This is a genomic window from Streptomyces sp. NPDC048291 (genome assembly GCF_043201715.1).
GTDB lineage: Bacteria > Actinomycetota > Actinomycetes > Streptomycetales > Streptomycetaceae > Streptomyces.
Window position 1 is genome coordinate 518,354 of sequence record NZ_JBICZC010000005.1, and the last position, 113,648, is coordinate 632,001.

The 113,648-nt window shown below is 72.6% G+C and carries 97 protein-coding genes and 1 pseudogene (1 of these 98 cut by a window edge); 51 read left to right on the forward strand and 47 right to left on the reverse strand.

Going from position 1 to position 113,648, the window contains the following annotated elements; genetic code table 11:
* Positions 1-112 precede the first annotated feature (112 nt).
* Together ACGF5O_RS16205 and ACGF5O_RS16210 are read left to right on the forward strand one after the other, a co-directional pair.
* The gene (locus tag ACGF5O_RS16205; protein ID WP_393810516.1) at positions 113-979 is read left to right on the forward strand and encodes an oxaloacetate decarboxylase; all 867 of its coding nucleotides are present in this window, start codon (positions 113-115) and stop codon (positions 977-979) included.
* Entirely contained in the window at positions 976-1,233 is a 258-nt protein-coding gene (locus tag ACGF5O_RS16210) for a hypothetical protein (RefSeq protein WP_393810517.1), read from the forward strand. Before ACGF5O_RS16205 ends, ACGF5O_RS16210 begins: the two co-directional genes overlap by 4 nt.
* 101 nt (positions 1,234-1,334) lie before the next feature.
* Here ACGF5O_RS16210 and ACGF5O_RS16215 read toward each other — a convergent pair whose 3' ends face one another.
* From ACGF5O_RS16215 to ACGF5O_RS16240, 6 genes are all read right to left on the reverse strand, one after another.
* Positions 1,335-1,541 (reverse strand): hypothetical protein, encoded by a 207-nt coding sequence (locus tag ACGF5O_RS16215; RefSeq protein WP_393810518.1) that lies wholly within the window; start codon positions 1,539-1,541, stop codon positions 1,335-1,337.
* Between the two features lie 30 nt (positions 1,542-1,571).
* Positions 1,572-2,636 carry a LacI family DNA-binding transcriptional regulator gene (locus ACGF5O_RS16220; RefSeq protein WP_393810519.1) on the reverse strand — a complete coding sequence of 355 codons (1,065 nt, stop codon included), beginning with the start codon at positions 2,634-2,636 and terminating at the stop codon, positions 1,572-1,574.
* A 210-nt stretch (positions 2,637-2,846) separates the two neighbouring features.
* Positions 2,847-4,463, reverse strand: coding sequence for a family 43 glycosylhydrolase (locus ACGF5O_RS16225; protein WP_393810520.1), 1,617 nt, complete (start codon positions 4,461-4,463; stop codon positions 2,847-2,849).
* The gene (locus tag ACGF5O_RS16230; protein ID WP_393810521.1) at positions 4,460-5,365 is read right to left on the reverse strand and encodes a carbohydrate ABC transporter permease; all 906 of its coding nucleotides are present in this window, start codon (positions 5,363-5,365) and stop codon (positions 4,460-4,462) included. The genes ACGF5O_RS16225 and ACGF5O_RS16230 overlap by 4 nt, the downstream gene beginning before the upstream one ends.
* On the reverse strand, positions 5,365-6,249 hold the full coding sequence (locus tag ACGF5O_RS16235; RefSeq protein ID WP_393810522.1) for a carbohydrate ABC transporter permease: 885 nt from the start codon (positions 6,247-6,249) through the stop codon (positions 5,365-5,367). Before ACGF5O_RS16235 ends, ACGF5O_RS16230 begins: the two co-directional genes overlap by 1 nt.
* 12 nt (positions 6,250-6,261) lie before the next feature.
* Complete coding sequence (locus ACGF5O_RS16240) at positions 6,262-7,590, reverse strand: ABC transporter substrate-binding protein (RefSeq protein WP_393810523.1); 1,329 nt, start codon at positions 7,588-7,590, stop codon at positions 6,262-6,264.
* A gap of 331 nt (positions 7,591-7,921) precedes the next feature.
* Between ACGF5O_RS16240 and ACGF5O_RS16245 the strand changes: the two genes are divergently transcribed.
* From ACGF5O_RS16245 to ACGF5O_RS16270, 6 genes are all read left to right on the forward strand, one after another.
* Positions 7,922-9,265, forward strand: coding sequence for an extracellular solute-binding protein (locus tag ACGF5O_RS16245; protein WP_393810524.1), 1,344 nt, complete (start codon positions 7,922-7,924; stop codon positions 9,263-9,265).
* Positions 9,262-9,993: a carbohydrate ABC transporter permease gene (locus ACGF5O_RS16250; protein WP_393810525.1), complete on the forward strand. Its 732-nt coding sequence runs from the start codon at positions 9,262-9,264 to the stop codon at positions 9,991-9,993. Before ACGF5O_RS16245 ends, ACGF5O_RS16250 begins: the two co-directional genes overlap by 4 nt.
* Positions 9,994-10,030: 37 nt before the next feature.
* Complete coding sequence (locus ACGF5O_RS16255) at positions 10,031-11,560, forward strand: glycosyl hydrolase family 28 protein (protein WP_393810526.1); 1,530 nt, start codon at positions 10,031-10,033, stop codon at positions 11,558-11,560.
* Complete coding sequence (locus tag ACGF5O_RS16260) at positions 11,557-14,889, forward strand: alginate lyase family protein (protein WP_393810527.1); 3,333 nt, start codon at positions 11,557-11,559, stop codon at positions 14,887-14,889. The genes ACGF5O_RS16255 and ACGF5O_RS16260 overlap by 4 nt, the downstream gene beginning before the upstream one ends.
* A 29-nt stretch (positions 14,890-14,918) precedes the next feature.
* Positions 14,919-16,157, forward strand: a complete 1,239-nt coding sequence (locus ACGF5O_RS16265) for an alginate lyase family protein (RefSeq protein WP_393810528.1) — start codon at positions 14,919-14,921, stop codon at positions 16,155-16,157.
* Between the two features lie 110 nt (positions 16,158-16,267).
* Positions 16,268-17,827, forward strand: coding sequence for a carboxylesterase/lipase family protein (locus ACGF5O_RS16270; RefSeq protein ID WP_393810529.1), 1,560 nt, complete (start codon positions 16,268-16,270; stop codon positions 17,825-17,827).
* On the opposite strand, the gene ACGF5O_RS16275 is transcribed toward ACGF5O_RS16270, so the two are convergent.
* From ACGF5O_RS16275 to ACGF5O_RS16285, 3 genes are all read right to left on the reverse strand, one after another.
* Positions 17,801-18,859: a LacI family DNA-binding transcriptional regulator gene (locus ACGF5O_RS16275; RefSeq protein ID WP_393810530.1), complete on the reverse strand. Its 1,059-nt coding sequence runs from the start codon at positions 18,857-18,859 to the stop codon at positions 17,801-17,803. The genes ACGF5O_RS16270 and ACGF5O_RS16275 overlap by 27 nt on opposite strands.
* A gap of 187 nt (positions 18,860-19,046) precedes the next feature.
* Complete coding sequence (mmuM, locus tag ACGF5O_RS16280; protein ID WP_393810531.1) at positions 19,047-19,964, reverse strand: homocysteine S-methyltransferase; 918 nt, start codon at positions 19,962-19,964, stop codon at positions 19,047-19,049.
* Positions 19,965-20,029: 65 nt separating this feature from the next.
* Complete coding sequence (locus tag ACGF5O_RS16285; RefSeq protein WP_393810532.1) at positions 20,030-22,528, reverse strand: SpoIIE family protein phosphatase; 2,499 nt, start codon at positions 22,526-22,528, stop codon at positions 20,030-20,032.
* 281 nt (positions 22,529-22,809) lie between these two features.
* Between ACGF5O_RS16285 and ACGF5O_RS16290 the strand changes: the two genes are divergently transcribed.
* Both ACGF5O_RS16290 and ACGF5O_RS16295 read left to right on the forward strand, forming a co-directional pair.
* Positions 22,810-23,706, forward strand: a complete 897-nt coding sequence (locus tag ACGF5O_RS16290) for an RNA polymerase sigma-70 factor (RefSeq protein WP_393810533.1) — start codon at positions 22,810-22,812, stop codon at positions 23,704-23,706.
* A 263-nt stretch (positions 23,707-23,969) separates the two neighbouring features.
* Positions 23,970-25,088 carry a YbhN family protein gene (locus ACGF5O_RS16295; protein WP_393810534.1) on the forward strand — a complete coding sequence of 373 codons (1,119 nt, stop codon included), beginning with the start codon at positions 23,970-23,972 and terminating at the stop codon, positions 25,086-25,088.
* On the opposite strand, the gene ACGF5O_RS16300 is transcribed toward ACGF5O_RS16295, so the two are convergent.
* Both ACGF5O_RS16300 and ACGF5O_RS16305 read right to left on the reverse strand, forming a co-directional pair.
* Positions 24,987-25,589, reverse strand: a complete 603-nt coding sequence (locus ACGF5O_RS16300; protein WP_393810535.1) for a TetR/AcrR family transcriptional regulator — start codon at positions 25,587-25,589, stop codon at positions 24,987-24,989. The genes ACGF5O_RS16295 and ACGF5O_RS16300 overlap by 102 nt on opposite strands.
* Before the next feature lie 176 nt (positions 25,590-25,765).
* Positions 25,766-27,862 carry an autotransporter gene (locus ACGF5O_RS16305; protein WP_393810536.1) on the reverse strand — a complete coding sequence of 699 codons (2,097 nt, stop codon included), beginning with the start codon at positions 27,860-27,862 and terminating at the stop codon, positions 25,766-25,768.
* A gap of 186 nt (positions 27,863-28,048) precedes the next feature.
* On the opposite strand from ACGF5O_RS16305, the gene ACGF5O_RS16310 reads away from it, so the two are divergent.
* Entirely contained in the window at positions 28,049-29,458 is a 1,410-nt protein-coding gene (locus tag ACGF5O_RS16310) for an RICIN domain-containing protein (protein WP_393810537.1), read from the forward strand.
* A gap of 7 nt (positions 29,459-29,465) precedes the next feature.
* On the opposite strand, the gene ACGF5O_RS16315 is transcribed toward ACGF5O_RS16310, so the two are convergent.
* A complete protein-coding gene (locus ACGF5O_RS16315; RefSeq protein ID WP_393810538.1) occupies positions 29,466-30,542 on the reverse strand; it encodes a pectinesterase family protein in 1,077 nt (358 codons plus the stop codon).
* A gap of 40 nt (positions 30,543-30,582) precedes the next feature.
* Complete coding sequence (locus tag ACGF5O_RS16320; RefSeq protein ID WP_393810539.1) at positions 30,583-32,262, reverse strand: rhamnogalacturonan lyase B N-terminal domain-containing protein; 1,680 nt, start codon at positions 32,260-32,262, stop codon at positions 30,583-30,585.
* Between the two features lie 189 nt (positions 32,263-32,451).
* Here ACGF5O_RS16320 and ACGF5O_RS16325 point away from each other — a divergent pair, with 189 nt between their 5' ends.
* The 3 genes from ACGF5O_RS16325 to ACGF5O_RS16335 all read left to right on the forward strand — a co-directional run bounded on the left by ACGF5O_RS16325 (position 32,452) and on the right by ACGF5O_RS16335 (position 35,901).
* Positions 32,452-33,513, forward strand: coding sequence for a rhamnogalacturonan acetylesterase (locus tag ACGF5O_RS16325; protein WP_393810540.1), 1,062 nt, complete (start codon positions 32,452-32,454; stop codon positions 33,511-33,513).
* A gap of 129 nt (positions 33,514-33,642) precedes the next feature.
* Positions 33,643-35,340 carry a DUF2264 domain-containing protein gene (locus tag ACGF5O_RS16330; RefSeq protein ID WP_393810541.1) on the forward strand — a complete coding sequence of 566 codons (1,698 nt, stop codon included), beginning with the start codon at positions 33,643-33,645 and terminating at the stop codon, positions 35,338-35,340.
* A 15-nt stretch (positions 35,341-35,355) separates the two neighbouring features.
* Entirely contained in the window at positions 35,356-35,901 is a 546-nt protein-coding gene (locus ACGF5O_RS16335; protein WP_393810542.1) for a hypothetical protein, read from the forward strand.
* On the opposite strand, the gene ACGF5O_RS16340 is transcribed toward ACGF5O_RS16335, so the two are convergent.
* The gene (locus ACGF5O_RS16340) at positions 35,832-37,214 is read right to left on the reverse strand and encodes a hypothetical protein (protein WP_393810543.1); all 1,383 of its coding nucleotides are present in this window, start codon (positions 37,212-37,214) and stop codon (positions 35,832-35,834) included. The genes ACGF5O_RS16335 and ACGF5O_RS16340 overlap by 70 nt on opposite strands.
* Positions 37,215-37,268: 54 nt before the next feature.
* The gene (locus ACGF5O_RS16345) at positions 37,269-38,237 is read right to left on the reverse strand and encodes an alpha/beta hydrolase (RefSeq protein WP_393810544.1); all 969 of its coding nucleotides are present in this window, start codon (positions 38,235-38,237) and stop codon (positions 37,269-37,271) included.
* Positions 38,238-38,637: 400 nt separating this feature from the next.
* On the opposite strand from ACGF5O_RS16345, the gene ACGF5O_RS16350 reads away from it, so the two are divergent.
* Positions 38,638-39,897, forward strand: coding sequence for an MFS transporter (locus ACGF5O_RS16350; protein ID WP_393810545.1), 1,260 nt, complete (start codon positions 38,638-38,640; stop codon positions 39,895-39,897).
* A 15-nt stretch (positions 39,898-39,912) separates the two neighbouring features.
* On the opposite strand, the gene ACGF5O_RS16355 is transcribed toward ACGF5O_RS16350, so the two are convergent.
* From ACGF5O_RS16355 to ACGF5O_RS16375, 5 genes are all read right to left on the reverse strand, one after another.
* Complete coding sequence (locus tag ACGF5O_RS16355) at positions 39,913-40,713, reverse strand: ABC transporter permease (RefSeq protein WP_393810546.1); 801 nt, start codon at positions 40,711-40,713, stop codon at positions 39,913-39,915.
* 5 nt (positions 40,714-40,718) lie between these two features.
* Positions 40,719-41,522, reverse strand: a complete 804-nt coding sequence (locus ACGF5O_RS16360) for an ABC transporter permease (RefSeq protein ID WP_393810547.1) — start codon at positions 41,520-41,522, stop codon at positions 40,719-40,721.
* Between the two features lies 1 nt (position 41,523).
* Positions 41,524-42,525, reverse strand: a complete 1,002-nt coding sequence (locus tag ACGF5O_RS16365) for an ATP-binding cassette domain-containing protein (protein WP_393810548.1) — start codon at positions 42,523-42,525, stop codon at positions 41,524-41,526.
* Positions 42,526-42,685: 160 nt separating this feature from the next.
* A complete protein-coding gene (locus tag ACGF5O_RS16370; RefSeq protein WP_393810549.1) occupies positions 42,686-43,921 on the reverse strand; it encodes an ROK family transcriptional regulator in 1,236 nt (411 codons plus the stop codon).
* Positions 43,922-43,999: 78 nt separating this feature from the next.
* Positions 44,000-45,253 (reverse strand): FAD-binding protein, encoded by a 1,254-nt coding sequence (locus ACGF5O_RS16375; RefSeq protein WP_393810550.1) that lies wholly within the window; start codon positions 45,251-45,253, stop codon positions 44,000-44,002.
* A gap of 141 nt (positions 45,254-45,394) precedes the next feature.
* On the opposite strand from ACGF5O_RS16375, the gene ACGF5O_RS16380 reads away from it, so the two are divergent.
* The 5 genes from ACGF5O_RS16380 (at position 45,395) to ACGF5O_RS16400 (ending at position 51,516) form a co-directional block, all read left to right on the forward strand.
* Positions 45,395-46,402 carry a hydroxyacid dehydrogenase gene (locus tag ACGF5O_RS16380; protein ID WP_393810551.1) on the forward strand — a complete coding sequence of 336 codons (1,008 nt, stop codon included), beginning with the start codon at positions 45,395-45,397 and terminating at the stop codon, positions 46,400-46,402.
* Positions 46,403-46,451: 49 nt separating this feature from the next.
* Positions 46,452-47,519, forward strand: coding sequence for a LacI family DNA-binding transcriptional regulator (locus tag ACGF5O_RS16385; RefSeq protein WP_393810552.1), 1,068 nt, complete (start codon positions 46,452-46,454; stop codon positions 47,517-47,519).
* A gap of 103 nt (positions 47,520-47,622) precedes the next feature.
* Entirely contained in the window at positions 47,623-48,297 is a 675-nt protein-coding gene (locus tag ACGF5O_RS16390; protein ID WP_393810553.1) for a pyridoxamine 5'-phosphate oxidase family protein, read from the forward strand.
* A gap of 58 nt (positions 48,298-48,355) precedes the next feature.
* Entirely contained in the window at positions 48,356-49,675 is a 1,320-nt protein-coding gene (locus tag ACGF5O_RS16395) for a radical SAM protein (protein ID WP_393810554.1), read from the forward strand.
* 332 nt (positions 49,676-50,007) lie between these two features.
* Positions 50,008-51,516, forward strand: coding sequence for a cellulose-binding domain-containing protein (locus tag ACGF5O_RS16400; RefSeq protein ID WP_393810555.1), 1,509 nt, complete (start codon positions 50,008-50,010; stop codon positions 51,514-51,516).
* Positions 51,517-51,614: 98 nt separating this feature from the next.
* Here ACGF5O_RS16400 and ACGF5O_RS16405 read toward each other — a convergent pair whose 3' ends face one another.
* From ACGF5O_RS16405 to ACGF5O_RS16415, 3 genes are read right to left on the reverse strand one after another with little or no spacing between them, the layout of a single operon-like run.
* Positions 51,615-52,619 carry an ABC transporter substrate-binding protein gene (locus ACGF5O_RS16405; RefSeq protein ID WP_393810556.1) on the reverse strand — a complete coding sequence of 335 codons (1,005 nt, stop codon included), beginning with the start codon at positions 52,617-52,619 and terminating at the stop codon, positions 51,615-51,617.
* A 17-nt stretch (positions 52,620-52,636) separates the two neighbouring features.
* Positions 52,637-53,671: an ABC transporter permease gene (locus ACGF5O_RS16410; protein ID WP_393810557.1), complete on the reverse strand. Its 1,035-nt coding sequence runs from the start codon at positions 53,669-53,671 to the stop codon at positions 52,637-52,639.
* The gene (locus tag ACGF5O_RS16415; RefSeq protein WP_393810558.1) at positions 53,668-54,462 is read right to left on the reverse strand and encodes an ATP-binding cassette domain-containing protein; all 795 of its coding nucleotides are present in this window, start codon (positions 54,460-54,462) and stop codon (positions 53,668-53,670) included. Before ACGF5O_RS16415 ends, ACGF5O_RS16410 begins: the two co-directional genes overlap by 4 nt.
* A gap of 200 nt (positions 54,463-54,662) precedes the next feature.
* Here ACGF5O_RS16415 and ACGF5O_RS16420 point away from each other — a divergent pair, with 200 nt between their 5' ends.
* Positions 54,663-55,673 carry a LacI family DNA-binding transcriptional regulator gene (locus tag ACGF5O_RS16420; protein WP_393810559.1) on the forward strand — a complete coding sequence of 337 codons (1,011 nt, stop codon included), beginning with the start codon at positions 54,663-54,665 and terminating at the stop codon, positions 55,671-55,673.
* A gap of 287 nt (positions 55,674-55,960) precedes the next feature.
* Here ACGF5O_RS16420 and ACGF5O_RS16425 read toward each other — a convergent pair whose 3' ends face one another.
* Positions 55,961-57,580, reverse strand: a complete 1,620-nt coding sequence (locus ACGF5O_RS16425) for a DEAD/DEAH box helicase (protein WP_393810560.1) — start codon at positions 57,578-57,580, stop codon at positions 55,961-55,963.
* On the opposite strand from ACGF5O_RS16425, the gene ACGF5O_RS16430 reads away from it, so the two are divergent.
* Positions 57,579-57,782, forward strand: a complete 204-nt coding sequence (locus tag ACGF5O_RS16430; RefSeq protein WP_362649688.1) for a hypothetical protein — start codon at positions 57,579-57,581, stop codon at positions 57,780-57,782. The two genes, ACGF5O_RS16425 and ACGF5O_RS16430, sit on opposite strands and share 2 nt — an antisense overlap.
* Before the next feature lie 37 nt (positions 57,783-57,819).
* Here the strand turns inward: ACGF5O_RS16430 and ACGF5O_RS16435 are convergent, their stop codons facing one another.
* Positions 57,820-58,023, reverse strand: coding sequence for a cold-shock protein (locus tag ACGF5O_RS16435; protein WP_016578941.1), 204 nt, complete (start codon positions 58,021-58,023; stop codon positions 57,820-57,822).
* Positions 58,024-58,163: 140 nt separating this feature from the next.
* On the reverse strand, positions 58,164-59,501 hold the full coding sequence (locus ACGF5O_RS16440) for an acyltransferase (protein ID WP_393810561.1): 1,338 nt from the start codon (positions 59,499-59,501) through the stop codon (positions 58,164-58,166).
* A 349-nt stretch (positions 59,502-59,850) separates the two neighbouring features.
* Here ACGF5O_RS16440 and rsgA point away from each other — a divergent pair, with 349 nt between their 5' ends.
* The 4 genes from rsgA (at position 59,851) to ACGF5O_RS16460 (ending at position 64,622) form a co-directional block, all read left to right on the forward strand.
* Positions 59,851-60,945, forward strand: coding sequence for a ribosome small subunit-dependent GTPase A (rsgA, locus tag ACGF5O_RS16445; RefSeq protein WP_393810562.1), 1,095 nt, complete (start codon positions 59,851-59,853; stop codon positions 60,943-60,945).
* A 163-nt stretch (positions 60,946-61,108) separates the two neighbouring features.
* Positions 61,109-62,539, forward strand: a complete 1,431-nt coding sequence (locus ACGF5O_RS16450; RefSeq protein ID WP_393810630.1) for an AlkA N-terminal domain-containing protein — start codon at positions 61,109-61,111, stop codon at positions 62,537-62,539.
* Complete coding sequence (locus tag ACGF5O_RS16455; protein ID WP_393810563.1) at positions 62,539-63,027, forward strand: methylated-DNA--[protein]-cysteine S-methyltransferase; 489 nt, start codon at positions 62,539-62,541, stop codon at positions 63,025-63,027. The genes ACGF5O_RS16450 and ACGF5O_RS16455 overlap by 1 nt, the downstream gene beginning before the upstream one ends.
* A 413-nt stretch (positions 63,028-63,440) precedes the next feature.
* A complete protein-coding gene (locus ACGF5O_RS16460) occupies positions 63,441-64,622 on the forward strand; it encodes an SGNH/GDSL hydrolase family protein (RefSeq protein ID WP_393810564.1) in 1,182 nt (393 codons plus the stop codon).
* Between the two features lie 20 nt (positions 64,623-64,642).
* Here the strand turns inward: ACGF5O_RS16460 and ACGF5O_RS16465 are convergent, their stop codons facing one another.
* On the reverse strand, positions 64,643-65,128 hold the full coding sequence (locus tag ACGF5O_RS16465) for a DUF456 domain-containing protein (RefSeq protein ID WP_393810565.1): 486 nt from the start codon (positions 65,126-65,128) through the stop codon (positions 64,643-64,645).
* A 36-nt stretch (positions 65,129-65,164) separates the two neighbouring features.
* Positions 65,165-65,677 (reverse strand): annotated as a pseudogene (locus tag ACGF5O_RS16470) (hypothetical protein); the annotation flags it as partial.
* A 370-nt stretch (positions 65,678-66,047) separates the two neighbouring features.
* On the opposite strand from ACGF5O_RS16470, the gene ACGF5O_RS16475 reads away from it, so the two are divergent.
* Positions 66,048-67,451: a protein phosphatase 2C domain-containing protein gene (locus ACGF5O_RS16475; RefSeq protein WP_393810566.1), complete on the forward strand. Its 1,404-nt coding sequence runs from the start codon at positions 66,048-66,050 to the stop codon at positions 67,449-67,451.
* Positions 67,452-67,529: 78 nt separating this feature from the next.
* Positions 67,530-69,272 (forward strand): pyruvate dehydrogenase, encoded by a 1,743-nt coding sequence (locus ACGF5O_RS16480; protein WP_393810567.1) that lies wholly within the window; start codon positions 67,530-67,532, stop codon positions 69,270-69,272.
* A gap of 13 nt (positions 69,273-69,285) precedes the next feature.
* Here ACGF5O_RS16480 and ACGF5O_RS16485 read toward each other — a convergent pair whose 3' ends face one another.
* On the reverse strand, positions 69,286-70,653 hold the full coding sequence (locus tag ACGF5O_RS16485; protein ID WP_393810568.1) for a helix-turn-helix domain-containing protein: 1,368 nt from the start codon (positions 70,651-70,653) through the stop codon (positions 69,286-69,288).
* Positions 70,654-70,830: 177 nt separating this feature from the next.
* On the opposite strand from ACGF5O_RS16485, the gene ACGF5O_RS16490 reads away from it, so the two are divergent.
* From ACGF5O_RS16490 to ACGF5O_RS16500, 3 genes are all read left to right on the forward strand, one after another.
* A complete protein-coding gene (locus ACGF5O_RS16490) occupies positions 70,831-71,451 on the forward strand; it encodes a hypothetical protein (RefSeq protein ID WP_393810569.1) in 621 nt (206 codons plus the stop codon).
* Positions 71,452-71,595: 144 nt separating this feature from the next.
* The gene (locus tag ACGF5O_RS16495) at positions 71,596-72,057 is read left to right on the forward strand and encodes a hypothetical protein (protein ID WP_393810570.1); all 462 of its coding nucleotides are present in this window, start codon (positions 71,596-71,598) and stop codon (positions 72,055-72,057) included.
* A 308-nt stretch (positions 72,058-72,365) separates the two neighbouring features.
* Positions 72,366-72,821: an ATP-binding protein gene (locus tag ACGF5O_RS16500; protein WP_393810571.1), complete on the forward strand. Its 456-nt coding sequence runs from the start codon at positions 72,366-72,368 to the stop codon at positions 72,819-72,821.
* Positions 72,822-72,903: 82 nt separating this feature from the next.
* Here the strand turns inward: ACGF5O_RS16500 and ACGF5O_RS16505 are convergent, their stop codons facing one another.
* Complete coding sequence (locus tag ACGF5O_RS16505) at positions 72,904-73,938, reverse strand: DUF2637 domain-containing protein (protein WP_089104555.1); 1,035 nt, start codon at positions 73,936-73,938, stop codon at positions 72,904-72,906.
* A 329-nt stretch (positions 73,939-74,267) separates the two neighbouring features.
* The gene (locus tag ACGF5O_RS16510; RefSeq protein WP_393810572.1) at positions 74,268-75,137 is read right to left on the reverse strand and encodes a (2Fe-2S)-binding protein; all 870 of its coding nucleotides are present in this window, start codon (positions 75,135-75,137) and stop codon (positions 74,268-74,270) included.
* Positions 75,138-75,300: 163 nt separating this feature from the next.
* On the opposite strand from ACGF5O_RS16510, the gene ACGF5O_RS16515 reads away from it, so the two are divergent.
* Positions 75,301-76,068, forward strand: a complete 768-nt coding sequence (locus ACGF5O_RS16515; protein ID WP_393810573.1) for a GntR family transcriptional regulator — start codon at positions 75,301-75,303, stop codon at positions 76,066-76,068.
* 206 nt (positions 76,069-76,274) lie between these two features.
* Here the strand turns inward: ACGF5O_RS16515 and ACGF5O_RS16520 are convergent, their stop codons facing one another.
* The 3 genes from ACGF5O_RS16520 to ACGF5O_RS16530 form a co-directional block, all read right to left on the reverse strand.
* Entirely contained in the window at positions 76,275-76,778 is a 504-nt protein-coding gene (locus ACGF5O_RS16520; protein WP_393810574.1) for a DUF2231 domain-containing protein, read from the reverse strand.
* A 74-nt stretch (positions 76,779-76,852) separates the two neighbouring features.
* Positions 76,853-77,620, reverse strand: a complete 768-nt coding sequence (locus ACGF5O_RS16525; RefSeq protein ID WP_393810575.1) for a hypothetical protein — start codon at positions 77,618-77,620, stop codon at positions 76,853-76,855.
* Between the two features lie 168 nt (positions 77,621-77,788).
* Positions 77,789-79,462 (reverse strand): PucR family transcriptional regulator, encoded by a 1,674-nt coding sequence (locus ACGF5O_RS16530; RefSeq protein ID WP_393810576.1) that lies wholly within the window; start codon positions 79,460-79,462, stop codon positions 77,789-77,791.
* Positions 79,463-79,835: 373 nt separating this feature from the next.
* Between ACGF5O_RS16530 and ACGF5O_RS16535 the strand changes: the two genes are divergently transcribed.
* The 5 genes from ACGF5O_RS16535 to ACGF5O_RS16555 all read left to right on the forward strand — a co-directional run bounded on the left by ACGF5O_RS16535 (position 79,836) and on the right by ACGF5O_RS16555 (position 86,670).
* Entirely contained in the window at positions 79,836-80,726 is an 891-nt protein-coding gene (locus tag ACGF5O_RS16535; protein WP_393810577.1) for an FAD binding domain-containing protein, read from the forward strand.
* Entirely contained in the window at positions 80,726-81,322 is a 597-nt protein-coding gene (locus ACGF5O_RS16540) for a (2Fe-2S)-binding protein (protein WP_393810578.1), read from the forward strand. The genes ACGF5O_RS16535 and ACGF5O_RS16540 overlap by 1 nt, the downstream gene beginning before the upstream one ends.
* 5 nt (positions 81,323-81,327) lie before the next feature.
* Entirely contained in the window at positions 81,328-83,724 is a 2,397-nt protein-coding gene (locus ACGF5O_RS16545) for a xanthine dehydrogenase family protein molybdopterin-binding subunit (RefSeq protein WP_393810579.1), read from the forward strand.
* Between the two features lie 195 nt (positions 83,725-83,919).
* On the forward strand, positions 83,920-85,380 hold the full coding sequence (locus ACGF5O_RS16550) for an NCS2 family permease (protein ID WP_393810580.1): 1,461 nt from the start codon (positions 83,920-83,922) through the stop codon (positions 85,378-85,380).
* 132 nt (positions 85,381-85,512) lie between these two features.
* Positions 85,513-86,670, forward strand: a complete 1,158-nt coding sequence (locus ACGF5O_RS16555) for an XdhC family protein (RefSeq protein WP_393810581.1) — start codon at positions 85,513-85,515, stop codon at positions 86,668-86,670.
* A 21-nt stretch (positions 86,671-86,691) separates the two neighbouring features.
* Here the strand turns inward: ACGF5O_RS16555 and ACGF5O_RS16560 are convergent, their stop codons facing one another.
* Positions 86,692-87,132: an SRPBCC family protein gene (locus tag ACGF5O_RS16560; RefSeq protein WP_393810582.1), complete on the reverse strand. Its 441-nt coding sequence runs from the start codon at positions 87,130-87,132 to the stop codon at positions 86,692-86,694.
* Between the two features lie 156 nt (positions 87,133-87,288).
* Here ACGF5O_RS16560 and ACGF5O_RS16565 point away from each other — a divergent pair, with 156 nt between their 5' ends.
* Entirely contained in the window at positions 87,289-88,311 is a 1,023-nt protein-coding gene (locus ACGF5O_RS16565; RefSeq protein WP_393810583.1) for a DUF2278 family protein, read from the forward strand.
* Between the two features lie 171 nt (positions 88,312-88,482).
* Entirely contained in the window at positions 88,483-89,679 is a 1,197-nt protein-coding gene (locus tag ACGF5O_RS16570; protein WP_393810631.1) for a cytochrome P450, read from the forward strand.
* A 76-nt stretch (positions 89,680-89,755) separates the two neighbouring features.
* Here ACGF5O_RS16570 and ACGF5O_RS16575 read toward each other — a convergent pair whose 3' ends face one another.
* Positions 89,756-91,540 carry an esterase gene (locus ACGF5O_RS16575; protein WP_393810584.1) on the reverse strand — a complete coding sequence of 595 codons (1,785 nt, stop codon included), beginning with the start codon at positions 91,538-91,540 and terminating at the stop codon, positions 89,756-89,758.
* 185 nt (positions 91,541-91,725) lie between these two features.
* Between ACGF5O_RS16575 and ACGF5O_RS16580 the strand changes: the two genes are divergently transcribed.
* From ACGF5O_RS16580 to ACGF5O_RS16590, 3 genes are all read left to right on the forward strand, one after another.
* Entirely contained in the window at positions 91,726-92,367 is a 642-nt protein-coding gene (locus ACGF5O_RS16580; protein WP_393810585.1) for a phosphoribosyltransferase, read from the forward strand.
* A gap of 47 nt (positions 92,368-92,414) precedes the next feature.
* Entirely contained in the window at positions 92,415-92,834 is a 420-nt protein-coding gene (locus ACGF5O_RS16585) for a TIGR03668 family PPOX class F420-dependent oxidoreductase (RefSeq protein ID WP_393810586.1), read from the forward strand.
* Between the two features lie 61 nt (positions 92,835-92,895).
* Positions 92,896-93,894, forward strand: a complete 999-nt coding sequence (locus ACGF5O_RS16590; protein ID WP_393810587.1) for a serine/threonine-protein kinase — start codon at positions 92,896-92,898, stop codon at positions 93,892-93,894.
* Between the two features lie 89 nt (positions 93,895-93,983).
* On the opposite strand, the gene ACGF5O_RS16595 is transcribed toward ACGF5O_RS16590, so the two are convergent.
* Positions 93,984-96,440: a SpoIIE family protein phosphatase gene (locus ACGF5O_RS16595; protein ID WP_393810588.1), complete on the reverse strand. Its 2,457-nt coding sequence runs from the start codon at positions 96,438-96,440 to the stop codon at positions 93,984-93,986.
* A gap of 209 nt (positions 96,441-96,649) precedes the next feature.
* Here ACGF5O_RS16595 and ACGF5O_RS16600 point away from each other — a divergent pair, with 209 nt between their 5' ends.
* Entirely contained in the window at positions 96,650-96,880 is a 231-nt protein-coding gene (locus tag ACGF5O_RS16600) for a response regulator transcription factor (RefSeq protein ID WP_393810589.1), read from the forward strand.
* Positions 96,881-96,961: 81 nt separating this feature from the next.
* Positions 96,962-98,125, forward strand: coding sequence for an NAD(+)/NADH kinase (locus ACGF5O_RS16605; protein WP_393810632.1), 1,164 nt, complete (start codon positions 96,962-96,964; stop codon positions 98,123-98,125).
* Between the two features lie 101 nt (positions 98,126-98,226).
* Here ACGF5O_RS16605 and ACGF5O_RS16610 read toward each other — a convergent pair whose 3' ends face one another.
* The gene (locus ACGF5O_RS16610; protein ID WP_393810590.1) at positions 98,227-99,144 is read right to left on the reverse strand and encodes an alpha/beta fold hydrolase; all 918 of its coding nucleotides are present in this window, start codon (positions 99,142-99,144) and stop codon (positions 98,227-98,229) included.
* A 225-nt stretch (positions 99,145-99,369) separates the two neighbouring features.
* On the opposite strand from ACGF5O_RS16610, the gene ACGF5O_RS16615 reads away from it, so the two are divergent.
* Entirely contained in the window at positions 99,370-99,501 is a 132-nt protein-coding gene (locus tag ACGF5O_RS16615; protein ID WP_393810591.1) for a hypothetical protein, read from the forward strand.
* 13 nt (positions 99,502-99,514) lie between these two features.
* Here ACGF5O_RS16615 and ACGF5O_RS16620 read toward each other — a convergent pair whose 3' ends face one another.
* Positions 99,515-101,239: a hypothetical protein gene (locus ACGF5O_RS16620; protein WP_393810592.1), complete on the reverse strand. Its 1,725-nt coding sequence runs from the start codon at positions 101,237-101,239 to the stop codon at positions 99,515-99,517.
* Positions 101,240-101,375: 136 nt separating this feature from the next.
* Positions 101,376-102,449, reverse strand: a complete 1,074-nt coding sequence (locus ACGF5O_RS16625; protein ID WP_393810593.1) for a substrate-binding domain-containing protein — start codon at positions 102,447-102,449, stop codon at positions 101,376-101,378.
* Positions 102,450-102,560: 111 nt separating this feature from the next.
* Between ACGF5O_RS16625 and ACGF5O_RS16630 the strand changes: the two genes are divergently transcribed.
* On the forward strand, positions 102,561-103,058 hold the full coding sequence (locus tag ACGF5O_RS16630; RefSeq protein WP_393810594.1) for a MarR family winged helix-turn-helix transcriptional regulator: 498 nt from the start codon (positions 102,561-102,563) through the stop codon (positions 103,056-103,058).
* Here ACGF5O_RS16630 and ACGF5O_RS16635 read toward each other — a convergent pair.
* From ACGF5O_RS16635 to ACGF5O_RS16645, 3 genes are all read right to left on the reverse strand, one after another.
* Entirely contained in the window at positions 103,044-103,238 is a 195-nt protein-coding gene (locus ACGF5O_RS16635; RefSeq protein WP_393810595.1) for a ferredoxin, read from the reverse strand. The two genes, ACGF5O_RS16630 and ACGF5O_RS16635, sit on opposite strands and share 15 nt — an antisense overlap.
* A 50-nt stretch (positions 103,239-103,288) precedes the next feature.
* Complete coding sequence (locus ACGF5O_RS16640; protein ID WP_393810596.1) at positions 103,289-104,521, reverse strand: cytochrome P450; 1,233 nt, start codon at positions 104,519-104,521, stop codon at positions 103,289-103,291.
* 152 nt (positions 104,522-104,673) lie between these two features.
* The gene (locus ACGF5O_RS16645; protein ID WP_393810597.1) at positions 104,674-106,050 is read right to left on the reverse strand and encodes a hypothetical protein; all 1,377 of its coding nucleotides are present in this window, start codon (positions 106,048-106,050) and stop codon (positions 104,674-104,676) included.
* 113 nt (positions 106,051-106,163) lie between these two features.
* On the opposite strand from ACGF5O_RS16645, the gene ACGF5O_RS16650 reads away from it, so the two are divergent.
* Both ACGF5O_RS16650 and ACGF5O_RS16655 read left to right on the forward strand, forming a co-directional pair.
* Positions 106,164-107,402 (forward strand): molybdopterin-dependent oxidoreductase, encoded by a 1,239-nt coding sequence (locus ACGF5O_RS16650; RefSeq protein WP_393810598.1) that lies wholly within the window; start codon positions 106,164-106,166, stop codon positions 107,400-107,402.
* Positions 107,402-107,866 (forward strand): hypothetical protein, encoded by a 465-nt coding sequence (locus ACGF5O_RS16655; RefSeq protein ID WP_393810599.1) that lies wholly within the window; start codon positions 107,402-107,404, stop codon positions 107,864-107,866. The genes ACGF5O_RS16650 and ACGF5O_RS16655 overlap by 1 nt, the downstream gene beginning before the upstream one ends.
* Here ACGF5O_RS16655 and ACGF5O_RS16660 read toward each other — a convergent pair.
* The 3 genes from ACGF5O_RS16660 to ACGF5O_RS16670 all read right to left on the reverse strand — a co-directional run bounded on the left by ACGF5O_RS16660 (position 107,755) and on the right by ACGF5O_RS16670 (position 110,136).
* A complete protein-coding gene (locus tag ACGF5O_RS16660) occupies positions 107,755-108,468 on the reverse strand; it encodes a class I SAM-dependent methyltransferase (RefSeq protein WP_393810600.1) in 714 nt (237 codons plus the stop codon). The genes ACGF5O_RS16655 and ACGF5O_RS16660 overlap by 112 nt on opposite strands.
* Positions 108,465-109,091, reverse strand: a complete 627-nt coding sequence (locus ACGF5O_RS16665) for a DUF2064 domain-containing protein (protein ID WP_393810601.1) — start codon at positions 109,089-109,091, stop codon at positions 108,465-108,467. Before ACGF5O_RS16665 ends, ACGF5O_RS16660 begins: the two co-directional genes overlap by 4 nt.
* 313 nt (positions 109,092-109,404) lie before the next feature.
* Entirely contained in the window at positions 109,405-110,136 is a 732-nt protein-coding gene (locus ACGF5O_RS16670) for a glycosyltransferase family 2 protein (protein ID WP_393810602.1), read from the reverse strand.
* Between the two features lie 172 nt (positions 110,137-110,308).
* Here ACGF5O_RS16670 and ACGF5O_RS16675 point away from each other — a divergent pair, with 172 nt between their 5' ends.
* Together ACGF5O_RS16675 and ACGF5O_RS16680 are read left to right on the forward strand one after the other, a co-directional pair.
* Positions 110,309-111,079, forward strand: a complete 771-nt coding sequence (locus ACGF5O_RS16675) for a response regulator transcription factor (protein ID WP_393810603.1) — start codon at positions 110,309-110,311, stop codon at positions 111,077-111,079.
* Positions 111,080-111,081: 2 nt separating this feature from the next.
* Complete coding sequence (locus ACGF5O_RS16680) at positions 111,082-112,197, forward strand: HAMP domain-containing sensor histidine kinase (RefSeq protein ID WP_362592372.1); 1,116 nt, start codon at positions 111,082-111,084, stop codon at positions 112,195-112,197.
* A 97-nt stretch (positions 112,198-112,294) separates the two neighbouring features.
* Here the strand turns inward: ACGF5O_RS16680 and ACGF5O_RS16685 are convergent, their stop codons facing one another.
* Entirely contained in the window at positions 112,295-113,284 is a 990-nt protein-coding gene (locus tag ACGF5O_RS16685) for an NAD-dependent epimerase/dehydratase family protein (RefSeq protein ID WP_393810604.1), read from the reverse strand.
* A 224-nt stretch (positions 113,285-113,508) separates the two neighbouring features.
* On the opposite strand from ACGF5O_RS16685, the gene ACGF5O_RS16690 reads away from it, so the two are divergent.
* Positions 113,509-113,648, forward strand: partial view of an acyltransferase family protein gene (locus ACGF5O_RS16690; RefSeq protein WP_393810605.1) — the start only. It continues 1,075 nt past the right edge of the window; 140 of the gene's 1,215 nt are visible here — the first part of the coding sequence; its start codon is at positions 113,509-113,511; its stop codon lies off the right edge, out of view.

Below are 113,648 nucleotides of genomic sequence, written 5' to 3' on the forward strand. Positions count from 1 at the left end.
CACGGAGATAGTCACGTGCGTATCTAGAGATGCTCTTGTCTTGGCAAAGGGCTGTAGAGACGCGGAGGCCGCTCGTGCCGCCGCGCCACCCACCCACAGGAGGAGCCGGACCTTGACTTACGGGAAGAAGCTGCGCGAGCAGATCGCCGGGCCGGGGACCACCCCGCTGATCGGCGTGTACGACATGTACTCGGCGTCGATCGCGGCCAAACACTACGACGGGATGTTCGTATCGGGCTTCGGCTTCGCCGCCTCGTACTACGGCCTGCCGGACATCGGGTTCATCGCCTGGCCCGACATGGTGGCCTTCGTCCAGCGGCTGCGGGGCGCGTTCCCGCACCACCATCTCCTCGTCGACATCGACGACGGGTACGTCGACCCCGAGGTCGCCTGCCACGTCGTGGAGGGACTGGAGCGGATCGGCGCCTCCGGGGTGATCCTGGAGGACCAGAAGCGGCCGCGCCGCTGCGGGCACGCCGACGGCAAGCAGGTGCTGCCCCTGGAGGAGTACCTGGACAAGCTGGAGAAGGTCCTGGAGACCCGCAACGACCTGGTCGTGGTGGCCCGCACGGACGCCACCGACGAGCACGACATCCTGCACCGCGCGGAGCGGCTCGCCGCCACCGACGCCGACGTGATCCTCGTCGACGGGGTGCGCAGCGAGGAGTGGATCCGCCGGATCCGCAAGGTCGTCGGCGACAAGCCGCTGCTCTTCAACCAGATCGCCGGCGGCAAGTCGCCCCGCCTCTCGCTGACCGAGCTGGACGACCTCGGCGTCGACGTCGCGATCTACTCCACGCCCTGCCTGTTCGCCGCGCACGAGGCGATGGACTCGGCGCTGAGCGAGCTGAGGTCCGCGGACGGCCGGCTGCCGTCGGTCGACGCGGCCAGCGGCGTGGGCGTCAAGGCGTCCACCACCCTGCTGGAGCGCAACATCGCCCGGGAGCGGCTCGACGAGCCCGAGGGCGTGGGCGTGTGACGGGTGGCGGAGTGCGGTTGCGGGCGGCCGTGGTGGTCGCCGCAGCCCTGCTGGGAGGGGCCGCGGCACCCGCCTGTGCGGGCGGCAGCCTGATCACCGTGCTCGACAACTCCCACGCGGACTCCATCCTGGAGGTGGACCGCACGGCGAACGTCCAGACCGGGAGGGGTGACGCCGGCAGCGACCACGACGGCAGCGCCGTGGACGCGATCCAGGCGCTGATGGGCGAGCCGCGTCAGAACGACGACGAGTGAAGAGTGGCCGGCCGGATCGGCCGGTGGGGAACTGCGGGACCGTTGTGGCTGGTCGCGCAGTTCCCCGCGCCCCTAGGGGCGCGCCCTCATGAGGGCGCGCCTCAGTCCTCGGTCAGGTCCGGCAGGCCGTTCTCGTCCAGCTCCACGTCCTCCTTCGGGTCGTGTTCGTCGGTCGGGGCGGCTGCCACCACGGCGTGGTGCTGGGCCGGGGCGACCGTCAGGGTCGTGGCCCGGGCGGTGCCCAGGGCCGTGGTCACGGCGGCTGCGGCCAGAGCACAGGCCGCGGCGGTGCGCAGGGTGAGTTTCATGCCCTGGAAACGATCTTGACGAGGACGCGGTCACCGTCGTACGGCCGAACGGGCCGCCGGTGCCGCCGTACTCGCCCGCTCCACCAGCCTGGTCGACAGCTCGGTCCGGGTGCCCTCCGGACGGTCCCCGTGCATCAGCCGCACCAGCAGCCGCAGCGCGGTCGCCGCCATCTCCGACAGGGGCTGCCGGACCGTGGTCAGCGCCGGGGTGCCCCAGCGCGCCTCGGGCAGATCGTCGAAGCCGACCACGCTGACGTCCGCCGGCACCCGCAGGCCGCGTTCGGCCAGCGCCGCGTACACCCCGAGCGCCATCCGGTCCGAGCAGACGAACACGGCGGTCGGCGGCTCCGGCAGGTCCAGCAGCTCGTGCATCCGCACCCGGGCCGTGTCCGCGTCGAAGCCCGCGTGCCGGACGTAGTCGCCGCTGAGGCGCAGCCCCGCCGAGGCGAGCGCCGAGCGGTAGCCGGACACCCGGGCGCCGCTGCACATCCGGCGCCTGTTCCCGGCGATCACCGCGATCCGCTCATGGCCGAGCGCCAGCAGGTGCTCGGTCGCGGTCACCCCGCCCTGCCAGTTCGCCGCCCCGACGGAGACCACGCCCGCCGGGGGCTCGTGGACCGGGTCGATCAGTACGTACGGGATGCGGTGGTGGTCCAGCCAGGCGTACTGCGCGGCGGTCAGCTCGGCCAGGTTGAACAGCACCCCGGAGGAACCGCGCGCGGTCAGCTTGTCCAGCCACCCGTGCTCCGGGCGGCCGGCCCGCGTCCGGGCCGGCCCCGCCGACACGACGACCTCCAGACCCGCCTCGTACGCCGCCGCCTCCACCCCGTGCAGCACCGCGCCCGACCACGAGCTGTCCAGCGCCTGCACGACCAGGTCGATCAGGGTGGGGGCCTTCGTCGCGTCGAACCGAGGTCTGCGGACGTAGCCGAGCCGTTCGAGGGCCTCGGTGACCCGGCGGCGGGTCTCGGGGGCCACGTCGTCGCGGCCGTTCACCACCTTCGACGCGGTCGGCACGGAGACGCCCGCCTCGCGGGCCACCACCGCCAGCGTCGGACCGGCCGCCGCCATGCTCGTACCTCCGGCACGGACCATGGGGAACCCGCCTCTCCGGCCCGCCCTTGGGCCAACGAAAGTAACGAAAGTTGCGACCAACGCTGCTTCCGCGGTCTGCGTGCAAGCCGTGCAGTAAGCGCTTCCTACGATAGGTGGGCGTCAACACGGCGTGAAGGCCTGGGAATTCACGGGATCTTCCCGGGCATGACTTTCGAAACTTCGAACAGGGCGGATCGGGGTTTTGCGGGGTTATGCGGGTGTGCAGGTGATCCGGAAGTCGGTGAAGTCGGCGGTGAAGGAGGCGTCGACAAGGTCGACGGCGTGGATCGCGGCCATGGCTCCGGTGAAGCGGAGGCCGGTGCCGTGGTCGTCGGAGAGGCGGGTGAAGTCGAGGGGCGGGCCGATGGGGTGGCGGGGGCCGTCGGTCGCGTACCAGAAGCGGGCGTCGGCGCCGTCGACTGTGACGCCGAGGGTGAGTGGGGTGTCCTTGTCGACGTCTACGACGGCTGGCGTGTGGGTTTCCGTCTCGTCCCGGGTGGTCAGGGCGAGGACGGTTCGGCCGCCGTCCTGCCATTGCTGGCCGTGTTGGGTTGCGCCTTCCGGCTCCGTCCAGGTGAGGTCCAGGGCGTAGTAGGCCGAGGTGTTGTACCAGAGGAGGAGTCCCGCGGCCTGGGTGAAGGTCGACGGGCTTGCCTGGAGGGTGACTTGGGCTTCGGTGCGGTGTTCGGTGATGCGGCGGGCGAGGAGGTGGTGGGACCAGAGGGAGTCGGGGCCGTGGTGGCCACGGAGGCGTAGCCAGCCGGGGCGGGTGGTGGGGTCGATCCAGGAGGGGTCTGCGGGGGAGCGGAGGGTGTAATAAGGGGTTGCGTTGTCGGCCGCGGGCGAGTGGGGACTTGTCGCGCAGTTCCCCGCGCCCCCGAGAGCAGGGCGCTGCCCGGTGGGTACCTTGACCGTCACCGCCGGTCGGGTGTCCCCGTGCCGGAGTCGTGGCCGGCCCTCGGCGTCCCAGGTCACCTCCTGGATCGCCGTTTCGCGGCCGAGTGGGCAGCGTGGGCCGTCCGAGGTCTTGAGCGGGCGTGCCGTCAGGTGGCTCAAGTACCAGTCGCCCTGCGGGGATTGGACCAGCTCCGCGTGCCCCGCCTTCTGCAACGGCCAGGCAGGATCGTGACGTGCCGTCAGGAGGGGGTGTTCGTCGAGTTCGTAGGGGCCGGTGAGGTCGCGGCTGCGGGCCACCCGCACGCCGTGCTCGAAGCCCGTCCCGCCCTCCGCGAGCACCAGGACGTACCAGCCGTTCCGCTTCAGCAGCTTCGGGCCCTCGATCAAGCGGTCGTGCTGGAGGAGGAGGTGGGTCCGGCCGGCGGGGGCCAGTGTGTCCCGGTCCAGTTCCGTGGCGACGATGCCCGCGAAGCGCCGGCCGCCCGGGCGGTGGTCGTTCTGGAGGTTGAGGAGCCAGAGCCGGCCGTTGTCGTGGTGGAGGGCGGGGTCGAAGCCGTGGCTGGGGACCCGGCGCGGGGGAGCCCAGGGGCCGGACACCTCCGGGGCCGTACTGACGTAGGTGTCCAGGTCGAAGTACGGGGTGCCCACCGAGCGGACGACGGAGTACGTCACCCAGAAGCGCTCCCCGTCCCAGCTCAGTGAAGGGGCCCAGACGCCGCCCGAGTCGGGGACGCCGGCCAGGGAGCCGCCGGGGACCGCGCCCTCGACGTGGCCGGCGTACTCCCAGTGGGCCAGGTCGCGGGAGCGGTGGATCGGGATCGTCGGGAACCACTCGAAGGAGCTGGTGGCGAGGTAGTACCAGTCGCCGGCGCGGACCAGGGAGGGGTCGGGGGCGAAGCCGCGGAGCACCGGATTGTGCAGCAGGGTCACTTGAGGGCTCCCAGGGTGACGCCCGTACGCCAGTAGCGGCGCATCGCGATCATCATGACCGCCATCGGGACGATGGAGAGAAGCGCGCCGGTGAGGACCAGGCTGGTCAGGTCGACCCCGGATTCGAGGCGTTTGCCCGACCAGTTGTAGAGGCCCAGGTTCAGGGTCCAGTTCTGTTCGCCGCGGAGCACCGTGAGCGGGAGGAAGAAGGCGTTCCAGGTGTTGACGAAGGCCAGCAGGAAGACCGTGGCGCCGCCGGTCGTCATCATGCGCAGGACGATCGAGAAGAAGATGCGGACCTCCCCGGCGCCGTCTATGCGGGCCGCTTCGAGGAGTTCGTACGGGACCGTGGCCTCGGTGTAGACCTTCGCCAGGTAGACGCTGAACGGGTTGACGAGGCAGGGGATCAGCATCGCCCAGGGGGTGTCCACCAGACCGATCTTCGAGAAGAGGAGGTAGAGGGGGAGGGTGAGCAGGGCGATCGGGACCAGGAAGGAGCCGACCACGCAGGCGAACACCAGGCCGCGGCCCGGGAACTGGAAACGGGCGAGGCCGTAACCGGTGGCGAGGGCGATGAGCGTGCCGCCGAGGGAGCCGACTCCGGCGTAGAGGAAGGAGTTGGCGGTCCAGCGCAGGAAGATGCCGTTCTCGTAGGTGAAGAGCTGGTGCAGGTTGGTCCAGAGGTGCCAGCCGGAGAACCAGAGGCCGTTGCTCTGGTAGAGAGCGGTGCGGTCCTTCGTCGCGGCGACGATCAGCCACCAGACCGGGAAGAGGCTGTAGGCGCTCGCCAGGGCCAGGCCGACGAGGAGGAAGCGCTGGCCGCCCCGGGAACGGGCGGCGGGGTCGGGCCTGGCGATGCGGCGGACGGGGTTCGTCCTCGTGCGCTCCTCGGTGAGGGCCATCAGTCGGCCTCCTTCGCGGTCAGCCGGTAGAAGAGGAAGGAGGCGACGCCGAGGATCAGGGCCAGCAGGACGGAAAGGGCCGCCGCGTAGTGGTAGTTGCCCGCGTTGAACGCCTGGTTGTAGATCACCATGATCGGGGTGAAGCTGTCGCTCACCGTCTGCGGTGTGACGTTGCGGAACAGGGCGGGCTCGTTGAAGATCTGGAGCATCTGGATGATCGACAGCATGCCGGTGAGGACCAGCGCGCCCCGCACGTAGGGGACTTTGATGCTCAGGGCGATGCGGGACTCGGAGGCACCGTCCAGCCGGGCCGCCTCGAAGAGTTCGCGCGGGACGCCCTGCAGCGCCGAGTAGATGATCACCATGTTGTAGCCGATGCCGTGCCAGGTCAGCAGGTTGCCGATGGACGGCCACACCATCGACGGGGCGAAGAAGTTCCAGTCCAGGCCGAACGCCTTGCCCAGCGCGGTGAGGGGGCCGACGTCCGGGCTGTAGACGTTGATCCAGACGATGGCGGCGACCACGCCCGGGATCATGTACGGGACCAGGAGCAGGACGCGGAAGCGGCCCGCCGCCCGGGCCGCCAGGGTGTCGAGGAAGAGCGCGAGCAGCAGGCTGACCAGCAGCATCACGGGGATCTGTACGCAGGCGAACAGCAGCACCCGCAGGACCGAGTGGAGGAACGCCGGATCCGTCAGGCCCTGTTGGTAGTTGGCCAGACCCGAGAACTCGTCGGTGGTGCCGCCGAGGCCGAGGCCGGAGGAGTGCGAGCGGTACAGCGACTCGTAGACGGCGTACCCGATCGGGACCAGGTAGAGGAAGACGAAACCTAGCTGGAAGGGCACCGTGAAGGCGGCGCCCTTCCAGCGCTGGGAGCGGACCATCCGTGCGCCGCCTCAGCCCTTGACGCTGATGCCGCGGGACCTGAGGTCGGCGACCGTCCACTGCTGCATGTGGGCGAGGAGGTCGGTGACCTTCTGCTGCTTGCTGACCACCTTCGCCCAGCCGCTCTGCAACTCGGTGAACGTGGCCGTCCAGTCGGGGCCGAAGGTCCAGTCCGTGGTGACCGTGCCCAGGCTGTCGGTGACGACCTTCTTCGCCGGGGCGTAGTTCGCCCCGAGCAGCTTCTGCGAGATCGCCTCGTCGACGTAGGCGCTGCTGTCGGCGAGCGCCGGCATCACGCCGTTGCCGGTGGTCGGGCTGGCCATCGTCTTCACCGCGCCGGAGTCGGTGGACATCCACAACGCGGCCTCGGCGGCCTGCTGCTGGTGCGCGCACTGCTTGGTGACCAGGGTGACGCTGCCGGTGAGGTTGGTGCCGGCCGGGGTCTTCGCGGCCTCGCCGGTATAGGTGGGCCAGGGGGCGAGGGCCCACTTGCCGAAGGACTTGGTGAAGTTCTGCACCATGCCCGCCATCTGCCAGGTGGAGATCTGCCGGGTCGCGGTGGAGCCGTTGTCGTAGTTGCGCTGCACGGCCGCGTAGTCGGCGAACGACAGCGTGGAGTCGAGGTCGTTGTCGATGATCTGCTGGATCACGCCCGCGGCCTTGAGGGTGCCCGCGTCCTGGAAGTCCACCTTCCAGGAGTCGCCGTCGATGGCGTACCAGTGGGCGCCGGCCTGCATGGCGAGCACTTCGAGGGTGCTGGGGTCCTCACCGGCGTAGTTGGTGATCTTGACGCCGTGCTTCTTCAGGACCTTGCCTGCCGCGATGAACTCGTCCCAGGTGGTGGGGGCCTTGAGGCCGTACTTCTGGAAGACGTCCGTGCGGTAGATGGTGAAGTTCGGCGAGGAGCTGGTGGGGACGCCGTACAGCTTCCCCTGCACCTGCGCGGCTGACCAGGAGCCGGAGTTGAACCTGTCCTTGGCCGTGCCGACGTACTTCGTGATGTCGGCGAGGGCGCCCTGGGCGACCCAACTCGTCACGTACTCGGCGGTGTTCTGCACCAGGCAGGGCGCGTTGCCCGCCTTCACCGCGTTGGTGAGCTGCTTCTGCATGGTCAGCTGGTCGGTGACCTTCGTGTACTTCAGCTGCACGTCCTTGTGGGCGGCGTTGAACGCCTTCACCACGGCCTCCTGGCCGTTCGCCCAGCCCCAGAAGGGCAGCGTGACCGGGCCGGAGGCCGCGTCGGAGCCGCCGGATCCGGAGCCCGATCCGCCGCAGGCGGAGAGCAGACCTGTCAGCGCGAGGCCCGCGATCGCGGCGCGGACCAACCTGGTGGAGTTCATCAGACCGTGTTCCTTCGGAGGTGGGCGCTCTCGGGGAGGAGGGCGGCGGCTCGGCTGTGCCTTAGAAACCGGTTTCCACGGGACAGTAGGACGGTGCCGCCGCTCCCAGCAAGGGGTATGAGTCGGAATCTTTCGATGTGCGGTCCGTCGAACGGCCCGTGAGCAGCAACCGGTACGCAAGAACAACCGGTTGCCGCTGAAGGGTTTTCGAAAGTTCGCCACTCCTCTTGACGATGCACTCCCGCGGGTTGAAGCTCCCCTCACTGCTCATAGCAACCGGTTGCCAACCGAGCCGACTTCCGGTCACCTCCCTTCAGAGAGTGGGTAGTTCATGCGGACGCACGCCCGTGCCCCGGTCAGCCGGCGCGGCTTCCTCGCGCTCGGCGGCACCGCCGCCGCCACGGCCGCCCTCGGTGGCTGTGCCCTCGCGGTGTCGGGAAGTGCCGGCGGCCCGGGCGAGACCGTCACCCTGATGACCAAGCCCGAGGACGTGGGCACGGACCTCGTCAAGCAGGCCTACGACGAGCTCGGGATCCGCATCAACACGGTGCGGTACGACATCACCAAGCTGATCGCGATGATGACCAGCGGCAGCCCGCCCGACCTGGTGCGCGGTGTCGGCGCCGTCGACGCGCCGTATCTCGCGGCGCGAGGCGTGGCCGAGGAACTCGACTCCTACTTCGCCCGCAGCGGCATCCTCAGGGCCGACGACCTCGACCCGGTCAACGACCTGTGGCGCTACGACGGCCGCACCCAGGGCAAGGGGCCGCGCTACGGCATGGCCAAGGACTTCTCCCAGGACTCCATGTACTGGTACGACACCACCCTGTTCGACGGCGCGGGCGTCGACCGTCCGTCGGAGACCGAGCCGGTCACCTTCGAGGAGTGGCTGGAGAAGGCGAAGCGGCTGACCCGGACCAGCAAGGGGCAGACGACCGTGTTCGGCGGCAGCTACAACGGCCTCGGCGCCTCCACCCTGCTGGCCGGGCTGACCGCGTCGGCCGGCGGCAGCCTCTTCGACGACGGCTTCTCCCGGGTCGACTTCACCGCACCCGAGGCCCGCAAGGCGCTGAGCTGGTACATCGAACTGTGCCGGGCCAAGGTCGGCCCGAGCCTGATCCAGCCCGACCCGAACGGCTGGGACGGACCCACCTACCAGGCCCGCCGGATGGCGATGTCCAACTCGGGCTACTGGCTGGGCGGTCTGATCAACACCGACGAGAAGCTCGCCGCCGTCTCCCGGCTCGCCCCGGCCCCGGTCTTCGCGTGCGGCCCGCGCATCAGCTCCTGCCAGGGCGCCACCGGGATGTGGATGCCGAGGAAGGCCCGGAACAAGGACGCGGCCTGGCGGGTCTTCGAGTGGTTCTTCGGCGAGGCCCCGGCGAGGGCACGTGCGTCCGGCGGCTGGGGGATCCCCACGCTCAAGTCGCTCCGGCCGCTGATGCCGCATCAGGAGAGCTGCCGGCGGGACGCGCTGAAGGTGCAGGAGGCCGAGCTGAAGCACTTCTCGGTGATCTCCTTCACGCCGTACGCCCGGACGGATTCCCTGGACGCCCTCTTCAACCGGGCCGCCCCGGCCGCGATGAGCGGCGAGATGTCCGTGGACACCCTCGCCCGGCACCTGAACTCGACGATGAACGAGCAGCTCAAGCGCGGGAAGGAGCAGGTGGGATGAGCGTCGAGCAGATACCCGCCGTGCGGGGCGGAGCCGACCCGGCGGCGGACCGGGCACGGTCGGCGGTGCGCCCCCGCTCCTCCATGACCATCGACTTCCTCGGCTACGCCCGCAACTCCCTGATCATCGCCACGCTCTACGCGACCCTCGTCACGCTCGGCTCCGCCTGGGTCGGCTTCGGCTTCGCCCGGTTGTCCGCACCCGGCAGGAAGGCGTTGTTCGGCATCCTGCTCGGCTCGATGATGCTGCCCCAGACGGTCACCCTGCTCCCGACCTGTCTGATCTTCGCGAAGCTCGGCATGGTCGACACCTACTGGCCCTGGGTGCTGTGGGGGCTGGCCGCCACCCCCTATCTCGTCTTCCTGTTCCGGCAGTTCTTCGCCGGACTGCCCCGCGAGCTGGAGGAGGCCGCCATCGTCGACGGCTGCGGCTACGCCGGGATCTTCTGGCGGATCTTCCTGCCCCAGTCCTGGCCGGTCGTCGCCGCGAGCTTCGTGATCGCCTTCACCTGGACCTGGGGCGACTACATCGCCCCCCAACTGCTGCTCTCCACCGACCGCACCACGCTCGCCGTCGCCGTCATGACCACCTACGTCACCGAGGCCGGACAGCCGGTCACCCATCTCCAGGCCGCCGCCTCCGTCATGTACGTCGTGCCGATCCTGCTGGTCTTCCTCGTCGCCCAGCGCGGATTCGTCGCCGGCATGTCGACGTCCGGTCTCAAGTAGCCCAGCCCGCCGACCCGTTCACCGCAAGGAGTCACCGATGAACGCGCCCTTCTCCCGTCGTACCGCCCTGCGGGCCGCCGGAGCCACCGCGCTCGCCGCCGGCCTGTCCGGCGGGCTGACCGCCACCGCCGCCCACGCCGAGGGCGGCGGACCCGCGCCCAAGCTGGTCACCTATCCCCGCCCCTCCGCCGTGCCGACCAACACCAGCTTCCAGGTGCGGGTGCGTACCGCCCCCGACGGCGACTGGCAGACGCTGGACGTCTACCGGCCGCAGTTCGAGGAGATCAACGCCAACACCGGCTCCGGCAAGGTCTACAACTCCTCGCTGGTGTACTTCGACTTCCGGTGCTCCGTCGAGGTCGAGGTGACCTACCTCAAGGGCGGCACCACCAAGGCCCGGGTGAGACCGGACTCCTACGGCATCACGCCCGAACTCCTCGGCGACACCCTGCGGTTCACCCTCGACGAGCCCAGGGACCTGGTCGTCCAGATCAACGACGAGATCTTCGACTGCCTGCACGTCCTCACCAACCGGGTCGAGCACCGCGCCCCGGCCGCCGGCGACCCCGACGTCATCTACTTCGGACCCGGCGTGCAGACCGTCACCGGCGGCGTCCTCACCGTCCCCAGCGGCAAGACCGTCTACCTGGCCGGCGGCGCCGTCCTCAAGGCGACCGTCTACTTCAAGGACGTGGAGAAGGCCGCCCTCCGGGGCCACGGCATGATCTGGGCCAGCTCCGGCCAGGGCGTCCTCTGCGAGGGCAGCAGCGACATCCGGGTCGAGGACGTCATCATCATGAACCCGGGCAACTACATCGCCACCCTCGGCGAGGCCCAGAACGTCCGCATCAGGAAGGTCCGCGGCTTCAGCTCCAAGGGCAACGGCGACGGCATCGACGTCTTCTCCTCCAGCGACGTCCTCATCGACGGCTGCTTCCTGCGCAACTCCGACGACTGCATCGCCATCTACGCCCACCGCTGGGACTACTACGGCGACACCCGCAACATCACCGTCCAGAACTGCTCCCTGTGGGCCGACGTCGCCCACCCGGTCAACATCGGCACCCACGGCAACACGGACGCCCCGGAGACCATCGAGAACCTGGTCATCCGCAACATCGACGTTCTCGACCACCGCGAACCCCAGATGAACTACCAGGGCTGCATCGCCCTCAACCCCGGCGACTCCAACCTCATCAGGAACGTCCGGATCGAGGACGTCCGGATCGAGGACTTCCGCTGGGGCCAGGTCATCTACATGAAGGTCATGTACAACACCAAATACAACACCTCGGTCGGCCGCGGCATCGAGAACGTCTACGTCAAGAACCTCAGCTACACCGGCACCCACGCCAACCCGTCGCTCTTCCTCGGCTACGACGCCGACCACGCCATCAAGGACGTCACCTTCGAGAACCTCGTCATCAACGGCGTCGTCATCGCCGACTCGATGAAGAAGCCGACCTGGTACTACACCACCGACGCCATCCAGTGGTTCTCCAACGAGCACGTGACGAACCTGAGGTTCATCACCACCGCCGAGGCCGAGGCGGCCGCCGCGTCATGACGATCCCCGAGCCGAGCCGCCGGGGCTTCCTCGGCGGCACCACGGCCCTGCTGCTGGCGACGCGCGCGAGCGGACTGCTCGTGCCCGGCCGGGCGGCGGCCCAGGAGCCGGACCGGGACGCGGTGGCGTTCACGCACCCGGGCCTGCTCCACTCCGCCGCGGACCTCGCCCGCATGAAGGCCGCGGTCGCCGCCAAGCAGTCACCTGTCTACGACGGCTACCTGGCGCTCGCGGCCCACGCCCGCTCCTCCGCCTCGTACGCCGTGCAGAACACGGGCCAGATCACCACCTGGGGCCGCGGTCCCGCCAACTACCAGAACCAGGCCGTCGCCGACTCGGCCGCCGCCTACCAGAACGCCCTGCTCTGGTCGGTCACCGGCGCCACCGCACACGCCGACAAGGCCCGCGACATCCTCGACGCCTGGTCCGCCTCGCTCACCGCCGTCACCGGAGCCGACGGCCCGCTCGGCGCCGGGCTCCAGGCCTTCAAGTTCGTCAACGCCGCCGAACTCCTGCGCCACACCGGCTACGACGGCTGGAGCGACGCCGGCATCGCCCGCTGCGCGGAGTCCTTCCTGCGCGTCTGGTATCCGGCGCTGTCCTGCTACACCCTCTACGCCAACGGCAACTGGGACCTGACGTCCCTTCAGTCCCTGCTCGCCATCGGCGTGTTCTGCGACGAACCCACCCTCTTCCAGGACGCACTGCGCCTCGCCGCGGCCGGCGCGGGCAACGGCAGCGTCCCGCACCGCATCGTCACCGACGCGGGCCAGGGCCAGGAGAGCGGCCGGGACCAGGGCCACGAACAGCTCGCGGTCGGCCTGCTCGCCGACGCCGCGCAGGTCGCCTGGAACCAGGGTGTCGACCTCTGGGGCTTCGACGGCAACCGCATCCTCGCCAACGTCGAGTACGCCGCCCGCTACAACCTCGGCGGTGACGTCCCCTTCGTCCCCGACCTCGACCGCACCGGCAAGTACATCAAGCTTGCCGTCTCGGCCACCTCGCGCGGCACCCTGCCGCCGATCTACGAGATGGCGTACGCCCACTACGCGGGTGTGCGCGGCCTCGACACCCCGTACACGAGGAACGCCGTCTTCCGCGGCCCCGGCGGCGCCCGCGTCGTCGAGGGCAGCAACGACGACCTGCCGAGCTGGGGCACCTTCGCCTACGCCGGCGCGACGGCGACCGCGCCGCGCGTGCCGACGCCGCCGGCCGGCGTCACGGCGGTGGGGGAGGACCGGTCCGTCACCGTGACCTGGCTGCCCTCGGCGGGCGCCGACTCCTACACGGTGCTGCGGGCGGGCGCGGTGGACGGCCGTTACGAGGAGATCGCCTCCGGGGTCGAGGGTCCGGCGTACACCGACCGGCGGGTGCAGGCCGGACGGACCTACTCCTACACGGTCACTGCTGCCAACTCGTTCGGGAGCAGCGGGAGTTCCGCGTGGGCGGCGGCGTCCGCCGGACTCCCCGGGCCCTGGGCGACCCAGGACGTCGGAGAGGTGCGGACCCCCGGCTCCGCGGTCTTCGACGGCGAGCGCTTCGTCCTGGAGGCGAGCGGCACCGACGACACGCACCGCCTCGTCCACCTGCCACTGCGCGGCGACGGCACGGTCACCGCGCGGATCGTGTGGCCGCTCAGCTCGCAGTACTCCAAGATCGGCGTCACCGTCCGCGCCTCCCTCGACGCGGACGCGGCGCACGCCGCCATGCTGATCCAGGGGCTGCCGCTGCACACCTGGAGCGGGGTGTGGACGGTACGCCCGGCGGCCGGTGCGGAGGTCTCCGCGACCGGCAGCACCCCGGTGCCGCCCTCCCAGCAGCAGGCGATCACCGTGAACGCGGCCTTCCCGCTCTCCGACCTGGGTGCGCTGCCCGCATCGGCGACCCCCCTGGAGGCGCCCTACGTCGAGGGCGCGGGCGACGGCTACCGGCTGCGGGCGCCCTACTGGGTGCGGGTGAGCCGGAGGGGCCCGCGGTGCACGGGCGCCGTCTCCCCGGACGGCGTCCACTGGACCGAGGTCGGCGCCACCGACGTCGAACTGGGGCGGACCGCGTACGCGGGCCTCCTGCTCACCTCCTGCCTCGGGGTCGACCAGGAGTACGCCGAGACCGGCACCGGCGCCTTCGACAACGTCGGCGTGACCTCGCCGTCCGGCCCGGTGTGGTGCGTGCCGCGCCCCGCCCGCACCCCCACCGACCTGCGGGCCGGCACCGGCGCCGACGCCGTCGAACTGGCCTGGAGCGACCCGGACCCGTCCGCCCGCTACACGGTGCTGCGCGCCTGCCGCGCCGACGGACCGTACCGGCCCCTCGCCACCGGCGTCGGCCCGGTCGGCTTCGGCACCCGCGTCCGGTACACCGACGCGACCGGCACACCGGGCACGGCCTACCACTACACCGTGGCGAAGACCAACACCGCGGGACGCGGCCCGCGTTCGACGCCCGTCCGGGCGGTCATGCCGACCCCGGCGCCACCCCGACTCACCTCCGCCACCGCGGTGTTCGCCAACCAGGGCGTCGGCTTCCGGCATCTGCTGCGGGCCGCGCACGAGCCCGTGCTGTTCACGGCGGACGGGCTGCCCGACGGGCTGCGGATCGACCGGCGCACCGGTCTGCTCTCCGGAACCCCCACCGGAACTGGCGAGTTCACGGTCACCACCACCGCGGCCAACGCCGCCGGCACCACCACCGGAACCCTCGCGCTCACCGTCGGTACCGCGCCGCCCGAGCCGTGGACGTACGGGGACCTCGGCGACACCGTGCTCGACGACCGCGCCTTCGGCACGCTGGGCGTGGTCGCGATCACCACGCCGGGCAGTACCTCGTACCACGACGGCACCTTCACCGTGCGGGGCGCGGGCGTCGACCTGAACGCCAACGGCCAGGGCATGACCGGCCAGTTCGTACGACGGCCCGTCGGCGGCGACTGCGAGATCGTCGCCCGGCTGCTCTCCCGCACCGGCGCGAGCGCCGACCGGGTGGGCCTGCTGATGGCGAAGTCGCTGTCGCCGTTCGACCAGGCTGCCGGAGTCGTCGTCACCGGCGGCACCACCGCACAGCTCATGCTCCGCAGGACCGTCGCCGGAGCCTCCGCCTTCACGGGCGGCGCCGCCGTCGCCCTCCCCGCCCTGCTGCGGCTGAAGCGCACCGGGACCGCCTTCGCCGCAGCCCTGTCCACCGACGACGGCGTCACCTGGACCCCCGTGGCCGACGGGGAGATCCCCGCCTTCGGTGACGCCCCCTACCACGTGGGCCTGGTGGTGTGCTCCCGCACCCCGCTCGCCCTCGGCACCGCGCAGTTCGAAGAGGTGAGTGTCGCACTCACCTGAACTCCCCCCACCGAAGGAGAACCGTCGCGATGAGCCGCCGCGAACAACAACCGAAGGAAACAGGCGGGTTGAGCCGCCGTGGTGTCCTGAAGTCCGCCGCCGCGCTCGCCGTCGCCGCCTCGGTCACCGCCCCACGGGTGGCCGACGCGGCACCGGCGACCTTCACCCACCCCGGCATGCTGCACAACGCGGGTGACATCAACCGTGCCAAGGTGCGGGTCGCCGCCGGCACCGACCCCTGGCTGTCCGGCTGGAACAGGCTGACCGCCAACTCCCACTCCGCGTCCACCTGGACGCCCAGCCCGCGGGCCACCGTCATCCGCGGCGGGACCGGCGAGAACTACGGCATCCTCTACAACGACATCGCCGCCGCCTACCAGAACGCCCTGCGCTGGAAGGTCGCCGGGACGGCCGCCAACGGCGACACCGCGGTGAAGATCCTCAACGCCTGGTCGTCCACGCTGACCACCCTCACCGGGAACGCCGACCGGTTCCTCGCCGCCGGCATCTACGGCTGGGAGTTCTGCCAGGCCGCCGAACTCATGCGGGGCTACGCCGGGTTCGACCTCGCCGCGTTCCAGGCGATGATGGTCGACGTCTTCTACCCGCTGAACAACAGCTTCCTGACCAACCACAACGACGCCTGCATCACCAACTACTGGGCCAACTGGGACCTGTGCAACATGGCCTCGGTCATGGCCATCGGGATCCTCACCGACAACGCCGCCAAGTACGACCAGGCCGTCACCTACTTCAAGTCGGGCGCGGGCAACGGCTCCATCGCGCACGCGGTGCCGTACCTCTACACCGACTCCGACGGCTACGGCCTCGGCCAGTGGCAGGAGTCCGGCCGCGACCAGGGCCACACCGTCCTGGGCATGGGCCAGTTGGGCGCGGTCTGCGAGATGGCCTGGAACCAGGGCGACGACCTCTACTCCTACGACGACCGGCGGTTCATGAAGGCCGCCCAGTACGTCGCCAAGTACAACCTCGGCCAGGACGTGCCGTACACCACCTACACCTGGGGCACCGGCCAGAGCTGCGCCCAGTCCTCCCAGACGGTGATCTCCGACTCCTCCCGCGGCCAGCTCCGCCCCGTGTGGGCGATGCTCCACTTCCACTACAACCGCCGCCTCGGCCTCGACGACAAGTACATCTCCGCCATGTACTACGACCTCGTCGCCCCCGAGGGCGGCGGCGGGGACTACGGCTCCACCAGCGGCGGCTACGACCAGCTCGGCTTCGGCACCCTGATGTACGCCAAGTAGCCGCGCCCGTCCGCCCGACCGCCGCGTGTGCCGGAATACTGGAAGCGACCGTGGTGCTCCTTCCTTACCGGCGTTTCTGGTGCACGCGGCGGGAGGAGCTGGTGGGGCGGATGACGGCAGACCGGACGGATCCGAAGGATCCCGTGGCCGACACCCCGTACGGGGCGGTCCGCGGCAGGTGGGAAGACGGGATCGCGGTGTTCCGCGGCATCCCCTACGCCGCCCCGCCCTTCGGGGAACACCGGTTCCGCCCGCCCGTGCCGCCCGAGCCCTGGACCGGGGTCCGGGACGCGGGCTCCTTCGGGCCGACGGCGCCCAAACCGCCGTACTCGCAGGCGTTCGCGGAGTACCTGTCCGACCCGGTGGTCCCCGGCGACGACTGCCTCAACCTCAACGTGTGGACCCCGGAGCCGGGCCCCGGCGCCCGGCTCCCGGTCCTGGTCTGGCTGCACGGCGGCGCCCTGACCAGGGGATCCTCGGCCGTACCAGTGTACGACGGGCACGCGTTCGCCCGGGACGGGGTCGTCCTCGTCTCGGTGAACTACCGGCTGGGCGTGGAGGGCTACGGCCTGTTCCCCGACACCCCGCCCAACCCCGGGCTCCGCGACCAGCTCGCCGCCCTGCGCTGGGTCCACGACACCGTCGCGGCCTTCGGCGGCGACCCGGCCCGCGTCACCCTGTGCGGCCAGTCCGCCGGCGCCATCAGCGCCGGCGCCCTGCTCGCCGCACCCCAGGCCCAGGGTCTGGTCCGCCGGGCCGTCCTGCAGAGCGGCCCGCCCGAGGCCGCGGACCGGGACAAGGTACGGCGCATGGTCCGCCGGATGGCCAGCCGGCTCAGGATCCCGGCGACCGCCCAGGCCTTCGCCGGGGTCGACCGCGAGCTGCTGCTGCGCACCCAGGCCGAGGTGGGCCGGCTCAGCAGTCCCGTCCTCGGCGGCCCCGCCTTCGGCATCGTCGTCGACGGCGACCTCGTCCCGCGCGACCCGCTCCAGGCCCTCCTCGACGGCGAGGCCGCGAACGGCGTCGACCTCCTGATGGGCTGGACCCGCGACGAGTACCGGCTCTGGCTGGTCCCCGGCGGTCTCGTCGACCAGGTCGAACGGCTCGGCCCGGTCGCCTTCGCGGGCGCCATGGCCCGCTGCCACGTGGGCCACGAGGTGCCGCGCGGCTACCGCACCCTGCATCCCGAGGCCGGCCCCGCCGAGATCGTCGGCCAGATGGTCACCGACCACCTGCTCCGCCGCCCGCTGCACCGGCTGGCCGAGGCCCGCCCCGGCTCCGCCCACCTCTACGAGTTCGCCTGGCCCTCCAACCGCCCCGGCCTCGGCGCCTGCCACGCCCTGGAACTGGGCTTCGTCTTCGACACCGGGCAGGACCCCGACTCCGCCCGGCTGGCCGGACCGGACGCCCCGCAGGCCCTCGCCGACGCGATGCACGGCGCCTGGGTCGGCTTCGCCACCACCGGCGACCCCGGCTGGCAGCCCTGGGACGACACCCACCCGGTCCGCGTCCTCGGCGACGGCGAGCCCCGCACGGAGTCCGGGCCCCGGGACGCGGAGTTCGCACTCTGGAACCCCGGCGCACCCCCGCCGCACCCCGAACGCACGGCCGAACTGGCCCTGGCGGTACGCAGGCTGCGCCGCTCAGTCGCCGCCGTACGCCGCCACTGAGTCCCGTACCACCACATGCGTGCCGAGCAGCAGGTGCTCGTCGGCCGACTCCCCGTCGTGCCCGAGCGCGGTCCGCACGGCGAGCCGCCCCAGCTCCTCGTAGGGCACGTGCACGGTGGTCAGCGCCGGGTGCAGATCACGGGCGAACGGTATGTCGTCGTACCCGGCCAGCGACACGTCCCCGGGCACGTTCAGCCCCGCCTCGTGCAAGGCGGTCAGCGCCCCCGCGGCCACCATGTCGGTGGCGGCGACCACCGCGCTGAACTCCAGCCCCCGTGCCAGGGCCTGGCGCAGCAGCCGGTGCCCGGAGTCCCGGGTGAAGTCGCCGTGCAGCAGAAGAGCGGGATCGGGTTCCAGTCCGCGGGCCCGGTGCGCGGCCAGGTATCCCCGCTCGCGCCCCAGCGCCGTCGTGTGGTCCGGCTTCCCACCGAGGAACAGCACCCGCCGGTGGCCCTGCGCGAGGACGTGGGCGACCAGGGCGAAGGCGCCGCCCTCGTTGTCGTACTCGATGACCGTGACCGGCGCGCCGGGCCCGAGCGGCGGGCGTCCGCACAGCACCAGCCGCGACCCGGCCGAGGCGAGCGAGTCGGCGACCCGGCGGGTCCGCTCCCGGTACTCCGGCGTGTCCGCCGCCCCGCCCACCAGGATCACGGCCGCCGCCCGCTGGGCCCGCATCATCCCGATGAACTCCAGCTCCCGCCGCACGTCACCGTCGGTGCTGCACACCAGCGACAGATGCCCGAGCCGCGCCGCCTCCCGCTCCACGCCGTACGCCATGTGCGCGAACGACGGCCCCGTGATGTCCTCCAGCACGAAGGCGAGCGTGGGCGTCCCGACCCCGGCGACCGCCTTGGCACGCGCGTCGGCGACGTAGTCCAGCTCCCGCACGGCCCGCAGCACCCGCGTACGCGTAGCGGCACTGACCGGATAGTCCCCACCGAGCACCCGGGAGACGGTGGACGCGGACACCCCGGCGCGAGCGGCGACATCCCTGACGGTGCTTCGCCCTGCAGCATCGCTTTTCCTGGTCAACCCCACCCCCGCCAACCGCTTCCCGACGGGACCATAGCGCCCCGTCAGGGATGTAGGGAACGGGACTGAGCGCCCCGTCAGGGGCGCGGGACAGTGCTAATTTGCGGCTCCGCCGCGTGGGCGCGACCAGCCCAATACGACCGTCAGTCGCCCACGCACCGCACCAGCTACGGCGTCCCCGCGCCCCTCAGACCACCCGAGCGATCCCAGCGATAGCGTCCGGCCCCACCCGACAACACCCCCCGATCAACCGAGCCCCCGCATCCCGCCACCCCACCACCTGCCCGGTGTCGAACAACGACCGCCCCGTCCACGCCCGGGCCTCCGCATCCCACACCTCACCACTGTTGGGATAGACGACCACCGGCTTCCCGGTCACCCGCACCGCCGTCTCCACCGCGAACTCCACGTCCTCCGGCGCACAGCAGTTCACGCCCACGGCGATCACCTCGTCCACGTCCGCGGCCGGCGCGAACGCCTCTTCCAGCGGCTGCCCCGCCCGTGTCCGCCCGCCCGCCACGCTGTACGACAGCCAGGCCGGCACCCCCAGCCCCCGCACCGCCCGCAGCAACGCCGCCGCCTCGTCCGCGTCCGGCACGGTCTCCAGCGCCAGCACGTCAGGCCCCGCCCCGGCCAGCACCTCAAGGCGCGGCCGGTGGAACCGCTCCAACTCCCCGACGCTCAGCCCGTACCGCCCCCGGTACTCGGAGCCGTCGGCCAGCATCGCCCCGTACGGCCCGACCGAGGCGGCCACCCACAACGGCCGTACGATCCCCTCCGCCCGTGCCCGCCGTACCGCGTCCTGTCCCAGCCGCACGCTCAGCGCGAGCAGCCGGGCGGCCTCCTCGTGCGGGATGCCGCGCTTGCCGAAGCCCTCGAAGGTGGCCTGGTAGCTGGCGGTGATCGCGACGTCGGCGCCGGCCCTGAAGTACGCGAGGTGCGCGTCGCCGACCGCGTCGGGCCGGTCGGCCAGCAGCCGTGCCGACCACAGCTCGTCGCTCAGGTCGTGCCCGGCGGACGCCAGCTGGTTGGACATGCCACCGTCGAGCACGATCGTCCCGGCGGCTAGGGCGTCGGCGAGGCTGGGGGAGGTGTCGCTGGTCATGCCCCGACGCTAGCCGACCCGGCACCGGACGGCCGGTCCTGTCCACGGTGTGACCGGACGGACCGTCACAGGGACACCGGTACCGGAATCGCCGGCTCCCGGGGTCCGGCGCGCGCGGTGTCCCGGGCCAGCTCCTGTTCGGCCCAGACGACCTTGCCGCCGGAGACCGGCCGGGAGTCCCATCTGCGCGACAACCGGTCGACCAGGAACAGGCCGCGGCCGTTCTCGTCGGTGGTGTGCGCGTGCCGCTGGTGCGGGAGGCAGGCGTTGGTGTCGAACACCTCGCAGGTCAGGACCTGGTGCTGGATCAGGCGCAGACCGATCGGGCCGGTGCTGTGGCGGACGGCGTTGGTGACCAGTTCACTGACGATCAGCTCCGTGGAGTCCTCGAGGCCGTCCAGGCCCCACTCGGCCAGCTGACCGGCGGCCAGGTGGCGGGCGCTGCGGACGGCGGTCCGGTCGCCCGGCAGCGTCCAGGTGGCGACCTGGGCGGGGCTGAGCGCGAGGGTCCGCACGAGGAGCAGGGTGACGTCGTCGGAGGGCGCCCGGCCCTGCACGGTGTCCATCGCCCGGGTGCAGAGGTCCTCCAGGGAGCGCCCCGGCTCCGTCAGGGCCTCGCTCAGGCGGTGCATGCCCGCCTCGATGTCGTGGTCGCGGGTCTCGATCAGGCCGTCCGTGTACAGGGCGAGGAGACTCCCCTCGGGCAGTTCCACCTCCACGGCCTCGAACGGGGAGCCGAGACCGACGCCGAGCGGGGTGCCGGTGGGCAGGTCGGGGTAGGTGACCCGGCCCTGCGGGTCGACGATGGCCGGCGGGGGGTGCCCGGCCCCGGCCATGGTGCACTTCCGGGTGACCGGGTCGTAGACGGCGTACAGGCAGGTGGCGCCCGTCACGGCGGTCAACTGGTCCCGGGTGTCGGGGGATCCCTCGCTCAACCGCTCCAGCGTGGCGTCGAGGCGGGCCAGCAGTTCGTCGGGGGGCAGCTCCAGCTCGGCGAGCATGTGGACGGCGGTGCGGAGCCGCCCCATGGCCGCGGTGGCGTTGATGCCGTGGCCGACCACGTCGCCGACGACGAGGGCGACCCGGGCGCCGGACAGCGGGATCACGTCGAACCAGTCCCCGCCGACGCCGATGTCCGGGTCGGCGGGCAGATAGCGCGAGGCCGCCTCGACCGCGGTGCCGCCCCGCAGCCGCTGCGGGAGCAGGTTGCACTGGAGGGCGAGGGCGGCGGCGTGTTCTCGGGCGTACATGCGGGCGTTGTCCAGGGACAGGGCGGCACGGCTGACGAGTTCCTCGGCGAGCAGCAGGTCGTCCTCCTGGAACGGCACCGGGTCCTCGGTGCGGACGAACATCGCCACTCCCAGCAGGATGCGCCGCGCGCGGATGGGCACGACCATCAGCGAGTGCATACCGTTCTCGTGGATCACCCGGGCCCGTACCGGGTCCTGGTCGACCCAGGTGCCCGGAGCGGTGTCCAGGACCGGCTCCAGATGGGACCTGCCGGTGCGCAGCATGTCGGTGAAGGGCGTGGCCGGCGGCACGGGGACCGGCTCACCGCGGTCCCACGGGGACTCCGGGATTCCCTGGCGGATCGAGGCCAGACCGGCCCGCCGCAGGACGGGGAGACGCTCGCCGACCTGGCCGATGTGGACCGGGGGGCCCTCGCCGGCCGGGACCGAGTGCTCCAGGTCGACGACGGCGAAGTCGGCGAAGAGGGGCACCGCGAGGTCGGCCAGTTCCTGGCTGGTCCGCATCACGTCCAGGGTGCCGCCCAGACGCGTACCGGCCTCGCTGAGGATCGCGAGGCGCTCCTGCGCCCGCCGGCTCTCCGTGACGTCGACGCTGATGGCGCACACCCCGACCGCCCGGCCCTCGGCGTCCTGGAGGCAGAAGAACGAGGCCGCGAGGGTGTGCTCCCGGCGCGGGTTCGACGGCAGCCGCCTGCGGAACTCGTGGACGCTGGTGGCGCCGGTGCGCAGGGTCCTGCGCATCACCGCCTCACAGGCCTCGGCCCCGGCGGCGGGCAGCGCCTCGGTGGACCGGCGGCCGAGCCGCCGGTCACGGGGGATGCCGTCGTGGCTCTCCATCGTGTCGTTCACCCAGGTGCAGCGCAGCTGCGGGTCACGGACGACGATGCCGATCGGCGCGCGGGTGAGGAGCGATTCCCGCACCGATCCGTTCGTCACCTCCTGGGACAGCGTGCGGACGTCGGTCACGGACACGAGCCACCGGACCGATCCGTCCTGCCCCCACAGCATCGACAGCCGCATGCTGACGGTGAGCGAGTGGCCGTCCCGGTGGCGTATCGCCGTGGTACCCGCCCAGCCCTGGCGGGCGCGGCATTGTTCGACGAACGCCGACGCCGTCGACGTCGCCTCGAAGGACGGCAGCACGAGTGCGGCGGACCGCCCCACCGCCGCCCCGGCGGGGTAGCCGACGAGCCGCTCGGCGGCCTGGGTCCAGCCGAGCACCGTCCCCTGCTCGTCGAGCATCGCGATCGCCGAGTCGGATATCTCGTGCGGGTCCGTCTGCCTGCCCCGGGTCACCTGGTCAGTGCTGCGCATCGAGCTCGCGTCCTTAGGTCGTCGGAGGAAGCCTGCGAGTGTTAGCGGTATTGACCGGGCGGGGCCGTGATGTGTGACAGGACGCGCTCCGGCGGCTCCTCGTGGATGCGGTGGACCCGGAGGATGTGACAGGACGCCGCCAGCGCATAAAGCTATGTAATGAACATATCCATCGAAAGATGGGTGATCTCCAGGAAACGTGCCGTATGCCGTGGTCCACGGCGACGTCCTTCCGCCGCGGGCGCCGCCGGAACCCGTCGACCAGCCGAGGAATCCGCATCATGCCGTCGAACGACCGACCGCCGGGCGACACCGAGGACCTCCGGGAGGCGGAGGCGGTGTTCCGGGACGCCCACGGCTACCTGTTCGGGATCGCCTACCGGATGCTCGGCAGCGTCGGCGAGGCGGAGGACGTCCTCCAGGAGGCCTGGATCCGCTGGCAGACCTACGACCGGTCCCGGGTGGAGAACCCCTGGGCGTTTCTCGCGACGACGGTGACCAGGCTCGCGATCAACGTGCTGCAGTCGGCGCGGATCCGCCGGCAGGCGTATGTCGGGCCGTGGATCCCGGAGCCGGTCGACACCAGCGCCGACCCGGCGCTGGGCGCCGAGAACGCGGAGGCGCTGGAGGTCGCGGTGCTCATGCTGATGGAGAAGCTCACCCCCACGGAACGGGCGGCGTACGTGCTCCGGGAGGCGTTCGAGTACCCGTACGAGCAGATCGCGGAGATCATCGGCCAGACCAACGCCAACGCCCGCCAGCTGGTGAGCCGGGCCCGGAAGCACCTGGCGGCGGAGAAGCGGGCCGGTGTCCCGGCCGAGGACCACCGGAGGTTCCTGACGGCGTTCGTGGCGGCCGCCCAGGAAGGGGAGGTGGCCGTGCTGGAGAAGCTGTTCACGGAGGACGTCGTCTCGTTCTCGGACGGCGGAGGCGTCGTGCGGGCGTCCAAGTTCCCCGTCGTGGGCCGGCATCGCGTGGCGAAGTACTACCACGGGTTCGCCGACCGCTTCTGGGTCGGCGTCACGGTGGCGCCGGCCGAGGCCAACGGCAGGCCGGCGGTGAGCCTGTCCCGCGACGGCGCCGTGTTCGCCGTCCTCACCGTGAGCGTCACGCCGGACGGCATCGACCGGGTGCTGGTCATGATGAACCCGTCGAAGATCGCCGCCATGGCCGGCTGAGCCGGGGCGCCGGACCGGAAGGGCCCCGCCCTGCGGTGTCCGCTACAGCCGCTCGCAGGGGCGGGGCCGCCCGCCCCCGGCACCCGGTCGGGCGGGCCGCAGGCGGCCGTCCCTTGACGCCTGCTCCCCGAAAATAAAACGAATGGTTATTTTTTACAAGCTCGCGCTCAAGAAAATGAACGTTCATCTTGACCATGTCTTACCTGAACCCGCAGGATGGAGGCTTAAAGAGAACGCTCATTCCGGATGTGGGTGGTGGTGGCATGGGCGCGATGACGCGGGCCGAGGGTCCCGCCGTGCCCCCGCGTCAGGGGCGGGGGAGTGCCCGGGCCGCGCTGATCACGGGCGCCGTCGTGCTGCTGCTCGGTGTCGAGCTGGCGCTCGTCGCGCCCTACGCGCGGCGTGCGGCGGGGCGGCTGTCCCACGCCGGGCCCGACTGGTTTCTGCTGGCCGTCGCCGCGGAGGCGGTGTCGATGGCGGCCTTCGCCCGGTTGCAGCGCCTCGCGCTGGGTACGGGCGGGTTGCGGGTGGGGCTGCGCGCCGCGGCCTCCGCCGTGTTCGCCGGGAACGCCCTCAGCGCGACCCTGCCCGGCGGCAGCCTGGTGTCGGTCGCCTACCGGACCCGGCGGATGCGCGGCTGGGGAGCCGGCGTGCCGCTGATCGGCTTCACCCACGCCGTCACCGGTCTGCTGGGCGCGGTCACCCTCGTCCTGCTCGCGGGGGTCGGCGCGCTGCTGGCCGGGGACGGTGCCGGGCTTGCCGGGGCGGCCGTCCAGGTCGCGGTGGCCGGGGCCGGCACCCTCGCCGTGCTCGCGCTCGTCCGGCATGCCGGTGTGCTGCGCCGGCCGGTCGGCGCCCTGCTGCGGGGGTGGCGGAGGCTGCGGCGCGGCAAGGGCGGGCAGATGACGGCCGACGGCCTGCTGGGGGAGCTGGCCGCCATGCGGCCCCCGGCCCGCTTCTGGGCCCTGGCGGCCGGCGCCGCCCTGGCCAACTGGGCCGCCGATCTCGGCTGCGTGCTCGCCGTGTGCCATGCGGTGGGCGCGGCCCCGGCCCCGGAGAAGGTGCTGCTCGCCTACGTCGCCGCGATGTCGGCGGTGTCGGCGCTGCCGCTGCTGCCCGCGGGGCTCGGCCCGCTCGACGCGGCTCTGGTCCTGGCCCTGCATCGCGGCGGAATGCCGATGGCGGCGGCCACCGCCGCCGATCTTCTCTACCGGACCCTCAACCCGGGGCTGATCGGTGTCGCCGGGTGGTCGGTCCTGCTGGTCCGGCGGCGGAGCCGGTCAGGGGTTGGCGGGGCCCGGCCACAGCGCCCGCACCCCTTCGGTCACCCCCGCCACCAGCGTGGGGTCGAGCATGGCCAACTGGAGGATGTAGCCGGGTAGGAGGCAGACCAGCGCGCCGGCGATCGACTCGGCGGGCACGTCGGCGGGCAGGGCACCGCTTTCCTGGTGCCCGCGCACGACCTCGGCGAGGTCGGACCGCATCCGGCCCAGCAGGCTGCTGACCTGCTGGGCCAGCGCGGGGTTCCGCAGCGCCTCCGACCAGGCCAGCACGGCCAGCCTGGCGGTGTCGTCCTCCGCGGATCTCCTCGACGCGAGGTCGAGGACCTCGGCGACGACCGCGCCGACCGAGTCGCCGGGGCGGGTCGTGGCGACGGTGTGGACCAGTGTCAGAACCTCGCGCATGTTCTCCTCGGCGATGGCGAGGATCATCTCGTCCTTGCTCGCGAAGTGCCGGTAGACCGAGCCCGCCGAGAGGCCGGACTCCGCGAACAGGTCCTGCATGGACGTCGAGTGGAACCCGTCGCGCAGGAAGCACCGCCGGGCGGCGTCCAGAATCTGGGCACGGCGAGCGTCCATGTACTCCTGGGACACCTTCGGCATGGGGCATTCTCCAAAGGAAAACGAATGTTCATCTTGATGTCGTGCGGACGAGCCTAGCAGACCGACCTGCTGAAGAATGATCATTCGTCTCTGGAGGCCGGGCGCCTTCGCCGTCCCCCCGGCAGCCTCACCGTGCTGGAGTCCACCGCCGCGAGCCCGACCGCGGCGATGGCGGTTCAGGCCGCGTGCCGCCTGCCCCCGCGGCGGTTCCTGCGCTGGGTGCGCCGGGTCGCCGGGACCATCAGGCCGCCGAGGAGGCCGAGGGAGAGGGCGCAGGGCCACCAGCCGAAGGAACGTGCCGAGTCGGCGGCGGTGCGGGTGGTCACCGTCGGGGCGGCGGTGGGGGTGCTGCCGGTGGTGTCCGCCTTGGTCGAGGCCCGCGCCGACTCCGCGTTCAGGACCACGTCGTTGCCGTCGCCGCCCCGGTAGGTGAGCCGGTAGACGGTGTCGGCCAGCTTGACCGCGGCGCCCTCGGCGAGGCCGTCGAAGGTGCCGGTGGTCGGGGCCCTGCCGGTGTGGTCGAGCACGGTGACGCGCCGGGCCGGGTCGGTGCCCGCGGCGGACAGGTCGAGGGCGCCGGCCAGGGCGACCCGGCCCGTCACCTTCAACGGCCGCTTCCGCAGCACCAGTTCGCCCCGCCGGTGCTGGGTGTAGTCGCCCCGCACGGTCAGACCGCCCGCGACCAGGCTGTCGTTGGTGACCGAGCCCAGCACGGTGCCCGTCCCGGAGAGCGCGGTCAGCACCCGCAGGCCCGCCGTGCCCGGGTCCAGGCGGGCCCCGGCCGAGGTGAGCCGGATCGCCTCGCTGTGCGCGAGGGTCGCCCCGGAGCGCAGGGCGAGGGTGCCCTCGCTGACGGTGGTCGTGCCCGTGTACGTCACCGCGCCGCCGGTGAGCGTGGTGGTGGCCGACCCCGACTGCACGAGGGCCCCGGAGCCGCCGACGTACGCCAGCCGGATCGGCGTCGAGGTGTTGCGGACGATCAGGGTGCCGTCGTTGTCGACGCGCCGGCGTGCGGTGCCCGTCAGCAGCGAGCCGTCGCCGCCCTCGGTGCCCGAACCCAGCCGCAGCACCGCGCCGTTCTCGATCGTCGTCGAACCGTCGTAGTCCTGGGCCGCCGCGAAGGTCACGTCGTTCCCGCGGGTGCCCGCGATCACGATGTCCCCGGCGCCGGGCGCGGCCAGCGTGTCGTGGTAGCGGCCGCCGCCGATCGGGGCGCCCAGGGTCACCGGGCCGTCGTAGTCGAAGGTGAGCCGGGAGCGGCGGCCGCTCGCCTCGTGCAGGTTGATGTAGACGGTGTCCTTGGTGCCCGGCATGAAGATGCGGTGGGTCGTGCCGTCGCCCCAGTGCACGTCGGCGCCCTCGATGTTGGTGCCGCGCTTGTTCACCTGGTGCGGGAGCGCCTTCCAGTCGAGGGACGGGTCGCTCAGCGACGGGTTCGTGTCGCCGCCCCGGTCGCTGTAGCCGTACTGGCCGGTGAGGACCACCTTGCTGCCGGGCCGCGAATGGACGTTGACGTCGCTGCCGTACTCCCGCTGGTAGAAGTCCTGGCGCAGGGTGACCGTCTGGTACAGCGGGGTGTCGATGATCCAGGAGCCCTGGTTGAGGATCGCGCGGGCGTCGGGGAGGGCCACGGGGTACTCGGGGCGGCCGACGGCCATCCCCGTGCCGTTGTCGATGACGCCGGAGAAGGGGTGCGTGCCCGCCAGGTCCAGCGTGCCCCACATGTTCCGGGGCTGGGTGACCAGGCCCGAGCCGCTGATGGTGCCGATGCTGAAGGTGCGGGTCAGGGACAGCCGCAGGGTGCCGTCGACGCGGACGTTGAGCTGGTTCAGCTGGTAGCCGGGGGTGTTGTACGGGAAGTGGCCGATCAGGCCGGTGCCGCCGCCCGTGCCGTACTGCAGGGTCGCTCCGCGCTCGACGGTGATCGCGGGCGGGTCGGGTCGGGTGACCGTCGTGTACGGGTGGTTGCCGCCCTGGGTGCGCACCACCTGTCGTTGCCGTGCCTTCGGCAGGGTGAAGTCGCTGTCCCTGGTGAGGATCAGCGTCCCGCCGCCGCGCACGGTGAGGGTGCCCTCGCCGTGCAGGACGCCGTCGTACGTCGTCGTCCCGGCGGGCACGGTGACGACCGTGTCGCCGGTGAGGGTCACGTCCCGGCCGGCCAGTACGTCGGCGGTGACGTCCCGGGCGTCGGCGGCGAAGGCCGGGGGAGCGGAGGCCAGGAGGGCGGCGAGGGCGCCGACGGCCGCTGCGGTGGTGTGGAGATGGGTGCGCACGTGATCGGAGACGGGACCGGACGGCCGTGGATAACGGAAAATCACGTTCCGCGAACAGATCGCTCGGAAATCGCTTTCCCCCTTGTCTTGTCAGACCCGTTGACCTTCTCGTAACACGCCCTTACCTTTTCGGCGATCTCAGAATCCCCCACAACCCACCAGGAACACTCAAGGAGCGTGTGTGAGATGAGACGTGCGTACGCGATCCTGCTGTCCCTCTGTCTCGCGGTGATCGGCGCCCTGGCCGCCGCGGGGCCCGCCGCGGCTGCCTCCCAGACCGTCACCAACGGCACCCAGTTCACCGACACCTCGGGGAACGTCGTGCACGCGCACGGCGGCGGGGTCATCAAGGTCGGCTCCTACTACTACTGGTTCGGCGAGGACCGCAACTCCGACAACACCTTCAAGTACGTGGACGCCTACCGTTCCACCGACCTGAAGACCTGGGAGTTCCGCAACCACGTCCTCACCCAGTCCTCCGCCTCCGAGCTCTCCACCGCCTACATCGAGCGCCCCAAGGTCATCTACAACGCCTCCACCGGCAAGTTCGTGATGTGGATGCACAAGGAGAACGGCGTCGACTACAGCGAGGCCAAGGCCGCCGTCGCCGTCTCCGACACCGTCGACGGGAACTACACCTACCAGGGCAGCTTCCAGCCGCTCGGCCAGTACATGTCCCGGGACATCACCACGTTCGTGGACACGGACGGCACCGCGTACATGGTCTCGGCGGCCAACGAGAACTACGACCTGCAGATCTACAAGCTCACCTCCGACTACACCGCGATCGACAGCCTGGTCGCCAACCCGTGGGCGGGCGGCCACCGCGAGGCCCCGGCCCTCTTCAAGCGCAACGGCGTCTACTTCATGCTGACTTCGGGCGCCACCGGCTGGAGCGCCAACCAGCAGGAGTACGCCACCGCGACCTCCCTCGCCGGCCCCTGGACCTCCTGGAGCAACGTCGGCGACTCCACGGCGTACAACTCCCAGACCGCCTACGTCCTGCCGGTCAGCGGCACTTCGGGCACCTCGTACCTCTACATGGGCGACCGCTGGGGCAACTCCTTCGGCGGCACGGTCAACGACTCCCGTTACGTCTGGCTGCCGTTGACCTTCCCGACCGACACCTCGATGTCGATGTCCTGGTACCCGGAGGTCTCCGTCGACACCGCCGCCGGCACGGTCTCCGGCACCAGCGCCACGTACAACACGCTGATCGCGCGGCACAGCGGCAAGTGCGCCGACGTCCCCAACCAGTCCCTCTGGGAGGCCATCGCGATCAGCCAGTACACCTGCAACAGCGGCACCAACCAGAAGTGGTGGTTCAAGGACCTCGGCACCGGCTACTACGAGCTGATGGGCCGCGGCAGCTCGCTCTGCCTCCAGGAGGACTCCACCGACGTCACCCAGGAGGACTGCACCGGCGCCACCACCCAGCAGTGGTCGGTGGTCACCTCCGGCTCCTACGTCAACATCAAGGCCCGGACGACCGGTGAATGCCTGGACGTGAACGGAGCGTCCACCGCCAACTCGGCCGCCATCATCACGTACACGTGCAACGGCGGCACCAACCAGCAGTGGACACGCGGCAGCTGAGCGAAGGTCAGCCGACGGGATTCCAGCCGTCCGTGCCCGCCAGGTACTTCTGGGCCGTGTAGTTCGCGGCCTGGGAGTCGGTGAGCTGCGGGCGGTTGGAGTTCACCCCGGCACCGGCCCCGGTGTTCTTGTACTCGAAGAACCGGGCGCTCTTCCACGAGTAGCCGCTCATGTCGGTCCACGGTCCGGCGGTCTTCACGGCCGCGGGCAGGGAGGTCTGCCGGATCACCAGCTGCCCGACCGCGTCCGACGTCGGGTGCCAGGGGCGGCCCAGGTAGTAGGTCTTCGCCGCCGCGGAACTGCTGATCGTGCTGCCGGTGACCAGGATCCCGTACGTCTTCGCGGAGCTGGTGTTGGGCGCGGCGAGGAAGCCGTTGAGGCCGCCCGCGGCCGCACCCGAGTCGCGCAGCTGGATGTTCACGCGGTCGTAGACGGCGGTCGCGCTCCCGAAGACGAAGTCCACGTCCCCGGTGACGAAGGACGAGGAGAAGTACTGGCGGTACTGGCCGGTGGCGGACGGCGCCCAGTTCAGCACGGTGTCCTGGCGGCCGAGGAACCGGTCGTTGCGGAAGGTCTGCCGGTCGCCCTGCGCGGTCACGGCGACGGCCTGGGTGTCGGTGATGTCCGGGTGGGCGCCCTTGTCGAAGGTGTTCTGGACCGTGATGCCGGTGACGGTCAGGTTGTTCGCCGAGAAGGTCGCCACCGAACTGCCCAGCGTGCCGTACTTGGTGCCGCTCGCGTCGGTGTAACCGGAGGCCCGGTCATAGGTGATGACGACGTCCTCGGCGTTGCCGGTGGCCCCCTTGAGAGTCAGCCCGGTCTTGTTCGTCGGGACGTTGACGATCTCCTGGTACGTGCCCTTCGCGACGGAGATCGTGTCACCGGCGGCGGCCGCGTTCACCGCCGCCTGGACGGTCGTGTACATCCCGGAGCCGTCCTTGGCGACGGTGAGGGTGGACGCGGCGCTGGCGGGCCCGGCCAGGGACACCGCGGCGAGCCCGAGGGCCGCCGCGGTGCCGGCGGCGAGCGCCGCAATGCGGCGCCGGGCGGGGGTGGGGGGTTGCTGCTCGTGGGAAGCGGTCATGCTCCCAAGTCGCCGCCCGGGCCGGGAGGGTTGCCGGGTCTCAGGCCAGCAGGTCGATCGCATCGATCGAGGTGCCGGCGCTGAGGAAGGACGTCGTCCCCGAGCCGCTCGCCACGTAGATCTTCAGCGTGTTGTAGGCGCTGGTGTCCGTCAGCCAGGCGGACGCCGGGACGCTGTAGGTGAACGTGTAGTTGTTGCCCCGGTACGAGCCCACGGTCAGCGAGCGGGTGCTCGGCTGGGTGGGCGGGGAGGGCACGGCGGAGGTCCAGGTGTCGTTGACGACGACCTGCGGCCGGCCGTTCGCGTAGGCCGTCGTCACGCCGATCCTCAGGGTGTGCGCGGCGGCGGCCTGGGCGGCCGTCAGCTTGAAGTACACGATGATCCCGCTGTTGACGTCCTTCCACAGGTAGCAGGGGAAGGCCGAGGTCTCGGTGCCGCTGCCGACCACCACGTTCCCGGTCCAGGACGCGGCGCGCACGTCGGACGGATGCGCGTACGTCATCAGGTCGGCGTTCTTGAACCCGCTCGGCGTGCCGTCCCAGTTGTTGATCCGCCAGATCGCGGAGGCGTTGCCGGGGTCGTTGGAGGACGCGATCGCGATGGTGTTGAGGGTGGTCGTGCCGCCCGCCGTCACGGTCACCGAGCCGGTGTAGACGGCCAGTTCGCCCTTGAAGACGGTGAGGGTGTACGTCCCGGGCAGCACCCCCGCGACCGAGAAGTAGCCGTCCGACGAGCGCGCCGAACCCCAGTACTGGGCAGCCGAGTTGGCGAGCCCGACCGTGTACGCGTACGCCGTGTCCCGCCCCGTGATGCCGACCCCGGCGACCCGGCCGCGCCCGCTCGCGGAGACGTACCCGGAGATGCCGAGCGAGTCCGCCCACGAGGTGGTCAGGGTGCCCGGGTAGAGGGCAGAGGAGGGTGCGCCGCCGTCCGTGAGGGCGATGACGTACGGGCCCTGGAGGCCGTAGCGCTCCGACTCGGTCTGGTTCTCGCCGTAGTACAGGATCTCGTACAGCCCGCCGCCGTCGGTGCTCTGGTGGCGCAGCAGCGAGCGGTAGAACGGGCCGCCGGAGGCCTTCTCGTGGTTGCTGCGCACGATCCACAGGCCGACGCTGCCGGTCGTCCAGCCGATGTAGCTGTAGTCCATCACCCGCAGCTTCGAGTAGTGCTTGGCGCGGGTCTGGCCGTCGGACTTCTCGAAGACGTCCGCGGACTCGATGACGGTCGGCGCGTAGGTGTAGGAGTCCGGCTCGTCGTTGAGGAACAAGCCGGCCTTGACGCGCACGATGTAGCGGGTGGCGGTGACGGACGAGTCGGCCTTGTTGGTCCAGAGGTAGACGTTGTTCTCGCCGCTGCGGGCCGCGTAGTAGTGCTTCAGGGTGCCGTACGCGACGGAGACCAGGATCGTCGAACCCGACTGGGCGATGGTCACCGTGGAGGTGCCGAGGCCCGACTCGACGTGCGAGTTCTTGCCGCCGTAGCCCTGGTACTCGGTGCCCTTGTAGACCAGCGAGGTCAGGTCGCCGTTGGTCTTGCTGACCTTGAAGACGAGACTGGCGCCGGTGTCGACGACGTAGTTGGAGCCGTCGTCCGACCAGCCGAAGCTCGCCGCCGCGGCGGTGCCGGCGAGCGGTCCGGCGAGGGCCGCGGTACCGGCGGCGGCCGCGCTGCCGAGGACGAAGGCGCGGCGTCCGAGCGGGCTCCCGGTGGATCCGGACATGGGGGTGCCTCCTTCGGTGGGGCGGGGGTGCGGGTGAGTGTGAGAGTGACAGTTGAATCGATTTCGCGAAAGGGCTTTCACCGTCATGGAGTTGGCAGTCAGTGGAAATGAGTCCAAGGTCTAGAAAGCGCTTGTCGATTGGCGGTACGGTCCGCGCCAGGCCAGTCGCCACGACAGAGGAGTCCCCGGGTGAGACGTTTCAACGGTGTTCGTGCCACCGCGCTCGCGGCGGCCGTCCTCGCCGCCTGCCTGACGGCCGCCCCCACCGCCCAGGCCCACGACCGGCGGCCACCGCCCCTCGGCATCGGCGACTGCACCGCGACCGCCTGCCACTTCGACGTCCCGCCGGGCGACTACGACGTGACGGTCCGGCTCGGCGGCGACACCGCGTCCGGCACGAGCATCGGCGGGGAGACCCGGCGCTCGCTCCTCCCGGAGACTCAGGTCGCGGCGGGACGGCACCTCACCCGCGCCTTCACGGTGAACGTCCGCACCCCCGAGGGCGAGCCGACCGGCCCCGACGGAACCCCCGGCCTCGACCTGACGATCGGCGGCCCGGCCCCCGCCCTCGCCGACATCAGGGTCACCCCTTCCGCCCGGCACACCCGGCAGCTCTTCCTGGTCGGCGACTCCACCGTCTGCGACCAGCCCGCCGACCCCTACTCCGGCTGGGGCCAGCAGCTTCCGCAGTACCTGCGCAAGGGCGTCGCCGTCGCCAACTACGCGGACTCCGGGGAAAGTACGGTGACCTATCTCCAGAATCCCCAACTCTGGGGTACCGTCCAGCCGTTGATCCGCCCGGGCGACCTGGTCCTGATCCAGCTGGCGCACAACGACAAGACGACCGACGAGGTGACCTACCGCACGAATCTGGAGACGCTGGTGGCGGGCGTACGGGCGAAGGGCGGGCGGCCGGTGCTCGTCACACCCATCGTGCGCCGCTGGTTCAACGCCGACGGCACGCTGAACAATGACATCGCCCTTCTGGTCAACGGGCTCGGCGTCAATCATCCTGAGGTGATCCGCTCGGTCGCCGCCGCCGAGGACGTTCCGCTGATCGACCTCACGGCGAAGACCAAGGCGCTGGTGGAGTCCCTCGGCGTGGAGGGCTCCAAGGCGCTGTACCTGTACAACGAGAAGAAGGACAACACGCACACCTCCGCGTACGGAGCCACCGTCTACGCGGGCCTGGTGCGCGACGAACTGCTCGCCCAGCACCTGGTGCCCCCGGGCACCGTGCGGGCGCAATGAGCCCCTGGGGCGTCCCGACCGGAACCGGGGCGCCCCAGGTTCACCTGGCACGGGCTCCGGTGCCGGATTCGGCACGAGGCCCGGTACGGGGTCCGGTACGAGTCCTGGTACGAGCGAGAAAGAGCACCGATGCAGCTGCCTCCCGAGGACCGCGGCCCCAGCCCGCGCACCGGCTACACCCGCGCCCACTGGGAGGCCGCGGCCGACGCCCTGCTCACCGCCGTCGAGCCGTACGCCACCGCGGACCGCGCCCTCTACCACCTCCCCGGCGACCACCAGAGCTGGTCCGGCCGGCTCTCCGACGGCCTGGAAGGCTACGCCCGCACCCTGCTCCTCGCCGCCTTCCGCCGCGACGAGACCGCCCTCCAGCGGTACGCGGACGGCCTCGCCGCCGGTGTGTCGGGCGCCTGGCCGCGCATCGGGGACCGCAGCCAGCCGCTCGTGGAGGCCGCCTCGGTCGCCCTCGCCCTGCGGCTGACCCGCCCGCTGCTCTGGGACCGGCTCGACGACTCCGTACGCCAGCGCGCCGCGGCCTGGCTCGCCGACGCGCTCACCGCCGAACCCTGGCCCTGCAACTGGGAGTTGTTCCCGGTGACCGTCGGCGGCTTCCTGGCCGAGGTCGGCCACGAGCCGGAGGCCGCGCGCAAGGCGGTCGACCACGGCCTGGCCCGCATCGAGGAGTGGTACGTCGGCGACGGCTGGTACACCGACGGCGACGGCCGCAAGTACGACTACTACAACGGCTGGGCGATGCACCTGTACCCGGTGCTGCACGCCTGGCTCGCCCGGGACACCGAACTCCTCGACCTGTACGGCGGCCGCCTGGAACGCCATCTGGCGGACTACGCCCGGCTGTTCGGCGCCGACGGCGCCCCCCTGCACCAGGGCCGCTCCCTGACCTACCGCTTCGCGACCACGGCCCCCCTGTGGCTGGGCGCCCTCACCGGCCGTACGCCCCTCGCCCCCGGGGAGACCCGGCGGCTGGCCTCCGGCGCCCTGAAGTACTTCCTGGACCGGGGCGCGGTGGACGCCCGGGGGCTCCTGACCCTCGGCTGGCACGGCCCCGACCCGGCCGTCCTGCAAGGCTATTCGGGCCCCGCCTCGCCGTACTGGGCGAGCAAGGGCTTCCTCGGCCTGCTGCTCCCGGCGGACCACGCCGTGTGGACGGCGCCGGAGGAACCGGGCCCGGCGGAGCGCGCGGACGCGGTCACGCCGGTCGCCCCGGCCAACTGGCTGCTCCAGTCGACGCGTTCGGACGGCGTCGTCCGCCTCCACAACCACGGCAGCGAGGACGTCCGCTACGACCCCTACTACACCCGGCTCGGCTACTCGACCGTGACCGCGCCCTCGGCGTCGTACGACAACAGCGTGATCGTCGGCGACGACCCGAGCCGTACGGGGATCGAGCCGCTGGGCGTGGGGGAGGGCTGGGCGGCCTCGCGGCACTCGGCCGGTCCGGGCGCCCGGGTGACGAGCGTGGTGCTCGTGCAGGGGGCCGTGGAGGTGCGGGCCTTCCTGGTGGCGGGGGCGCCGCCCGGGACGCCGGTCCGGGTGACCGGGTGGGCGGCACCCGAGGGGCTCCGGGCCGAACTGCTGCCCGCCGTGGGCCTCGACGACGCGCTGAGCGGGGTGACGGGGGAGGGGCCGACCCTGTTCGTGGCGCTGAGCCGCCTCACGGGTGCGGTGGAGGCGGCGCCGCTGGGGGAGACGGTGACGGTGCGCGCCGAAGGGGAGCGGGAGCTGACCGTTCGGTGGTGCGAGGGGCCCGGCGTGCGGGTCCGGTGGCAGGAGGCCGCGGTGGTCGTGGAGGAACCGGCGCGGGACTGAGCCGCTTCGGGCACGATGGCGATCACGGGGTGGAGAGAAGAGCTGGACGAACTGCTGGTGCGGGCCGGTCTTGAACTGGTGGCCGACCCGTGCGTCGAGGAGGTGGTGCCGCCGGCGGTGGCGTGGCGCCATGTCATCGGGTGGGAGGCGGAGCCGACCGCGGAGGTCGCGCTGGACCGTCCCGAACGTGTCGCCGAACTCAACGCGCACTGGCACCGGTCGGCGTCCGAGGCGGGCCTGCTCGACGGGGACGGGGTGTTCCTCCTCGCCTTCCACGGCAACGCCAGGAGCCGCTGGACACGGGTCCGGCTCGCTCAACCCGGCCACCCCGAACGACCTGCGGCCCCTGCTGCTGAAGGCGTCCTCCTACGCGATGTACGCCGCCGCGCCGGCACGCTGCCACGGTCCACCCGCGACTGCCGCCCGCAATCCGGCGCTGCCCGAACGGGTCGTGCGCCGGATGGCGGAGGCAATGGCCACGGCCGCACGCGTCACGGCGTGAGTCGCGCGATCCGCAGCGTCGTCGTGGTCGGGGACGCGCCGCTGAGCGGGGTGCCGTAGCTCGGGGTGACGGGCGCGTAGGCCCAGGTGAGGGAGCCGTCCTTGAGGACCGCGATGTCACCGGTGAACCGCGCGCTCACCACCTTGTCGGCGCCGACGGGCGTGCCGTTCCAGTCGACCAGCCGCAGGTGCGTGCCCGTGAAGGTGCCGGTGCAGGTGCCGGCCGAGCACTTGGCGTTCTTCAGGGACTCCCAGGTGACCAGCAGCTTGTCCTTGCCGTAGGGGGCGAGGTGCACGTCGACGTTCTCGACGGTCCTGGCGCTGGTGAGGTAAACGGCCTTGCCGGGGCCGGAGTTGCGGTTCTTCAGGAACGCGACGGCGACCTGGTGGGTGGCGGTCTTCGGGGTGACCGTCCAGCCGCGGCCACTGCTGTCGTCCGGGTTCTTCTTCGCGGAGGCCGCGCCCCGGGAGGCGAACGCCGTCGCGTACCTGCCCGTTGACGACTTGACGAGGTCACCGGTGCGGCCGGGGAAGGTGCCGCCGCAGTACCCCGCCCAGCACTGCTCCCGCTGGACGACCGGAGCCACGTCCGGGGCGCCGATGCCGGTGGAGACGAACAGGCCCGAGCGCCAGTCGTCGAAGCAGAGGGAGGTGAAGGCGCCGGAGGTCTCGGCGTGCAGGGCGATGCCCTCGTTGTGGCTGCAACCCCAACTCCAGCCGCCGCTCAGCTTCTTGCCGCCCGCGCTGAGGTACGACAGCTTGTCGCCGAAGTGTCCGTCGGCGAAGCCGCCAGCGCCGTGCACCACGAAGTAGGCGCCGTACTTGGAGCCGTTCCAGGTGAGCTGGCCGTCGAGGGTGGGGGAGGTGTCGTGCGAGGCGGTACCGGTGAGCTTGGTGGTCCAGGTCCGCTTGCCGCCGGTGTAGCGGACGATCGCGGCTGCCGTCTCCTTCCACTTGTTGGTGTCGGCGACCCGGGTGAGCAGCGCGAACCCGTTGGTATGGGCGACCAGACCGCCCACCTCCTTGGCGCCCCTGACGACCGTGTCGGCGCCGGACCGCTTCCCGGCCGCGGTGAGCGGGGTGACGTGCACGCCGTCGGCGGCGGGCCAGGCGACCCGGATCGTGCCGTCAGGGGCGACCGCGGTGGCGGTGCGGTTCCACTCCCGGGTGTTGTTGTAACCGGCGGCGAGGTAGGGGAACTTGGCGCTCAGAGTCACCGCCGTGGACGTGACCCCGAGCTGCGGGGCCGGAGCCGCGCCGGCGGTGGCGAACCAGGCGCCGGCCAGCAGTCCGCCGGCCGCGAGGAGCCCGATCGCGGGCTTGCGGTAGGCGTGGACCCGGCGGTGGGCCGAGGTGCGTGGTGCAGAAGTCATGCCCTGTGGTCGCCGCCGGGTCCCGGAAGGTTGCCGTGCCGCCGGAGGTCCCCGTCAGGCCCGGTCGGTTCCGAGGGCGCTGCGCAGGAACGCCGTGGCCTGGTCGATCGCGCCACGGGCGGCCTCGGACCCGCTGAGCGAGTTGAGCATCATGAAGTCGTGGACCGTGCCGTCGTAGCGCACCGCGGTCACCGGCACGTCGGCCGCCCTGAGCTTGGCGGCGTACGCCTCGCCCTCGTCGCGCAGCACGTCGGCCTCGTCGACGATCAGCAGCGCGGGCGGCAGGCCGGAGAGCTGCTCGGCGGTGGCCTGGTTGGGCGAGGCGGTGATCTCCGCGCGCTGGTCGGGGTCGGTCGTGTAGGCGTCCCAGAACCACTCCATCAGCTTGCGGCTCAGGTAGTAGCCGTCGGCGAACTGGTCGTAGGAACCGGTGTTCATGGCCGCGTCCGTGACCGGGTAGTACATCGACTGCTGTATGAACGTGACGTCGCCGCGCTCCTTGGCCATGAGGGCGAGTGCGGCGGTCATGTTCCCGCCGACCGATTCCCCGGCCACCGCCATGCGCTGCGCGTCCAGCCCCCTGGACGCTCCCTCGCGGACGATCCACTGGGCGGCGGCGTAGCCCTGCTCGATGGCCACCGGGTAGTGGGCCTCGGGCGACGGCGTGTACTCCACGAAGACCACGGCCGCACCCGCGCCGACCGCCAGTTCGCGCACCAGCCGGTCGTGGGTGCCGGCGTTGCCCAGGACCCAGCCGCCGCCGTGCATGTACAGCACGACCGGCAGCATTCCGGTGGCGCCCCGCGGTCTGACGATGCGCACCCGTACGTCGCCCACGGCGGCCGGTACGGTGACCCACTCCTCGTCGACCGGCAGCTTGTCGACGGGCGCGGCCTGGAGGTCGTCGAGGACCTTGCGTGCCGCGGCGGGGTCCAGTTCGTACAGGAACGGATGGTGCGAGGTCGCTTCGGCGAGTTCCCGTGCTTCGGGTTCGAGGACGATCGATGAGGTCTGAGCAGCCATGGGAACGCTCCCTGGGGAAGTCCGGGAAGGGCATGGCGCCGAGCGCACACGGCTGACGAGCGTCGCGATCCACCGGCGCCGCGCGGCGACCGGCAGAGCCTGCGCCCTGGGTCAGGCCCTAGGTGAAGACCTACTTTCCCACCATAGTCACGCCCCCTCGGTCGCTGCATTCCAGGTGAGCGGCCGGTCGCTCCGCGTCGTCCCCGCGGTGTGCGGGTCGGGCAGGGCGGTCGGGCTCCTCACGGGGCCGGTGCCGCAGTGCGGTGTCCAGGGCGTCGACCGCCCGGTCCCAGGAGGCGTGGCGGTCGCTGGAAGTCCTGGAGGCTCCAGGTCCCGGGATGCGGGCGATTACGGCGCCCGCCCCGCGGCATAGGGTGGCGGACGGCCGGAAGGGGGAGCCGTGGCGTACGGGGCGCGGCGGGTGGCGCGGGCGGGGCAGCGGCGTGCGGCGAAGGGGCAACCGCTATGGAAGCAGCGGGACTTCGGGTTCTTCTGGCTCGCCCAGACCCTCTCCGTCCTCGGCGACTCGTTCAGCCTGGTCGCCCTGCCCCTGCTGGTGCTGCAGGCGACCGGCTCGGTGGCCCGGATGGGGCTGCTCACCGCCGTCGGCGGGGCCGCGATGGTGCTGGCTGCGGTCTTCGCCGGCGTGGTCGTGGACCGGGTCGACCGGCGCAGGCTCCTCGTCGCCTGCGACCTGGTCCGCATGGTCCTCTACGGCCTGGTCCCGCTGGTCTGGCTCGCCGGGCCGCAGCTCTGGCTCCTGTATGTGGTCCTGCCCCTGTGCGAGGCCGTCGGGATGCTCTTCGCCGTCGGGTACGTCACCGTCGTCCGCGGCCTGGTCGGCACGGGCCGGCTCACCGAGGCCAACGGGCGGTTGAACGCCACGGCCGCCGCGGCCGGCGTGCTGGGCCCGCTGGGCGCCGGCCTGGTCGCCGCCTGGGCGGGACCGGCCGACGCCGTGGCCGTGGACGCGGCCAGCTACGCGGTGTCGGCGGGCTGCCTGCTCCTCGTACGGCTCCGGGAGCGCGCCGGAGACGACCGGGTGCCCGGGAACACGGGCCTCGGGCGCGACCTGCGCACCGGGATCTCGTACCTCGTGCGCCATCCCGTGCTGCGCTCGCTCACCGGGCTCCTGTCCCTCTTCAGCTTCCTCACCCTCGGCATCAACGACCTGGTGATCTACCACCTGAAGCACGATCTCGGCCACGACGACGGGACGGTCGGCACCGTGCTGGCGGTCGGCGCGGTCGGTACGATCACCGGGGCGCTGCTGGTCGCCAGGCTCCGCCGGCGGCTCGGCTTCGGGCCGACCTGGATCGGCACGACCGCGGTGTGCGGACTGGCCTTCGCCGGGCTCGGCCTGCTCCGCACGGTGCCCGCCGTGGCCGTTGTGACCGCGGTCTACCTGGCCTGCGTGGGTATCGCGGGCACCTGCTCCATGTCGCTGCGCCAGGAGATCACCCCCGAACCGCTCCTCGGCCGCGTCACCTCCGCGCACTGGACGCTCCAGTACGCGACGGCCCCGATCGGCGCGGCCGTGCTCACCTGGGCGGCCGGGCGTTACGGCACCGCTCCGGTGGCCGCCGCGGCCGGGGTCTGCTGCACCCTGATCGCCCTCGCGGGCCTGGTCACCCCGGTCCGCGGCGCCGGACGCGGCTGACCCGCGCCGGGAACGTCAGCCGTTCACCCCCGTGTAGTGCCCCAGCGCCCACCGCCACAGCCACCTGGACGCCAGATAGGCCAGCAGCCCGACCAGGGGCGAGCCCGCCGCCAGCCAGTAGGGGACGACGGCGGAGTGGCCGTGGCCGGTGAGGACCGCGGCCGGGAGGTAGGCGACGAAGGCGAGCGGAAGGCCGTAGGTGAGCAGGCCGCCGACCGCCCTCGGCAGGACGTTGAGCGGGTAGCTGCCGAAGGTGCCGAGGAGCTCCTCCAGCCAGCGGCTCCAGTAGTCGGCGGCCGGGTAGCGCAGCGAGGCGCAGGCCACCACCGTGAACAGGGCCGCCTCCAGCAGCATCCCGCCCAGCACCGCCGCGACCAGGTACGAGACGCGGCCCGCCGACCAGTCGAGGTGGCTGCGGCCGAGCGCGCCCGCCATCAGGCCGGCGGCCACCGTCAGGTCGCCGATCGCGTTGGTGGGGAAGTACTCCAGCTGCACCTGCCGGTACACGGGCAGCGGGCGCAGCAGGTAGGCGTCGATCCTGCCCTCCTGGATGTACCGGCCCACCCCGTGCACCCGGCCGAGGAGCAGCACGAACAGACCGTGCGCCAGCATCCGCGTCGCCGGGATGAGCAGGACGTCCGAGCTGTCCCAGCCGCCCATCCCGGCGAACCGGGTGAGCAGCACCGTGGCGAACACGATCACCGACACCTGCCAGACCGCGCCGATCGCGATCATCATCAGGAACTCGGTGCGGTACTCCAGCTGCGCGCGGAAGTTGAGGCGCGTGATGCGCCAGGCGATCCGGACGGCGTTCAACGGCCTCAGCCTCCCTGGGAGATGACACGGCGGGCGGCTCGCCGCCACACGAAACGGGTGAAGAGGTGCAGCGCCACGACCCAGCCGGCCTGGATGCCGAGCTGGAGACCGGCGTCCGACAGCGGGATCCGGCCCACGTACAGCGACAGTGGCACACTCAGCGTCGCCTGGAACGGCAGGAAGGAGCTGAGCGTGATGAACCAGTGCGGGAAGAACCACAGCGGGGCGTACACCCCGGACAGCAGGTTCTGCGCGAAGACCAGGATCAGCATCGCGGCGCTGTTGCGCAGCGTCCAGAAGCAGAACTGGTCGATGAGGAGCATGACGTAGTAGAGGACCAGCTGGCCGAGCAGGAGGCTGAGCGCGAACACCGCCGCCACCGCCGCCGACCCCGGCGGCTCCACCACCCCGACCGCGAGACAGACCGCGTACCCGGCCAACGCCCAGGTCAGCCCGTACAGTTGCTCGCCGACCGCGCGCAGCGCGTGGTAGCGCTGGGGCGGCAGCGGGCGCAGGTACCAGTAGACGATCGTGCCGAAGTGCATGTGCTGCATGACCGAGTCCCGGCCCGCGTACTGGTCCAGCTCCCGCAGCCGGGAGGCGAGCACGGCCAGCACCGCGTAGGTGACCGCCTGCCCGCGGTCCATGCCCGCGGTCGTGCCGGACTGCGCGTACAGGCCGCGCCAGAGCGAGGCGACCAGCACCACCTGCACGGTCAGCCGCAGCAGGACCCCGGTCATCCGGGGCGGGGTGTACAGCTCGCCGAGCGGGGTGACCCGGGCGGCGCGCCAGGCGTACAGGAGGGCCATCTCAGACCGCCTCGGCCTTCGCCTGCGCGTAGGCCGCCCGCATCACGTCCTCCAGGTCCGCCTCGTCCACCGCCACACCGGTCACCTCGTGCCGCTCGATGACCAGCTTCAGCGCCTCGTGGACCGTGGGCGCGGCGGCGCCGTCCGGGCCGAACACCACCTGCGGGCCCTCCCGGCGCACCAGGGTGATACCGGGCAGCGGGACGACCGGCGCGTGCGCGTCGGCGAGCGTGGCCCGCACCTGCCAGGTCGAGCCGAACCGGCGCCGCATCTCGTCCAGCGAGCCGTCGAGCACCAGCCGCCCGTGGTTGACCAGCACCACCCGCTCGGCGAGCCGCTCGACCTCGGTCATGTCGTGCGTGGTCAGCAGGACGGTACGGCCGCGCTCGGCCACCTGGTACCGCAGGAACTCGCGGACCTGCTCCTTGACCACCACGTCCATGCCGATGGTCGGCTCGTCCAGGAAGACGACCGGCGGATCGTGCAGCAGCGCGGCGGCCAGGTCGCAGCGCACCCGCTGGCCGAGCGAGAGGTGCCGGACCCGGGTGTCCCAGAAGCTGGAGAGTTCGAGCAGGTCGTCGAACTCCCGCAGGCGGGCGGCGTGTTCGTCCTTGGGCACCTCGTAGATGTCCCGCAGGATCGAGAACGACTCGCGTACCGGCAGGTCCCACCAGAGCTGGGTGCGCTGCCCGAAGACCGCGCCGATGTTGCGGGCGTTGCGCTCCCGTTCCCGGTACGGCACGACGCCCGCGACGCGCGCCTCGCCGGAGGTCGGGGTGAGGATGCCGGTGAGCATCTTGATGGTGGTCGACTTGCCGGCGCCGTTCGGGCCGAGCAGGGCGAGGAGTTCGCCCTGGGCGACGTCGAAGGTGATGTCGGCGACCGCGTGTTTCTCGACGCGCTCGGGGTTGACCAGGGACCGCAGGGCGCCCGCGAACCCAGGGCGCCTGACGGTGGTGTGGAAGGTGCGGGACAGACCGCGGACCTCGATGTTTCCGGCCACGCCGGGTACTCCCTCGTTCCGTGCACGACGTGCGGCCGGTCGGCTTGTGAGGCCGACCGGCCGCGGATACGCCACGACGGTCGCAGAGCGCCGAGTAGCCCGGCAATGGATTTATCGACCCGCGATTTGGACTATTCGATCACCGGGACGGCGGGGGCTGTCAGCGGACGGCCGGCACGGTGCGGCCCGGGCGCCCTCCCGTGCGCAGGCCCACCGAGCGCAGCGCGCCCTCCAGCGCGAACGTGGCCGCGCCCAGGCAGACCGGGTCGGTGGGGATGGGGGAGAGGACGATCTCGGTGGCGGCGAACGGCCGCCCGAGCGCGTGCCGCCGGACGGCCTCCCGCACCTCCGCCAGCAGCGGCTCGCCCAGCCTGCGGGCCACCCAGCTGCTGAGCACGACCAGCTCGGGGTTGAGCAGGTTGACCAGGTTGGCGATCCCGGCACCGATGTAACGGGCCGTCTCGCGTACGACCTCCACCGCGACCGGATCACCGTCCGCCAGGCCCCGGGCCAGCGCGCCCACGGTGGCCGTCTGGTCATCCGGGTGCAGCAGCGGGCTCCCCGGGCTCAGCTCCCGCAGGTTCAGCATGATCCCGGGCGCGCCCACGTACGTCTCCACGCAGCCGTGGTTGCCGCAGTGGCACGGCCGCCCGTCCAAGACTAGCGTCGTGTGCCCCCACTCCCCGGCGCTGTTGCTGACCCCCCGGTGCAGCCCGCCGCCGAGCGCGAGCCCGGCGCCGACCCCGGTCCCGAGGTTCACCACCACGGTGTCCCCGCGTCCCCGCGCCGCTCCGAACCACTGCTCGGCCACCGCGCACGCGCGCAGCGGGTTGTCCAGGTGGATGGGGTAGGCGATGTGTTCGGCGAGCAGGTCGAGCAACGGCACGTCGTGCCAGTCCCAGTTGGGCGCGTACTCGGCGACGCCGGTGGCCCGGTCCACCTGACCCGGCACGCTCACCCCGACGCCCAGCACCCGGGCCCCCTCGATCCCGGCCTGCGCCACCACCGCGCCGACCGCCGCGGCCACCTGGCCCACCACCTGCTCGGGCCGGTTCTCGCCGGGGCGCATGTCCTCCTCGGCACGGGCCAGCACGTTCAGGGCGAGGTCGAACAGCTCGACATGGACGTACGTCTCCGCGATGTCGACGCCGATCAGCGCGCCCCCCGAGGCGTTGACCGCGACGAGTCCCCGGGGACGGCCGCCCGCCGAGTCCTCGAAGCCGACCTCCGTGATCATCCGCAGCTCCAGGAGCTCCCCGACGAGGGTGGCGACCGTGGCCAGGCTCAGCCCGGTGACGGCCGCCAGCTCCTGCCGGGAGGTGGGAGACTCGGCGATGATGTGCCGCAGTACCTCGTAGCGGTTGGCGGTGCGGATGTCACGTGATGTGTGCTTCACGCGGCGCAAGGCTATGGCCTGGGAAGCGCTTTCGACAAGGCATTACACTAAGGGTTTAATTAAGTCCGCCGGCCGTCGTCAGCCGTGCAGCAGATCCGCCACGAACGGGTTCGTGAACTTCCCGTCGGGGTCCAGGTCCCGGGCGAGGGCGCGGAAGTCGCCGAGGTGCGGGTACCGCCGCCCCGCCTCCGCCGCCGAGGCGGCGAAGACCTTGCCCCAGTGCGGTCGCGGGTCGAACGGCTCCAGCGCCTCCTCCAGCCGGCGCAGCACGGGCAGTACGGCCGCCAGGTCGTCCACCCAGGTGAAGTGCAGGGCGACCGAGTCACGGCCGTGGGCGGGGCTGAGCCACTGCGGATCGGCTGCGATCGTCCGCACCTCGCAGGTCTGCAGCACGGGGGAGACCGTCCGCCGGACGGCGTCGACGGCGTGCAGCGCGTCCATCGCCGCCGTCCTCGGCAGCAGGTACTCGGACTGGAGCTCGTCGCCGCTGCTCGGCGTGAACTCCGCCCGGAAGTGCGGCAGCCGCTCGTGCCAGGGACCCGGCACCCCGAACTGCTCGGTGCAGTTGGTGCCCGGCATGCCCGGCACCGGGTGCATCGCCTCCGTCGCGGGCGTGGCCCACCCGAAGTCCACGGCCGGCTGATCGGTGCGCCGCTTCACCCACACCTGCCGGAAGCCCGGCTCCCGCCAGTCGGTGAACAGGCTGACGCTGTAGGCGGCGCCGGAGACCGCCGGGAAGTCGAGGCCGTCCAGGGGGAGTTCGGTGTATACAGTCTGCGCCATGTCATATGCCGCCGCCAGGTCGAGGGTGAGTGCGGTGACGACCCCGAGCGCCCCCAGCGAGGTGACCGCCCCCTCGAACCCCGCCTCCCCGCGTGCGATCGTCACCGTCGAGCCGTCGGCGAGGACCAGCTCCACCTCCCGGACCGGCGCCGCGAGCGACCCGTTGGTCACGCCCGAACCGTGCGTGCCGGTGGCCACCGAGCCGGCCACCGAGATGTGCGGCAGCGAGGCCATGTTGGGCAGCGCCAGGCCGTGCGCGTGCACCGCGCGGGCCAGTTCGGCGTACCGCACCCCGCCCGCGACCCGGACCGTACGGGCCTCCGTGTCCACCTCCGTCACCGGCGGCAGCCCGGCGATCGACACCAGCACGCCCTCCGGGCCCGGGTCGGCGATGCGGTTGAAGGAGTGCCCGCTGCCCAGCACCCGTACCCGCGCACCGCCGGCCACCAGCGACCGGAGCGCGTCGAGCGAGCGCGGGCGGTGGAACTCCTTCGCCGTGTACGTGATGTTGCGCGACCAGTTGGTGACCGTCTGCGCCGGATCCGTCATCTCTGCCGTCCCATCCCTGTCGTCCTCCGTCGCCCTCCGTCGTCCTCCGGGGAGTGCGTGTCCATTGACCCTCTCATTCGCCGAGACCTACGGTAGAGACCGGTTGCTATCCGCGCGTCACCGAGCCGGAAGGTCACTTCCTTGCCCGAGCGTCCCCAGGCACTGTTCGCCATGACGGCCCAGAACGTGCCGCACATCTTCCCGCCGGAGGTGCTCGCGCGGCTGCGCGAGTGTGTAGAAATCGATCCCACTCTGGTGGCGCACGACTTCACCGACCCCCGGATACGGGAGACGCTCGCCCGCACCGAGGTCCTCGTCACCGGCTGGGGCTGCCCGGTCCTGGACCCGGCCGCCCTGGACGCGGCGCCGAAACTCCGGGCGGTGCTGCACGCGGCCGGCTCGGTCAAGGGCTTCACCACGCCCGAGGTGTGGCGGCGCGGCATCGTCGTCTCCTCGGCCGCCGCCGCCAACGCGCTGCCCGTCGCCGAGTACACGCTCGCCATGGTCCTGCTCGCCGGGAAGGACGTCTTCGCCTTCCGCGACCTGCTGCGCGCCCGCCGCGCCTTCCCGTACGGCGACATCGTCCCCGGCATCGGCAACTTCCACCGCCGGGTCGGCATCGTCGGCGCCTCCCGCATCGGCCGCCGGCTGATCGAACTCCTGCGCCCCCACGACCTGGTGGTGAGCCTCGCCGACCCGTACGTGGACGAGGCGGAGGCCGCGCGGCTCGGCGTCCCCCTGCTGCCCCTCGACGACCTGCTGCGCGGCTCGGACATCGTCACCGTGCACGCCCCCCAGACCCCCGAGACCCGGCACCTCCTCGGCGCCCGCGAACTCGCCCTGATGCCCGACGGATCGGTCCTCGTCAACACCTCGCGCGGCTCGCTCGTCGACCACGACGCCCTGATCGGGGAGCTGCGCACCGGCCGGCTGACCGCGATCCTCGACGTGACCGACCCCGAGCCCCTCCCGGCCGACTCCCCGCTCTTCGACCTCCCGGGCGCCTTCCTCACCCCGCACCTCGCGGGCTCGCAGGGCAACGAGGTGGCGCGGCTCGGCCTCACCGTCGTGGAGGAGGCCGAGCGCCTGCTGAGCGGTGCCGGCCTGGTCCATCTCATCGACCAGTCGGTCCTGGAGCGGGCCGCGTGACGGCCGTCTCGTAGGGTGACCTGAACACATGACGAAAGGGAGCCGAGCGGTGGCGAAGCGGACACAGCCGGCGCCGAACGGGGACGCCTCGACGGTACGGGACGTGGCCGCGCGGGCCGGGGTCTCCGCGTCGACCGTCTCCCGCGTCCTCGGCGGCACCTACCCGGTCGCCGCCACCACCCGTGCCAAGGTCCTGAAAGCCATGCGCGAGCTGGACTACGTGGTCAACGCGCACGCCCGCGCGCTCGGCGGCGCCACCAACAACACGGTCGCCTTCGTCGTCGACGACGTCACCGGCCCCTTCTACGCGCACATCGCCCGCGGAGTGGAGGAGCAGGCCTCGGCGGAGGGCCGGCTGTGCATGCTCTGCACCACGCACGGCGACCCGCGCCGCATCCTCGCCGTCGTGGAGACCATGCGGGAGCAGCGCGCCGACGCGGTGATCGTGGTGGGCGGCGCCCTGGAGGACAAGGCCTACCACGACCGCATGACCCACTTCGCACACGCCCTGGACCGCTCCGGCTCCCGGCTGGTCCTCGTCGGCCGCCCGCCGCTCGGCCCCGGCGTCCCGGCCACGGTCGTCGACTACGACAACGAGGGCGGCGCCTTCGCCCTCACCAGCCACCTCCTCTCCGGCGGCCACCGGCGCATCGCCTACCTCGGCCGCGTCCCCGGCCTGTCCACCAGCGCCCAGCGCATCGCCGGCTACACCCGCGCCCACGAACTCCTCGGCCTCGCCCCGGACCCCGGCCTCGTCCGCGACGGCGTCTTCTCCCGCTCCTACGGCTACCAGGCGACCCGTGAACTCCTCGCCTCCGGAGCGGAGTTCACGGCGGTCTTCGCGGCCACCGACATGATCGCCACGGGCGTGATCCAGGCGCTGCGCGAGTCCGGCCGCCGTATCCCCGACGACATCGCCGTGGCCGGCTACGACGACATCCCGGTCGCCCGGGACGTCTACCCGACGCTCACCACGGTCCACGTACCCCAGGAGGAACTCGGCCGCGCCGCCGTCCGCCTCGCCCTGCACCGCGACGAGCTGCCGGACGGACAGCATCTGGTGCTGGGCACGCACGTGGTGCTGCGGGAGTCGACGCGGCGGGTGGCCGGGGGCTGAGCGCACGGAGCCCGGTCAACGGATTTCGTTGTTCTGTGCGTCTCTCGCAGCCGTAATCATTGACGGTGTGGTCATCGAGCCGCGATATCGGTAGCGTGCGGATATGAGTGCCGAACCGCTGCCCCCGCGCCTGCCGGCGACCGACCTCACCCGTCATCGCAGGCTGCGCGAGCAGGGCAGCCTCGACCGGGCCGACCTGGAGGCGATTCTCGACGCCGGGTTCGTCTGCCATCTGGGGGTGGTGGTCGAGGGCCGGCCGCTGGTCGTGCCGACGGTGTACGGGCGGGACGAGCGGCAGCTGTACCTGCACGGCTCGGTCGCCAGCCGCAGCCTGGCCGGCGGGACCCCGGTGTGCGTCACCGTGACGCACGTCGACGGCCTGGTGCTGGCGCGGTCCGTCTTCGAGCACGGCGTCAACTACCGCAGCGCGGTGATCCACGGCACCGCCCGCAAGGTGACCGACCCCGAGGAGAGGCTGACGGGCCTGCGCGTCCTCACCGAACACACGGCCCCGGGTCAGTGGTCGTACGCCCGGCAGCCCAGCCGCAGGGAGCTGGCCGCCACCACGCTCCTCGCCCTCTCCCTTGCGGAGGCCTCCGTCAAGATCCGTACCGGCGCCCCGGAGGACGGCGACGGACCGGACGCGGAGCTCGGGCTGTGGGCCGGCGTCCTGCCGCTGACCTCGGCCTGGGGCGCACCGGTGACGGATCCCGCACTGCCCCCGGACACCCCCGTACCGGGACACATCGCGCGTCGAGGGGGGACCCGGCACGGCTGACGCGCGGGCGGGGGCATACCGTGAGGAGCCGAACGCCTGAGCCGGGAGGAGACACGGGATGGGCAGCCGTACCGCGCTGGTCGAGGATCTGATGGAGAGGTTCCCGCACGTACCGAGGGAAGCCGTCTTCAAGGAGGACCTGCTTCGGGGCGGTGTGGCCTTCGACCCCTCCGCGCTGAGCGACAACGAGAACGGCGAGGTCAAGCCGAAGTCGTACTTCATCTTCTCCTTCGACCACGGCACCCTGCCCGAGCTGGGCGAGGCCGCGCTGCGTCGGCCGCCGGAGGAGATCATCCTCACCGGCGGCCCGTACGACCTGCGGCGGACCGTGGTGTCGGTGCGCGTGAACCCCACCTCGCCGTACCGCGTCGCCGCGGACGAGGAGGGCATGCTCGGGCTCTACCTCGACGGGAAGCGGATCGCCGACGTCGGGGTGCCGCCGATGCCGGAGTACTACCGGCACAAGCTCTCCAACGGGAAGTCCGTGATGGAGGTCGCCCCCACCATCCAGTGGGGCTACCTCGTCTACCTCACCGTCTTCCGGGTCTGCCAGTACTTCGGCGCCAAGGAGGAGTGCCAGTACTGCGACATCAACCACAACTGGCGCCAGCACAAGGCGGCCGGGCGGCCGTACACGGGCGTGAAGGACGTCGAGGAGGTCCTCGAAGCCCTGGAGATCATCGACCGGTACGACACCGCGAAGACGTCCACCGCCTACACGCTGACCGGCGGCGCGATCACCAAGACGGTCTCCGGGCGCGACGAGGCCGACTTCTACGGCCACTACGCCAAGGCCATCGAGGAGCGTTTCCCGGGCCGCTGGATCGGCAAGGTCGTCGCGCAGGCGCTGCCGCGGGACGACGTGCAGCGGTTCAAGGACTACGGCGTGCAGATCTACCACCCCAACTACGAGGTGTGGGACGAGTACCTGTTCAAGATGTACTGCCCGGGCAAGGAGCGGTACGTCGGCCGGGACGAGTGGCACAAGCGGATCCTGGACTCCGCCGAGATCTTCGGTGCCCGCAACGTGATCCCCAACTTCGTGGCCGGCGTGGAGATGGCCGAGCCCTTCGGCTTCAAGACCGTCGACGAGGCGATCGCCTCCACCACCGAGGGCCTGCGCTTCTTCATGTCCCAGGGCATCACGCCCCGCTTCACCACCTGGTGCCCGGAGCCGACCACCCCGCTCGGCAAGGCCAACCCGCAGGGCGCCCCGCTGGAGTACCACATCCGGCTGCTCCAGGCCTACCGCCAGACCATGGAGGACTTCGGGCTCTCCTCGCCCCCCGGCTACGGCCCGCCCGGACCCGGCCGTGCCGTCTTCTCCGTCAGCTCCTTCATGGACAGCCTGCCGGCCCAGGAGCCGACCAAGGCGTAACGTCCGGCCGTCGCAAGTGACTTTCGGGAACGGTGAGTCGAAACGCGGTCGCTGTCCGTACTAGGGGCCGGAGTTGTGGGTCACGGCGGGCACGAAAGCGTTCTCTCGCCGGTCCGAGAGGCCGGACGACCGCACGCGGCGATTGACGTGACACCGGTGGCCGGTGGTATGGGTGACGGGGAGAATCCGTGGCACGACCACCGGTAACCGGTTTCGAATATGCCGCTTGTCAGTTGTGCAGGAGACGTGAAAAGCTCGGGCCCTGCCGCGAGGTTCCCCCCAACTCCGTTGCCGATACGGTGAGTTGACCTCGCTTTGGATGCAGGAGACCCATGCCCGACCTGCCGACCCCTCAGGACGCCGCCGAGGCAGCGCTGTTCTCCGAATGCTGGGACGCGGTGCTCTCCTATGCCGACCTGTGCACGTCCGGCTCTCTGACGGCCAATCAGCTGGCCACCGAGGCCTTCATGCTCGGCATGCGTGAGGCCCGTGAGGCGGACTTCGCGCCGGTGCGCAGCTCCGGACGGCGCGCCGCCCGGCTCCCGATGATCCCGCTGCTGCTCACCGCCGTGCGCAACACGGCCGCCGCCTGGGAGGCCGGCGGGCTCGGGCACAAGCTCGATCCGGACCTCAGGCTGTGGCTCAACTCCGACAAGGCCGCACGCTACACGGGCCCGCCGCTGCAGCGGCCGGTCGCGCTGCGCGGTCTGCGGGACATGCAGGAGGCCGACGCCTCGCTGCTGTGGCTGGCCGAGGTGGAGGCGCTGCCGCTGTCCGCCGTGGCCCGTCGGCTCGGTCTCGACCAGACCGTCGTCGCCCAGGAGCTGGAGCAGGTGCGCGGACTCTTCCGCGACCGCTGCCACCGCGCGCACCTCGACACGCCGATGGAAGCCGAGTGCCGCAGCTACGCCCGGCTCCTCGACGCCGTCACCCGGTCCTCGGCGGCCGACACGCCCGACGACCTCTCCCGGCACCTCGCCACCTGTGTGCAGTGCGCCGAGGCCGCCGCCTGTCTGCGGCTGCACGGCGGCGGACTGCCCGCGGCGCTGGCCGGCGGGGTCATCGGCTGGGGCGGTCTCGCCTACCTGGAGCGCCGTCGGCGCGCCGCCGAGGTACGGCTCGGCGCCGGCCGCCCGGCCACCGCCGAGATCGATGGCGGCGACCCGAAGGAGAGCGGCGGCCGGGGCAAGGTGCTGCGGCACGGCCTGCTCGGCGCGGCGGTGCTGATCTCCCTGGTGGCGCTCGGCGTGTCGATGATGCCGATGGGCGGCTCCGGCGACGACACGACCTCCGCCTCCCACGACGACCGCCAGCCGGTCGCCGACCCCAGCGTCGACGTCCCGTCCACCGACCCGACCGCCACGCACACCGCGTCCGCCTCCGCGGCCCCCTCCGCCTCGGCCGGCACCGGGAAGCCGGGCCACAAGAACCCCGACCCGGAACCCCAGGGCACCTCCTCGGCCACGGCGAGCACCGGCCACCACGGCGACTCCTCCGCCTCCGCCAGCCCCTCCGCCCCCGCGGCCGCCTCCTGCCAGGTCTCCTACGACCTGGTCAACCAGTGGACCGACGGCTTCCAGTCCACCGTCACCGTCACCACCACCCAGGCCCTGACCGGCTGGCGGGTCCAGTGGTCCTTCCGGGACGGCCAGAAGGTCACCCAGATGTGGGACGCCACCGTCAGCCAGAGCGGCGGCCGGGTCACCGCCGACGCCGCCGACTACAACCAGTCGGTCACCGCGAACGGCACCCTGTCCTTCGGCTTCCTCGGCACCTGGAGCGGCAGCAACTCGACGCCGTACGCCTTCACGCTGAACGGCGCCTCCTGCTCGCTGAACTGAGCCGGATCCGCCCGCACGACCGGCGGCCGGGAGGGCCCAAGAGGGTGGGTCCGCCCGGCCGCTGACCGTACGTCACATCGGGTTGTCCGAATCCCCGCTCAGCACTGTGACTTGTAGAAGTACTTGCTGACCGACGGCTCGTCCATGTTGTCCTTGGTGATCGCCACCATGTTGGTGCCGATCGACTTGGTGACCGACTTGCCCTCGAAGGCGTCGGCGAGCTGGTCCACCGCCTGCCGGCCGATCGCCGCCGGGTCCTGGGCGACCAGCACCTGGAGGGTGCCCGCCTTCAGCGCGGCGACCTCGTCGGGCTCCGCGTCGAACGCGGCCACCTTCACCGTGCCCTGCTTGCCGGCCTGCTTCAGACCGGTGGCGATGCCCGTGCCGGTGTTGGTGTTGCCCGCGAACGCCCCGCCCAGGTCCGGGTGGGCGGCGAGGGTCGACTGGATCTGGGAGGCCGCGGTGGCCGGCAGGTCGTTGTCGTAGAGCGTCGGCAGCACCTTGATGTTGGGGTACTTGCCCATCTCCTCGGTGAAGCCCTTGATCCGGGCGTCCGTCGTCGACACGCCGGGCTTGACGCTGATGACGATGACCGAGCCCTTCTCGTTCATCAGCTTGGCCAGCGCGTCGGCCGCGACCCGGCCGCCCTTCTCGTTGTCCGACGAGATCCGGGTGATGCCGACCGACGTGTCGGTCACCGTCGTGTCCACCAGCGCCACCTTGGTGCCGGCCGACTGGATCTGCTTGAGCGACGGCGTCAGCGCGCTGGTGTCGACCGGCGAGATCAGCAGCCCGTCGGGCCGGGACGCGGCCGTCGAGTCGAGCAGCGGCCGCTGCACCGACACGTCCCACTGCGCGGAACCGTCGGCCGTGAAGTCCATCCCCTTCGCCTTGGCCTCCGCCTGCGCGGCACAGGTCATGGTGATGTAGAACGGGTCGCTCTTCACCCCGGTGATCAGCCGGACCTTCTTGCCCTTGGCGCCGCCCGAACTCCCCGAGCTGCCACCGGAGTCGGACGAACCGCACGCCGAGGCGCCCGCGCCGAGGGCCAGAACCGTGCCCACCGCGACCAGCAACCGGCGCCTGCTGCGAATGCTCCCCATCACAGAGTTCTCCTTAGTCATGCGCGTTCCCGGGTCTTCCTGCGCAACTGGTCGATGTAGACCGCCACGACCAGCACCACACCCACCGCCACGTCCTGCCAGTACTGCTGGACGCCGATCACGATCAGCCCGGTGGTCAGCACCGCCGGGATGAAGACACCGATCACCGTGCCCAGCACCGAACCCCGGCCGCCGAACAGGCTGGTCCCGCCGAGGACCACCGCGGTGATCACCTTGAGGTTGTCGGTGGAGTGCCCGGCGATCGACGTCGTGCCGTACGAGGCCAGCCACATCACCGCGCCGAGCCCGGCCAGCAGCCCCATCAGGCCGTAGACCTTGACCAGTTGCCGGCCCACCGGAATGCCCGCCCGCCGGACGGCGGTCGGGTTCGAACCGATCGCGAGCGTGTGCTCGCCGAACCGCGTACTGCCGAGCACCGCACCGAAGACCGCGGTCACCACGGCCGCCAGGACCACCATCCAGGGGATGCCCAGCACCTTGCCGAAACCGAGGCTGTTCTGCAGGTGCGTGGAGGCCGCCCCGGCCGGGTCCTGCCCGCCGGTGGCGAGTTCGGCGATCCCCAGCGCCGCGCCGAGCCCGCCCAGCGTCACGATCAGCGGCGGCACCTTGCCGGTCGCCACCACCGCGCCCTGCAACGCGCCCCACGCCGTGCCCACCGCCAGCGCGATGACGACACAGAACGCGACCGTGCCCCAGCCCGAAGTCGCCCCGCCGTGATGGATGTTGTACTCGCCGGCCGCCACCGCGGCCAGCACCAGCACCGAGCCGATCGACAGGTCGATGCCCGCCGTGATGATCACGAACGTCATGCCGACGCCGAGCACCAGGTAGATGGCGGCGTTCACGGCGATCTGGGTGATGTCGTACGTGGTGAAGAACTTGCCCGGCGCCGCGATCGTGAAGAACAGGACCAGCGCCACCAGGATGACAAAGGTCCACAGTTCGTTGAGGGTTGCCGCACGCCGCAACCAGTCGGGCGGCGCGGCCCGGCCGCCCGTGGCCGCCGCGGCCTTCTCGCTCTGCGCGGTCATCGTGCGCCCTCCGCTTCCCCGGTGCCGTTCGGCCCGTCCAGCGAGCCGGTCATGGCCCCGACCAGCTCCTCGATCGTCGTGTCCGCGGCCGTGTACGACGCGACGCGCCGGCCCAGCCGCAGCACCTCCACCCGGTCCGCGACCGACAGCACCTCGGGCATGTTGTGGCTGATCAGCACGACACAGATGCCCCGGTCGGCGACCCTGCGGACGGTCTCCAGGACCCGGGCGCGCTGGACCACGCCGAGCGCGGCGGTCGGCTCGTCCATGAAGATGACCTTGTGGGCGAAGGCGACGGCACGGGCTACCGCGACGGACTGCCGCTGCCCGCCGGACAACGTTGTCACAGGAGCCGTCACATCCTTCAGCTCCACACCCAGTCCGGCGAAGGCCTTGACCGCCTCGCGGCGCATCGCGGGCCGGTCGAGGACGCCGATGCGCCCGAGCAGGCCCCCGCGCACGATCTCGCGGCCGAGGTAGAGATTGGCCGCCGCGTCCAGGTCGGGCGCGAGCGACAGGTCCTGGTAGACGGTTTCCACGCCCTGTCGCTGGGCGTCCATCGGACCGGAGAACCGCACCGGCGCGCCGTCCAGGCGGACCTCGCCGGCGTCGGGGGCGAGCACGCCCGACAGGACGTTCACCAGAGTGGACTTGCCGGCGCCGTTGTCACCGATGAGGGCGACGACCTCGCCGGGGTATGCCGTGAAATCGGCGCCCGAGAGCGCCTGGACGTGGCCGAAACGCTTGACCACCCCATGTGCGGTGAGCAGTGGTTCCCTTGCAGAGGCCATGTTGTGCCTTCTGGTTGGTATCGTTAACAGCTTGGCTGATTCTTGGGGCGCCCACAGCGGGGTGTCAAGGGTGGTGCAGCGGGTCGCCGAGCACGCTGCTCGCTCCTCATCTCCCGCTGTTCGCAAGGCCGTTGATACGCGTGCGAGTTGGTAACGTTAACGAGTCGACGCTCAAACGTGACGCAGCTGGAGGACGTGGCGTGGCAGCCACCCGGCCGACCATGAAGGACGTTGCCGCGGAAGCGGGCGTCAGCACGATGACGGTGTCCCGCGTCGTCAACGGCGATTCGGCCGTCGCCCCGCGGACCGCCGCGCGCGTGGAGGCCGCCGTCCGCAAACTCGGCTACCAACGCGACGACGTGGCACGGCAGTTGCGCCGCACGCACGAACTGAGCCAGATCATCGGCCTGTTGGTGGACGACGTGACCGATCCCTTCATGGCCGCGGTCGCCTCCGCCGCCGAGGACGTCGCCCGGCAGCGGGGCAGCATCATGCTCATCGGCTCCAGCCGCGCCGACCTGCGCCGTGAGCGCGAGGTGATCGCCGCGTTCACCGCCCGCCGCGTCGACGGCCTGATCCTCACCCCGGCCGCCGGCAGCCACCGCTTCCTGCGGCCCGCGCAGGCGCAGGGCACGAAGATCGTCTGCGTGGACCGGGCGGCACCCGGCCTCGACGTGGACGCCGTGGTGGTCGACAACTTCGGCGCGGTGCGCGGGGCCGTGGACCAGCTGGTGGCCCACGGCCACCGCAGGATCGGCTACATAGGCGACACGCCGAAGATCTGGACGTTCGGCGAACGCCGACGGGGATTTCTGGCGGCGCTCGCGGCCGCGGGCATCGCCGCCGACCCGGCGCTGGTCAGGGACGCCGTGCGCACCGGCGCGGAGGCGGCGGCGGCCGTCACCGGCATGCTTTCACTTCCCGACCCCCCGACGGCCCTCCTCGCCGGCAACGAACTCCTCGCCTTCGGCGCCCTCACCGCGGCCCCCGGCGACCTCGCCTTCGTCGCCTTCGACGACTTCGCGCTCGCCTCCCGCCTCACCCCGCCCGTCACGGTCATCGCCCAGGACCCGGTAGCCCTCGCGACCAGCGCGGCCCACCTCCTCTTCGCCCGCATCCACGGCGACGTCTCCCCACCCCGCACAGTGGTCATGCCGACCCGGCTGATCCGACGGGGTTCGGGAGAGCTACCGGGACCGTTCGCCGCGTAGGGCAACGCCGCGTGCCGGGCGCGCCGCCGTCGCGGCTGGTCACGCAGTTCCCCGCGCCCCTGACGGGGCGCTGTGCGTGGGCCTGCGTGGGCTTGTTCGGGTGTGGGGTGAGGCCGAGTGTCGGGTGCGGCGCCGTGGTGGTTGCTCGCGCAGTTCCCCGCGCCCCTGACGGGGCGCTTTTGCGCCGCGTGTTCAGGGGGCTGGGGCTGTCGCGCCCTGAAGGGGCGCGGGGAACTGCGCGGCCGGCCACGATGGTGCCGCAGGTGGCAGACGGCGTTGCGGCTCGGTCAGGTGGTCGGGGTACGGCGACCGCCCCGGCGGCCGGAGCCGCGACCGCTCGTACCGGCGGCGGCACCGCCGGACGGCGGCGTGCGTCGCCGGGACCCGCGGTCGTCCTTCCCGGCCGCGGTGCTGGCCGCGGCCCGGCGGTCGGAGCCCCGGGCGGCCGCGCCGCCCGCAGCCCCACCGGGCGCGGCCCGGCGGTCGGTGCCGCGGCCGCCCGCGCCGGTGGCATCCCCCGTGGCGCCGGCGGCTCCCGTGCCGCGGCTGGGCCGGCCGGCCGTCGTGGACGTTGCGGCTCGGCCGTCGGGTGTGGTGGACCGGCGGCCCGAGCCGCGGGCGGCGGTCGCGGCGGCCGTACCCGGCTCCGTGCCGGCACCGCCGCGGCGCCGGCGGCCGGAACGCCTGCCGGGTCTGCCGTCGGTCTTCTGGTCAGGGCGGGACGCCGCGGTCGGCGCTGGCTGCGGGACCTCGATGACGACCGGCACGCCGGAGGGCTCGCGGGCGCCCGTGAGGGTGGTCAGCTCGGCGTCGCCCGACGCGATGCGGGCCGTGCGGGGGCGGATGCCCGCGTCCGACATGAGCCGGGTGACGTCGCGCTTCTGCTCGGGCAGGACCAGCGTGACCACGCTGCCGGAACCGCCGGCGCGGGCCGTACGGCCGCCCCGGTGGACGTAGTCCTTGTGGTCGGTCGGAGGATCGACGTTCACGACGAGGTCGAGGTCGTCGATGTGTATGCCGCGGGCCGCGACGTTCGTCGCCACCAGCGCGGTGACCTGGCCGTTCCTGAACTGCTCCAGGGTGCGGTTGCGCTGCGGCTGGGAGCGGCCGCCGTGCAGCGCCGCCGCGCGGACGCCGACGGCGAGGAGCCGCTTGGCGAGCCGGTCGGCGGATCTCTTGGTGTCGAGGAAGAGGATGACCCGGCCGTCGCGGGCCGCGATGCGCGTGGTGACGGCCTTCTTGTCGGTCTCGTCCTGGATGTGGAGCACGTGGTGCTCCATGGTGGTGACCGCCCCCGCGGACGGGTCCACGGAGTGCACCACCGGGTCGGTCAGGAACCGCTGCACCAGGCGGTCGATGTTCTGGTCGAGCGTGGCCGAGAAGAGCAGCCGCTGCCCGTCGGGCCGTACCTGCTGGATCAGCTTGGTGATCTGCGGCAGGAAGCCCATGTCGGTCATCTGGTCGGCCTCGTCCAGCACCGTGATGCGGACGTCGCCGAGTACGCAGTCCCCGCGTTCCACGAGGTCGTTGAGGCGGCCGGGACTCGCCACGACCACCTCGGCGCCGCGCCGGAGGGTGGCGGCCTGCTTGGTGATCGACAGTCCGCCGACGACCGTGGCCACCCGGAGGTTCACCGCCGTCGCGTAGGGCGTCAGCGCGTCCGTCACCTGCTGGGCGAGCTCACGGGTGGGCACCAGCACGAGGGCGAGGGGCGCCTTGGGCTGCGCGCGCAGTCCTGCCGTACGGGCGAGGAGCGCCAGCCCGAACGCGAGGGTCTTGCCGGAGCCGGTCCGGCCCCGTCCCAGCAGGTCACGGCCGGCCAGCGAGTTGGGCAGCGTGGCGGCCTGGATGGGGAACGGGGTGGTCACCCCCTGCGCGGTGAGGGTCTTCAGCAGCGCCGCGGGCATGTCCAGAGCGGCGAAGTCCTCGACGGCGGGAAGCCCGGGCGTCGTGTTCTCCGGCAGCCGGAACTCACGTGACGACGGACCGGACGGCGGGGACGCCGGGGCCGTCCTGGACGACGAGGTGCGCCTGTTCGGCTTCTGGGGCCTGCGGGACATGCTGCTGTCTGCCTTCCTGGAACAGCACAAACCGGGGTCCGCACCATGACGATACGGACCCCGGCGAGTGGATACGCGTAAGGCGATCAGGCGGGGACGATGTTCTCCGCCTGCGGGCCCTTCTGGCCCTGCGTGACGTCGAAGGAGACCCGCTGGCCTTCCTGGAGCTCACGGAAGCCCTGGGACTGGATGTTCGAGTAGTGGGCGAACACGTCCGGGCCGCCGCCGTCCTGCTGGATGAAGCCGAAACCCTTTTCGGCGTTGAACCACTTCACGGTTCCCTGTGCCATGACCTTCTCCGATCTTCAGGCAGAGGCCCCATCCGGAGATGCCGGTAAAACAAATAATGCGCCTGCAGGAGAAACATTCCCGTCAGGCGCACATAGGTTCATGGGTACCACAACTGCAACTCTGCAACCGTAGCACAGCTTCACACCCGGTCGGGGGTGCGCGTGGTGCCGGGCTGCCCGAGGCGCTCCGCGGCCGTCCACCGGGGGACCATCACCAGCACCGTGCCCAGCGCCAGGCCCAGGGCGGGCAGCACGGGGAACCGGCCGTCCGGCGCGAACCCGCGCACGGCGAAGCGGGTCAGGGCGGCGACGACCGTGGCCAGCCCGGCCCACAGCGGCCACGCACCGCGCAGCCCGGCGTCCGGGACGGTCCGCCCGTACAGCACGCCCAGCCCGCGTTCCAACGGCCGCAGCGCCAGGACGACGCAGGCCAGGACGGCGCCGAGGACCAGCAGCCACGGCACGCGCAGCCCCCACCACGCCGCGGACCCGAGCACCGGCTCGGGCGCGAGACCGGTCAGATAGAACGCGGCGGCGACGATCAGCACCGGCAGCATGTGCCACAGATACAGCGTCATGCTCGCCGCACCCACGGGGCGGACCACCCGCCACACCCGCTCGCGGGCCAGCAGCCGCCGCAGCGCCGGTGCGGCGAGGAGGCTCACGCCGACCTGGGCGACCAGCCACGCCACCATCGCGGCCGACGGCGGATCGGTGTTGCTGGGACTCTGCCCGGTCACCAGGATCAGGCTGACCGGGAACGGCCCGAGGGCGACGAGCGCGGCGAAGGCCGACCCGCCGCCCACCGCCATCGCGAGCGGCACGCGGGGCACACGGGTCACGGGCCGGCGGCCGGTCAGCAGACCGTCCCGCCAGCAGAAGCCCAGCTGGTAGGCGACGCCCCACACGAGCACGTAGTTCAGCAGCCCGACATAGGGCGCGTGCACGGCCACCACGAGCGCGTCGGCCACCAGGGCGACCGCCCCCAGCACCGGCGGGACGCGGAGACCCCACCGCCGGTGTGCCGCGTACAGCAGCGGCGTCAGGGCGCTGAGCAGCAGATACACCGGCAGGAACCAGAACTGCATCCCCATCGCCCAGCCCACCAGCGCCAGCGTGTCCGCGTCCACGCCGACCGCCGTACAGACGCCGACCGCGAGCAGCACCGCGCCGCTGTAGACCGCCACCGGAAGGAGCAGCCGCAGCGCCCGCCGTCCCAGCCACCCCGCCGGCGTACCCCCGGCCGCCCGGGCCCGCGCCCAGGAACCGCCCGCGGCATGGCCTCCGGCCAGGAAGAACAGCGGCATGATCTGGAACCCGAGGGTCAGCCACTGGGTCCAGTCCACCGTCGCCAGCAGCTCCGGGGCGGTGATCCGCCCGTCGGGCTCCCGGACCAGGGCGGTGATCAGCCAGTGGCCGAGCACCACCAGCACGATCGCCCACGCGCGCAGGAAGTCGACGTACCGGTCTCTGCTCATGGCCGTCATGATCCCGGCGTCCCGGCGCCCGTCGTCCCGGAGAGCCCCGGCCGCAACCAATCCGTGCCCGGTACGACACCGTCCGCGAGGCCCCGCACCCGGTCGCGACGGAGTCTGCCGGCCTCGCGCCGTAATTCGGTGGCGGTCCGGTGCGGGCGGCTTCTAAGGTCGGTGGCGTCGGAGCGGCCACCCCAGGGTGCCGCGGGTGACTCGACTCGATCACGGAGGTGTTGACCGATGGCTGTCGTTGCGATGGGCGCTGCCCGCGACCAGAAGTTCATCCATTCCACCTCCGCGGCCACCGGCTGACCACTTTCTTTCCCGGGGCCGCCCTTGTGAAGGGTCACCCTTGACTTCCAGCTCCGCTGTTTTCTCCGCGCTCGCTCCCTACGGCTGGGACGAGACCTGGGCGAAGGAGTTCGCCCCCTACGACGCCGAAGGACTGCTCGCCGGGCGGGTCGTCCGCGTCGACCGCGGGCAGTGCGACGTCGTCACCGCCGGCGGCCTGCTGCGCGCCGACACCGCGTTCGTCACCCCGCACGATCCGATGCGCGTCGTGTGCACCGGCGACTGGGTCGCCGTCGAACCCGGCGGCAACCCCCGTTACGTACGCGCGTATCTGCCGCGCCGTACCGCCTTCGTGCGCTCCACCTCGTCCAAGCGGTCCGAGGGGCAGATCCTCGCCGCCAACGTCGACCACGCGATCGTCGCGGTGTCCCTCGCCGTCGAACTCGACCTCGGCCGCGTCGAACGGTTCCTGGCGCTGGCCTGGGAGTCCGGTGCGCAGCCGGTCGTGGTCCTCACCAAGGCCGACCTGGTCCCGGACCCGGCGACCCTCGCCCACCTCGTCGAGGACGTCGAGACGACGGCCCCGGGCGTGCCGGTCCTCACGGTCAGCGCGCACGCGGGCGACGGCCTGGACGTCCTGGTCGCCCTCGTCGGCTCCGGTACGTCCGTGCTGCTCGGCCAGTCCGGCGCCGGCAAGTCCACCCTCGCCAACGCGCTGACCGGCGACGACGTGATGGAGGTCCAGGCGGCCCGCGACGTCGACGGCAAGGGCCGCCACACCACCACCACCCGCAACCTCCTCGCGCTCCCGGGCGGCGGCGTACTGATCGACACGCCCGGACTGCGGGGCGTGGGCCTGTTCGACGCCGAGACCGGCGTCGGGCAGGTGTTCGCCGAGATCGAGGAGCTGGGGGAGGGCTGCCGGTTCTCCGACTGCGGACACGAGAGCGAGCCGGGCTGCGCGGTGCGCTCCGCGGTGGAGGCCGGGGAACTGTCCGTGCGCCGGCTGGAGAGCTACCGCAAGCTCATGCGGGAGAACCAGTGGATCGTCGCGAAGACCGACGCACGGCTCCGGGCCGAGATCAAGAAGGACTGGAAGAAGAGGGGCGCGGAGGGGAAGGCGGCGATGGAGGCGAAGCGGGGGCGGTGGCGCTAGGGGGCCGACCACGGGGGCGCGGGGGCTGAGCGCGCACAGGCGGCGGCAGCCGCACATGTCGACACAGCCCCGCGCCCCTCGGGGGTTCCCCGCACGGGGCTCCAGCGTCCTGTCCGATTCCCGCCAGCCCGTCTTCCTCCCATCGCCCACACTTGACGACGTGATGGACGAAGACACCAGGTACGAGGCGGTCCGCAGCCGGGACGGCCGGTTCGACGGCGCGTTCTTCTTCGCCGTCGAGACCACCGGCATCTACTGCCGTCCCAGCTGCCCCGCCGTCACCCCGAAGCGGCGCAACGTCCGCTTCTTCCCCACCTCGGCAGCCGCGCAGGGCTCCGGGTTCCGGGCCTGCCGGCGGTGCCGTCCGGACGCGGTCCCCGGCTCCGCCGAGTGGAACGTCCGCGCCGACGTCGTCGGCCGGGCCGTACGGCTGATCGGCGACGGCGTGGTGGACCGGGAGGGCGTCGGCGGGCTCGCCGACCGGCTCGGCTACAGCGCCCGCCAGGTCCAGCGGCAGCTCACCGCCGAGCTCGGCGCCGGCCCCGTCGCCCTCGCCCGGGCCCAGCGGGCGCACACCGCGCGGACCCTGCTCCAGACCACCGAGCTGCCGATCACGGAGATCGCGTTCGCGAGTGGCTTCGCGAGCGTCCGGCAGTTCAACGACACCGTCCGCGCCGTGTACGCCACCACCCCGAGCGGGCTGCGCGAGGCCGCGCCCGGGGGCCGCGGCGCACGGCGCGGCTCGCCGGCCGCCGGCATCCCGCTGCGGCTCGCCCATCGCGGCCCCTACCAGGCCGGTCCCGTCTTCGACCTGCTGGAACGCGAGGCCGTGCCCGGCGTCGAGGAGGTCACCGGCACCCCCGGCAGACGCACCTACCGTCGGACCCTGCGGCTGCCGTACGGCCATGCCGTCGTCGCCGTCGAGGAACGGACCGGCACGACCCGGGCCGCCGGTACGGGCCTCGGAGCCCACCCCGGCGGCTGGCTCGACGCGCGGCTGCGCCTCACCGACCCGCGCGACCTGACCACCGCCGTACAGCGGCTGCGCCGGCTGTTCGACCTCGACGCGGATCCGTACGCCGTCGACGAGCGGCTCGCCGAGGACCCGCGGCTCGCTCCGCTGGTCGCCGCCCGGCCGGGCCTGCGGTCACCCGGCGCGGCGGACCCGGCCGAGGCCGCCGTACGGGCCCTCGTCGGCAGCGCGGGCGCCGAGCGGCTGGTGCGGCGGTACGGCAAGGCGCTGGACGCTCCGTCCGGCGGCCCCACCCACCTCTTCCCCGAGCCCGCCGTGCTCGCGGGAGCGGAGCCCGACGGCAGCCTCGGCGCGCTGGCCGCGGCGCTCGCCGACGGGACGCTGCGGCTGGATCCGGGCGCCGACCGGGACGAGGCGGAGGCGGCGCTGCGGGCCCTGCCAGGAATGGACCCGGCGACCGTCGCCACCATCCGCGTCCGCGCCCTCGCCGACCCCGACGTCGCGCTGCCCGGCCCGGACGGCCTGCCCGGCCTGAACGGTTTTGACGCACCGGACGAGTGGCGGCCCTGGCGGTCGTACGCCGCCCGCCATCTGCTGCTGGAAAGAGAGTCGAGGAACTGATGGACGTCACGTACTGGACGCGGATCGCTTCACCGGTCGGGGAGTTGCTCCTCACCGCCGACGCCACCGGAGCGCTGACCTCCCTGTCCGTCCCCGGGCAGAAGGGCGGCCGGAGCGTCGAGGCGGGGTGGCAGTCCGATCCCGGCCCGTTCCGGGCCGCCGAGGACCAGCTCGCCGCCTACTTCGCCGGTGAACTCAAGGAGTTCGCACTGGAGTCGAGGACGCCCGGCACCGAGTTCCGGGAGCGGGTGTGGAACGCGCTCGACGGCGTTCCGTACGGGGCGACGACGACGTACGGCGAGATCGCGGCGCGGATCGGCGCGTCCCGGATGGCGGTCCGCGCGGTCGGCGGGGCGATCGGGGCCAACCCGTTGCTGATCGTCCGTCCCTGCCACCGGGTGATCGGAGCGGACGGGACGATGACCGGGTACGCGGGGGGAGTCGAGCGCAAGGTGCGGTTGCTGACGCTGGAAGGCGCGGTGAGCTGAGGCCGGGGGGGGGCGGGCACGCTCACCGGCGCTCGCCGGGTGCCGCCGCGCCCACCCGTGCCGCCCCAGCGGCACGACTGCCCGCGGCTGAGCAGCCCCGCAAGGGGCGCGGGGGACTGCGCGAGCAACCCCCACCGGCCCGCGGCGGAGCGGCGGCCCGAGGCCGAGTCTTCCAGGGGCGCGGGGAACTGCGCGAGCAACCCCCACCCACCCGCAGCCGCACCACGACCGTCACCACCCCTCCGCTTCTCCTCACCCACAGCCGACAGACAACGAACGGCCACCGCCCCCACCCCCTGCGGCTCCCCCTCCCCGCACTCCGCCACCCGGGTGGTCCCCCCGTCGAGTCGCTGTTCAGGCCACTCCCCGTATGTCACCTTCCCCTCCTGTAGGCCTCGGAAGGGCAGGTGTGGATGGGCAGGGTCGGGCGGGTGCTCGCGGTGGCGTTGCTGTCGGTGATGGGGGTGAGCGGGCGGGCCGGTGCCGATCAGGAGCCCTCGCTCTGGGCGGGGAGCTGGGAGGCCGCGCCCTCCGGTACCGAACCGGCGGTGCCCGGCGCCGCGTACCGCAACGTCGTTCACCTGAGCGTCGGCGGCAGCGAGGTGCGGGTGCGGGTCAGCAACCGGCTCGGCAGCGCCCCGCTCCGGCTCGGCGCCGTCACCGTCTCCCTGCGCCAGGGCAGCGGCCCGGCCGCCGTACCCGGCTCGATGCGCGCCGCCACCTTCGCGGGCGCCGCCACCGCCGTCGTACCCGCCGGACAGGACCTGGTCAGCGACCCGGTGCCGCTCGCCGTGAAGGGCGGCGCCGACCTGCTGGTCAGCGTCGAGACCCCCGGCGACTCCGGGCCCGCCACCTACCACCGGGTCGCGCTCCAGACCAGCTACCTCGCCGAGGACGGCGCCGGGCGGGCCGGCGACGAGGACGGCGCCGCCTACACCCGCACCACCGGCCACTGGTACTACGTCACCGGCGTCGACGTGCACGCCGTGACCCGCGGCACCGTGGTCGCCTTCGGCGACTCCCTCACCGACGGCAACGGCACCAGCATGGACGCCAACCACCGCTGGCCCGACCGCCTCGCGGACCGGCTGCGGCGCTTCCGGACCGGCGTCCTCAACGCCGGTATCTCCGGCAACCGGCTGCTGCTCGACAGCACCGGAGGCCCGGGGGCCCTCAGCCGCCTGGACGCCGACGGGCTCGACCGGAGCGGGGTGCGGACCCTGGTCGTCCTCGAAGGCATCAACGACATCAAGGGCACCCCGGAGACCACGGACCCCGACGACCTCGTGCGGGCCTACCGGACCATCGTGGCCCGCGCCCACGAGCGGGGGATCCGGGTGGTCGGCGCGACCCTCACCCCGTACGAGGGGTACAGCGGGTACACCGACGCCCGGGAGACCGTACGGCAGCGGGTGAACGCGCTGATCCGCACCGGACACGTCTTCGACGCGTACGTCGACTTCGACGCCGTCGTACGGGATCCGCAGCGGCCCGGCCGCATCCTGCCCGCCTACGACCCCGGCGACCACCTGCACTTCAACGACACCGGTACGCGCGCCCTCGCCGACGCCGTCCCGCTCGGCGAGCTGCTCTGAGCACGCGGCCGGCGGACCGCTCAGCCGGCCCAGACCACCGCCGTCAGCCAGCCGGCCGCGACGAGCAGGCACGCGAAGAACTCGGCCAGGACGCTGGAGCCGCCCGCGTCCATCGCGGTGCGCAGGGCGGCCCGCGCCTCCGCGGCCCGGCCGAGACGGAGGCGTTCGTGCAGGTAGATCCCGGCCATGAAACCGGGGATCGCGCCGAGCACGGGCAGCAGGACGAAGCCGAGGACGGCGCCGGTTCCCGCGTACACGCCCATCCGCGGGGTGGCACCGCTGGCCCGGAGCCGGCGCGGGGGCAGCGCCCAGCGGACCACCAGCGCCACCAGCAGCACCACGGTCGCCCCCACCAGCACCGACCAGGCCACCGGGCGCGGGTCGTACAGCGCCCACCACAGCACCGCGGCCCACACCAGACCCGTCCCCGGCACCCCGGGCACCAGCACCCCGCACAGGCCCAGCACCAGCACCAGGCCGACCAGCAGGAGTTCCCCTGCTCCCATCTGCCCAGAGTGCCGGACGGCGGGAGGATGCGCAGGTCAGTTCCGGGTCACCCAGCCCCGCTCGTACGCGTGCCGGCCCAGCTGCATGCGGGTCGACACCCCGGCCGGCTCCATCAGCCGCCGCACCCGGTGCTGCACGGTCCGCAGGCCCACGTCGAGCTGCTTGGCCACGCTCGCGTCGGTCAGGCCCGCCAGTAGCAGCGACAGCACCTCCAGGTCGGTGGCGTCGGGGCCGTCCGGTCCCTCCTCGCGCACCCCGGCCGGGCCGAGGCGCAGCGGCAGCGCCTCCCGCCACACCGACTCGAACAGGCCGCAGAGGAGTTCCAGCAGGCCGCTGGCGTGCACCACCAGGGCCGTCGGTTCCGCGCCGTGCGCGTCCAGCTGGAGCTGGAGGAGCCGCCGGGCGACCGCCGGGGCGCCGGTCACCACCTCCACCAGGTCGTGCACCGCGGGCTCGGCCGCCGCCGCCCGGTACTCCTCGGCGAGCAGCGCCGCCGCCGGCTCCGCCTTCTCCAGCTCGTGCCGCTGCTGGGTGAGCAGCGCGCTCACTCTGCCAAGATCACGTCACCGCAGCGCCTTCGTACGGGAAACCGATGCGTCATTCACAGCCGACCGCCAGGAAGACCCGTCACAATCTGGCCTTCCGGCCGGCGCCGTGGCGTTCGGCCGTGCGAACGGTGACCGACCCCATGACGCGCGTACGCGTAGGGGATCTGGGGCCGGTCACTCCGGTGTCGCCGGGTGGTTCTCCCGTGGGGGGTGGGACCACCCGGCGACTCGCACGTGTCAACACCGGCCCCCGCCTTTCCTTGTACGGGTGTTCGGGATGTCCCTCGCCACGCCGTTCGATACGGGGTCGGGTGCGGGATTTTCCCGATGCCCCGTTTTCATCCGGCCCGAGCGGTGGACAATTAGGGGCATGAGCCAGCCAGGGGGTAGGCCCACCCGTCACGACGACGACTGGTGGGGGCAGTTGTACGACGACTCCACCGAGGACACCGGACCCACGGCCGCACCCGATTCCCTGGACGACCGTTTCGCCTCGGCGAAGAAGACGGTGGGGGGACGGCGGGGCGTCACCGCGGATCCGGCCGACGAGCCGCCACCGCCGACCGTGCCGGCCCAGCGGGCGCCCGCGGCCCCGGCCGCCCCGGCCGAGGACGTCAGGCCCGCTGCGAGGAGCTGGCCGTGGGACGAGGAGGACCAGGAGCTGCTGGAGGCGGACGACGACGCCCCGGCGGACCTCTACCCCGCGACCCGCCCCGACCTGCCCGCGCCGCCGTATCCGGCCGCTGCCGTCGCGGAAACCACGGACACCTCGGCCGCCCTGCCCGTCCCGGCCGCCGCCTCGGCCTCCTCCGTGGACTACGTCGGCTCCGGACCGCCCACCTACGACGCCGAGCCCACCGCCCTGCCCGCCGCCGACCCCGACGCACTCGACGACCTGGTCTCCGACACCGTCCTGGACGGCGCCCGGTACGGCGCCTGCACCCTGCGGGCCGTCTCGCAGCGCGGCGACTCCGCCCGGTACCGGGGCGAACCGCGCCGCGACGCCCTGCTCACCGCCCGCTTCGGGGCCGGTGAACAGGCCCTGGTCCTGGTCGCGATGGCCACCGGCGCCCGCGCCACCCCCGGCGCGCACCGGGCCGCCGCCGAGCTGTGCGAGTGGATCGCCCGGGCCGTCGGCCGCAGCCACCAGCGGCTCACCGAGGACATCCAGGCCGCCCGGCGCGGCGACCTCAAGTCCGGGCTGCACCGGCTCACCGACCGCAGCCTCGGCAAGCTCCGCGCCAGCGCCGCCGAACAGGGCATCGCCGCCGAGGAGTACGCGGCCAGCCTGCGCTGCCTCCTGCTCCCCGCCCACCCCCAGTGCCGTACCCGGGTCTTCTTCGGGGTCGGCGAGGGCGGCCTGTTCCGGCTGCGGGGCGGCGAGTGGCAGGACATCGAACCGCGCGTCGACCCCGACGGCGCCGGTGAACCCGTCCTCGGCTTCGGCTCGCTGCCCTCCGAGACCCCGCAGGGCGACCGGCTCACCATGGACCTCGGCATCCCGACCCCGCCGAGCCCCTACGAACCGGCCCCCGAGCCGCCCCGCGACCCGTTCCTGTTCCGGGCCTCGGTAGCCCGCCCGGGTGACGCCCTCGTGATGTGCACGGGCGGCCTCGCCGAACCGCTGCGCGGCGAGCCCGCGCTCTGCGCCTACCTGGCCCGACGCTGGTCCGGCCGCACCCCGCCGGGCCTCGCCGCCTTCCTCGCGGACGCCCAGGTCCGGGTCAAGGGGTACGCCGACGACCGTACGGCGGCGGCCGTCTGGGAGGCGTGAGCGCGGCCTCTGTGGATACATGGAAGGGCATCGCGGGGGAAGCCGGAGATCCGCGCAGCCGAAGGGTGCCCGACCGCCATGGCCAAGCAGAACGTCGCCGAACAGTTCGTCGACATCCTCGTCCGCGCCGGGGTGCGCCGCCTCTACGGCGTCGTCGGCGACAGCCTCAACCCGGTCGTGGACGCCGTCCGCCGCAACTCCGCCATCGACTGGATCCACGTCCGCCACGAGGAGACCGCCGCCTTCGCGGCCGGCGCCGAGGCCCAGATCACCGGCACGCTGGCCGCCTGCGCCGGCTCCTGCGGCCCGGGCAACCTGCACCTCATCAACGGCCTGTACGACGCCCACCGCTCGATGGCCCCGGTGCTCGCCCTCGCCTCGCACATCCCGTCCAGCGAGATCGGCCTCGGCTACTTCCAGGAGACCCACCCGGACCGGCTCTTCCAGGAGTGCAGCCACTACAGCGAGTTGATCTCCAGCCCGCAGCAGATGCCCCGCCTCCTGCAGACCGCCATCCAGCACGCGGTCGGCCGCAGCGGGGTGAGCGTCGTCTCGCTGCCCGGTGACATCGCCGACCAGCCCGCCCCCGAGCAGTCCGCCTCCGCCGCCATCGTCACCTCCCGGCCCACCGTCCGCCCCGGCGACGCCGAACTCGACAAGCTCGTCGCGATGATCGACGCGGCGGACAAGGTCACCCTGTTCTGCGGCAGCGGCACGGCCGGCGCCCACGCGGAGGTCATGGAGCTGGCGGAGAAGGTCAAGTCCCCGGTCGGGCACGCCCTGCGCGGCAAGGAGTGGATCCAGTACGACAACCCGTACGACGTCGGCATGAGCGGCCTGCTCGGCTACGGCGCCGCCTACGAGGCCACCCACGAGTGCGACCTGCTGATCCTGCTCGGCACCGACTTCCCGTACAACGCGTTCCTCCCCGACGACGTGCAGATCGTCCAGGTCGACATCCGTCCCGAGGTGCTGGGCCGCCGCTCCCGCCTGGACCTCGCGGTCTGGGGCGACGTGCGCGAGACGCTGCGCTGCCTGGTGCCGCGGGTGCGGGCCAAGGAGAACCGGCGCTTCCTCGACCGGATGCTGAAGAAACACGCGGACGCGCTGGAGGGGGTGGTGAAGGCGTACACGCGGAAGGTCGAGAAGCACGTCCCGATCCACCCGGAGTACGTGGCCTCGGTCCTCGACGAACTCGCCGACGACGACGCGGTGTTCACGGTCGACACCGGCATGTGCAACGTATGGGCGGCCCGCTACCTCTCGCCCAACGGCCGCCGCCGGGTGATCGGTTCCTTCTCGCACGGTTCGATGGCCAACGCGCTGCCGATGGCGATCGGCGCCCAGTTCACCGACCGGCGCCGGCAGGTCGTGTCGATGTCCGGGGACGGCGGATTCGCCATGCTGATGGGCGACTTCCTGACCCTGGTCCAGTACGACCTGCCGGTGAAGGTGGTCCTGTTCAACAACTCGGCGCTCAGCATGGTCGAGTTGGAGATGCTGGTCGCGGGACTGCCCGCCTACGGCACCGGCAACACCAACCCGGACTTCGCCGCCGTGGCCCGGGCCTGCGGCGCCTACGGGGTGCGGGTCGAGAAGCCGAAGCAGCTCGCCGGCGCGCTCAAGGACGCCTTCAGCCACAAGGGCCCGGCCCTGGTCGACGTCGTCACCGATCCCAACGCGCTCTCCATCCCGCCGAAGATCAAGGCCGAGATGGTCACCGGGTTCGCGCTCTCCGCGTCCAAGATGGTCCTCGACGGCGGCGTCGGCCGGATGGTCCAGATGGCCCGCTCCAACCTGCGCAACGTGCCGCGGCCGTGACCGGGGGGACCGCTCAGTCGGTGGGCACCCACTTTCGGACGCCGTCGACCGAGCCGTACCAGTAGTGCGGCAGGCCCTTGATGGAGCTGGTGCGGAACGGCTGCCCGTGGTCGTCGATCCGGACGGTGCCGCTGCGGCCCTGTGACGACCAGTCGAGTTCGAGGTACCAGCGGCAGTCGCAGCCCACGGTGCTCGCCTCGACGCGCAGCACCTCGGGGTCGGTGGCGGAGACCCGGTAGGGCAGGTGCATGGTCGAGACGGTCTGCCCGTCCGGGCCCGCACCGGCCACCGGGCGCGCGACGGGGCGGTCCTTGTCCAGGTTCACGTCGAAGTAGCGGGGGGTGAGCCCGCCGCCGCAGCCGTCGGCCATGGAGTAGGCGATGCCGGGCGCGGGAGCCGTACGGCCGACGACGCGCACCCGCAGCGCCTCCAGGACGACGGCGGTGGACGAACGGCCCTGCACGGCGACCTCCACGATCGTGTTGCCGCCGTGCACCGCGCCCTGGGTGGCCGCCCAGGCGCCGGCGTCCTGCGGGGCGGGCGGCGGCGGTACCCGGGCCGGCTGCTTGTCGATGACGTAGTCGTGGTCGCAGCCCAGTTCCCAGAGCTGCGAGTTCGCGGTCCAGGCGAGGGGGACGGCGGCCGGGGCCGGGGAGCCGCCTGTGCCGCTGCCGGAGGAGGTCCCGTCACCGCCCGACGCGGTCGCGGACGAAGAGGAGGACGAGGAGGACGAGGAGGAGTACGACGACGAGGGTGACGGGGTGGCGGAGTTCGGCGCCGGGCCGGTGGTGCCGCTGCCGTGGCGCTCGGCGCCACCGGCGGCGGTGGTGGCGGAGGAGCCGCGATCCCGGGCCGCGTCGCCCGCGGCCTTCCGGTCGTCCGGGAGGGCGGCCAGAGTGCCCAGGGTCGCCAGGAGCACGATGGCCACGGCCGAGGCGACCAGCGTGCGCCGCCGCCGGTACCAGGGGCGGGCGACGGGGGCGGCTTCCGCCACGGGGGCCGTTTCCCCTAAGGGTTCCGCGGCTTGCTCGGCCTGCCCGGCTTGCTCGGCGGCTTCCGGGGCCGGGTTCTCCGCGCTTTCCGCCGTGCGCGGTCGCTGGCGTGCCGCGACCGCCCGCAGCCAGCGCTCGTGGAGTTCGAGCCGTTCCTGCGGTGTCGCCCCGCAGAACGCGGCCAGGCGTTCCACCGGAGCGAAGTCCAGCGGCACCGCCTCGCCCGCGCAGTAGCGGTGCAGGGTGGAGGTGTTCATGTTCAGCCGACGGGCCAGCGAGCCGTAACTCCGGTCCGTACGGTCCTTCAGCTGCCGCAGCAGCGCCGCGAACTCCTCGACGTCGTCGCGCACGGGCACCCTCCCCCGGTCCTCGCCATCCCAGGCACTCATATACCTGCACGTCAACGGGGCTGGGATGGTTCCAGGGCGGTGAAACGGGCGGCTGCCGTTGCGGTCCACGCCGGTGACGGCCGATGCTCTTGGTGTCGCACCGAGCAGGGCCGGACCGACCAGCCGGCCGCGTCGGCGGCAGCCCACACCCATGCACCGACCCACGGGGGAACACCCATGCCCAAGCGCACCCGAGCAGGCGCGCTCACCGCACTCGCCGGCGCCGCACTCGTCGTCGGCACCGCGCTCGCCGCTCCCGCGGCGGCCGCGCCCAAGGCGCCCGGCTTCCTCAGGGCGGCCGACCTGCCGCCGCGGGCCGGCACGTCCTGGACGGCCGGCAAGGTCACCGCCGGCATTCCGGCAGAGGTCAGACAGGACATCTGCATCGGCGTCGGGCTCGGCGGCGGCCAGGACTCCTGGTACCGGAAGTTCCGGACCGACCTCGACACGAGTGCCCGTCAGGTCAGCGCCGAGCTGCCCAGCGTCCGCCTGGCGAAGGGCCGGTTCGCGAAGCTCGACGAGGACATCGTGTCCTGCGCGGACCGGATCGAGATGGCGGACCCGCAGATCCGGGCCACGTTCCAGGACCACGGCACCCTCCCGGTCGGGGACGGCGCCCATGTCTACGCCCTGCGCACCGTGACCGCCTGGGGCGCCAGTGACATCCGGATGATCTCCATCGGCCGGGAGGGGCGCACCGTCACCGTCGTGGACTGGGGACAGCTCGGCGGCTTCGTGGACGCGCCCGTGAAGGCCTTCAAGAAGACCACCACCACGGCCGTGAACAAGCTCCACTGACGCACGGCCACCGGGACCGGGGCCGCCCTCTCCCTCGGGGGAGGGGAGGGCGGCCCCAGACACAGGACCCAAGACGCACGACGCAAGTCGCAAAGAACACGAAGAACACGAAGAACACGAAGACACAGAAAAACGGGGACAGACATGAGCAGCAAGACCCGCGCCGTCCTCACCGCCGGCGTCCTCGCCGTGGCCCTCGGGCTCGGTGCCACCGCCGAGGCCTCGGCCGGCGCGCCGCGCAGCGTCGGCGGCGACCCGGCCGACAACATCAGCCGAATCGCCGACTTCTACGGCGCCTACATCGACGCGGAGAGCGACCCGGACGGCAGCGGCAACCTGCCCACCGCGCTGCGTGCCTACTACATCGCCCCGACCTACCTGAAGAAGCTCAAGGCCTGGGAGAACCGCGAGCACGCGGACGGGGTGCTGCGGGCCCAGAACACCCCGCTCAAGTGGAAGGTCACGGACAACGGCACCGGAAAGTACACGGAGGCCGTCATCACGCTCACCTGGAGCCGCAACACCACCTCGAAGCTGGTCGTCGACATGACCCGTGACACCCACAAGATCGTCAACATCGGCACCAAGGGCCTCGGGAGCAAGTAGCCGGAAGGACAGGTTTCGGCCAGGTTCGCCGGTGCCGCGGACCGTGTGAAACAGCTCGGGGGGCTGCGTGCGGGGCTGAATCACGCCGGGTCCGCAGCACCCTTGGCGCGTACGGGGCGGTCCGGGCGACGACGTACGGGCCGGAGCGGGCCCGGGACATGGCCGAACACCCGGTCGTCATCGGCGTGACATGACTGGCCCGTGCCCGAGCGGGCATGGATCCCCGTGAACGTGTTCGATCAGGAGGGGAACCGGCAAACAGCGTGCGGGCGGGGGTCATGAACAGTCAGGCACGAGGGGGCGGTCCCGTGGCCATCGGGGCCTCCTCGGCGCAGACGGCGGGGGAAGAGACCGACACGACGGAACGGGGAAACCCGTCGCAGCTCAGGCGCCGGCTGGGACGGTCGGACCTGCGGGCGGTGCCCGAGGCGCGCAGGGAACTGCGCGAACTGCTGCGGCACTGGGGGCGGCCCGGCCGCTCCGAGATCGCGGAACTGCTCACCAGCGAGCTCGTCACCAACGCGCTCGTCCACACCGACCGGGAGGCGGTCCTGACGGCCGTCGTGGAACCGGGTCAACTGCGGGTGGAGGTACGTGACTTCGTGGCCCGCAGGCCGCGGATGTGCGCCCCCGGCAGCGACACGGGCGACGGCACGCACGGCCGGGGCCTGGTGCTGGTCGACGCCTTCGCCGACGCGTGGGGCGTCCAGCCGCACGAGGTCGGCAAGTCGGTGTGGTTCGAACTGGACGCGGAGGCCGCCTAGCCGGTGCCTCGAACCCAACGGGACGGGGGCGTGACCCTGAAGGTCACGCCCCCGTCCCGAGGTGCTGTGCGGCAGCGGGCGATCAGCCGAACTGCTGCTCCAGGTCCTTGAGCTTGCGCTCCAGGGAGTCGAGGCGCGGAAGCGCCATTGTGTCGTCCTCCGCGGTCAGGTCGACCGTGATCGGGTCAGACCCTTTGCGGACGGGCTGGAGGGAGGGCCGCTGGCGTACGGGCAGCTGCTCCGGCGCCGATATGGCAGGCTCCGCAGTGGGCTGGGAGGCACGCTCCACCTGGTGCTGCACCTCGTCCTGCCGGCCACGTCCGACGAAGCCGCGGTGGCCGCGGCTTATCGCCTTCAGCTGGGCCCGCTCCAGACGGTCCTGCTCGCGGCGGCGCAGCCGGTTCGTCTCCTTCTGCCGCTTGTCCTCGCGCACCTCGTCGACCGCCTCGTCCAGGCTGCGCACGCCTTCGAGGAGCATCAGCGACCAGGCCTTGTAGGTCTCGCGGGGGGCGCGCAGCCAGCGGACGATACGGATCTGCGGCAGCGGGCGCGGAACCAGGCCCTGCTCGCGCAGGGCGGCCTTGCGGGTCTGCTTCAGCGCGCGGTCGAAGAGGACGGCCGCGGACAGCGACATGCCGGCGAAGAACTGCGGAGCGCCCGCGTGGTCGACGCCCCTGGGCGCGTGCACCCAGTTGAACCAGGCCGCGGCACCCGCGAAGGTCCACACGAGTATCCGGGAGCCGAGGGCCGCGTCACCGTGGCTCGCCTCGCGCACCGCGAGGACGGAGGAGAACATCGCCGCGCCGTCCAGACCGAACGGCACGAGGTACTCCCAGCCGTCGGAGAGGCCGAGGTTCTGCTGGCCGAAGCCGACCAGCCCGCGGAACGAGAGGGCCGCCGCGACCGACGCGGAGGCGAACAGGAGCGCGTAGGAGACGGTGCCGTACACGGCTTCCTTGCGCCGCCGGCGCTCCTCGCTGCGCTCCCACGAGTCGTCCTTCGCGTGCTCCCCGCCGGACCGCTTGGATCGCGCGAGCACCGCCACCGCGACCAGCATGCCCAGGAGCAGTACGGCGCCGGGAAGCAGCCAGTTCAGCGATATGTCGGTCAGTCTCATCTAGGGGTCCCTTGCATTGGGATAGGGCGTATCGCCCGCCATAGTGGCCCAATCCCACTGGCCCTCAGGGGGTTTCGGGGCAAGAGGCCGCCAAGGAAGTGCAAGGGGATGCCCCAGGGCGGCATTCTGCTCGAACTGCCGCGTGAGGGGCGGGAGTTGAGTTCGAGTAAGACTACCCATACGGGTGGTTCCTCGGAAAGTTCCTGCGGCAAGTGAGGAAGTTGTGAATTCCCTGTCCGCGCAGGAGCGATCTTGCCACCGGTGATCCTAGTGGATGCGGGGGAGTGCCGTGTCCCGGGGGTCGGTGCCGCGGGCGGGCTGAGGGCGACTCAGGCCGCCGCTGCCGCCGCGAGTTTGGCGATCCTGACGTCGTCGCAGGTCCGCGGGCAGGTGGCGCAGGTGTCCTCGGGGCGCAGCGTGTAGTACATGCAGCAGCTCGCCCGGTCCCGGGTGGGCAGCGGCTCCCCGGCCGGTCCCGACAGCACCCGGAACGCGGCCGAACCGACGTACGGCTTGGTCGCGCCCGGCAGCAGCTGTTCGAGTTCGCGTACGGCCCGAGCCTCGTCCCCGAGCAGTCCGGCGATGTACCAGAGCCCCTCGACGACCTCGTCCGTCGCCATGCCCCACAGTGCCCGCCCGCGCCGCCGCATCCGCGGCCCGAAGCCCCCGAGGACCGGCTCCAGGTGCTCGGCGACGGCCGCCCGCACCTCCGCCCGCAGCGCCTCCTCGCCGGAAACGACGACCGCGCCGGGCAGCGCCGCCGCCGGGTCCCCGGGGAGACAGGCGAAGGAGGCGACGCGTACGGCCATCCGGCCCGCCGTGCGGTCGTACGACACCTCGGTCGCGGGGAGGCGGGGGACCCGGCGGTCCAGGAACCAGGGGAGGGTGATCAGGAGGCAGGCGGCCCAGCCGTAGCGGTGCAGGCCGAAGGTGGCGACCACGTCGGGGCGGGCCGGCTTCCCCTCGTCCCGCAGGATCTGGTCCTCGTCCCAGGCGAGGAAGGCGTCCAGCGCGCCGCCGCCCGCCGCCAGCTCGGCGGCGCCGACCCAGCCGCCGCCCCGGGGGGCGGGGTCGCCCGGCCCCAGCTCCGTGACCACCAGGTCCGGGCAGACCTCGGTGAGGCGCGCGTAGGCCGCGGAGACGACGGACGCGACGGGGGCGGCGGGGGCGGCGGGGGCGACAGGGACGGGGGAGGGCATGGGCTACCGCCGATCGGGTCCGGGCCGACTGTCAGATAAGTAAGCCTTACCTTACCCAGTCGTTCGGAAATTTGAACCAGCGCCTTGTGCGCCTAAGGTGCTTGACGGACAAGTAACAACCCGCCGTTAATGACCCAAGTGCCGACGAGCCGGAGGAGGACCCGTGAACCAGCGCGCGCACGCGGCTCCCGCCGAGACGGCGAGGGTGCCGGCGCAGTCGCGGTCCGAGGAGTCGGCCCGGCAGACACCCGGTTTCCCCGCCGGCCCGTCGGCTGCCCGGGGCGAGCACACCCACGGCGAACGGCCGATCCCGCAGCCCAGGCCCGCCGTGCAGCGGGCGTCCGTACGCGGACAGATCCTCGACGCGCTGCGTACCGCCCTGGTCGGCGGGGAACTGGCGCCCGGCGAGGTCTACTCGGCACCGGCGCTGGGGGAGCGGTTCGGGGTCTCGGCGACGCCGGTGCGCGAGGCGATGCAGCAGCTGGCGCTGGAGGGCGCGGTCGAGGTCGTGCCCAACCGCGGCTTCCGGGTCGTCGAGCGGGGCGCCCGCGAGCTCGCGGAACTCGCCGAGGTACGGGCGCTGATCGAGGTACCGGTGATGCTGCGGCTGGCGCGCAGCGTCCCGGCCGAACGGTGGGCCGCCTTGCGGCCGCTCGCCGAGGAGTCGGTCCGGGTGGCGGCGACGGGATGCCGGGCGACGTACGCGGAGGCCGACCGGGCCTTCCACCGGGCGGTGCTGGGCCTGGCGGGCAACGAGCAGCTGGTGCAGATCGCGGAGGACCTGCACCGGCGGGCGCTGCCGCTGCGCGGGGCCCGGGCCGAGCTGATGGCGGACGCGGCCGAGCACGCGGGGTTGCTGGAGGCGTTGATCGCGGGGGAGCTGGATGCGGTGCGGAGGCTGGTGGCCGGGCATTTCGCCGCCGCCGGCTGACAGGGGGAGGGCGTTGGCGCGGCTTCGCGCCGAGAGGGCGGCGGTCGTCGTCCGCCCGCGCCCCGGCGGGGGTCGCTCGCGCAGTTCCCCGCGCCCCTGAAAGACAGAAACCCAGCCGCGGGCAGTCGTGCCGCAGGGCGGCACGGGTGGGCGCGGCGGCACCCGGTAAGCGCCGGTAAGCGTCCCCACCCCCGCCCCGGCCCAGCTCAGCTGCCGCCCTGCGCGGTCTTCTGGTACGCGTCGTGCCACGCGGCCTTCGCGCCCGAGTCGCCTATCCGGTAGACGTCGACGACCGCGCCTGCCGCCACGGCCACCGACAGCACGCCCACGACGATCCGCACCGGCAGGGCCGACCGGCGACCGCCCTCGCCGGGAGCCTGCTCAGGACCGCCCCGGCGCGTCGCCCACCACACCACCGTGGCCAGCACGAACAGCCCCAGGGCCCACGGCAGCAGCCCGTCGCCCAGCTCGGTGTGCCGGCGGACCAGGGTGTCCTCGGTCACATGCCGCTCCAGCCACTCGCCGGCCTGCGTCGTCAACGGCACGCTGACCAGGGCCACGAAGGCCAGCACGGGCAGCAGCACGCCCAGCCGCCGGGCGGCCCGCGGCCACAGCGCGGCGGCCACCAGGGCGAGTGCGGTCAGCGGAACCAGCACGACGACGATGTGGACCAGCAGGACATGGGCCGGCAGCCCGTTGACGGTGCTCATGGCGAAGCGCTCCTGAGAGGGTCGGGGCGCGTCACGCTGCCACAGCAGACTCTCAGTTTCCTCTGAGCCCGGTCTCAGGCGGTCGCCGCTCCCGGTGCCGGCGGTGTCAGCTGCCGCGCCAGCCAGGTGGGGACGCCGCCCAGCAGCCGGAACAGACGGCCCGCCTCCTCGCGCAGCCGCGACGCCTCCGGCTCGGACTCCGTGTCGGCGAGGGAGGCCAGCGCCGGAGCCGTGCCCACCAGGTAGCCCAGTTCCTCCCGGATCCGCAGCGACTCCGCGAACCCGTGCCGTGCCTCCGCCAACTCCCCGTCCCGCAGCGCCAGTCCGGCCAGATGCCGCCAGGTGAAGGAGAGCAGGAGCGGATCGGCGTGGGCGGTGGCGGCGGCGTGCGCGCGGCGGTAGGCGGCGCGGGCCGCCTGCGGGGAGCGGGTCAGGTTCTCCGCCAGCAGGCCCCGGCGGAAGTCGAGCAGCGCCCGGCCCGGCGCCCCCGGCGGGATCAGTGCCGCCGCCCTCCCGAGCGCCGCCCGTGCCTCGTCCGCCCGGTCGCGGACGCCGTGCAGGGTGGCCGCGTAGGCGAGTTGGCCGCGTTCGCAGGCCGCCGCGCCCCGCTCCTCGTCGGTCCGGGCCACCGCCTCCGCCGTCCGCAGCGCGTCCTCGGCCTCCTCCCAGCTCCCCTCGGTGTACAGACACCGCTCGACCATCAGCCCCGCCCGCTGCAGGGTGTACGCCGGCGTGTCCGACGGCAGCAGAGCCGCCGCGTCGGCCCAGCAGGCCCGCGAGCGCAGCCGCCACACCGCGGTCTGGAGCGGATCGTCACCGTCGGTCGTTCCGTTCCCAGACATGGCGGAATACGCCACGTTGCCCTCCCCTAGCGCGCCGTCGAGCAGTGAAGTGGTGGCCGCATTCCAGCACCGATCGCCGCGCGGGGCCAAGAGGGTGGGTGAATAATTTCACAAAGTCGTGGGACGGCGACGGCACTTGGCGCGACCCGGTCGCACGCCCGCGTGACCTCAACTCATCCGCAACGCCAAGAAGAAATCGAGCTTGTCCTCCAGCCGGGACAGGTCCCGGCCCGTCAACTGCTCGATCCTCCCCACGCGATAGCGCAGCGTGTTGACGTGCAGGTGGAGGCGGGTGGCGCAGCGGGTCCAGGAGCCGTCGCAGTCGAGGAACGCCTCCAGGGTGGGGATCAGTTCGGCCCGGTGGCGGCGGTCGTAGTCGTGCAGCGGATCCAGGAGGCGGGCGGTGAACGCGCGGCGGACGTCGTCGGGGACGAACGGGAGCAGCAGGACGTGCGAGGCCAGCTCCTGGTGACCGGCCGCGCAGACCCGGCCCGGGCGGGCCGCCGCCACCCGGCGGGCGTGCCGGGCCTCCTCCAGCGCGCCGCGCAGCCCCTCCGCCGAATGCACGGCCGCGCTGACGCCGAGGGTGACCCGGCCGTCGTCGTCGAGACCCGCCGCCAGCGGGCCCCGTACGGCCTCCAGGAGGACGTCGGCGTGGATGCCGGATTCGGAGCCGTCGTGCTCGGCGGTGACGGCGGGCAGCGGCACGAGGGCGATCGCCTCGTCGCCGGTGTGCGCCACCGCTATCCGGTCGGAGGGCTCCGGGCCGGTCGCCACCGGGTCGACCAGGATCTCCTCCAGGAGGGACTGCGCGACCGGGCCCCCCTCGACCTCCCCGCCGTCCCACTCGGCCCGGGCCACGACCACCTGCCAGTGCGGGGCCGCCCCGAGCCCGGGCAGCAGGACCGGCGCGGCCACCCGCAGCCGGGCCGCGATCTCGGCCGGGGCCGCGCCCGTCTGCACCAGCTCCAGCACCTCCTGCGCGAGCCTGCGCCGCACCGTGCGGGCCGCGTCACGGCGGTCGCGCTCCACGGCGATCAGCTGGGTGACGCCCTGGAGCAGGTCCAGCCGCTCCTCGGGCCAGTCGCCGGCGTCCGCCTCCACCGCGAGCAGCCAGTCCGACAGCACGGTCTCCCGCACGTCCCGCGCGCCCTGCGCGGAACGGCCGCTGGCGCGGATCGGGAACAGGGAGTAGGTCGTGCCGCCGAGCAGCACGCGGTGCGGGCCGCGACGGCCGGTGCGGGTGGCGGCCAGGTGCTCGGCGGCCAGACCGGCGCAGGTCTCGGCGGGCAGCGCGGGCCCCGACACCTTGGAGCCCGCGATCAGACGGCCCGCCGGGGACAGCACCCAGGCACGCAGGTCCAGATCGGAACCGAGCAGGTCCAGGACCACGTCGGGCCCGCCGCCCGCCGGACCCGAGGTCATCATCCGCCGGTGCCGGTCCACCACTGCCGCCAGATCCCCGGCGCGCTCGCCGCTGACCTGCCGTACGACATGCTCGGTGATCGTTGCGAACGCCACCGACTCGTGCACCGCGAAGAGCGGGAGGCGGTGGCGCGCGCAGGCCGCGGCCAGGTCGTCCGGGACGGCCCCCAGCTCCGCCTCACCGGCCGCCAGCGCCACCACCCCGGCCTGCACCAGCAGCCGTACGAACGGCTCGGAGTCCGCCGCGTCCCGGCGCCACGCCAGGCCCGTCAGCACCAGCTCGCCGCCGGACAGGTAGCGGCTCGGGTCGCGCAGGTCGGTGGTCATCACCCCGCGCACGGTACGGTCCAGCTCGTCCTCGCCGCCGAGCAGCCGCAGGCCCAGCGCATCGGTGTCCAGCAGTGCGCGCAGCCGCATCTCGTCGCCGCCGTTCTGTGTCTCGAAATCTACGATGAATCTTGAAGGGTCACGGGGAAGGCACCCGGCGGGCGCCCCCGCGGGCCGTCACCAAGGGCTGCCGGGCCGCGACCGGTGGTCGCCAGGGCGTTTCCTGCGTTTCCACAGGAAAACCAAGAGGTTACTGATGACCTCCGTTCATACGAATCTACAAGATGCCCGTGCTGGCCAGCCAACTCCTTCATGGTTTCAGTGACTGACCCCGCTGGAGTAAGGGGCGGTGTACTGGCGTCATTCCGCGTTAACAGGACATGAACGAGCCGGGCCCGCCGCACACGGATTGGCTCAATCCGCACGACTCACGAGACTCACGAGACGGAGAAGAGAGCCGGTCATGGACTTCCTTCGCCCCGCCAGCTGGGAGGAGGCGCTCGCCACGAAGGCCGAGCACCCCACCGCAGTGCCGATCGCGGGTGGCACCGATGTGATGGTCGAGATCAACTTCGACCACCGCCGGCCCGAGTACCTCCTCGATCTCAACCGCATCGGCGATCTCTACGAATGGGAGGTCGGCGAGGAGAGCGTACGGCTCGGCGCCTCCGTCCCGTACACCCGCATCATGGAGAACCTCCGCGCCGAACTCCCCGGTCTCGCCCTCGCCTCGCATACCGTCGCCTCCCCGCAGATCCGCAACCGCGGCGGCGTCGGCGGCAACCTCGGCACCGCCTCCCCGGCCGGCGACGCCCACCCCGCGCTGCTCGCGGCCGGCGCCCAGGTCGAGGCCGAGTCGGTGCGCGGCACCCGGCTCATCCCCATCGACGACTTCTACACCGGCGTCAAGCGCAACGCCCTCGCCCCCGACGAACTGATCCGCGCGGTCCACGTGCAGAAGGCCGACGGACCGCAGCAGTACTCCAAGGTCGGCACGCGCAACGCCATGGTGATCGCCGTGTGCGCCTTCGGGCTCGCCCTGCACCCCGGGACGCGGACCGTGCGGACCGGGATCGGCTCGGCCGCCCCGACGCCCGTGCGCGCGAAGACCGCCGAGGACTTCCTCAACGCCGCGCTCGACGAGGGCGGCTTCTGGGACAACGGGAAGATCATCACCCCGTCCGTCGCCAAGCAGTTCGCGGACCTGTGCGCCGCCGCCTGCAACCCGATCGACGACGTCCGGGGCACCGCGAGCTACCGCCGGCACGCGGTCGGCGTGATGGCCCGCCGGACGCTCACCTGGACCTGGGAGTCGTACCGCGGCACTACTTTTCAGAAGGGGAGTGTCGCCTGATGCGCGTCAACTTCACCGTCAACGGACGACCGCAGGAAGCCGACGACGTCTGGGAGGGCGAGTCCCTGCTGTACGTGCTGCGGGAACGGCTCGGCCTGCCCGGCTCCAAGAACGCCTGCGAACAGGGCGAGTGCGGCTCCTGCACCGTCCGCCTGGACGGCGTGCCCGTGTGCTCCTGCCTGGTCGCGGCGGGGCAGGTGGAGGGGCGGGAGGTCGTCACCGTGGAGGGGCTGGCGGAGTTCGCGGAGCGGCGGGCCTGCGGGGGCGGGACGGACGACTCTGCCGGTGCTATGTCACATGTCACGCGTGACAGCTCACAGAGCTGGCAGCCCAAGCCCCCCGCCGACTCCCAGACCGGCGAACGCACCCGACTCTCCCCCGTCCAGCAGGCCTTCATCGACGCCGGCGCCGTCCAGTGCGGCTTCTGCACCCCCGGCCTCCTGGTCGCCGCCGACGAGATGCTGGAGCGCAACCCCAACCCGAGCGACGCGGACATCCGCGAGGCGCTCTCGGGCAACCTGTGCCGCTGCACCGGCTACGAGAAGATCATGGACGCGGTCCGCCTCGCGGCCGCCCGGCAGGGAGAGGCGGTCTGAACCGGATGCCCAGCAACAGCGCGCCCCTCGGCACGCCCACCAAGGTCACCCAGGGTTCCCAGACCAGGGGCGGCATCGGCGAGTCCACCCTCCGCCCCGACGGCACTCTCAAGGTCACCGGCGAGTTCGCGTACTCGTCCGACATGTGGCACGAGGACATGCTCTGGGGCCAGATCCTCCGCTCCACGGTCGCGCACGCCGAGATCGTCTCGATCGACACCGGCGAGGCACTCGCCCAGCCCGGCGTCTACGCCGTCATGACCTACGACGACCTGCCCACCGAGGTGAAGAACTACGGCCTGGAGATCCAGGACACCCCGGTCCTCGCGCACGGCAAGGTACGCCACCACGGCGAACCGGTCGCCATCGTCGCCGCCGACCACCCGGAGACCGCCCGCCGGGCAGCCGCCAAGATCAAGGTCGAGTACCGCGAGCTGCCCGTCATCACCGACGAGGCCTCCGCCACCGCCCCGGACGCGATCCACGTCCACGAGAACCGCGACGACCACCACATCGGCCACGTCCCGCACCCCAACATCGTGCACCGTCAGCCGATCGTCCGCGGCGACGCCGACGAGGCCGCGAAGCGCGCCGACGTCATCGTCAAGGGCGAGTACTACTTCGGCATGCAGGACCAGGCCTTCCTCGGCCCCGAGTCCGGCCTCGCGGTCCCCGAGGAGGACGGCGGCGTCCACCTCTACATCGCCACCCAGTGGCTGCACAGCGACCTGCGCCAGATCGCGCCCGTCCTCGGCCTGCCCGAGGACAAGGTGCGGATGACGCTCTCCGGCGTCGGCGGCGCGTTCGGTGGCCGCGAGGACCTGTCGATGCAGATCCACGCCTGCCTGCTGGCGCTGCGCACCGGCAAGCCGGTCAAGATCGTCTACAACCGCTTCGAGTCCTTCTTCGGGCACGTCCACCGCCACCCGGCCCGCCTCTACTACGAGCACGGGGCCACCCGCGAGGGCAAGTTGACGCACGTCAAGTGCCGGATCGTGCTCGACGGCGGCGCGTACGCCTCCGCCTCCCCGGCCGTGGTCGGCAACGCCTCCTCGCTCGGCATCGGGCCCTACGTCGTCGACGACGTCGAGATCGAGGCCATCGCCCTCTACACCAACAACCCGCCGTGCGGCGCGATGCGCGGCTTCGGCGCGGTCCAGGCGTGCTTCGCCTACGAGGCCCAGATGGACAAGGTCGCGAAGCAACTCGGCATGGACCCGGTGGAGTTCAGGAAGCTGAACGCCATGGAGCAGGGCACGCTCATGCCGACCGGGCAGCCGGTCGACTCGCCCGCCCCGGTCGCCGAACTCCTGCGCCGGGTCACCGCGATGCCCCTGCCGCCCGAGCGCCAGTGGGAGAGCAGCGAGGGCGCCGACGTACGGCAGCTGCCCGGAGGGCTGTCCAACACCACGCACGGCGAAGGTGTCGTACGCGGCATCGGATACGCGGTCGGCATCAAGAACGTCGGCTTCTCCGAGGGGTTCGACGACTACTCGACCGCGCGGGTGCGCATGGAGGTGGCCGGCGGCGAGCCGGTGGCCGTCGTGCACACCGCGATGGCGGAGGTCGGGCAGGGCGGCGTCACCGTCCACGCGCAGATCGCCCGGACCGAGCTGGGCGTCGCCCAGGTGACCATCCACCCCGCCAACACCGAGGTGGGCTCTGCCGGTTCGACCTCGGCCTCCCGGCAGACGTACGTCACCGGCGGCGCCGTGAAGAACTCCTGCGAGCTGGTCCGGGAGAAGGTCCTGGAGCTGGGCCGCCGCAGGTTCGGCACGTACCACCCGGCCTGGGCCACCGCCGAACTGCTCCTGGAGGGCGGCAAGGTCGTCACCGACGGCGGCGAGGTCCTCGCCGACCTGGTGGACGTCCTCGGCGAGGAGGCCGTGGAGATCGAGGCGGAGTGGCGGCACCGGGCGACCGTCCCCTTCGACCTGCACACCGGGCAGGGCAACGGCCATGTCCAGTACAGCTTCGCCGCGCACCGCGCGGTCGTCGAGGTCGACACCGAACTGGGCCTGGTGAAGGTGATCGAGCTGGCCTGCGCCCAGGACGTCGGCAAGGCGCTCAACCCGCTCTCCGTCGTCGGCCAGATCCAGGGCGGTACGACCCAGGGCCTGGGCATCGCGGTGATGGAGGAGATCATCGTCGACCCGAAGACCGCGAAGGTCAGGAACCCGTCCTTCACGGACTACCTGATCCCGACCATCCTCGACACGCCGACCATCCCGGTCGACGTCCTCGAACTCGCCGACGACCACGCCCCGTACGGGCTCCGCGGCATCGGCGAGGCCCCGACCCTGTCCTCGACCCCGGCGGTCCTCGCGGCGATCCGCAACGCGACCGGTCTGGAGCTCAACAGGACACCGGTCCGCCCGGAACACCTGACGGGCAACGCGTAACCAGGGCGTGGCCGCGGCCTGCGGCCACGCCGCACCGCGGCACCCCGGCGCCGGGCACCTGCTCAACTCCCCGGCGCCAACCCCCGAAGCGTGCACCTCCGGGCCGTCCCCCGGGTCATGCACTTCCCAAATCCCGCGTACCGCCGAAGGCATCGGCGGGCACGGGGGCCCCTGTGAACCTTGGGAGACGGCACCATGACCCAGCAGTCACTCGAACCCAGGGCGACGGCCGAAGACGCGGGAGAAGGCACCCGCGTCCCGGCCGGACGGTCCTGGCTCGACCGGTACTTCCACATATCCCGGCGGGGATCGAGCGTCGCGCGTGAAGTGCGCGGCGGCGTCACCACCTTCATGGCGATGGCGTACATCCTCCTGCTCAACCCCCTGATCCTGTCCGGCAAGGACGCGGCCGGGGACATCCTCGGCCAGAAGGCGCTGATCACCGCGACGGCGTTCGCGGCGGCCTTCACCACGCTGCTGATGGGCCTCGTCGGCAAGGTGCCCCTCGCGCTCGCCGCCGGCCTCTCCGTCTCCGGCGTGCTCTCCTCGCAGGTCGCCCCGCAGATGACCTGGCCGCAGGCGATGGGCATGTGCGTGATGTACGGCGTCGTCATCATGCTCCTGGTCGTCACCGGCCTGCGCGAGATGATCATGAACGCGATCCCGCTCGCGCTCAAACACGGCATCACCATGGGCATCGGCCTGTTCATCGCCCTCATCGGCTTCTACAAGTCCGGCTTCGTGCACCAGGGCAAGGCCACCCCGGTCACCCTCGGCCCCGCCGGCGAACTGGCCGGCTGGCCGGTGCTGCTCTTCGCCGGCACCCTGCTGCTGATCTTCATGCTCCAGGCCCGGAACGTCCCCGGGGCCATCCTGATCGGCATCATCGGCGGCACGGTCGTGGCGGCCGTGCTCAACGGCCTGGGGGTCATCGACCCCAAGCAGTGGGCCGGCGGCGCCGCCCCCGAACTGCACGGTTCCGCCGTCTCCATGCCGGACTTCTCGCTCTTCGGGCACGTCGAGTTCGGCGGCTGGGGCAAGGTCGGCGCGATGACCGTGGCGATGATCGTCTTCACCCTGGTGCTCGCCGGGTTCTTCGACGCGATGGCCACCATCATCGGCGTCGGCACCGAGGCGCAGCTGGCCGACGACAAGGGCCGGATGCCGGGCCTGTCCAAGGCGCTGTTCATCGACGGCGCGGGCGGCGCGATCGGCGGGGTCGCGGGCGGCTCCGGGCAGACCGTGTTCATCGAGTCGGCGACCGGTGTCGGAGAGGGCGCCCGTACGGGTCTGGCCTCCGTCGTCACCGGCCTGTTCTTCGCGGCCTGTCTGTTCTTCACGCCGCTCACCGCGATCGTGCCGCAGGAGGTCGCGTCGGCCGCCCTGGTGGTCATCGGCGCGATGATGCTGATGAACGCCCGGCACGTGGACTGGGCCGACCGGGCCACCGCCATTCCGGTGTTCCTGACGGTCGTTCTGATGCCGTTCACGTACACGATCACCACGGGTGTGGCCGCGGGGGTGATCTCGTACACCGCCATCAAGGCAGCTCAGGGCCGGGCGCGGGAGATCGGGGCATTCATGTGGGGGCTGACGGGGATCTTCCTGGTCTATTTCGCCCTCCATCCCATTGAGAGCTGGTTGGGCGTCCACTAGGTCGCTCCGCTGGGAGAGCCGTGACGGGGCTGCGGTCGGTCGTTGTCCGCGGGTCCGTCGGGGCTGGTCGCGCAGTTCCCCGCGCCCCTTCGGGGCGCGCTGTCCCTGACCATGTGAGAAGGAGACCGAGACATGCTGGACATCGCCGAGGAGCTGAACCGGTGGGTCGCGGACGGACGTGACTTCGCCGTGGCCACGGTGGTGGCGGTCGGGGGGAGTGCGCCGCGGCAGCCCGGTGCCGCCCTTGCCGTGGACGGCGAGGGGACCGCCGTCGGCTCGGTGTCCGGCGGGTGTGTGGAGGGCGCCGTGTACGAGCTGTGCCGGCAGGCGCTGGAGGACGGGGAGACCGTTCTGGAGCGCTTCGGGTACAGCGACGAGGACGCGTTCGCCGTCGGCCTGACCTGCGGCGGCGTCATCGACATCCTCGTCACCCCGGTCCGGGCGGACGACCCCGCCCGGCCGGTGGTCGCCGCCGCGCTGGCCGCGGCCGCGCGCGGGTCGGCGGCGGCCCTCGCACGGGTCGTCACCGGGCCGGCGGAGCTGCTGGGCCGGGCCGTCCTGGTGGACGCCCACGGAGCCCACCAGGGCGGTTTCGGCGCCCATCCCGAGCTGGACCGTACGGTCGCCGCCGAGGCCGCCGCCTTCCTGGACGCGGGCCGCACCGGCACCCTGGAGATCGGAGAGCAGGGCTCTCGGTGCGGAGCACCGCTCACGGTGCTGGTCGAGTCGTCGGTCCCGCCGCCCCGGATGATCGTCTTCGGTGCGATCGACTTCGCGTCCGCGCTGGTCCGGGTCGGCAAGTTCCTCGGCTACCGGGTGACGGTGTGCGACGCGCGGCCCGTCTTCGCGACGCGGAACCGTTTCCCGGAGGCCGACGAGATCGTCGTCGAGTGGCCGCACCGGTACCTGGAGCGCGCGGAGGTCGACGGCCGTACCGTGCTGTGCGTCCTCACCCACGACGCCAAGTTCGACGTCCCGCTGCTCCGGCTCGCCCTCCGCCTGCCGGTGGCCTACGTCGGCGCGATGGGCTCCCGCCGCACCCACCTCGACCGCAACGAACGCCTGCGCGAGGTCGGCGTCACGGAACTGGAGCTGGCCCGCCTCCGCTCACCCATCGGCCTCGACCTCGGCGCTCGTACGCCCGAGGAGACCGCGCTGTCGATCGGGGCCGAGATCGTCGCGAACCGCCGGGGCGGCACCGGGGTCTCCCTGACCGGGGCGCACACCCCGATCCACCACGACGCGACGGCCTCGCCGCTCCCGGCACGGCGGATCGGGTCGGTGGCCTAGCCTGCCCCCGGCAGCCACTCGTCACGGCCGCCGGAGGAGTGAGTTGACCGCCCGTCCGAACACGGCCCGGGACGTCCGGCGCACCAGCGGGTCGAAGAGCGAGGGCAGGCCCCGGATCCGCAGCTCCTCGTGCCAGATCACCCGGGTACGGCCGCCGGGCCCGGGGTGCACCTCCAGCTCGGCCCAGCCGAGCACCACCTTGCCGTGCTTGACCAGACGGCACCGGCCGGAGCCGCCGTCCAGCGGGGGCTGCCAGACGGTCACCTCCATGGGATCGTCGAACGACAGGGGCCCGAACCCGGAACGGGCGACGAAGACCGTGCCCTCGTGGGTCGGGGGATCGGTGAGCACGGTGACCCGGGTCAGCGGGACCACGTCGGCATGCCGGGACCACTCCGTGAGCCGGCGCCACGCCTCGTCGATCGGCAGCGGAGCCGTCCGCTGAAGGAGGAAATTGACCACGGCACGATCGTAGGGAACCGGCCACCGGGCGCGGGTCGCACACGGGATGTTCACATGAACGCCAGATTCGTCCAACCCCGGCCGGAGCCGGTCCCTGCCCCGTACGATTCGCGCCATGGCGGGCAAACCGCCTGCCTTCACGGGGAGTTGGTCAACATGCCGTTGAAGACCTATGGCGTCCTGATCGCCCGGGCGGTCGACACCCGGCGCGAGGGCGGCGCCGACAGCCCGCACTACCAGATCCACCTCACGGACGACGCCGGCGTCCACTACCGGGCCGCGGTCAACGTCCTCTCGCAGGAGAAGCCCGCCGAACTGCTCTACCTCGTCGACGACGACTTCGAGCATCCCCTCACCGCCCGCCTGACCGGCCTGGCGAGCGGCTGGAACACGCTGCCGTCCGGTCCCGGCGGCCCCAACCTCGACTTCGTCCGCGGCAACCTCTTCGACCCGGCGAAGATGCGGGTCCTGCCCGCGGACCGCTCCGGGCCGGACAACGACCTGGCCGACCTGCTCGACCACTACGTCCGGCGGGCCGTCGACGACCCGGACGCCCTGCTGTACCTGTTCGGCGAGCGCTGGGGGCCCGAGACCGGCGTCAAGGACAAGGTGTTCGGCTTCCTGCCCGGCAACGGCGTCCACGACATCCACATGAACCAGGGCAACAGCGGCCGGTTCAGCGCCGACGACGGGGTCTGGCAGGACGGCGGGCTGCTCATCCGCTTCCCCGCCGACGGGCAGACCGCGGAACGCTGGGTGGGGATCTTCCTCGCCTTCCAGAGCCAGGCCTGGCACACCGACGACGCCACCGGCCACACCCTCCCCGACGTCGACACCTCCCGCCCCGCCCCCGGCGACCAGCCGGTCCGGATCGTCGCCGCCCTGGTCAACCCGGTCGGCCCGGCCCCCGAGGCGGAGACCGTCACACTCCTCAACGCCTCGCCCGCCCCGGTCGACCTCACCGGCTGGCGCCTCCTCGACCGCGTCGGCCAGGCCTCCGCGGTACCGGCCGGCCCCCTCGCCGCCGGCGCAGCCCTCGCCGTGCCGCTCTCCGGCGGCGCCCAACTCGGCAACCACGGCGGTGAGATCACCCTCCTCGACGCCACCGGACTCAAGGCACACGGCGTGTCGTACACGGCCGAGCAGGCGGCCCGCGAAGGGTGGTGGGTCGTCTTCTGACCGGGGCGCGCCCGGCCCTGTCGCGGCGGCACGGCGGTACGGCACCATGAACGCGGCCCGTACCGCTGTCGTCGTCCCGGGGGGCGTCTCGTGGAACACGAACTGCACGACAGGCATGACGCACACGACGAGCACGACGAGCACGACGCACACCACAGCCTCGACGACCTGATGCGCGAGCCCTACCCCCTCTACGCGCGGGCGCGGGCCGCGGAGGGGCTCGTGCGGGTGCCCGAACTGGACGCCTGGCTGGTCGCCCGGGACACCGACGTCCGCGAAGTGCTGCGACGCAGCGAGGAGTTCTCGTCGGCGAACGCGTTACGGCCCGACGTCATGCCCTCGCCCGCCGCGCTCGCCGTGCTCGGCGGCGGCTTCGGCGGCCGGCCGGTCGTGGTCACCTCGGACGGCGAACGGCACCAGCGACTGCGGGCGCCGCTGCTGCGCGCGCTCTCACCCTCCCGGATCGCGGCGGCCGTGCCCTACGCCCGGGAGTGTGCCGCCGCCCTCGTCGACGGGTTCGCGGCGGACGGCCGGGTGGAGCTGATGGCGGAATACGCAGCGCGGCTGCCGGGCGAGGTCATCGGCCGGATCGTCGGACTCGACCCCGCCGACGTGCCCCTGGTCGTGCACGGCGGGCGGCGCGCCGAGGAACTGCTGTTCCGGCCGCTGCCGGAGGCCGGGCAGATCGCCGCAGCCGAGGACGTCGTGGCCATGCAGCACGCTCTCGACCGCTGTGCCCGCGACCGTTACGCCCACCCCCGCGAGGACCTGGCCACGGAGATCGTCGCCTCCGTGACCGAACCCGGCCACGGCGAACTCCCCCTGGAACAGCGCCACGAGGCCGTCGCCCACCTCCAGAACCTGCTGATCGCCGGGCACCTGACCACCACCGCGCTGATCGGCACCACCGTCCTGCACCTGCTGAGCCACCGGGACCAGTGGGAACTGCTGTGCAGGCAGCCGGAGCTGATCCCGGCGGCCGTGGAGGAGGCGGCCCGCTACGACGGCGCGTTGCAGGGCTTCCGCCGGGTCGCCACCCGCCCGGTCACCCTCGCCGGCACCGAACTCCCGGCCGGGGCGGAGCTGTTCGTCGCCTTCGGTGCCGCCAACCGTGATGCCTCCCGTCACCCCCGCCCCGACGCGTTCGACATCACCCGGGCCGCCCCCGCCCGCCACCTCGCCTTCGGCTTCGGCGCCCACGCCTGCGTCGGCGCCCAGCTGGCCCGCGAGCAACTCCGCATCACGGTGGCGGAGCTGACACGCCGGCTGCCGGGCCTCCGGCTCGCCGACGGCCGTCCGGTCACCATGCGTCCGACGATGATCCACCGCTCACCGGAGGAGCTGCACCTCGCCTGGGCCGTGTCCTGATACTCCATACTCCGGCACCGGCTCGGGGCGCGATCCGCCGCGACCCGCTGCCGGAGTACCGAGCCCGGTCCGGCGGTCACTTCCCGGTGACGGACTCCACCCAGTCGATGAAGTTCGTCGTCGAGTCCCCGGTGCGCTCGGCCTGGGTGTGGCCCTGGGCCCACACGGTGGCGAAGTCGACGTCGCGGATGCCGTAGTTCCGCAGGGCCAGCGCGATGTTGATCTCGGTCGTGTTGGCCGTGTCGCCCTGCATGATGCCGGTGCGGATGCGCCAGTGGCGCGCCGGCCGCGACCGGCGGTAGCCGCCGAAGGCGGGTGAGAGGAAGTACAGCGGGTTGTACGCGTCGGCCCGCCAGGCCATGTCCTTGCCGACGCTGTCCTTCTTGGCGAAGTCGCCGTCGTACGCGGCGGAGCCGTAGTCGGAGCTCCAGTCGGCGTATGTGGCGTACGTCGCCTCGTTCGCCGCGACGACGTCACGGGTGAGCGGCGCGAAGTGCGCCGGGGCGTCCAGCCCCATCGCGAAGACGCCGTTCTCGGTCTGCCCGCGGGAGTACCCGTCGAACGCGCCGACGGGCTTGCTCGCCGTCTTCTGGCTGGTGACGAAGCCCTCCAGGCCGGCGACCGTGGCGGTGTTGGCCGTGGCGTCGTAACTGACCCACGTGCTGTGCGTGTTGAGGTAGGCGATGTAGTCGTCGACCGTCTCGTACGTGGTCGAGGTCCCGGTCTGGCCCGATCCGGGCGGGCCGCCCATCGTCGTGATCGTGTACGGGAAGGTGGTGTCGGACAGGAAGTTGTTCAGCGAGGTGGTGATCACCTCGATCAGGTGGTCGTAGTAGCTGCCGGCCAGGTGGGTGCCGCTGCCGGACTCGGTCAGCTTCAGGAGCCTGCCCCGCTCGTCGCGCAGACCGAGGCGGTTGACGTACCCGGGCCAGGCCTTCGCGAGGTCCGCCGAGTAGGCGCTGGTCCAGGTGCCGGAGGCGCGGGTGCCCGTCGAGGCGAACTGGCCCATGTTCCACTCGTAGGACAGGTTGGCCTCGTGCAGGCTGGTGATCGGGCACCAGGCCATGACGCCGGCGACCGCGTCGCTGAGCGGGCGGCCCTCGGCGTCCTCCATCGCCGCGCCGATCGTGCGCAGGTACGGGTGGTACAGGGGGCTGTCGCCGGACGCGCCCGCCACGGTGTCCTGGGCGCCGCCGCCGCTCATGCCGAACAGGACGATGTCGTCCGTGCTGCCGGGCAGGAGGCGCCGGTTGTACCGCAGGAAGCGGACCGCGGCCTTCAGGTCGGTCACGCCCCAGGGAGCCGCGTCGGAGCGGGTGCCGGTCGAGGTGTCCCGTCCGCGCAGGCCCGGCCACACGTAGACGTGCCCGGCCGCGAGGTACTGCGCGACGCTGCTGTAGCTGTAGGACGTGGCCGGCTTCTGCGCGGCGTAGCCCGGGGTGTTGACCGGGATCACGATCGGCGCCGTGCGGCCCGAGTACGCGCCGACGGTGCCCTTCGGGTCGACCGTCGCGGTGTACGTGGTCCCGTCGCTGTTCGCGGTGGCCTTGAGATAGGCGCCGGGCACGTAGATCGACAGGCTCTCGATGTCCGTCGCGGCCGGGTCGGTGACGTACACCTTGCCGAGCTGGTAGTACACGTCGTTGGCCGAGTCGTACGACCAGGCGGTGGAGTCGAACTCCAGCGAGTACGCCGGGTTCGCCGAGGACGTGCTCGACGGGCTGCCCGACGACGGGCTGCCCGACGACGAGGTGCCCGACGACGAGGTGCCGGCGAAGGCCGTGCCCGCCGCGCCCTCGGCGATTCCGAACGCGGCCATGGCTGCCGCGCCCCGGACAACGGTTCTGCGGTTGATCTCCACCCGTGGACCTCCTTGTGCAGCGGGTTGCTGTGCGGCTCTTCCGAGTCCCTGACTGTAGGCAAGGCGGCCCAGGATTGTTGACAATTTTGATGATAATTTTGTTAGAAGGGAGGGCTCGGCCTCCGGTGCCTCCGGGTGTGAGCATGGAGGTAGGAGACCGTGACCCCGCCCGGGGAGGACGAACCGTGCGCTACCGGGACCGTGCCCACGCGGGCCGTGAACTCGCCGCAGTGCTGGCCGAGTTGCGGGACGAGGGCGCGCTGCCCGACCCGATCGTGCTGGCGCTGCCCCGGGGCGGGGCGGCCGTCGCCGCGGAGGTGGCGCGCGAGCTCCCGGCCCCGCTCGACGTGCTCGTCGTACGCAAGATCGGCGCCCCGCACCACGAGGAGTTCGGCGTCGGCGCGATCGCCGGGGACGACCCGCCGCTCCTCGACCGGGCCACCCTGGCTTACCTGGACCTGAGCGAGGACTCCCTCGCCCCCGTCGTCGAGCGGGAGCGGCAGGAACTGCGCCGCCGTGAGCGCCGCTACCGGCAGGGCCGCCCGCCGCCGGGACTGCGCGGCCGTACCGTGCTTGTCGTCGACGACGGCCTCGCCACCGGCTGCACCGCCCGCGCCGCGCTGCGCCACGTACGCAGCCGGAACCCCGCCCGGACCGTGCTGGCCGTCCCGGTCGGCGCGCCCGACTCCCTGGACGCGCTCGCCGCCGAGGCCGACCTCGTCGTCTGCCCGTACCGCCCGGCCGTCTTCAGCGCGGTCGGGCAGTGGTACGACGACTTCGGGCAGCTGACGGACGCCGACGTGCTCGACGCGCTGCGCCGGGCCTGACGGGGACGACCGGGGACGACCGGAGACGACGAGGACGGGGGCGCGCGATGCCGGAACTGACCGGGGACGAGGCACGACGCCGGTTCGCCGCGGCCCGGGTGGCCCGGCTCGCGACCGCGGACGCCAGGGGCCGTCCCCATCTGGTGCCGGTCGTCTTCGCCCGGTACGGCACCGACGGGATCGTCACCGCCGTGGACCACAAGCCCAAGACCACCCCCGACCTCAAACGGCTGCGCAACATCGCCGTTCAGCCGTCCGTGTGCCTGCTCGCCGACGCGTACGACGAGAACTGGGACCGTCTGTGGTGGGTCCGGGCGGACGGCGAGGCGCGGGTGGTCCCGGCCGGCCCGGCCGTCGTCGGGCCGCTGTGCGAGAAGTACCCGCAGTACCGGGAACGGCCGCCGTCCGGCGCGGTCGTCCTCGTGACCGTGTCGCGCTGGACCGGCTGGCAGGCGGCGCCCCCGTGAGCCGCCGATCCGCCGATCTGCTGATCAGCGGGTCTGATCTCCCGGGGATACGATGAGCGTGATGGCGACGCGCATCGCGGGCTACGAGGTCCAGGGCGAGATCGGGCGCGGCGGCATGGCCGTCGTCTACCGGGCCACGGACCTGCGTCTGGACCGGACCGTCGCCCTGAAACTGCTGGCGCCGGAGATGGCCCGCAACGACACCTTCCGCCGCCGCTTCACGCACGAGTCGCGGGTCGCCGCCGCCATCGACCACCCCCACATCGTGCCGATCTTCGAGGCCGGCGAGACGGACGGCGTGCTGTACATCGCGATGCGGTACGTGTCGGGGCCCGACCTGCGCGCGCTGCTGGACCGGGAGGGCGTGCTGCCGGTGGACACGGGGCTGCGGATCGCCGCCCAGGTCGCCTCCGCGCTCGACGCGGCCCACGAGCACGATCTGGTGCACCGGGACGTGAAGCCGGGCAACGTGCTGGTGGCGCGGGGCACGGACAGCGACCACCCCGAGCACGTCTACCTCACGGACTTCGGGCTCACCAAGAAGTCGCTGTCGCTGACGGGGTTCACGACGGTCGGCGAGTTCGTCGGCACCCTGGACTACGTGGCGCCCGAGCAGATCTCGGGGCGCCCGGTGGACGGCCGCTGCGATCTCTACAGTCTCGCCTGCGTGGTCTTCGAGATGCTCGCCGGCGGTCCGCCGTTCGTCCGGGACGAGGACATCGCGCTGCTGTGGGCGCACCAGTACGACGCCCCGCCCGCGCTGAGCGAGGTGCGGGGCGGGCTGCCGCCGGGGTTCGACGAGGTGTTCGCCAGGGCGCTGGCCAAGGTCCCCGAGGACCGGTACGGCTCCTGCCTGGAGTTCGTGGCGGCGCTGCGGTGCGCCGCGTACGGTTCCGGTCCGGCCGGGGAGCCGGCCGACGCCGTGCACCGGGACGCCGACGTCGCACCGACGACCGGCCACGGGACCGTCGGCGGGACCGTCCGCACCCCGACCGTCGGCCGGGGCGCCCCGGACGGCCCACGCCCGCCCGCGTGGGCCCGCCCGGTGTTCCGCCGGTAGCCGCCGCACTCCGGCGGCCTCAGGCCCCGGTTCTCCGTGCTCGGTTCTTCGTGCTCGGTTCTCAGCCCTCGCTTCCCAGCCCTCGGTTCTCAGTCCCCGGTGAGGTACTGCTCGGCCCAGACGGTCTTGCCGGTGCCGGCGTGCCGGGTGCCCCAGCGCTGGGTCAGCTGGCCGACCAGGAGGAGTCCGCGTCCGCCCTCGTCGTAGGTGTGGGCCCGGCGCATGTGCGGGGCGGTGTCGCTGGAGTCGAAGACCTCGCAGGTGAGGGTGTGGTCGTCGTGGATCAGACGGAGCCGGACGGGCGGGCGGCCGTACCGGAACGCGTTGGTGACCATCTCGCTCACGATGAGCTCGGTGATGAACGCGGCCTCCTCCAGCCGCCACTCGGCCAGCTGCCCGGTGGCCAGCTTGCGGGCCTCGGCGACCGCGGCGAGGTCGAAGGGCAGCTCCCAGGTGGCGACCCGGTCGGCGTGCAGGGCCCGGGTGCGGGCGACGAGCAGGGCGATGTCGTCGTCGGGGCGGTGGGTGAGCATGGACGTCAGGACCCGGTCGCAGACGGTGTCCAGGGTCTCGGCGGGGCGGCCGAGCGCGGCGAACATCGTGTCGAGGGCGTCGTCGATGTCGTGTTCCCGGGGTTCGAGCAGGCCGTCGGTGTAGAGCGCGATCAGGCTGCCCTCGGGGAGTTCCGTCTCGTACGACTCGAAGGGCAGGCCGCCGAGGCCGAGCGGGGGACCGGCCGGGACGTCGAGGAAGCGGACGGTTCCCGCGGTGACCACTGCGGGCGGCGGGTGGCCGGCCCGGGCGACGCAGAGCCGCCGGGTGACGGGGTCGTACACGCTGTACAGGCAGGTCGTGCCGACGCCGCCGGCGGCCTCGGCGGCGGAGTCGGCACCGGCCTCCTCGGCGGAGAGGTGGACGACCAGGTCGTCGAGGTGGCTGAGGAGTTCGTCGGGCGGCAGGTCGACGTCGGCCAGCGTGCGGACGGCGGTGCGGACCCGGCCCATGGTGGCGGCGGCCCGCATGCCGTGGCCGACGACATCGCCCACGACGAGCGCGACCCGGGTCCCGGACAGCGGGATGACGTCGAACCAGTCGCCGCCCACCCCGGCCCGGCCGACCGAGGGCAGATAGCGGGTGGCGATGTCCAGGGCCGCCTGCGCCGGCAGGGTCTGCGGCAGCAGGCTGCGCTGCAGCGTCATGGTGGTGGTGTGCTGGCGCTGGGCGCGTGCCGCGCTCTGGATGCTGGTGGCGGTGCGCGCCGCGAGCTGTTCGGCCAGCCACAGGTCGTCCGCGTCGAAGGGCTCGGTCCGCCGGTTCCGGGCGAACAGGGCCACCCCGAAGGTGCTGTCGCCCGCCCTGATCGGCACCGCCATCAGCGAGTGCGCCCGGCTCTCCCGGATCCACCCGGCGGCCCGCGGATCCTCCTGCGCCCAGCGGCTCACGACCTCGTCGCCGCCCGGGTACACCGTGCCCCGCCCGTCGGCCAGGCACCGGCCCGACGGCGACCACGGCGGGCAGTGCAGCACGTCGCCGGTGGGCTGGGGGAGCGGCGGCCCGTCGGGCAGCGACCGCACGGCGGCCCGGCGCAGCGCGACCCCGTCGGGCGGCGGTGCGCCGGGCCCCCGGAAGTCGTCCCGGGCGGCCTCGTCCGCGGGCGGGGGAGCGTCCAGCAGGTCCACGGCGCACACGTCGGCGAAGTCGGGGACGGCGACCTCGGTCAGCTCCCGGGCGGTGCGCTGCACGTCGGAGCTGGTGCCGATGCGTACCCCGGCGTCGCCCAGGAGCAGCATCCGGTGCCGTGCCAGCTGCTGGGACACGTCGGCGTGGGCCGTCAGGGCCACCGCCCGCACCCGGCCGCCCGAGTCGGCCAGCGGCGTGAGCCGCGCGTGCCAGGTGCGCTCAGGGGCGGCCGGATCCAGATGGAGGCGGATCTCCTGCGGTCCGGCGCCGTCCAGGACCCGCCGCATGCTCGCCTCGGCCTCGGCGCTGCCCTCGTACGGCACGACGTCCGTCAGCCGCAGCCCCCGCATCGTCCCCTCCGCCAGCGACAGCGTGCGCTGCGTCGCGACGCTCGCCCGGGCGAGCCGCAGCTCCTCGTCGAAGACGGCGGCGACACAGGGCGACTGCTGGAAGGCCCATTCGCCGAGCGTCTGCCCGGCGGCGACCGTCGCAGGGCCGGTCACCGCGGACACCACCAGCCACTCCGGCCCGCCCGGCGCGCCGCCAGGCGGTCCGCCCGCGGGTCTGCGGTGGACCAGGACGTCCTGGTCCACCCGGTGCCCGTCGCGGTGGCGCAGGGCCGCGGTCCCGCTCCAGCGTGCGCCGGCCGCCGCCTCCCGCCAGGCGGCGCGGCCCGGTTCGGCGAGCAGCCGGGCGGCCGGCTGCCCCAGGATCTCGGCGGGCGGGTAACCCAGCAGCAGCCGGGCCCCGTCGCTCCAGCCGGTCACGACACCCTGCCCGTCGACCGTGACCGAGGCGGTGCGGGCCCGCTGCGGAACGGCGTGCGTCTGCGCCGGGTTGCTGGGAGGGGTGGGAGGTCGTTCCATCGCCGCTCATCCTTCGGAACCTGCACGGCCGGCTCTCTCCCAGGATGATCCCGGCCGCCACTGAGCACCAATCCGCCCGTGCCGCACCCGCCCGGAGGTTCCTGTGACGCGCCTGTGACACTCGGAGGACGGTGTCATGACGTCGCCTTGTGAGGGTTTCGTAAACGGACAAATCGCCCCTATCGGATCGATCGGTCAAGGAACCCCTCATGAGCGCCACCGCAGCCATCCGGCACACCGAGACCTCCGCCGTCGCGCTGGCCCCGCGTGAACGCGAGACGCTGAAGCACATCGCCGCGGGCTGCACCTACCTCCAGGCGGCCCGGCAGATGGGGCTCTCCAAGCACACGGTCGACGCCTACCTCCGCCGGATCCGCGCCAAGCTCGACATCAACACCACCGCCGAACTCACCCGGCTGGCCATCTCCCTCGGCCTGTGATCCCGCTCCGCCCGACAGATCCGCCCGTGCCGTGACAGCGTGGGAGCAGCGGCTGAGCACGGTGGTGTCCTGGAGGCGGAGATGACGGTGAACGGGCTCGGACTGGTGGTGCACGGCGGACGCCGGGAGGCGGTGGAGGCGGCCTGTGCGGTGCGGGCGTGGGCCGCGGAGCACGACGTGCGGTGCACGGACATCGACGTGTGGCACGACGGCGGACGGCACCACTCCGGGGAGGAGGTCGCGGCGGCCGGCGATCCCGACCTGATCGTCACCCTCGGCGGGGACGGCACCTTCCTGCGCGGCGCCCGGCTCGCCGCCCGCAACGACGCGCTGGTCCTCGGCGTCGACCTGGGCCGGGTCGGCTTCCTGACCGAGGTGCCGGTCTGCTCGGTGCGGGAGGCGCTGGACGCGATCCGCGAGGACCGCTACACCGTCGACAGCCGTCTGCTCCTCACCATGCGAGCCTCCCGGCGCCTGGAGGTGCCGGCCGACATGGAGCGGCTGATGCAGTACGGCCGCGGGCCGCTGCTGCCGCCGCCCCAGGTCCGCACCGACTGCGAGCAGGACACCGACTGGGGCGTCCCGCTGCACGTCGCCGCGGTCAACGACATCGTCCTGGAGAAGCTGTCCCGGGACCGCCAGGTCTCCGTCGGCGTCTACGTCTCCGGCCGGCTGCTCGCCTCCTACTCCGCCGACGCGCTGCTGGTGGCGACGCCGACCGGCTCGACCGCGTACAGCTTCGCCGCCGGCGGCCCCGTCGTCTCGCCGTGCGCGGAGGCCCTCGTCTTCACCCCGGTCGCCCCGCACATGACGTTCAACCGCTCGGTCGTCACCGCGCCGAACGAGGCGGTCGGCCTGCGCGTCCTGGAACGCTCGGGACAGGCCGCGGTCAGCGTCGACGGCCAGGTGCGGGGCGTCCTGGAGCCGGGGGACTGGGTCGGCGTGTACGCCGCCCCGACCCGGCTGCGGGTGGTCCGGCTCGCGGCGATGGACTTCTACGGCCGCCTGCGCGAGCGCATGAACCTGACCGACGCCCCGGCCGCGGTCGCCGACGGCACCCCTCCGCCCCTGTGGTCGCTGCGCACGCCCCCGCCCGGCGACATGGCCCATCTCTCGCTGCCGCTGATGGCGGCGGAGTACGCCGACGCGAAAGATCCGTGCGCCGACTGGAAAGACGGTGTCGCACCGGCGCTGGAAAAGTCGGCCTTCCCACGTCGTGCGCAGGAAGGCGACGACAACCCATGACCACCGACTCCCCGGCCCGGACGGCCCAGAAGGCCCGCACGGTCCAGAAGGCCCCGACGGTCCAGACCGTCCGGAGGTTCTCTCGGGAGGGCGGGCAGCCGCTAGCGGGCGGCCGTCACGAAGCGGGTCACCGCGTCCGCGAAGGCGACCGGCTCCTCGAGATGGCCGAAGTGCCCGCTGTTCTCCAGGACCACCAGCTTTGAACCGGGAATCAGGGAGTGCAGTTCCCCGGCCCACCGCACTCCGCAGATGAAGTCGTGGCGGCCGACGAGCACGAGGGCGGGAACGGCGAGTTCGCCGAGATCGGCGCGGTCGTCGAAGACGATCGGGGACAGGTCCTCGTCGGCACCGGAGACGTACGTGCTCCGCACGGCCGCCCGGACGGGCGCGAACTCCCGCTCCCGGCCCCAGTAGTCGGCGAAGCAGGCGGGGAACAGCCCCCGGGCGACGGCGGTGTGCGCCTGGTCGCCGGTGGCCGTGGGGATGGCCCGGAAGGCGGCAAGGACCTCGGGGAGCCCGGGGTTCCCGGCGTTCCGCTCGGCGAACGCCTCGACCTGGCGCACGGTCTCGGCGGTGTGCTCGGGGCCGGTCACCGGCAGGCTCTCGTACAGGATCACCCCGGCGATCCGTCCGGGGTGGCGCAGGGCGTGGTACTGGGCGACGAAGCCGCCGTGCGAGTGGCCCAGCAGGTGCACCTCGGGGACACCGAGGTGGTCGAGGAGCGCGCCGAGGAACCGGCTGTAGCGGGCCCGCGTGTAGCCGTCGGGGTGGGAGGGCAGCCGGCCCGAGCCGCCGCTGCCGACCGGCTCCGGGTAGACGACCGTCAGGTGCCGCTCCAGCTCGGGCATGCGCAGGTACTCCCAGTCGATGCCCGGCCCGCCGGAGTGCGCGACGCACACCGGCCCCGTGCCGTGCACGTGGTACCGCAGCACGAGGCCGTCGATCTCGACGGTGTGCGTTCCGCCGGCCAGCGGGTCGGTCTGAAGACCTGTCCGGGGGTCGGTCTGGGGTGTGGTCATGTGCTTCTCCGGGTCCGGCGGGGTCTTGGGACATCGGCAGGACGCCGCGGAGACGGGGAAGTTCGAAGCGGGCCGTGTGAGGGCAGTCACACGCGGAGTCGGTCACGCGCGGGGTCGGTTCAGTAGCGGCCGCCCACCGTCCGCGCGGCCAGCCCGTCCAGCGCGGCGGCCTCGTCGGCGGTCAGTTCGACGTCGGCCGCGGCGACGGCCGACGTGGTCCGGGCCATGGGCGGTCTGTTGCGGCTGGACGCGGCCGGCGACTGGAAGGGCCAGGCCGACCGCCAGATCAGGCTCCTGATGGACGGCCTGCAGACGGGAACTCCGGCCCGCGCGACAGGGCGCGGGCCGGAGCGGTGAGCGGAGGAAGCGGTCAGTCGGCGGACCGTACCGTCGGCATGGCGAGCGCGACCGGCCCGCTCTTGCAGGAGTCGTGGCAGTCCTTCTCCAGGCTGCAGCACAGCGAGCAGATCGCGCCGGAGTGGAACGGGCAGTTCGCCACGTCCGGCCGCTCGAAGTCGGTCGCACACACCGTGCAGGTCAGCGTGGCCGCCGACGGCAGCCCGTCCGCGCCGAGCAGCGGCTCTTCGAGGTCGTCGACGCGCGCGATGTAGTACTTGCCCTTGGTCAGCACCGCGAACAGCGGCGAGAGCACCATCGCCAGGAACAGCGCGATGAACGGCGAGTACGCCTTGCCGTACGCCCCGAAGGCGTTGAAGTAGGCGGCGATCGAGACCGCCGACGCGATCAGCATCGAGCCGAAGCCGACCGGGTTGAAGTTGTGCAGGTGGGCCCGCTTGAACTCGATGTACGACGGGCTCAGCTTCAGCGGCTTGTTGATGACCAGGTCGGCGACGACCGCGCCGATCCAGGCGATCGCCACGTTGGAGTAGAAGCCCAGCACGGTGTTGAGGAAGCCGAAGACACCGCCCTCCATCAGGGCCAGCGCGATGCCGACGTTGAGGAAGATGTAGACGACCCGGCCCGGGTGACGGTGGGTCAGCCGGGAGAAGAAGTTCGACCAGGACAGCGAACCGGAGTACGCGTTCGTCGAGTTGATCTTTATCTGGGAGAGGATCACGAAGAACGTGGCGAGGCCCAGCGCGACGGGCGCCGCGAACGTCTTGAAGCCCGACACGTACTGCTGGATCGGCTCGTTGGCCTTGGCGAGGCCCACGCTGCCCGCGATGTAGAAGGCGAGGAAGGCGCCGCCGATCTGCTTGGCCGCGCCGAGCACCACCCAGCCCGGACCGGCGGAGAGCACCGCCGCCCACCACTTCTTCCCGTTCTCCGGCGTCTTGTCCGGCATGAACCGCAGGTAGTCCACCTGCTCGCCGATCTGTGCGATCAGCGACAGCGCGACGCCGGCGCCCGCGCCCACCCCGAGCATGCTGATGCTCGACCCGGTGGGGGAGTTGCCCGCGAAGTGGGTGAACTCCGAGAACTTGCCCGGCTCCTGGATCGCGATCGACACGAACGGCGCGACCATCAGCACCAGCCACACCGGCTGCGTCCACACCTGCATCTTCGACAGCGCGGTCATGCCGTAGACGACCAGCGGCAGGATGATGAGGGAGCAGATCAGGTACCCGACCGCGAGCGGGATGTGCAGGCCCAGTTCCAGGGCCTGCGCCATGATCGAGCCTTCGAGGGCGAAGAAGATGAAGGTGAAGCTGGCGTAGATGACCGAGGTCAGCGTCGAGCCGAGGTATCCGAAGCCCGCGCCCCGGGTCAACAGGTCCATGTCGATGGAGTACTTGGCCGAGTAGTACGAGATCGGGATGCCGGTGAGGAAGATGACCACGGCCGCGGTCAGGATCGCCACCATCGCGCTGGAGAAGCCGTTGGAGATGGCGATCGAGCCGCCGATGGCGAAGTCCGCGAGATAGGCGATGCCGCCCAGCGCGGTGGTGGCCACCACGTAGGGGGTCCAGCGGCGGAAGGACTTCGGTGCGTACCGCAGCGAGTAGTCCTCCAGCGTGTCGTTCTGCGCCCAGTCGTTGTACGTCCGTTTGCCGTCCGTGCCGGCGTCCGTGCCACGGCCGGTCCCGCCGTCCGCCACGGCCGGTGGCGCCTCTTTCCCGACGATCTCCGTCACGACTCTGCCCTCTCTCGTCCCCGGTCGTTTGCACGGAAGAGTCGCGGCGCGCTGTTTCCCGAACGTTTCACCTGCTTTAAAAGACAAAGCTTGATACTTCCCGTGGGAAATATCCTGCTGGGAGAGGGAGTTGGGCTCAGAGCTGGGCGACGACGTGGAAGTCGAAGGCGTCCGCCCGCGCCAGGTACAGCCGTTGGGCGACATGGTTGCCGCACAGTCGTACGACGCCCCGCGGACCCTCGTACGACACCGCGTCCCCGACCGCGCACATCGCCCGCACCTCCAGCGACCGGGCCCGCTCGGCCAGGGCGGCCAGCAGCCGCACCCCCTCGAAGCAGGACTCGCCGAGGCTCCCCACCACGGGGGCGTGCACCCCGAACCGGGCCGCGTGCCGGGCGCCGAAGTCGAGGCTCTCGGCGGTCGCGAGGGTCTCGAAGAAACCGGCCGCCGCCCAGAGCCCGTCGGTGCCGTCCGCGCCGGTGGCCAGCAGGATGTTCTCGTCCATGTGGGTGCTCAGCCTGAGGCACTGCTGGTGCAGCCCGTACCCGGCGAACGCCCGGTTGAAGCGGGCCGCGTCCGCCCCCACCAGCAGCATCAGCACCGCGTCCGCCTCGCACCGCTCGATCCGGCGCAGCACCGGGCCGAACCCCTCCGTCCCCAGCGGCACGAACACCTCGTCCCGCACCCGCCCGCCGCACTCCCGCGCGTACGCCCGTGCCGTGCGGGCGGTCACCCGGGGCCACACGTAGTCGTTGCCCACCGTGCACCAGCGCCGCACCCCGGCCGCCTCCGCCAGCAGCCGCATGGCGGGCAGCAGTTGGGCGACGTCGGTCTCACCGGTCAGGAAGACGCCGGGAGTCCGCTCGCCGCCCTCGTACTGCGCGGTGTACACGTACGGCACCCGGCCCGCGATCCGGGGCAGCAGCGCCTGCCGCACCGCCGAGGTGTGCCAGCCCACCACCCCGTCCACCGCGCCCAGCGAGACCAGCGCCCCGACCTCGGCCGCCACCCGGGCCGGCGGCGCCCCGCCGTCCACCGTGACCAGCCCGACCTCGCGCCCCAACACCCCGCCCGCGGCGTTCAGTTCCTCCACGGCCAGCCGCGCGGCCGACTCGCACGAGGGCCCGAGGACCCCCGCCGGGCCCTGCAGGGGGACGACCAGGGCGAGGAGCAGCGTGCCGCTCCCGTCGCTCGGCGGCGGCGGACGCATCGGCCACCTCCGTGCGGGCTTGGGGAACGCGGATTCCGGTCCCGGGCCCCGGCGCCGTCGCCAAGACTCGTATTCTGCGCGCACAGTAGACCTACCGGAAGGACACCGGCAATGCCCTCCGTACCCTCCTCGACCTCCTCGCCGGACCTCGCACACCTCCTCAGCCACGCCGAGCGGCGGGTCGTGCGGCGGCTGGCCGCGGTGCTGGCCGAGGAGGACTGCACGGTCGAGGAGTGGCGGGTCCTGTCCCTCGTCGGGGACGGCCGCGGGCACCCGATGTCCGAGATAGCCGACCACGCGCTGATGCCGGCGCCCAGCCTGACCAAGCTCGTCGACCGCATGGTCGCGGACAACCTCGTGCACCGGCGCCCCGACCCGCACGACCGCAGACGTGTCCTGCTCCACCTCACCGCGCGCGGCGAGGACCTGCACGGACGTGCCGCCCACCGGGTCCACGGCGACCAGGCCCGGCTGCTCGAAGAGGTCGGCGACGGGGCGGCACTGGCGAGCCTCCTCGCGCAGCTTTCGGCGGCGGCCGAGGCCAGGGCGGCCGACGTCAGGGCGGCCGAGGTCAGGGCGTCGGACCTGGGGCCGTCAGTTCTCCCGTAGCCGGATCGCCGCGGCGGGGCAGATCGCCGCGGCCTCGCGGACTCCGTCGTACTGCTCCGGCGCGGGGCTCTCGCTCAGCAGCTCCACGATGCCGTCGTCGTCCTGGTCGAACACGTCGGGTGCCGTCAGGACGCACTGTCCGGACGCGACACACCTGGGCTGGTCGACTTCCACCTGCATGGGGGCTCGTCTCCGTTCTGCGGGCCGGTACGGGGGTATCGGGGCGCGGGTCACCAGGTGACGGGAAGTTCGTAGACGCCGTAGACCGCCCCGTCGTGCTTGAAGCGCAGCTGCTCGATGTCGGTGGCCAGGGACAGCGTGGGGATGCGCCGGTACAGGGTGCTGTAGACGACCTGGAGTTCGAGGCGGGCCAGCGGCTGGCCGAGGCACTGGTGCACGCCGAAGCCGAAGGCGACATGGCGGCGGGCGTCGCGGCCGATGTCCAGGCGGTCGGGGTCCGGAAAGGCGGCCGGATCCCGGTTGGCGGCGTCACCGGTGAGGACGACCCCGTCGCCGGCCCGGATCGTCCCGCCGTCGATCTCGATGTCCGCCAGCGCCACCCGGCGGCGCCCGGAATGGGTGATGGTGAGGTAGCGCAGCAGCTCCTCCACGGCCCCGGCGACCGCCTTCGGGTCCTCGGCGGCGCGCAGGGCGGCGAGCTGGTCCGGATGCTCCAGCAGGGCGAGGGTGCCGAGGGCGATCATGTTGGCGGTGGTCTCGTGACCGGCGCCGAGCAGCAGCACACCCATCCGGGCGGCGTCGCGCTGCGTCATCTCGCCCGTGTCCACCCGCTCGACGAGCAGCCGGGAGAGCAGGTCGTCCGCGCCGGGGTGCGCGCGCTTGGCGTCCAGGAGCTCGTCGAGGTAGTCCGTCAGGTCTTCGAGGGCCCGGACGACCGCCTCGGGGGCGGAGGCGTGGTGCACGATGACCTTCGTGTTCCGCTGGAAGAAGCCGTGCTCCTCGTAGGGCACGCCCAGCAGCGCGCAGATCACCAGGGACGGCACCGGCAGCGCGAACGCCTGCACCAGGTCGGCCGGCCGCGGCCCGGCCAGCAGCGCGTCGATCAGGTCGTCGACGATCGTCTGGACCGCGGGCCGCAGGGCCTCCGTCCGCCTGATCGCGAAGGGGGCCGTCACCATCCGGCGGATCCGGGCGTGCTCCGGATCGTCCATGGTGAGGAAGGTGCGGCGGTGCGCCTCGCCCGCCTTGCTGCCCGCCGAACGGTGCGGGTAGCCGGGCAGGGTGGCGTCGGAGCTGAGTCGCGGGTCGCCGAGCAGGGTGCGCAGCTGGTCGTGGCGGGTGACGAGCCAGGGCGTGGAGCCGTCCCAGAGCCGCACCCTGGACAGCGGTTTCTCCTTCTGCAGGGTGCGCAGCTGTGAAGGCGGGTCGAAGGGGCAGCCGCCGGTACGGGTCATCGGGAAGTCGGGCGGCTCGGGTTGGCGTGCCGGGAGCGTCTCGGTCATGGGTGCCTCCGTTTTGCGGGAGCAATGTGGATGCCTTGGGCAACCTAACCGGGGCGGCGGGGTGGCAAACGGCGATATCCGGTCGTCGCCGCTCGCCGCTCGCCGCTCGCCGCTCGGCGCTCGGCGGCAGCGCGGGACGGGCGCCCGGCGGTTCACCACCCCGTGAACAGCAGATGGTTCACCAGCAGCGCGAGCAGTGCCTGTGCCGTGAGCCAGGCGCGCGGCCGGGGCAGGAAAGCGCAGGCCGGCAGCAGCCACATCGCGAACGGCAGCCAGATGCGCTCCGTCTCCGCCTTGCTCATTCCGGACAGGTCGGCGAGCAGCAGCGCCAGCAGGGCGGCGCCCACGAGGAACGCGAGCCGTGTCTCCGCGACGGGCGCGGAACGGTGGCGGCGGTGGCCTACCAGCACGGCACCCGCCCGTCGCAGCCCCGCCACGGTGGCCAGGCCGGTGATGACCACCGTGCAGGCCAGGTTGGCCCACACCCAGTAGCCGTACGGCCGGGTCCCGCCGACCCCCTGGTAGTAGCGGGTGACCAGCAGCCGGTACCCCTGCCACCAGTCGAACCCGGCAAGGGTGAACACGAGCGGGACGACCGCCGCCCCGGCCACCAGCAGCGCGAGGACGACCGGGCGGGCCCGGACCCGGCGCCGGCCGAGCACCAGCACCGCCGCCCCGATCAGCGCGAACAGCGTCAGGCCGTACGACAGGTAGCAGGTCAGCCCGTACAGCAGCCCCGCACCCGCCGCCCAGGCCACGGACCGTCCGGTCACCGCGAGCGCCAGCAGGGCCACCGTCCAGGCGGCGACCGCCGCGAAGTACCCGTCGGCCGAGGCGCCCACCCACACCGCGGCCGGGGCCATGACCAGGAACGGCGCGGCCCGCCGGGCGAGCCGCTCGTCGGCCAGGGCCCGCACCGCCACCAGCACGGCGACACAGGCCGTCGACCCGACGGTGATGCACCAGGCGCCCGCCCAGCCGCCGCCGTGCAGCCCGATCCGGTCCAGGAGGACGAAGGTGAGCGTGGCCGCCGGCGGGTGCCCGGCGATGTGGGCCGGCCACGGCGCCGGGGTGCCGCTGACGATGTGGTGGGTGAAGTCGCGCAGCGTCGCCGGGATGTCGTGCCAGCGGCCGATGACCGTCAGGTACTCGTTCGGGCTGGTGAGCCGGCCCGCCACGCCCCGCTGCCAGCCGTCGACCAGCGCCAGCGACCACGTCCAGGCCAGACAGGCGCCCCAGGCCGCGCCGAGCAGTCCGCGCCAGGGCAGCCGTACGGCCAGGTTCGGCCCGTACGCCACCACGGCAACCGCGACCAGCAGGGCGGCCGGGGTGCCCGGGCCCACGTGCGGGTCCCAGTCGGCGAAGATCGGCGGCCAGTGCACGAACAGGTTGCGGTAGGTGTCCTGGAGGTGCCGGCCGACCAGCACGGCGGCGAGCACCAGCAGGGCGGCGGCGAGGACGGCGAGCAGATCGGCGGCGGGACCGGCGGACGGAGCCGCCTGCCGGTCACGGTGCGGGGAGCGGGTCACACCGGAACGCTAGGTCGGCGACCGCGCCGGAGTGTGGATCAGGCGGCTGACGTCAGACTTTCGTCATGCGTCGCGCGCCCGTTCCGGGGGTTTCCCCGGCCTACGGTCGGACCATGCGACCCGACGACCCACGGCTTCCCACCTCCCCCGGCTTCTGGCGCAGCCCGCTCCGCGGCACCTGGTTCACCTCGGTGCTCGGCCTGGTGCTGCTCGTCGGCATCACCGTGCTGTTCGTGACCGGACTGGTGTCGTACGCCGCGTACAACCCGGACCTGGCCCCGGTGAACGACCAGACCCCGGACAAGGGCATCCTCGGCTTCTACCTCTTCTCCTGGCCGACGAACCCCTACTGGCTCTACCGGGTCACCCAGGGCATGCACGTCACCCTCGGCATCACCCTGATCCCGGTGCTGCTCGCCAAGCTGTGGTCCGTGGTGCCCAAGCTGTTCACGCTGCCCCCGGCCCGCTCGGTGGCCCACGCCCTGGAGCGGGTCTCGCTGCTGCTGCTGGTCGGCGGCGGCCTCTTCGAGTTCACCACCGGCGTCCTCAACGTCCAGCTCGACTACGTCTTCCCCGGCTCCTTCTACCCGCTGCACTTCTACGGCGCCTGGGTGTTCTTCGCCGCCTTCGTGGCACACGCGGTGCTGAAGACGCCCGCGGCCCTCCGGACGGTCCGCCAACGGCGGCAGAGCGGGGGCGAGTTGGAGGCACCGCGGCCGGACGCGCCCACCGTCTCCCGGCGCGGGGCGCTGTGGTTCGTGGGCGGCGCGTCCCTGCTGCTGCTCGTCACGACGGCCGGGCAGAGCATCGGCGGCGTATGGCGCCGCACCGCGCTGCTCGCACCGCACGGCGGAGCCGACCCCGGCAGCGGGCCGGACGGCTTCCAGATCAACAAGACGGCCGCGTACGCCGGGATCGACGCGCAGGAGACCGGCGAGGAGGCGTGGCGGCTCGTCGTCACCGGCCGGGGCGGCCGGACGGTCCGTCTCAGCCGCGCCCAGCTCCTCGAACTGCCCCTGCACAGCGCCGCGCTGCCGATCGCCTGCGTCGAGGGCTGGTCGACCGCCGACCAGTGGTGGCGCGGGGTGCGGCTGCGCGACCTCGCCGCGCTCGTCGGCTACGACACCGACCCGCCGGACGTGCTCGTCGAGTCGATCCAGCGGCACGGCGCCTTCCGCCGCGCGGCCCTGCGCGCCAACCAGGTCGCCGACCCGCGCTCGCTGCTCGCCCTCCAGGTGAACGGCGAGGACCTGTCCCCCGACCACGGCTACCCGGCGCGCGTGATCGTGCCCGCCGCACCCGGTGTCCTCAACACCAAGTGGGTGGCCCGGATGACCTTCGGAGACCTGTGATGATCCCGCGCCCCCGTCTTGTCGTCGGCAGCCCCCTGCAGATCCTCCTCCTGGCCTGCTCGTTCGCGCTCGCCGCCTACGCCGGCGTACGGCTGCTGGCCGGCGACTGGCTCGGCGTGGCGCTGTGGGTGGTGGGGGCGGCGCTGCTGCACGACCTCGTCCTGCTGCCGCTGTACGCGCTGGCCGACCGGGCGGCGCGGCGGGGGCTGACCGCCGCCGGGCGCAGGGAGTGGACGATGTACGTCCGGGTCCCGGCCGCGCTCTCCGCGCTGCTCCTGCTGGTGTGGTTCCCGCTGATCAGCGGGATGGTGGCCGCGCACTACCGGTCGGCCACCGGCCGATCCCCGGACGGCTACCTGACCCGCTGGCTGCTGATCACCGCCGTGCTCTTCGGCGGCTCGGCGCTGCTGCTGGCGCGGCGGTTGCGCAGGGCCACGAAGCGCCGCCCGCCGGTCGCCCACTGAGTCTCCGGCTCCCACCCTCGCGCGTACCGCAGCAGGGCCGGGGTGCCGAGCCGCGCCCAGCGGAAGGGGGCGCCGACGGCTTCCCTGGCGTCGGTGAGGTGGACGTCGGCGCGTTCGTCGACGTCCACCGGCGCGGTCTCGGCGATCAGCAGCCCGCCGGGGGCGAGGAGCCGGGCCGACCGGCCGAGCAGGGCGTGCGGGTCGCCGCCGATGCCGACGTTGCCGTCCATGAGCAGGACGGTGCCCCAGCGGCCCTCGCCGGGAAGCGGCTCGAAGACCGAGCGGCGCAGGGCCTGGCCGCCGAACCGCACGGTGTGGTCGACGGCGGCCGAGCTGACGTCGATGCCGAGGACGGTACGGCCCCGGGCGGCGAGTTCGGCGACCAGCCGCCCGGGGCCGCAGCCGATGTCCAGGACGGCGCCCTCGCAGCGGTCGAGGACCGCCCGGTCGACCGGGTCGGCCCGCGCGCACCAGCGCTCCACGTCCAGGGGCAGCAGCCAGCCGTCCGCGCGGCGCAGGAACAGCGGGCCGTGCCCGGCGCGCAGCGCGGTGGCGTACGGGTCGGCGCCGGTCCAGGGGACGGCCGGCGAGGCGGTGGTCATCGGCGGTCCGTTCCGCCGGGCGCCGTGCACCGGGCCAGCAGGGCGGCGAACCGGCCGTGCGGGACGAGGGCGGCGACGGCCGCCGCGTCGGCCGCGGTGTCCACGTCCCGCAGCCGCGGCAGGTCGCACACCCGCAGCCCGGCGCCGACGAGACGCCGTCGCTGGACGGCGCCGGTCTCCGGCACGGACATCGGCACCCCGCGCAGCAGCGCCGGGTCCGGGTCGGCCAGCCCCAGCGCCCAGAACCCGCCGTCCTCGGCGGCGCCGAAGTACGCGTCGCACTCCGCGAAGTCCACGGTGAGGAGGGCCGGGGTGACCTGCGGGGTGTCCATGCCGATGAGCAGGGCGGGGCCCGGGCACCGGGCGAACGCGTCGGCGAGCCGCTCGTCCAGTCCGCCGGCACACTGCGGTACGACGTCGAAGCCGGGCGGCAGCCAGGGGCCGGGGGCGCCGTCCAGGACCAGGATCCGGCGGGCGGCGGGGGCCGCGGCCACGGCGTCCAGGGTGTCGGCGAGCGAGGCCTCCGCGAGCGCGGCGGCCTGCGCGGGCGAAAAGGGCGGCGTGAGCCGCGTCTTGACCCTGCCGGGGCGGGGTTCCTTGGCGATGACGAGGAGGGTGGTCATGGGGTTCCTTGAGTGGTGCGGGTGGGTGAGGCCGGGGGCGGGCACGCTCACCGGCACTTGCCGGGTACCGCCGCGCCCACCCGTGCCGCCCTGCGGCACGCCTGCCCGCAGCTGGGTCTTCGTCTTTTGTCTTTCAGAGGCGCGGGGAACTGCGCGCCCAGCCCCCACCGTCCCGCGGCGGTACGACTGCCCGCGGCCGGTGCGTGCCCGGCAAGGGGCGCGGGGAACTGCGCGAATGACCCCCGCCGTCCCGCGGTGGCACGACTGCCCGCGGCCGGTGCGTGCCCCGCAGGGGGCGCGGGGAACTGCGCGATCAGCCCCCACCGGCCCGCACCCGGGGTGGCTCGTGCAGCACTCGGCTCATGTCCCGCACGGCGTGCCACGTGCCGCGCCAGGTCCCCGTCACCTTCGAGGAACCGACCCGCGGCCGGTACGGCACCTCGTGCTCGGCGATCCGCCACCCGGCGTCGGCGGCCCGCACCACCATCTGCAGCGGATACCCACTGCGCCGGTCGTCGAGCGACAGCGCGAGCAGCCCCTCGCGGCGAGCCGCCCGCAGCGGACCGAGGTCGTGCAGCCGCAGCCCCGTGCGCCGCCGCAGCATCCGCGCCAGCGCCAGATTCCCCGCGCGGGCATGCGCGGGCCACGCGCCCCGCCCCTCGGGGCGCCGCCGGCCGAGCACCAGGTCCGCCTCGCCGTCCAGGACTTCGCGTACGAACGGCACGAGGAGCCCGGGGTCCAGCGAGGCGTCGCAGTCGCAGAAGCAGACGATGCCGGCGGTCGCCGCGGTCAGCCCCGCATGGCACGCCGCGCCGAAGCCGCGCCGCGCCTCGTGGACGACGGTCGCCCCGTACGCCCGGGCGACGTCCGCCGAGCCGTCGGTGGAGCCGTTGTCCACCACGAGGGCCCGCCAGCCCGCCGGGATCCGGCCGAGCACCCAGGGCAGCGCCGCCGCCTCGTTCAGGCAGGGCAGGACGACGTCCACGTCCGCCGCCGGGGACGGGGCCGGGGAGGGAGAAGAAGGTGAGGTGGTCACGGCCTTCACCCTACGAACGTGAACCGGACATTCCGGGCCTCGACTGCTTACGAAACGCGGACGTCGGCGCCCGGCGCCACCGGCGCCCCCGCCTCCCCGGTTTCTTACGAAACGCGAACGTCCCACCCCGCGCCCACGCCCGGCCGCGACACCCGCGACGGCCCGGTGCGAGGGTGGAGGCATGCAGCAGCCGTACGACTTCACCGAGGCCCCGGCCGAGGCCACCGCCACTGCCGGCGCCGGTGCCGCCCGGGTCCTGGTCGTGGACGACGACCCCACCGTCGCCGAGATCGTCGCCGGGTACCTGGACCGCGCCGGGTACCTGGTCGACCACGCCGGCGACGGCCCCGCCGCCCTGACCCGCGCCGCCGCCCACTGGCCCGACCTGGTCGTGCTCGACCTGATGCTGCCCGGCATGGACGGCCTGGAGGTCTGCCGGCGGCTGCGCGGACACGCCCCCGTCCCGGTCATCATGCTCACCGCACGCGGTGACGAGGACGACCGCATCCTCGGCCTGGAGGTCGGCGCCGACGACTACGTCACCAAGCCCTTCAGCCCCCGCGAACTGGTCCTGCGGGTGGAGTCGGTGCTGCGCCGCAGCCGCCCCGCCCCCGCCGACCGCTCCTTCTCGTCCGCCGGGCTCACCCTCGACCCCGGCGCCCGCCGTGCCACCAAGGACGGCATCGAACTCGCCCTCACCCTGCGCGAGTTCGACCTCCTCGCCTTCTTCCTGCGGCACCCGGGCCGGGCGTACAGCAGGGAGGACCTGATGCGCGCGGTGTGGGGCTGGGACTTCGGCGACCTGTCCACCGTCACGGTCCATGTCCGCCGGCTGCGCGCCAAGGTCGAGGACGACCCGGCCCGGCCGCGGCTGATCCAGACGGTGTGGGGCGTCGGCTACCGCTTCGAGCCGGCCGGACCGGGACCGGACGTGCGGGAAGGGGCGGCCTGACCATGCGCGACACCTTCCTCATCGCCCTGTACGCCTTCGCAGGCGCCGCCGGCACCGGACTGCTCGGGGCCGCCGCGCTGCGCCTGCTGCGCCGCCGCTCGCTGACCGCGTCCCTCACCGTGGTCGCCGCCGTCGGTGTGGTCGCGATGCTCGCCGGCACCCTGGCCGTCGCCTGGGCGATGTTCCTCTCCTCGCACGACCTGTCGGTGGTGACGACGGTCGTCGCGATGGCGGCCGTGGTGTCCCTTGCGACCGCGCTGATACTGGGCCGCTGGGTCGTCGCCCGCAGCCGCGAACTCGTCCTCGCGGCCCGCTCGTTCGGCGAGGACGGCGACTTCGCCGCGCCGTCGGTCCCGGCCACCGCCGAACTGGCCGAGGTGAGCCGCGAGCTGGCGGCGACGAGCGCGAAGCTCGCCGAGTCCCGGGAGCGGGAGCGGGCGCTGGAGACCTCGCGCCGGGAACTCGTCGCCTGGATCTCGCACGACCTGCGCACCCCGCTGGCCGGTCTGCGGGCCATGTCGGAGGCCCTGGAGGACGGCGTCGCCACCGACCCCGACCGCTATCACAAGCAGATCCGCACCGAGGTCGAGCGCCTCAACGACATGGTCGGCGACCTCTTCGAACTCTCCCGCATCCACGCCGGCACGCTCGCGCTGAGCCCGAGCCGGATGTCGGTGTACGACCTCGTCGGCGACGCGCTGGCGGGCGTCGACCCGCTGGCCCGCGAGTACGGCGTACGGCTGGTCGGCGACCGGGTGGAGCAGGTGCCGGTCGAGGTGGACGGCAAGGAGATGAGCCGGGTGCTGGGCAACCTGCTGGTGAACGCCATCCGCCGGACGCCGCCCGACGGCACGGTCGCGGTCGCCGCCGAGCGGTCGGCCGAGGGTGCCGTCGTCCTGTCCGTCACGGACGGCTGCGGCGGCATCCCCGAGGAGGATCTGCCCCGCGTCTTCGACACCGGCTGGCGCGGCACCCACGCCCGGACCCCGCCGGCCGGAGCCGGCCTCGGCCTCGCCATCGTGCGCGGGATCGTGGAGGCCCACCACGGGCAGGCCACCGTGCACAACATCCCCGGCGGCTGCCGGTTCGAGGTGGTGCTGCCCGCCGCCGCTTCCTGATCGCGGGCAGCACCACCGGTCCGTGTCACGGGTGGCGGCACCGGTCCCTCCGGGCCTCCGGCCCGTGGCGGGGGCCCGCCGACCCGTGTCCCGGCCCTCACCGGGCGCGCGCGAACTCCCGCATCCCCTCGGCGAACCCGACCTCGGCCTTCCAGCCCAGTTCGGCCCGCAGCCGTGACGAGTCGGCCGTGATGTGCCGTACGTCGCCCAGCCGGTACTCCCCGGTGACCACCGGCAGCGGCCCGCCGTGCGCCTCGGCCAGCGCGCGGGCCATCTCGCCGACGGTGTGCGGCTCGCCGCTCCCGGTGTTGTACGCGGTCAGCGCACCCGGCGCGGAGTCCGTCTCCAGCGCCGTCGCGTTGGCGGCGGCCACGTCCCGGACGTGCACGAAGTCCCGGCGCTGCCGCCCGTCCTCGTACACCCGGGGCGCCTCGCCCCGGGCGAGCGCGGAGCGGAAGAAGGAGGCGACGCCCGCGTAGGGGGTGTCGCGGGGCATCCGGGGCCCGTACACGTTGTGGTAGCGCAGCGACACCGCCGACCCGCCCGTCGACCGGGCCCACGCGGCGGCCAGGTGTTCCTGGGCCAGCTTGGTCGTGGCGTACACGTTGCGCGGATCGACGGGCGCGTCCTCACCTACCAGCCCGGGCGTCAACTCCTCCCCGCACACCGGGCAGTTCGGCTCGAACCGCCCCGCGTCCAGATCGGCGACCGCGCGCGGCCCGGGCCGTACGACACCGTGCCGCGGACACTCGTACCGGCCCTCCCCGTACACGACCATCGACCCGGCCAGCACGAGGCGGCGTACCCCCGCCTCGGCCATCGCGGAGAGCAGTACGGCCGTGCCCAGGTCGTTGCGCGAGACGTACTCGGCCGCGTCCCCGAACCCGACTCCCAGACCCACCATCGCGGCCTGGTGGCAGACCGCGTCCACGCCCGCGAGGGCCCGCCCCACCGCCACCGGACTGCGCACGTCGGCGCCCGGATCGTCACGGACGTCGAACACGACCGCCTCGTGCCCGCGCGCCGTCAGCGCCTCGACGACATGGGACCCGATGAACCCGGCACCGCCGGTGACCAGTACACGCATGGGGCCACGCTAGGCGCGCGCGGCCCCCGGACCACGTGCCCACGCCCGCACGTCACGACTCCGTAAGACGGCGCGCCGCCCCCCTCGCGCAGCCGCCACCGCGAGGCCCTGTTGAACGGCCCGGCCGGGGGTCACGTACCTGTTGCCGTGGGGCGGCGCGGTGCTGCCCGACGGCACCGAAGCGCGCGGCGGCCGGTGCCCGGAGGAAGGGTTGCGCCATTTCAGTGGAGACGAGTCGCCCGGCCGGAAGCACCCTCGACCCGGCCGCCCCCGTGCGCCGGGAGGAGGGCGGGACCGGCGACGGCGGCGCGGCGCGGGTCCGCCGGCAGGTGCGGGGCCTGGACGGCCTTCGCGGCCTGGCGGC

Bases quoted from the DNA above. Each gene is read 5' to 3' on its own strand.
- ACGF5O_RS16475 (WP_393810566.1), top strand. From the start codon at position 66,048: ATGAGCCAGCCAGGGGGTAGGCCCACCCGTCACGACGACGACTGGTGG.
- ACGF5O_RS16400 (WP_393810555.1), top strand. From the start codon at position 50,008: ATGCCCGACCTGCCGACCCCTCAGGACGCCGCCGAGGCAGCGCTGTTC.
- ACGF5O_RS16295 (WP_393810534.1), top strand. From the start codon at position 23,970: ATGGGCGCGATGACGCGGGCCGAGGGTCCCGCCGTGCCCCCGCGTCAG.
- ACGF5O_RS16565 (WP_393810583.1), top strand. From the start codon at position 87,289: ATGCCGTTGAAGACCTATGGCGTCCTGATCGCCCGGGCGGTCGACACC.
- ACGF5O_RS16545 (WP_393810579.1), top strand. From the start codon at position 81,328: ATGCCCAGCAACAGCGCGCCCCTCGGCACGCCCACCAAGGTCACCCAG.
- ACGF5O_RS16655 (WP_393810599.1), top strand. From the start codon at position 107,402: ATGATCCCGCGCCCCCGTCTTGTCGTCGGCAGCCCCCTGCAGATCCTC.
- ACGF5O_RS16395 (WP_393810554.1), top strand. From the start codon at position 48,356: ATGGGCAGCCGTACCGCGCTGGTCGAGGATCTGATGGAGAGGTTCCCG.
- ACGF5O_RS16630 (WP_393810594.1), top strand. From the start codon at position 102,561: ATGCCCTCCGTACCCTCCTCGACCTCCTCGCCGGACCTCGCACACCTC.
- ACGF5O_RS16310 (WP_393810537.1), top strand. From the start codon at position 28,049: ATGAGACGTGCGTACGCGATCCTGCTGTCCCTCTGTCTCGCGGTGATC.
- ACGF5O_RS16410 (WP_393810557.1), bottom strand. From the start codon at position 53,671: ATGACCGCGCAGAGCGAGAAGGCCGCGGCGGCCACGGGCGGCCGGGCC.
- ACGF5O_RS16610 (WP_393810590.1), bottom strand. From the start codon at position 99,144: ATGACCACACCCCAGACCGACCCCCGGACAGGTCTTCAGACCGACCCG.
- ACGF5O_RS16530 (WP_393810576.1), bottom strand. From the start codon at position 79,462: ATGCGGCTGCGCGCACTGCTGGACACCGATGCGCTGGGCCTGCGGCTG.
- ACGF5O_RS16285 (WP_393810532.1), bottom strand. From the start codon at position 22,528: ATGCGCAGCACTGACCAGGTGACCCGGGGCAGGCAGACGGACCCGCAC.
- ACGF5O_RS16490 (WP_393810569.1), top strand. From the start codon at position 70,831: ATGCCCAAGCGCACCCGAGCAGGCGCGCTCACCGCACTCGCCGGCGCC.
- ACGF5O_RS16590 (WP_393810587.1), top strand. From the start codon at position 92,896: ATGGCGACGCGCATCGCGGGCTACGAGGTCCAGGGCGAGATCGGGCGC.
- ACGF5O_RS16265 (WP_393810528.1), top strand. From the start codon at position 14,919: ATGAGCCGCCGCGAACAACAACCGAAGGAAACAGGCGGGTTGAGCCGC.
- ACGF5O_RS16525 (WP_393810575.1), bottom strand. From the start codon at position 77,620: ATGTCTGGGAACGGAACGACCGACGGTGACGATCCGCTCCAGACCGCG.
- mmuM (WP_393810531.1), bottom strand. From the start codon at position 19,964: ATGACCAGCGACACCTCCCCCAGCCTCGCCGACGCCCTAGCCGCCGGG.
- ACGF5O_RS16460 (WP_393810564.1), top strand. From the start codon at position 63,441: ATGGGCAGGGTCGGGCGGGTGCTCGCGGTGGCGTTGCTGTCGGTGATG.
- ACGF5O_RS16635 (WP_393810595.1), bottom strand. From the start codon at position 103,238: ATGCAGGTGGAAGTCGACCAGCCCAGGTGTGTCGCGTCCGGACAGTGC.
- ACGF5O_RS16300 (WP_393810535.1), bottom strand. From the start codon at position 25,589: ATGCCGAAGGTGTCCCAGGAGTACATGGACGCTCGCCGTGCCCAGATT.
- ACGF5O_RS16680 (WP_362592372.1), top strand. From the start codon at position 111,082: ATGCGCGACACCTTCCTCATCGCCCTGTACGCCTTCGCAGGCGCCGCC.
- ACGF5O_RS16495 (WP_393810570.1), top strand. From the start codon at position 71,596: ATGAGCAGCAAGACCCGCGCCGTCCTCACCGCCGGCGTCCTCGCCGTG.
- ACGF5O_RS16230 (WP_393810521.1), bottom strand. From the start codon at position 5,365: ATGGCCCTCACCGAGGAGCGCACGAGGACGAACCCCGTCCGCCGCATC.
- ACGF5O_RS16480 (WP_393810567.1), top strand. From the start codon at position 67,530: ATGGCCAAGCAGAACGTCGCCGAACAGTTCGTCGACATCCTCGTCCGC.
- ACGF5O_RS16215 (WP_393810518.1), bottom strand. From the start codon at position 1,541: ATGAAACTCACCCTGCGCACCGCCGCGGCCTGTGCTCTGGCCGCAGCC.
- ACGF5O_RS16415 (WP_393810558.1), bottom strand. From the start codon at position 54,462: ATGGCCTCTGCAAGGGAACCACTGCTCACCGCACATGGGGTGGTCAAG.
- ACGF5O_RS16430 (WP_362649688.1), top strand. From the start codon at position 57,579: ATGTCCAGAGCGGCGAAGTCCTCGACGGCGGGAAGCCCGGGCGTCGTG.
- ACGF5O_RS16685 (WP_393810604.1), bottom strand. From the start codon at position 113,284: ATGCGTGTACTGGTCACCGGCGGTGCCGGGTTCATCGGGTCCCATGTC.
- ACGF5O_RS16425 (WP_393810560.1), bottom strand. From the start codon at position 57,580: ATGCCCGCGGCGCTGCTGAAGACCCTCACCGCGCAGGGGGTGACCACC.
- ACGF5O_RS16260 (WP_393810527.1), top strand. From the start codon at position 11,557: ATGACGATCCCCGAGCCGAGCCGCCGGGGCTTCCTCGGCGGCACCACG.
- ACGF5O_RS16485 (WP_393810568.1), bottom strand. From the start codon at position 70,653: ATGAGTGCCTGGGATGGCGAGGACCGGGGGAGGGTGCCCGTGCGCGAC.
- ACGF5O_RS16440 (WP_393810561.1), bottom strand. From the start codon at position 59,501: ATGAGCAGAGACCGGTACGTCGACTTCCTGCGCGCGTGGGCGATCGTG.
- ACGF5O_RS16335 (WP_393810542.1), top strand. From the start codon at position 35,356: ATGGCGATCACGGGGTGGAGAGAAGAGCTGGACGAACTGCTGGTGCGG.
- ACGF5O_RS16360 (WP_393810547.1), bottom strand. From the start codon at position 41,522: ATGGCCCTCCTGTACGCCTGGCGCGCCGCCCGGGTCACCCCGCTCGGC.
- ACGF5O_RS16640 (WP_393810596.1), bottom strand. From the start codon at position 104,521: ATGACCGAGACGCTCCCGGCACGCCAACCCGAGCCGCCCGACTTCCCG.
- ACGF5O_RS16660 (WP_393810600.1), bottom strand. From the start codon at position 108,468: ATGACCACCGCCTCGCCGGCCGTCCCCTGGACCGGCGCCGACCCGTAC.
- ACGF5O_RS16270 (WP_393810529.1), top strand. From the start codon at position 16,268: ATGACGGCAGACCGGACGGATCCGAAGGATCCCGTGGCCGACACCCCG.
- ACGF5O_RS16600 (WP_393810589.1), top strand. From the start codon at position 96,650: ATGAGCGCCACCGCAGCCATCCGGCACACCGAGACCTCCGCCGTCGCG.
- ACGF5O_RS16675 (WP_393810603.1), top strand. From the start codon at position 110,309: ATGCAGCAGCCGTACGACTTCACCGAGGCCCCGGCCGAGGCCACCGCC.
- ACGF5O_RS16450 (WP_393810630.1), top strand. From the start codon at position 61,109: ATGGACGAAGACACCAGGTACGAGGCGGTCCGCAGCCGGGACGGCCGG.
- ACGF5O_RS16505 (WP_089104555.1), bottom strand. From the start codon at position 73,938: ATGAGACTGACCGACATATCGCTGAACTGGCTGCTTCCCGGCGCCGTA.
- ACGF5O_RS16290 (WP_393810533.1), top strand. From the start codon at position 22,810: ATGCCGTCGAACGACCGACCGCCGGGCGACACCGAGGACCTCCGGGAG.
- ACGF5O_RS16585 (WP_393810586.1), top strand. From the start codon at position 92,415: ATGCCGGAACTGACCGGGGACGAGGCACGACGCCGGTTCGCCGCGGCC.
- ACGF5O_RS16615 (WP_393810591.1), top strand. From the start codon at position 99,370: ATGGGCGGTCTGTTGCGGCTGGACGCGGCCGGCGACTGGAAGGGCCAG.
- ACGF5O_RS16650 (WP_393810598.1), top strand. From the start codon at position 106,164: ATGCGACCCGACGACCCACGGCTTCCCACCTCCCCCGGCTTCTGGCGC.
- ACGF5O_RS16535 (WP_393810577.1), top strand. From the start codon at position 79,836: ATGGACTTCCTTCGCCCCGCCAGCTGGGAGGAGGCGCTCGCCACGAAG.
- ACGF5O_RS16345 (WP_393810544.1), bottom strand. From the start codon at position 38,237: ATGGCTGCTCAGACCTCATCGATCGTCCTCGAACCCGAAGCACGGGAA.
- ACGF5O_RS16595 (WP_393810588.1), bottom strand. From the start codon at position 96,440: ATGGAACGACCTCCCACCCCTCCCAGCAACCCGGCGCAGACGCACGCC.
- ACGF5O_RS16220 (WP_393810519.1), bottom strand. From the start codon at position 2,636: ATGGTCCGTGCCGGAGGTACGAGCATGGCGGCGGCCGGTCCGACGCTG.
- ACGF5O_RS16390 (WP_393810553.1), top strand. From the start codon at position 47,623: ATGAGTGCCGAACCGCTGCCCCCGCGCCTGCCGGCGACCGACCTCACC.
- ACGF5O_RS16455 (WP_393810563.1), top strand. From the start codon at position 62,539: ATGGACGTCACGTACTGGACGCGGATCGCTTCACCGGTCGGGGAGTTG.
- ACGF5O_RS16550 (WP_393810580.1), top strand. From the start codon at position 83,920: ATGACCCAGCAGTCACTCGAACCCAGGGCGACGGCCGAAGACGCGGGA.
- ACGF5O_RS16570 (WP_393810631.1), top strand. From the start codon at position 88,483: ATGCGCGAGCCCTACCCCCTCTACGCGCGGGCGCGGGCCGCGGAGGGG.
- ACGF5O_RS16520 (WP_393810574.1), bottom strand. From the start codon at position 76,778: ATGAGCACCGTCAACGGGCTGCCGGCCCATGTCCTGCTGGTCCACATC.
- ACGF5O_RS16405 (WP_393810556.1), bottom strand. From the start codon at position 52,619: ATGGGGAGCATTCGCAGCAGGCGCCGGTTGCTGGTCGCGGTGGGCACG.
- ACGF5O_RS16540 (WP_393810578.1), top strand. From the start codon at position 80,726: ATGCGCGTCAACTTCACCGTCAACGGACGACCGCAGGAAGCCGACGAC.
- ACGF5O_RS16605 (WP_393810632.1), top strand. From the start codon at position 96,962: ATGACGGTGAACGGGCTCGGACTGGTGGTGCACGGCGGACGCCGGGAG.
- ACGF5O_RS16465 (WP_393810565.1), bottom strand. From the start codon at position 65,128: ATGGGAGCAGGGGAACTCCTGCTGGTCGGCCTGGTGCTGGTGCTGGGC.
- ACGF5O_RS16665 (WP_393810601.1), bottom strand. From the start codon at position 109,091: ATGACCACCCTCCTCGTCATCGCCAAGGAACCCCGCCCCGGCAGGGTC.
- ACGF5O_RS16255 (WP_393810526.1), top strand. From the start codon at position 10,031: ATGAACGCGCCCTTCTCCCGTCGTACCGCCCTGCGGGCCGCCGGAGCC.
- ACGF5O_RS16340 (WP_393810543.1), bottom strand. From the start codon at position 37,214: ATGACTTCTGCACCACGCACCTCGGCCCACCGCCGGGTCCACGCCTAC.
- ACGF5O_RS16435 (WP_016578941.1), bottom strand. From the start codon at position 58,023: ATGGCACAGGGAACCGTGAAGTGGTTCAACGCCGAAAAGGGTTTCGGC.
- ACGF5O_RS16315 (WP_393810538.1), bottom strand. From the start codon at position 30,542: ATGACCGCTTCCCACGAGCAGCAACCCCCCACCCCCGCCCGGCGCCGC.
- ACGF5O_RS16320 (WP_393810539.1), bottom strand. From the start codon at position 32,262: ATGTCCGGATCCACCGGGAGCCCGCTCGGACGCCGCGCCTTCGTCCTC.
- ACGF5O_RS16510 (WP_393810572.1), bottom strand. From the start codon at position 75,137: ATGCCCTCCCCCGTCCCTGTCGCCCCCGCCGCCCCCGCCGCCCCCGTC.
- ACGF5O_RS16625 (WP_393810593.1), bottom strand. From the start codon at position 102,449: ATGCGTCCGCCGCCGCCGAGCGACGGGAGCGGCACGCTGCTCCTCGCC.
- ACGF5O_RS16235 (WP_393810522.1), bottom strand. From the start codon at position 6,249: ATGGTCCGCTCCCAGCGCTGGAAGGGCGCCGCCTTCACGGTGCCCTTC.
- ACGF5O_RS16250 (WP_393810525.1), top strand. From the start codon at position 9,262: ATGAGCGTCGAGCAGATACCCGCCGTGCGGGGCGGAGCCGACCCGGCG.
- ACGF5O_RS16555 (WP_393810581.1), top strand. From the start codon at position 85,513: ATGCTGGACATCGCCGAGGAGCTGAACCGGTGGGTCGCGGACGGACGT.
- ACGF5O_RS16245 (WP_393810524.1), top strand. From the start codon at position 7,922: ATGCGGACGCACGCCCGTGCCCCGGTCAGCCGGCGCGGCTTCCTCGCG.
- ACGF5O_RS16375 (WP_393810550.1), bottom strand. From the start codon at position 45,253: ATGACGGATCCGGCGCAGACGGTCACCAACTGGTCGCGCAACATCACG.
- ACGF5O_RS16240 (WP_393810523.1), bottom strand. From the start codon at position 7,590: ATGAACTCCACCAGGTTGGTCCGCGCCGCGATCGCGGGCCTCGCGCTG.
- ACGF5O_RS16330 (WP_393810541.1), top strand. From the start codon at position 33,643: ATGCAGCTGCCTCCCGAGGACCGCGGCCCCAGCCCGCGCACCGGCTAC.